General features: G+C 62.9%; 108 protein-coding genes and 2 pseudogenes (1 of these 110 only partly in view). 60 read left to right on the top strand and 50 right to left on the bottom strand.

Features of this window, described 5'->3' with window-relative positions; all coding sequences use genetic code 11:
- Nucleotides 1–66, bottom strand: the 5' end (the start) of a protein-coding gene (locus tag NKH93_RS00550) for a GNAT family N-acetyltransferase (protein WP_502896413.1). 480 nt of this gene lie to the left of the window's left edge; 66 of the gene's 546 nt are visible here — the first part of the coding sequence; it begins with the start codon at nucleotides 64–66; its stop codon lies off the left edge, out of view.
- Between the two features lie 212 nt (nucleotides 67–278).
- Between NKH93_RS00550 and NKH93_RS00545 the strand changes: the two genes are divergently transcribed.
- The 4 genes from NKH93_RS00545 (at nucleotide 279) to NKH93_RS00530 (ending at nucleotide 3965) form a co-directional block, all read left to right on the top strand.
- Entirely contained in the window at nucleotides 279–734 is a 456-nt protein-coding gene (locus NKH93_RS00545) for a DUF2214 family protein (protein ID WP_352469445.1), read from the top strand.
- A gap of 185 nt (nucleotides 735–919) precedes the next feature.
- Nucleotides 920–1897 carry a tripartite tricarboxylate transporter substrate-binding protein gene (locus NKH93_RS00540; protein ID WP_352469444.1) on the top strand — a complete coding sequence of 326 codons (978 nt, stop codon included), beginning with the start codon at nucleotides 920–922 and terminating at the stop codon, nucleotides 1895–1897.
- A 79-nt stretch (nucleotides 1898–1976) separates the two neighbouring features.
- Nucleotides 1977–2444 (top strand): tripartite tricarboxylate transporter TctB family protein, encoded by a 468-nt coding sequence (locus tag NKH93_RS00535; RefSeq protein WP_352469443.1) that lies wholly within the window; start codon nucleotides 1977–1979, stop codon nucleotides 2442–2444.
- 9 nt (nucleotides 2445–2453) lie between these two features.
- Nucleotides 2454–3965, top strand: coding sequence for a tripartite tricarboxylate transporter permease (locus NKH93_RS00530; RefSeq protein ID WP_352502656.1), 1512 nt, complete (start codon nucleotides 2454–2456; stop codon nucleotides 3963–3965).
- A 28-nt stretch (nucleotides 3966–3993) separates the two neighbouring features.
- On the opposite strand, the gene nth is transcribed toward NKH93_RS00530, so the two are convergent.
- A complete protein-coding gene (gene nth, locus NKH93_RS00525; RefSeq protein ID WP_352918304.1) occupies nucleotides 3994–4821 on the bottom strand; it encodes an endonuclease III in 828 nt (275 codons plus the stop codon).
- 22 nt (nucleotides 4822–4843) lie between these two features.
- On the opposite strand from nth, the gene NKH93_RS00520 reads away from it, so the two are divergent.
- Entirely contained in the window at nucleotides 4844–5338 is a 495-nt protein-coding gene (locus tag NKH93_RS00520; RefSeq protein WP_023675281.1) for a DUF2244 domain-containing protein, read from the top strand.
- Between the two features lie 9 nt (nucleotides 5339–5347).
- On the opposite strand, the gene NKH93_RS00515 is transcribed toward NKH93_RS00520, so the two are convergent.
- Nucleotides 5348–6163 (bottom strand): class I SAM-dependent methyltransferase, encoded by an 816-nt coding sequence (locus NKH93_RS00515; protein WP_352469440.1) that lies wholly within the window; start codon nucleotides 6161–6163, stop codon nucleotides 5348–5350.
- 115 nt (nucleotides 6164–6278) lie between these two features.
- Between NKH93_RS00515 and NKH93_RS00510 the strand changes: the two genes are divergently transcribed.
- The 5 genes from NKH93_RS00510 (at nucleotide 6279) to NKH93_RS00490 (ending at nucleotide 10803) form a co-directional block, all read left to right on the top strand.
- Nucleotides 6279–7172, top strand: a complete 894-nt coding sequence (locus tag NKH93_RS00510; RefSeq protein WP_352453988.1) for a methylated-DNA--[protein]-cysteine S-methyltransferase — start codon at nucleotides 6279–6281, stop codon at nucleotides 7170–7172.
- A 116-nt stretch (nucleotides 7173–7288) separates the two neighbouring features.
- Nucleotides 7289–8197 carry a ribokinase gene (locus NKH93_RS00505; protein WP_352818293.1) on the top strand — a complete coding sequence of 303 codons (909 nt, stop codon included), beginning with the start codon at nucleotides 7289–7291 and terminating at the stop codon, nucleotides 8195–8197.
- A gap of 6 nt (nucleotides 8198–8203) precedes the next feature.
- Nucleotides 8204–9664: an amidase gene (locus NKH93_RS00500; protein WP_352469437.1), complete on the top strand. Its 1461-nt coding sequence runs from the start codon at nucleotides 8204–8206 to the stop codon at nucleotides 9662–9664.
- A gap of 103 nt (nucleotides 9665–9767) precedes the next feature.
- Nucleotides 9768–10382 carry a LysE family translocator gene (locus tag NKH93_RS00495; protein WP_352469436.1) on the top strand — a complete coding sequence of 205 codons (615 nt, stop codon included), beginning with the start codon at nucleotides 9768–9770 and terminating at the stop codon, nucleotides 10380–10382.
- Between the two features lie 52 nt (nucleotides 10383–10434).
- Entirely contained in the window at nucleotides 10435–10803 is a 369-nt protein-coding gene (locus tag NKH93_RS00490; RefSeq protein ID WP_352469435.1) for a hypothetical protein, read from the top strand.
- 490 nt (nucleotides 10804–11293) lie between these two features.
- Here the strand turns inward: NKH93_RS00490 and NKH93_RS00485 are convergent, their stop codons facing one another.
- Nucleotides 11294–12235, bottom strand: a complete 942-nt coding sequence (locus NKH93_RS00485; protein ID WP_352469434.1) for a nucleoside hydrolase — start codon at nucleotides 12233–12235, stop codon at nucleotides 11294–11296.
- Nucleotides 12236–12379: 144 nt separating this feature from the next.
- Between NKH93_RS00485 and NKH93_RS00480 the strand changes: the two genes are divergently transcribed.
- A complete protein-coding gene (locus NKH93_RS00480; RefSeq protein ID WP_352469433.1) occupies nucleotides 12380–12805 on the top strand; it encodes an Hsp20 family protein in 426 nt (141 codons plus the stop codon).
- Nucleotides 12806–12868: 63 nt separating this feature from the next.
- Nucleotides 12869–13126 carry a BQ00720 family protein gene (locus NKH93_RS00475; protein WP_023675269.1) on the top strand — a complete coding sequence of 86 codons (258 nt, stop codon included), beginning with the start codon at nucleotides 12869–12871 and terminating at the stop codon, nucleotides 13124–13126.
- Between the two features lie 92 nt (nucleotides 13127–13218).
- Here the strand turns inward: NKH93_RS00475 and ptsN are convergent, their stop codons facing one another.
- The 6 genes from ptsN to lptC all read right to left on the bottom strand — a co-directional run bounded on the left by ptsN (nucleotide 13219) and on the right by lptC (nucleotide 18469).
- Nucleotides 13219–13683, bottom strand: coding sequence for a PTS IIA-like nitrogen regulatory protein PtsN (gene ptsN / locus NKH93_RS00470; RefSeq protein WP_352469432.1), 465 nt, complete (start codon nucleotides 13681–13683; stop codon nucleotides 13219–13221).
- 59 nt (nucleotides 13684–13742) lie between these two features.
- Nucleotides 13743–14327 (bottom strand): ribosome hibernation-promoting factor, HPF/YfiA family, encoded by a 585-nt coding sequence (hpf, locus tag NKH93_RS00465; RefSeq protein WP_023675267.1) that lies wholly within the window; start codon nucleotides 14325–14327, stop codon nucleotides 13743–13745.
- 291 nt (nucleotides 14328–14618) lie between these two features.
- The gene (rpoN, locus tag NKH93_RS00460) at nucleotides 14619–16145 is read right to left on the bottom strand and encodes an RNA polymerase factor sigma-54 (protein WP_352469431.1); all 1527 of its coding nucleotides are present in this window, start codon (nucleotides 16143–16145) and stop codon (nucleotides 14619–14621) included.
- Between the two features lie 197 nt (nucleotides 16146–16342).
- Nucleotides 16343–17161: an LPS export ABC transporter ATP-binding protein gene (gene lptB, locus NKH93_RS00455; RefSeq protein ID WP_292664962.1), complete on the bottom strand. Its 819-nt coding sequence runs from the start codon at nucleotides 17159–17161 to the stop codon at nucleotides 16343–16345.
- Nucleotides 17161–17769, bottom strand: a complete 609-nt coding sequence (locus NKH93_RS00450) for an LptA/OstA family protein (RefSeq protein WP_292664963.1) — start codon at nucleotides 17767–17769, stop codon at nucleotides 17161–17163. The genes lptB and NKH93_RS00450 overlap by 1 nt, the downstream gene beginning before the upstream one ends.
- Nucleotides 17756–18469 carry an LPS export ABC transporter periplasmic protein LptC gene (lptC, locus tag NKH93_RS00445; protein ID WP_352502649.1) on the bottom strand — a complete coding sequence of 238 codons (714 nt, stop codon included), beginning with the start codon at nucleotides 18467–18469 and terminating at the stop codon, nucleotides 17756–17758. Before lptC ends, NKH93_RS00450 begins: the two co-directional genes overlap by 14 nt.
- Before the next feature lie 306 nt (nucleotides 18470–18775).
- Here lptC and sppA point away from each other — a divergent pair, with 306 nt between their 5' ends.
- The 4 genes from sppA (at nucleotide 18776) to lhpI (ending at nucleotide 21480) form a co-directional block, all read left to right on the top strand.
- Entirely contained in the window at nucleotides 18776–19732 is a 957-nt protein-coding gene (gene sppA, locus NKH93_RS00440) for a signal peptide peptidase SppA (RefSeq protein ID WP_352502648.1), read from the top strand.
- Nucleotides 19733–19813: 81 nt separating this feature from the next.
- Nucleotides 19814–20098, top strand: coding sequence for an integration host factor subunit beta (locus tag NKH93_RS00435; protein ID WP_023675261.1), 285 nt, complete (start codon nucleotides 19814–19816; stop codon nucleotides 20096–20098).
- A 47-nt stretch (nucleotides 20099–20145) separates the two neighbouring features.
- Nucleotides 20146–20478: a DUF1049 domain-containing protein gene (locus NKH93_RS00430; RefSeq protein WP_352767039.1), complete on the top strand. Its 333-nt coding sequence runs from the start codon at nucleotides 20146–20148 to the stop codon at nucleotides 20476–20478.
- Between the two features lie 33 nt (nucleotides 20479–20511).
- Entirely contained in the window at nucleotides 20512–21480 is a 969-nt protein-coding gene (gene lhpI / locus NKH93_RS00425; RefSeq protein WP_352767037.1) for a bifunctional Delta(1)-pyrroline-2-carboxylate/Delta(1)-piperideine-2-carboxylate reductase, read from the top strand.
- Between the two features lie 104 nt (nucleotides 21481–21584).
- On the opposite strand, the gene NKH93_RS00420 is transcribed toward lhpI, so the two are convergent.
- Nucleotides 21585–21953 (bottom strand): VOC family protein, encoded by a 369-nt coding sequence (locus NKH93_RS00420; RefSeq protein ID WP_352469426.1) that lies wholly within the window; start codon nucleotides 21951–21953, stop codon nucleotides 21585–21587.
- 86 nt (nucleotides 21954–22039) lie between these two features.
- Nucleotides 22040–22723, bottom strand: a complete 684-nt coding sequence (locus tag NKH93_RS00415; RefSeq protein WP_352684488.1) for a helix-turn-helix transcriptional regulator — start codon at nucleotides 22721–22723, stop codon at nucleotides 22040–22042.
- A gap of 143 nt (nucleotides 22724–22866) precedes the next feature.
- On the opposite strand from NKH93_RS00415, the gene NKH93_RS00410 reads away from it, so the two are divergent.
- From NKH93_RS00410 to olsB, 7 genes are all read left to right on the top strand, one after another.
- Entirely contained in the window at nucleotides 22867–23502 is a 636-nt protein-coding gene (locus NKH93_RS00410) for an anthrone oxygenase family protein (protein ID WP_352918310.1), read from the top strand.
- Complete coding sequence (locus NKH93_RS00405; RefSeq protein ID WP_352613052.1) at nucleotides 23396–24457, top strand: RsmD family RNA methyltransferase; 1062 nt, start codon at nucleotides 23396–23398, stop codon at nucleotides 24455–24457. Before NKH93_RS00410 ends, NKH93_RS00405 begins: the two co-directional genes overlap by 107 nt.
- The gene (locus NKH93_RS00400; protein ID WP_023675255.1) at nucleotides 24458–25321 is read left to right on the top strand and encodes a TrmH family RNA methyltransferase; all 864 of its coding nucleotides are present in this window, start codon (nucleotides 24458–24460) and stop codon (nucleotides 25319–25321) included.
- A gap of 26 nt (nucleotides 25322–25347) precedes the next feature.
- The gene (gene lspA / locus NKH93_RS00395) at nucleotides 25348–25824 is read left to right on the top strand and encodes a signal peptidase II (protein ID WP_352454178.1); all 477 of its coding nucleotides are present in this window, start codon (nucleotides 25348–25350) and stop codon (nucleotides 25822–25824) included.
- 51 nt (nucleotides 25825–25875) lie between these two features.
- Nucleotides 25876–26865: an acrylyl-CoA reductase (NADPH) gene (gene acuI, locus NKH93_RS00390; RefSeq protein WP_352918312.1), complete on the top strand. Its 990-nt coding sequence runs from the start codon at nucleotides 25876–25878 to the stop codon at nucleotides 26863–26865.
- Between the two features lie 88 nt (nucleotides 26866–26953).
- Nucleotides 26954–29242, top strand: coding sequence for a PAS domain-containing hybrid sensor histidine kinase/response regulator (locus NKH93_RS00385; protein WP_352918314.1), 2289 nt, complete (start codon nucleotides 26954–26956; stop codon nucleotides 29240–29242).
- A gap of 149 nt (nucleotides 29243–29391) precedes the next feature.
- On the top strand, nucleotides 29392–30267 hold the full coding sequence (gene olsB / locus NKH93_RS00380; RefSeq protein ID WP_023675251.1) for a l-ornithine N(alpha)-acyltransferase: 876 nt from the start codon (nucleotides 29392–29394) through the stop codon (nucleotides 30265–30267).
- Between the two features lie 120 nt (nucleotides 30268–30387).
- Here olsB and grpE read toward each other — a convergent pair whose 3' ends face one another.
- On the bottom strand, nucleotides 30388–31023 hold the full coding sequence (gene grpE, locus NKH93_RS00375) for a nucleotide exchange factor GrpE (RefSeq protein WP_023675250.1): 636 nt from the start codon (nucleotides 31021–31023) through the stop codon (nucleotides 30388–30390).
- 236 nt (nucleotides 31024–31259) lie between these two features.
- Between grpE and NKH93_RS00370 the strand changes: the two genes are divergently transcribed.
- Both NKH93_RS00370 and NKH93_RS00365 read left to right on the top strand, forming a co-directional pair.
- On the top strand, nucleotides 31260–31463 hold the full coding sequence (locus tag NKH93_RS00370) for a hypothetical protein (RefSeq protein WP_023675249.1): 204 nt from the start codon (nucleotides 31260–31262) through the stop codon (nucleotides 31461–31463).
- A 126-nt stretch (nucleotides 31464–31589) separates the two neighbouring features.
- Nucleotides 31590–32612, top strand: coding sequence for a fatty acid desaturase (locus NKH93_RS00365; RefSeq protein ID WP_352469420.1), 1023 nt, complete (start codon nucleotides 31590–31592; stop codon nucleotides 32610–32612).
- Nucleotides 32613–32759: 147 nt separating this feature from the next.
- Here the strand turns inward: NKH93_RS00365 and NKH93_RS00360 are convergent, their stop codons facing one another.
- The 6 genes from NKH93_RS00360 to cysG form a co-directional block, all read right to left on the bottom strand.
- Entirely contained in the window at nucleotides 32760–33380 is a 621-nt protein-coding gene (locus NKH93_RS00360; RefSeq protein WP_352539419.1) for a DJ-1/PfpI family protein, read from the bottom strand.
- Between the two features lie 137 nt (nucleotides 33381–33517).
- Nucleotides 33518–34054, bottom strand: coding sequence for a DUF934 domain-containing protein (locus NKH93_RS00355; protein ID WP_352539420.1), 537 nt, complete (start codon nucleotides 34052–34054; stop codon nucleotides 33518–33520).
- A gap of 207 nt (nucleotides 34055–34261) precedes the next feature.
- Nucleotides 34262–35026 carry a phosphoadenylyl-sulfate reductase gene (locus NKH93_RS00350; protein WP_352448339.1) on the bottom strand — a complete coding sequence of 255 codons (765 nt, stop codon included), beginning with the start codon at nucleotides 35024–35026 and terminating at the stop codon, nucleotides 34262–34264.
- Nucleotides 35001–36671 (bottom strand): nitrite/sulfite reductase, encoded by a 1671-nt coding sequence (locus NKH93_RS00345; RefSeq protein WP_352968898.1) that lies wholly within the window; start codon nucleotides 36669–36671, stop codon nucleotides 35001–35003. Before NKH93_RS00345 ends, NKH93_RS00350 begins: the two co-directional genes overlap by 26 nt.
- A 73-nt stretch (nucleotides 36672–36744) precedes the next feature.
- Nucleotides 36745–37050, bottom strand: a complete 306-nt coding sequence (locus NKH93_RS00340; RefSeq protein WP_352469417.1) for a DUF2849 domain-containing protein — start codon at nucleotides 37048–37050, stop codon at nucleotides 36745–36747.
- Nucleotides 37047–38498, bottom strand: a complete 1452-nt coding sequence (gene cysG / locus NKH93_RS00335; protein ID WP_352539422.1) for a siroheme synthase CysG — start codon at nucleotides 38496–38498, stop codon at nucleotides 37047–37049. Before cysG ends, NKH93_RS00340 begins: the two co-directional genes overlap by 4 nt.
- Nucleotides 38499–38938: 440 nt before the next feature.
- On the opposite strand from cysG, the gene NKH93_RS00330 reads away from it, so the two are divergent.
- Nucleotides 38939–39388 (top strand): baeRF12 domain-containing protein, encoded by a 450-nt coding sequence (locus tag NKH93_RS00330; protein WP_352448343.1) that lies wholly within the window; start codon nucleotides 38939–38941, stop codon nucleotides 39386–39388.
- A 272-nt stretch (nucleotides 39389–39660) separates the two neighbouring features.
- On the opposite strand, the gene NKH93_RS00325 is transcribed toward NKH93_RS00330, so the two are convergent.
- On the bottom strand, nucleotides 39661–40158 hold the full coding sequence (locus tag NKH93_RS00325) for a GNAT family N-acetyltransferase (RefSeq protein WP_352818324.1): 498 nt from the start codon (nucleotides 40156–40158) through the stop codon (nucleotides 39661–39663).
- Nucleotides 40159–40610: 452 nt separating this feature from the next.
- Here NKH93_RS00325 and NKH93_RS00320 point away from each other — a divergent pair, with 452 nt between their 5' ends.
- Nucleotides 40611–42383: a cation:proton antiporter domain-containing protein gene (locus NKH93_RS00320; RefSeq protein ID WP_352818328.1), complete on the top strand. Its 1773-nt coding sequence runs from the start codon at nucleotides 40611–40613 to the stop codon at nucleotides 42381–42383.
- A gap of 113 nt (nucleotides 42384–42496) precedes the next feature.
- Here NKH93_RS00320 and NKH93_RS00315 read toward each other — a convergent pair whose 3' ends face one another.
- The 5 genes from NKH93_RS00315 to NKH93_RS00295 all read right to left on the bottom strand — a co-directional run bounded on the left by NKH93_RS00315 (nucleotide 42497) and on the right by NKH93_RS00295 (nucleotide 48262).
- Nucleotides 42497–43249: an SDR family NAD(P)-dependent oxidoreductase gene (locus tag NKH93_RS00315; protein ID WP_023675240.1), complete on the bottom strand. Its 753-nt coding sequence runs from the start codon at nucleotides 43247–43249 to the stop codon at nucleotides 42497–42499.
- A gap of 61 nt (nucleotides 43250–43310) precedes the next feature.
- Nucleotides 43311–45563: a PBP1A family penicillin-binding protein gene (locus tag NKH93_RS00310; protein WP_352918318.1), complete on the bottom strand. Its 2253-nt coding sequence runs from the start codon at nucleotides 45561–45563 to the stop codon at nucleotides 43311–43313.
- 291 nt (nucleotides 45564–45854) lie between these two features.
- Nucleotides 45855–46109 carry a hypothetical protein gene (locus NKH93_RS00305; RefSeq protein ID WP_352918320.1) on the bottom strand — a complete coding sequence of 85 codons (255 nt, stop codon included), beginning with the start codon at nucleotides 46107–46109 and terminating at the stop codon, nucleotides 45855–45857.
- Nucleotides 46110–46152: 43 nt separating this feature from the next.
- Nucleotides 46153–46773 carry a ribonuclease D gene (locus tag NKH93_RS00300; RefSeq protein WP_254816792.1) on the bottom strand — a complete coding sequence of 207 codons (621 nt, stop codon included), beginning with the start codon at nucleotides 46771–46773 and terminating at the stop codon, nucleotides 46153–46155.
- Nucleotides 46774–46876: 103 nt separating this feature from the next.
- Nucleotides 46877–48262, bottom strand: coding sequence for a M20/M25/M40 family metallo-hydrolase (locus tag NKH93_RS00295; protein ID WP_352469412.1), 1386 nt, complete (start codon nucleotides 48260–48262; stop codon nucleotides 46877–46879).
- Between the two features lie 442 nt (nucleotides 48263–48704).
- Here NKH93_RS00295 and polA point away from each other — a divergent pair, with 442 nt between their 5' ends.
- Both polA and NKH93_RS00285 read left to right on the top strand, forming a co-directional pair.
- Nucleotides 48705–51653: a DNA polymerase I gene (gene polA, locus NKH93_RS00290; protein ID WP_352469411.1), complete on the top strand. Its 2949-nt coding sequence runs from the start codon at nucleotides 48705–48707 to the stop codon at nucleotides 51651–51653.
- A gap of 320 nt (nucleotides 51654–51973) precedes the next feature.
- Nucleotides 51974–52228, top strand: a complete 255-nt coding sequence (locus NKH93_RS00285; protein WP_352918322.1) for a type II toxin-antitoxin system RelE/ParE family toxin — start codon at nucleotides 51974–51976, stop codon at nucleotides 52226–52228.
- Between the two features lie 67 nt (nucleotides 52229–52295).
- On the opposite strand, the gene NKH93_RS00280 is transcribed toward NKH93_RS00285, so the two are convergent.
- Nucleotides 52296–52700, bottom strand: coding sequence for a Fur family transcriptional regulator (locus tag NKH93_RS00280; protein ID WP_023675234.1), 405 nt, complete (start codon nucleotides 52698–52700; stop codon nucleotides 52296–52298).
- 211 nt (nucleotides 52701–52911) lie between these two features.
- Here NKH93_RS00280 and NKH93_RS00275 point away from each other — a divergent pair, with 211 nt between their 5' ends.
- The 3 genes from NKH93_RS00275 (at nucleotide 52912) to NKH93_RS00265 (ending at nucleotide 56273) form a co-directional block, all read left to right on the top strand.
- A complete protein-coding gene (locus NKH93_RS00275; RefSeq protein ID WP_352918324.1) occupies nucleotides 52912–55113 on the top strand; it encodes a caspase family protein in 2202 nt (733 codons plus the stop codon).
- Between the two features lie 102 nt (nucleotides 55114–55215).
- Nucleotides 55216–55596, top strand: a complete 381-nt coding sequence (locus tag NKH93_RS00270) for a hypothetical protein (RefSeq protein WP_352474870.1) — start codon at nucleotides 55216–55218, stop codon at nucleotides 55594–55596.
- The gene (locus NKH93_RS00265) at nucleotides 55593–56273 is read left to right on the top strand and encodes a DUF4760 domain-containing protein (protein ID WP_352918326.1); all 681 of its coding nucleotides are present in this window, start codon (nucleotides 55593–55595) and stop codon (nucleotides 56271–56273) included. The genes NKH93_RS00270 and NKH93_RS00265 overlap by 4 nt, the downstream gene beginning before the upstream one ends.
- Here NKH93_RS00265 and NKH93_RS00260 read toward each other — a convergent pair.
- Nucleotides 56254–57336 carry a trypsin-like serine peptidase gene (locus NKH93_RS00260; RefSeq protein ID WP_352918327.1) on the bottom strand — a complete coding sequence of 361 codons (1083 nt, stop codon included), beginning with the start codon at nucleotides 57334–57336 and terminating at the stop codon, nucleotides 56254–56256. The genes NKH93_RS00265 and NKH93_RS00260 overlap by 20 nt on opposite strands.
- A gap of 390 nt (nucleotides 57337–57726) precedes the next feature.
- Here NKH93_RS00260 and NKH93_RS00255 point away from each other — a divergent pair, with 390 nt between their 5' ends.
- Complete coding sequence (locus tag NKH93_RS00255; protein ID WP_352918328.1) at nucleotides 57727–58815, top strand: S1 family serine peptidase; 1089 nt, start codon at nucleotides 57727–57729, stop codon at nucleotides 58813–58815.
- A 91-nt stretch (nucleotides 58816–58906) separates the two neighbouring features.
- Here NKH93_RS00255 and NKH93_RS00250 read toward each other — a convergent pair whose 3' ends face one another.
- Nucleotides 58907–59257: a hypothetical protein gene (locus NKH93_RS00250; protein WP_352613085.1), complete on the bottom strand. Its 351-nt coding sequence runs from the start codon at nucleotides 59255–59257 to the stop codon at nucleotides 58907–58909.
- A gap of 190 nt (nucleotides 59258–59447) precedes the next feature.
- Between NKH93_RS00250 and NKH93_RS00245 the strand changes: the two genes are divergently transcribed.
- Nucleotides 59448–59744 (top strand): DUF2934 domain-containing protein, encoded by a 297-nt coding sequence (locus tag NKH93_RS00245; RefSeq protein ID WP_352918329.1) that lies wholly within the window; start codon nucleotides 59448–59450, stop codon nucleotides 59742–59744.
- Nucleotides 59745–59826: 82 nt separating this feature from the next.
- On the opposite strand, the gene mgrA is transcribed toward NKH93_RS00245, so the two are convergent.
- From mgrA to NKH93_RS00210, 7 genes are all read right to left on the bottom strand, one after another.
- On the bottom strand, nucleotides 59827–60873 hold the full coding sequence (gene mgrA / locus NKH93_RS00240) for an L-glyceraldehyde 3-phosphate reductase (protein ID WP_352918330.1): 1047 nt from the start codon (nucleotides 60871–60873) through the stop codon (nucleotides 59827–59829).
- Nucleotides 60874–61002: 129 nt separating this feature from the next.
- Nucleotides 61003–62151, bottom strand: a complete 1149-nt coding sequence (locus tag NKH93_RS00235; RefSeq protein WP_352968891.1) for a Gfo/Idh/MocA family protein — start codon at nucleotides 62149–62151, stop codon at nucleotides 61003–61005.
- A 12-nt stretch (nucleotides 62152–62163) separates the two neighbouring features.
- Nucleotides 62164–62910 carry a sugar phosphate isomerase/epimerase family protein gene (locus NKH93_RS00230; protein ID WP_352918332.1) on the bottom strand — a complete coding sequence of 249 codons (747 nt, stop codon included), beginning with the start codon at nucleotides 62908–62910 and terminating at the stop codon, nucleotides 62164–62166.
- 105 nt (nucleotides 62911–63015) lie between these two features.
- Nucleotides 63016–64128, bottom strand: coding sequence for an ABC transporter ATP-binding protein (locus NKH93_RS00225; protein WP_352448362.1), 1113 nt, complete (start codon nucleotides 64126–64128; stop codon nucleotides 63016–63018).
- A gap of 5 nt (nucleotides 64129–64133) precedes the next feature.
- Complete coding sequence (locus tag NKH93_RS00220; RefSeq protein WP_023675222.1) at nucleotides 64134–65063, bottom strand: carbohydrate ABC transporter permease; 930 nt, start codon at nucleotides 65061–65063, stop codon at nucleotides 64134–64136.
- Complete coding sequence (locus NKH93_RS00215; RefSeq protein WP_352474879.1) at nucleotides 65056–65949, bottom strand: carbohydrate ABC transporter permease; 894 nt, start codon at nucleotides 65947–65949, stop codon at nucleotides 65056–65058. The genes NKH93_RS00220 and NKH93_RS00215 overlap by 8 nt, the downstream gene beginning before the upstream one ends.
- 107 nt (nucleotides 65950–66056) lie before the next feature.
- Nucleotides 66057–67295 (bottom strand): ABC transporter substrate-binding protein, encoded by a 1239-nt coding sequence (locus tag NKH93_RS00210; RefSeq protein ID WP_352684520.1) that lies wholly within the window; start codon nucleotides 67293–67295, stop codon nucleotides 66057–66059.
- 394 nt (nucleotides 67296–67689) lie between these two features.
- Between NKH93_RS00210 and NKH93_RS00205 the strand changes: the two genes are divergently transcribed.
- On the top strand, nucleotides 67690–68739 hold the full coding sequence (locus NKH93_RS00205) for a LacI family transcriptional regulator (protein WP_352766999.1): 1050 nt from the start codon (nucleotides 67690–67692) through the stop codon (nucleotides 68737–68739).
- A gap of 477 nt (nucleotides 68740–69216) precedes the next feature.
- The gene (locus NKH93_RS00200) at nucleotides 69217–73968 is read left to right on the top strand and encodes an NACHT domain-containing protein (protein ID WP_352918336.1); all 4752 of its coding nucleotides are present in this window, start codon (nucleotides 69217–69219) and stop codon (nucleotides 73966–73968) included.
- 242 nt (nucleotides 73969–74210) lie between these two features.
- Here NKH93_RS00200 and NKH93_RS00195 read toward each other — a convergent pair whose 3' ends face one another.
- The 7 genes from NKH93_RS00195 to NKH93_RS00165 all read right to left on the bottom strand — a co-directional run bounded on the left by NKH93_RS00195 (nucleotide 74211) and on the right by NKH93_RS00165 (nucleotide 80434).
- Complete coding sequence (locus tag NKH93_RS00195; RefSeq protein ID WP_095488311.1) at nucleotides 74211–74441, bottom strand: hypothetical protein; 231 nt, start codon at nucleotides 74439–74441, stop codon at nucleotides 74211–74213.
- Between the two features lie 187 nt (nucleotides 74442–74628).
- Nucleotides 74629–76053 carry an NADP-dependent phosphogluconate dehydrogenase gene (gene gnd, locus NKH93_RS00190; RefSeq protein WP_023675215.1) on the bottom strand — a complete coding sequence of 475 codons (1425 nt, stop codon included), beginning with the start codon at nucleotides 76051–76053 and terminating at the stop codon, nucleotides 74629–74631.
- Nucleotides 76054–76193: 140 nt separating this feature from the next.
- Nucleotides 76194–77819 (bottom strand): copper resistance CopC/CopD family protein, encoded by a 1626-nt coding sequence (locus NKH93_RS00185; protein ID WP_352918338.1) that lies wholly within the window; start codon nucleotides 77817–77819, stop codon nucleotides 76194–76196.
- A gap of 56 nt (nucleotides 77820–77875) precedes the next feature.
- The gene (locus NKH93_RS00180; RefSeq protein ID WP_352918340.1) at nucleotides 77876–78394 is read right to left on the bottom strand and encodes a YcnI family copper-binding membrane protein; all 519 of its coding nucleotides are present in this window, start codon (nucleotides 78392–78394) and stop codon (nucleotides 77876–77878) included.
- A 25-nt stretch (nucleotides 78395–78419) separates the two neighbouring features.
- Nucleotides 78420–78956 carry a copper chaperone PCu(A)C gene (locus NKH93_RS00175; RefSeq protein WP_352539441.1) on the bottom strand — a complete coding sequence of 179 codons (537 nt, stop codon included), beginning with the start codon at nucleotides 78954–78956 and terminating at the stop codon, nucleotides 78420–78422.
- A gap of 99 nt (nucleotides 78957–79055) precedes the next feature.
- The gene (locus tag NKH93_RS00170) at nucleotides 79056–79412 is read right to left on the bottom strand and encodes a DUF2946 family protein (protein ID WP_352685872.1); all 357 of its coding nucleotides are present in this window, start codon (nucleotides 79410–79412) and stop codon (nucleotides 79056–79058) included.
- Nucleotides 79413–79531: 119 nt separating this feature from the next.
- The gene (locus tag NKH93_RS00165) at nucleotides 79532–80434 is read right to left on the bottom strand and encodes a GntR family transcriptional regulator (protein WP_352685870.1); all 903 of its coding nucleotides are present in this window, start codon (nucleotides 80432–80434) and stop codon (nucleotides 79532–79534) included.
- 256 nt (nucleotides 80435–80690) lie between these two features.
- Between NKH93_RS00165 and NKH93_RS00160 the strand changes: the two genes are divergently transcribed.
- From NKH93_RS00160 to NKH93_RS00140, 5 genes are all read left to right on the top strand, one after another.
- A complete protein-coding gene (locus NKH93_RS00160; protein ID WP_352685868.1) occupies nucleotides 80691–82196 on the top strand; it encodes a UxaA family hydrolase in 1506 nt (501 codons plus the stop codon).
- A 315-nt stretch (nucleotides 82197–82511) separates the two neighbouring features.
- Complete coding sequence (locus NKH93_RS00155; protein ID WP_023675208.1) at nucleotides 82512–83507, top strand: ABC transporter substrate-binding protein; 996 nt, start codon at nucleotides 82512–82514, stop codon at nucleotides 83505–83507.
- Nucleotides 83508–83611: 104 nt separating this feature from the next.
- Nucleotides 83612–85165 (top strand): sugar ABC transporter ATP-binding protein, encoded by a 1554-nt coding sequence (locus tag NKH93_RS00150; RefSeq protein ID WP_352456805.1) that lies wholly within the window; start codon nucleotides 83612–83614, stop codon nucleotides 85163–85165.
- The gene (locus tag NKH93_RS00145; RefSeq protein ID WP_352448376.1) at nucleotides 85162–86127 is read left to right on the top strand and encodes an ABC transporter permease; all 966 of its coding nucleotides are present in this window, start codon (nucleotides 85162–85164) and stop codon (nucleotides 86125–86127) included. The genes NKH93_RS00150 and NKH93_RS00145 overlap by 4 nt, the downstream gene beginning before the upstream one ends.
- Before the next feature lie 70 nt (nucleotides 86128–86197).
- A complete protein-coding gene (locus tag NKH93_RS00140) occupies nucleotides 86198–87214 on the top strand; it encodes a zinc-binding alcohol dehydrogenase family protein (RefSeq protein ID WP_352918343.1) in 1017 nt (338 codons plus the stop codon).
- 18 nt (nucleotides 87215–87232) lie between these two features.
- On the opposite strand, the gene phnF is transcribed toward NKH93_RS00140, so the two are convergent.
- Nucleotides 87233–87976, bottom strand: coding sequence for a phosphonate metabolism transcriptional regulator PhnF (gene phnF / locus NKH93_RS00135; RefSeq protein WP_352918345.1), 744 nt, complete (start codon nucleotides 87974–87976; stop codon nucleotides 87233–87235).
- A gap of 134 nt (nucleotides 87977–88110) precedes the next feature.
- Between phnF and phnG the strand changes: the two genes are divergently transcribed.
- The 12 genes and pseudogenes from phnG to phnE (NKH93_RS00075) all read left to right on the top strand — a co-directional run bounded on the left by phnG (nucleotide 88111) and on the right by phnE (NKH93_RS00075) (nucleotide 99355).
- A complete protein-coding gene (gene phnG, locus NKH93_RS00130; RefSeq protein WP_352918347.1) occupies nucleotides 88111–88572 on the top strand; it encodes a phosphonate C-P lyase system protein PhnG in 462 nt (153 codons plus the stop codon).
- Complete coding sequence (phnH, locus tag NKH93_RS00125) at nucleotides 88572–89183, top strand: phosphonate C-P lyase system protein PhnH (RefSeq protein WP_352918348.1); 612 nt, start codon at nucleotides 88572–88574, stop codon at nucleotides 89181–89183. Before phnG ends, phnH begins: the two co-directional genes overlap by 1 nt.
- A gap of 1 nt (nucleotide 89184) precedes the next feature.
- On the top strand, nucleotides 89185–90297 hold the full coding sequence (locus NKH93_RS00120; protein ID WP_352918350.1) for a carbon-phosphorus lyase complex subunit: 1113 nt from the start codon (nucleotides 89185–89187) through the stop codon (nucleotides 90295–90297).
- Nucleotides 90294–91205, top strand: coding sequence for an alpha-D-ribose 1-methylphosphonate 5-phosphate C-P-lyase PhnJ (locus NKH93_RS00115; protein WP_352918352.1), 912 nt, complete (start codon nucleotides 90294–90296; stop codon nucleotides 91203–91205). Before NKH93_RS00120 ends, NKH93_RS00115 begins: the two co-directional genes overlap by 4 nt.
- The gene (phnK, locus tag NKH93_RS00110; protein ID WP_352448383.1) at nucleotides 91202–91978 is read left to right on the top strand and encodes a phosphonate C-P lyase system protein PhnK; all 777 of its coding nucleotides are present in this window, start codon (nucleotides 91202–91204) and stop codon (nucleotides 91976–91978) included. Before NKH93_RS00115 ends, phnK begins: the two co-directional genes overlap by 4 nt.
- A 211-nt stretch (nucleotides 91979–92189) precedes the next feature.
- Nucleotides 92190–92897 carry a phosphonate C-P lyase system protein PhnL gene (phnL, locus tag NKH93_RS00105; protein WP_352918354.1) on the top strand — a complete coding sequence of 236 codons (708 nt, stop codon included), beginning with the start codon at nucleotides 92190–92192 and terminating at the stop codon, nucleotides 92895–92897.
- Nucleotides 92894–93510: pseudogene (locus tag NKH93_RS00100) on the top strand (DapH/DapD/GlmU-related protein). Before phnL ends, NKH93_RS00100 begins: the two are co-directional and overlap by 4 nt.
- Nucleotides 93511–94061: 551 nt before the next feature.
- Nucleotides 94062–94772 (top strand): DUF1868 domain-containing protein, encoded by a 711-nt coding sequence (locus NKH93_RS00095; protein WP_352539452.1) that lies wholly within the window; start codon nucleotides 94062–94064, stop codon nucleotides 94770–94772.
- Nucleotides 94773–94938: 166 nt separating this feature from the next.
- Nucleotides 94939–95805, top strand: a complete 867-nt coding sequence (gene phnC / locus NKH93_RS00090) for a phosphonate ABC transporter ATP-binding protein (RefSeq protein WP_352968882.1) — start codon at nucleotides 94939–94941, stop codon at nucleotides 95803–95805.
- Between the two features lie 90 nt (nucleotides 95806–95895).
- Entirely contained in the window at nucleotides 95896–96804 is a 909-nt protein-coding gene (gene phnD / locus NKH93_RS00085) for a phosphonate ABC transporter substrate-binding protein (RefSeq protein WP_352968880.1), read from the top strand.
- Nucleotides 96805–96963: 159 nt separating this feature from the next.
- Complete coding sequence (gene phnE / locus NKH93_RS00080) at nucleotides 96964–97920, top strand: phosphonate ABC transporter, permease protein PhnE (protein WP_352474083.1); 957 nt, start codon at nucleotides 96964–96966, stop codon at nucleotides 97918–97920.
- Between the two features lie 67 nt (nucleotides 97921–97987).
- Nucleotides 97988–99355, top strand: coding sequence for a phosphonate ABC transporter, permease protein PhnE (phnE, locus tag NKH93_RS00075; RefSeq protein ID WP_352823330.1), 1368 nt, complete (start codon nucleotides 97988–97990; stop codon nucleotides 99353–99355).
- A 24-nt stretch (nucleotides 99356–99379) separates the two neighbouring features.
- Here the strand turns inward: phnE (NKH93_RS00075) and NKH93_RS00070 are convergent, their stop codons facing one another.
- From NKH93_RS00070 to NKH93_RS00060, 3 genes are all read right to left on the bottom strand, one after another.
- Nucleotides 99380–100231, bottom strand: coding sequence for a sugar phosphate isomerase/epimerase family protein (locus NKH93_RS00070; protein ID WP_352823333.1), 852 nt, complete (start codon nucleotides 100229–100231; stop codon nucleotides 99380–99382).
- A 227-nt stretch (nucleotides 100232–100458) separates the two neighbouring features.
- Nucleotides 100459–101646 (bottom strand): Gfo/Idh/MocA family protein, encoded by a 1188-nt coding sequence (locus tag NKH93_RS00065; RefSeq protein WP_352814567.1) that lies wholly within the window; start codon nucleotides 101644–101646, stop codon nucleotides 100459–100461.
- Between the two features lie 155 nt (nucleotides 101647–101801).
- Nucleotides 101802–102857: a sugar phosphate isomerase/epimerase family protein gene (locus tag NKH93_RS00060; RefSeq protein WP_352823336.1), complete on the bottom strand. Its 1056-nt coding sequence runs from the start codon at nucleotides 102855–102857 to the stop codon at nucleotides 101802–101804.
- Nucleotides 102858–103249: 392 nt separating this feature from the next.
- Here NKH93_RS00060 and NKH93_RS00055 point away from each other — a divergent pair, with 392 nt between their 5' ends.
- Genes NKH93_RS00055 through NKH93_RS00035 form a run of 5 tightly spaced genes read left to right on the top strand, consistent with a single transcriptional unit; the run spans nucleotide 103250 to nucleotide 107488 of the window.
- Nucleotides 103250–104137: a sugar phosphate isomerase/epimerase family protein gene (locus NKH93_RS00055; RefSeq protein WP_352448392.1), complete on the top strand. Its 888-nt coding sequence runs from the start codon at nucleotides 103250–103252 to the stop codon at nucleotides 104135–104137.
- A 55-nt stretch (nucleotides 104138–104192) separates the two neighbouring features.
- The gene (locus NKH93_RS00050) at nucleotides 104193–105362 is read left to right on the top strand and encodes a mandelate racemase/muconate lactonizing enzyme family protein (protein WP_352474076.1); all 1170 of its coding nucleotides are present in this window, start codon (nucleotides 104193–104195) and stop codon (nucleotides 105360–105362) included.
- A gap of 1 nt (nucleotide 105363) precedes the next feature.
- Nucleotides 105364–106080 carry a FadR/GntR family transcriptional regulator gene (locus tag NKH93_RS00045; RefSeq protein WP_292661187.1) on the top strand — a complete coding sequence of 239 codons (717 nt, stop codon included), beginning with the start codon at nucleotides 105364–105366 and terminating at the stop codon, nucleotides 106078–106080.
- Between the two features lies 1 nt (nucleotide 106081).
- Entirely contained in the window at nucleotides 106082–107062 is a 981-nt protein-coding gene (locus tag NKH93_RS00040; RefSeq protein WP_352814573.1) for a hydroxyacid dehydrogenase, read from the top strand.
- 42 nt (nucleotides 107063–107104) lie between these two features.
- Nucleotides 107105–107488, top strand: a complete 384-nt coding sequence (locus tag NKH93_RS00035) for a hypothetical protein (RefSeq protein ID WP_352474072.1) — start codon at nucleotides 107105–107107, stop codon at nucleotides 107486–107488.
- A gap of 14 nt (nucleotides 107489–107502) precedes the next feature.
- Here NKH93_RS00035 and NKH93_RS00030 read toward each other — a convergent pair whose 3' ends face one another.
- Nucleotides 107503–108798, bottom strand: a complete 1296-nt coding sequence (locus NKH93_RS00030; protein ID WP_352474071.1) for an amidase — start codon at nucleotides 108796–108798, stop codon at nucleotides 107503–107505.
- A 120-nt stretch (nucleotides 108799–108918) separates the two neighbouring features.
- On the opposite strand from NKH93_RS00030, the gene NKH93_RS00025 reads away from it, so the two are divergent.
- Nucleotides 108919–109266 (top strand): GFA family protein, encoded by a 348-nt coding sequence (locus NKH93_RS00025; protein ID WP_023675184.1) that lies wholly within the window; start codon nucleotides 108919–108921, stop codon nucleotides 109264–109266.
- Here NKH93_RS00025 and NKH93_RS00020 read toward each other — a convergent pair.
- Nucleotides 109263–110486: an MFS transporter gene (locus NKH93_RS00020; protein ID WP_352448398.1), complete on the bottom strand. Its 1224-nt coding sequence runs from the start codon at nucleotides 110484–110486 to the stop codon at nucleotides 109263–109265. The genes NKH93_RS00025 and NKH93_RS00020 overlap by 4 nt on opposite strands.
- A gap of 91 nt (nucleotides 110487–110577) precedes the next feature.
- On the opposite strand from NKH93_RS00020, the gene NKH93_RS00015 reads away from it, so the two are divergent.
- Entirely contained in the window at nucleotides 110578–111558 is a 981-nt protein-coding gene (locus NKH93_RS00015) for an AraC family transcriptional regulator (RefSeq protein WP_352474069.1), read from the top strand.
- Nucleotides 111559–111570: 12 nt separating this feature from the next.
- On the opposite strand, the gene NKH93_RS00010 is transcribed toward NKH93_RS00015, so the two are convergent.
- Nucleotides 111571–111852: a hypothetical protein gene (locus tag NKH93_RS00010; protein WP_352474067.1), complete on the bottom strand. Its 282-nt coding sequence runs from the start codon at nucleotides 111850–111852 to the stop codon at nucleotides 111571–111573.
- A 246-nt stretch (nucleotides 111853–112098) separates the two neighbouring features.
- Nucleotides 112099–112374, bottom strand: a pseudogene (locus NKH93_RS00005) (TOBE domain-containing protein); the annotation flags it as partial.
- Nucleotides 112375–112470 lie beyond the last annotated feature (96 nt).

Raw genomic sequence — 112470 nt, 5'->3', positions numbered from 1 at the left:
CCGCAGGACCGTGCGCGAGGTCTCAATTACTGGGGCGACAATTGTATGCGGACTGGCCATGGTCATGTCTCGGTTGTTGCCCGTGCAGGTCTTCCAAAAGTGGGGACAGCGACACGCCCGAGACGGGAAATCCAAATCCGTTGCGAAAAACAAGAGCCAAGGCTGTGTAGATCATCTTCCAGGCTGATGTGAATCCTGCCAGGCGGTGTTAGTTTTTCTCCAGTACTGGTTCAGGCGCGTTGGGTTCCGGCGCTGCCGTCCGACAGAGGGAAAACAGCATGGACACGACCGACCTTGTGCTTGCCATCTTCCATCATCTGCTGGTGTTTTCGCTGGCAGGCATCATCGGCGCCGAGTTCGTCCTGATCCGCAGCGACTTGTCCGCCGCGACGCTGAAGCGGCTTGTCGGCATCGATCGCCACTACGGCATCATCGCCATGCTGATCATCGTCGCCGGCATCGGCCGCGTCATCTATGGTCTCAAGGGCTGGGAATTCTACGTCTACAACTGGATGTTCTGGGCAAAGATGGCCGCCTTCGCAATTGTCGGCCTGTTGTCGATTATCCCGACCGTCCGATTCCTGTCCTGGAACAGGCAGGCGAGCGCCAGTCCCGGCTTCCAGGTGCCTGCGGCGGAGCTAGCGTCCGTTCGCAGCTATGTCCGCACCGAGGCCTTCATCTTCCTCTTGATCCCGGTGTTCGCGGCGGCGATGGCGCGCGGCTACGGTTATTAAGATAGGTCGGAGGAAGGGCATCGCGCGGCCCAACCTTTCCACTCATTTGCGCGGACAAACGTGCAGTTTGCCGTTCGAGGCTGATTGTCATTTGTCGGGTTGCGCTAGTTATTGCTCCATCTACATTCGGTTTTGAGAGGAACTCCGCGCAGCGGTTGGTAATTCGTATCCTGGGAGGAATCACGATGAGAAAATTCGTCGCCGCGCTGGCTGCCGTTGCGGCCGCCATGCTTTACCCACCGGCCGCTGGCGCGCAGACCTACCCCGAACGCACGATCAGCATTGTCGTGCCGTTTTCGGCCGGCGGCCCGACTGACACCGTCACGCGTCTTGTCGCGGAAGCCATGTCGAAGGACCTCGGCCAGCAGGTCATCGTCGAGAATGTCGGCGGCGCCGGCGGCACACTGGGCGCGGGCCGCGTCGCAAATGCCGAGCCTGACGGCTACACGCTGCTCCTCCATCACATCGGCATGGCGACAAGTGCTACGCTCTACAGAAAGCTCGCCTACGACACGCTGAACGCATTCGAATATGTCGGCCTCGTCACCGAGGTGCCGATGACCATCGTCGGCCGCAAGGACCTCGAGCCGACCGATCTGAAGGGGCTGGTCGACTACGCCAAGGCTAACAAGGACAGCATCACCGTTGCCAATGCCGGGATCGGTGCCGCCTCGCATCTGTGCGGCATGCTGTTTATGAGCGCCATCGGCACGCCGCTGGTCACCGTACCATATAAGGGCACCGGCCCGGCCATGACCGATCTTCTCGGCGGCCAGGTCGACATCATGTGCGACCAGACGACCAATACCACCAAGCAGATCCAGGGCGGCACGATCAAGGCTTATGCCGTAACCTCGCCGCAACGGCTAGACGTGCTGCCGGACGTGCCGACGACGATAGAGGCCGGTCTTCCCCAGGTGCAGGTCGGCATCTGGCACGGCATCTATGCACCCAAGGGCACGCCGGCCGAGATCACCGAACGCCTGTCGAAATCTCTGCAGGTGGCGCTGAAGGACCAGAACGTCGTCGCCCGATTTGCCGAACTCGGCACCAAGCCGTCGCCCGAGGCCGATGCCACGCCGGCCGCGCTCAAGGCCAAGCTGGAAAGTGAGATTGCGCGCTGGAAGCCGATCATCGAAGCGGCCGGCCAGTACGCCGACTAAAGGTTTTTAACGGGGCGCCGCCGGCGCCCCGTTTTTACACCGGCATCGGCACGCCCGTGAGGCGGGCCGGGAGGACGTCATGAAACCTTTCGCAATCGACAGAGCCAACGGCATATGCGCCGCGCTGTTGATCTTTATTGGCGTCTTTTTCGCGCTGCAGTCGCTGGGCCTCGAAATCGGCACCGCCTTTCGCATGGGGCCGGGCTATTTCCCCCTGGTTCTGGCGATCGTGCTCATTCTGCTCGGCGCCGTCATCCTAGTCGAGGCAGTGCGCTTCGAGAGCGAGCCGATCGGTTACATTGCGTGGCGCGGCATGCTGTTCATCCTGCCTGCTCCGATCTTCTTCGGCCTGACGGTGCGCGGCCTCGGCTTCATCCCATCGATCTTCCTGGCGGCGCTGATCGCATCGTTTGCCAGCGGCCGCATGAAGCCGCTGACCGCGCTCGTGCTGTCGGCCGGCCTGACGCTGTTCGCGTTCGCCATCTTCAGCTACGCACTCGGCCTGCCGTTCCGGCGTTTCGGCCCGTGGTTGCCACTGTCGTTGTGAGGAGATGAAATGGAACTCCTCAACAATCTCGCACTCGGCTTTTCGACGGCCACATCTTTGGCAAACCTCGGTTTCTGCCTGATCGGTGTCCTTCTCGGCACGCTGATTGGTGTCCTGCCCGGTATCGGCGCCACCGCAACCATTGCCATGCTGTTGCCGATCACCTTCCAGATCGGCGATCCGGTTTCCTCCCTGATCATGCTCGCCGGCATCTATTACGGCGCGCAGTATGGCGGCTCGACTACCGCTATTCTCATCAACATGCCCGGCGAATCCTCGTCGGCCGTCACCGCCATCGACGGCTACCAGATGGCCAGGAAAGGCCGCGCCGGGGCGGCACTGGCGACCGCGGCGATAGGCTCGTTCTTTGCCGGCACGGTGTCGACCTTCCTCGTCGCCATCTTTGCCCCGCCGCTGACGGCGATAGCGTTGAAATTCGGTGCTGCCGAGTATTTTTCGCTGATGATTGTCGGTCTGGTCTCGTCCGTCGCGCTCGCCCACGGCTCGATCGTCAAGGCGCTGGCCATGGTCGTGCTCGGCCTGCTGCTCGGCCTTGTCGGCACCGATATCTACACCGGTACACCCCGTTTCACGCTCGGCATCCGCGAATATGCCGACGGGCTGAATTTCGTCGCAGTGGCGGTCGGTGTCTTCGGCGTCGCCGAGATACTGCGCAACCTCGAAAACGAGCATGAGCGTTCCGTGCTGATCCGAAAGATCTCCGGCCTTATGCCGACCCGCGAAGATTTTCGGCGCATGGCGGCTCCCATCGTGCGCGGAACGATCATCGGTTCGGCGCTCGGCATCCTGCCGGGAGGCGGCGCGATCCTTGCCGCCTTTGCCTCCTACACCGTCGAAAAACGTGTCTCGAAAAATCCCGGGGAATTCGGCAAGGGCGCCATCGAAGGCGTCGCCGGACCGGAATCGGCCAACAATGCCGGCGCCCAAACCTCCTTCATCCCGATGCTGACGCTCGGCATTCCGGCCAACCCGGTAATGGCGCTGATGATCGGCGCTATGATCATCCAGGGCATCGTGCCCGGCCCCAATGTCGCCATCGAACAGCCTGCGCTGTTTTGGGGTATCATCACCTCGATGTGGATCGGCAATCTGATGCTGATCATCTTGAACCTGCCGCTGATCGGGCTTTGGGTGAAACTTCTTACCATCCCCTACTACGTGCTCTTCCCGATCATCATGGCGTTCTGCTCGATCGGCGTTTACAGCGTCAACACCAACGTCTACGACCTCTATGCCGTCGCCTTCTTCGGCTTGCTTGGCTACCTCCTGACCAAGCTGCGCTGCGAACCTGCGCCGCTGCTGCTCGGCTTCGTGCTCGGCCCGCTGCTCGAGGAAAACCTGCGCCGCGCCATGATCCTCTCGCGCGGCGATCCGAGCACCTTCGTGACGCGGCCGATCAGCGCCAGCCTGCTCCTCATCGCGCTTGCCGTGCTCGTCATCGTGTTTCTCCCCGCGGTCAAGAAGAAGCGCGAGGAGGTGTTTGTCGAAGAGAGTTCCTGAACGTGGACGGCGCCACATGCGAGGAACTTCACAGTCGCTTGCCGGGCACTGACTCAGTAGCCGCTTCTCCTGGCCCGAGCGGCGCGATCTCCACCAGCGGTGCAGGCACGCTGGTCGTCTTTTCCTTGGCCTTGCAGATATCGGCGATGACGCAGGCCGGGCAATCCGGCTTGCGCGCCTTGCAGACATAGCGGCCGTGCAGGATCATCCAATGATGCGCGTGCCGCATATATTCATCCGGAATGATCTTCAGGAAACCTTGCTCGACCTGTTCCGGCGTCTTGCCCGGCGCCAGGCCGAGCCTGTTACCGATGCGGAAGATGTGCGTGTCGACCGCCATCGTATGCTGGCCGAATGCCACATTGAGCACGACGTTGGCGGTCTTGCGGCCGACACCCGGCAGCTCGACCAGTTGATCGCGATCCTCAGGCACCTCGCCGCCATGGTCGCGGATCAGCGCCTCCGACAGCGCGATGACGTTCTTGGCCTTGTTGCGCCATAGCCCGATGGTGCGGATATGGTCGCCGAGCTTGGCCTCGCCCAGCGCCAGCATCTTTTGCGGCGTGTCGGCAATTTTGAACAGCGCCCGCGTCGCCTTGTTGACGCCGGCGTCCGTCGCCTGAGCCGAAAGCACCACCGCCACCAACAGCGTGAAGGCGTTGATATGTTCGAGCTCGCCCCTCGGTTCCGGCCGCTGAACGGAAAAGCGCCGGAAAATCTCATGCACCTCGGCCGCGCTGTAAAGCGCCCGCGATCTTGCGGGCCGCGGACGCCGCTTGGCGTTCGAGCCGTCGCGGCGGCCGGGCAACAGGTCTTTTTTTAGCGCAGAAGAGTTTTTGGGCTTGGGGCTTGTCATTGCCTTCCTATAATATTCCCCAATGAGCGACACAAACGCCTCATTTCAGGCCGACGAGCCATTTTTCCAGGCGCTGCTGACACCGCACCGGTCGCTGGGCAAGACCGGCTTTGCCATACTGATGGGCGCCCTGCTGTTCGGCTGGCTGGTGACCGGAGCTTTTTTTCTGTCGCGCGGCGCCTGGCCGGTGTTCGGCTTCTTCGGCCTCGACGTGATCGCCGTCTACATCGCCTTCCGCGCCAATTATCGTGCCGCCCGGGCTCGCGAGGAGGTATCGGTGTCGCGCACCAGCCTCGACATCCGCAAGACTGCCCCGTCAGGCAAATCGGAAGCACACCGCTTCAATCCGTTCTGGGCGCGCTTTTCGATCGCCCGCCACGCCGAGATCGGCATCACCAGAATGGCGGTCGAGGCGCAAGGAAAAACCGTCTCGATCGGCGGCTTTCTCAACCCCGCCGACCGCGAGAGTTTTGCCACCGCATTTTCGCGCGCTCTGGCAGCCGCTAAGGCGCGCTGAGCCAGCGTTTCAGAACCGATAGCGCAACAGCCTGCCGATCTTGCGCAATGCTGGAATGTATTTCCAAAGGCGAACAAACAGTTTCGCGAACCAGCGCATGCGAGCGGCATGTTCCGGCTTATAGGCAGGGATGTCCTCGACGAACCGCAGCTTCGGAACGGCTCGCTCCAACTCATGCGGGTTCTCGATGCTCCAATGGACCTCGGCACCGGTGGCGCGGAAGGAGGAATTGAGGCGAATGATCTTCAGGCCCAGGCGACTATAGGCATCGAAAACCAGTTCGCCGCTCGAAAGATGTCCCACCAAACGAGAAAACAGTTGCTGCCCCTCTTCGGCGCCCAGGTAGGGAGTCAGGCCTTCCGCCACGACTATGGCCGGGCGATCCCGAGGTACTTCGTTCAGCCATCCCGGTTCGGTGACCGACGAAGCGATCAGGTGGTAGTGATCCCGCACGGGATAGAGCTTGCGCCTGAGGTCGATGACTTCGGGATAGTCGACGTCGAACCAGTCCACGCCGGCTGGCGGATCGATACGGAATACGCGCGTATCGAGCCCACACCCGAGATGCAGTACGATGGCGTCAGGATTTCGGGCGAGAAAGTCCTGAACGCAGACGTCCAGCGTCTTTGCCCTGATTGCTAGACCGACGCCGAGATTGTTGTCGACCTTGAGCCGTGAGAAATCATAGTCGATGTTGCGCACCGCCTCGTCGGCAAAGTAGTCCCTGAGCAGCGAATTGGGCAGCCGGCTCTCCAGCGCCTTGCCGTAAAGTGTCAAAAGCAAAGTCTCCTTTGCCCCGGTCAGGTTTACTTTTTCACCAGCCACGACCGTCCTCCCCATTCAAAGCCCAGCTCTATCTGGGTACATGCCGCGGGAAAGCAAGTTTCGGGTGGTGATCGGCGCCGCGAAGGACGATATTCGCACTCAAGGAGATACTGCCATGAACGCCCAAATGCCTCTCAAAACGACAGCAATCCTTCAGAAAGACATCACGCCTGAAGGTGGAGACTACGAAATCGTCCGTCGTGCCATCGAAAAGATCAGCCTCGACTATCGCGACCAGCCTTCGTTGGAAGTGCTGGCCGAGGAGGTCGGCGAGACGCCGACCGGGCTGCAGAAGCTGTTCACCCGCTGGGCCGGCCTGTCGCCCAAGGCTTTTCTGCAGGCCGTCACCCTCGATCATGCGCGCAAGCTGCTCGATGCCGGCATGCCGCTGCTTGAAACCTCGTTCGAACTCGGCATGTCCGGCCCAGGCCGGCTGCATGATCTGTTCGTCACCCACGAAGCGATGTCGCCGGGGGATTACAAGACCCGCGGCGCAGGGCTCACCATCCGCTACGGCTATCATATCTCGCCTTTCGGCATCGCGCTGATCATGGTGACTGACCGCGGCCTCGCCGGCCTCGCCTTCAACGACCCCGGCGGCGAGCGTGCGGCCTTTGCCGACATGTCCAGCCGCTGGCCGAATGCGACCTATGTCGAGGACATGGCGGCGACGGCACCCTATGCCGCGCGCATCTTCGATCCGTCGCTGTGGCGCGCCGACCAGCCGCTGCGCGTTGTCATGATCGGCACAGACTTCCAGGTCCGTGTCTGGGAGGCCTTGCTGCGCATTCCGATGGGCCAGGCCTGCACCTATTCCTCGATCGCGGCGCGCATCGGCGCACCGAGTGCCAGCCGGGCTGTCGGTGCCGCGGTCGGTGCCAATCCGATGTCCTTCGTCGTGCCGTGCCACCGGGCTCTCGGCAAGTCCGGCGCACTCACCGGCTACCATTGGGGTCTGACCCGCAAACGCGCCATCCTCGGCTGGGAGGCGGGACAGGTCTCTTCTTGAATAGCCAACGAATGGAACGATTGGAGCGATGCAAGGACCGCTAGGGTGACAAGCAGCGATCTTACGGAGTAGCTTCCCGCGCAATTAGAGTGGTATGCGCTAGCGGGAGGCACTTCTTGATCGTCGTCATCGGCTCCATCAATCTCGATCTCATCGCCAGTGTCGACCGCTTGCCCGGTCCCGGCGAGACCGTGCGCGGCTCCGGTTTCGCTACTGCCCCCGGCGGCAAGGGCGCCAACCAGGCGCTGGCCGCCGCCCGCGCCGGCGCCAAGGTGCGCATGGTCGGCGCGGTCGGCAAGGACAGCTTCGCCAGCGACGCTCTGGCGCTGCTGCGCGACGGCAAGATCGACCTGTCCGGCGTCGGCGAGACCTTTGCCTCGACCGGTACCGCGTTGATCATGGTCGGCGCCGACGGCGAGAACGTGATCGCCGTTGTGCCGGGCGCCAATGATTCGGTCGTGCCGGGTGACCTTTCCAAGGCTTTCGTAAAAAACGACGACGTCGTGCTGCTGCAACTGGAGATCCCGCTGCAGACCGTCGAGGCAGCACTCGACGCGGCAAGGACAGCCGCCGCGATCACCGTGCTCAACACCGCCCCTTTCCATGGCGACGCGGCCGGCTTCCTCGGCAAGGCCGACTATGTCGTCGCCAACGAAACCGAGTTCGACCTCTATGGCGAGGCGCTGTCGTTGAATGGCCGCGACCGCCCGGCACGGATGCGCGACTATGCCGCGAGAACCGGCCGCACCATCGTCGTCACGCTTGGCGCGGACGGCGTTCTGGCGGCAACGCCGGACGATCTCCTGATGGTTCCGGCGCTGAAGATCAGTCCGCTCGATACGGTCGGCGCCGGCGACACGTTCTGCGGCTATTTTGCAGCCGGGCTGGCAGCCGGCCTGCCGCTCGACCAGGCGCTTGCCCGCGCTGCCGCAGCCGGTTCGCTGGCCTGCCTGAAAGCCGGTGCACAGCCGGCCATCCCGCTGGCCAGGGACGTCGATGCCGCTCTGCAGAAATCTACAGGCTGAAGCCGGATGACAGCCATGCGCCCGACGACCAAGCATGCGGTGCCGCCCGCCGGCGACATCTGCCGCCTGTCTGCCGTGGCGCTTGCCGGGAAGATCCGGCGCCGGCAGCTTTCGGTGCGCGAAGTGGTCGCGGCATTCCTCGACAGGATCGAGGCGGTGAACCCGCTGGTCAACGCTATCGTTTCATTGCGTGAGCGTGCCGACATCCTGCGCGAGGCCGACAGCGCTGACGCTCATCTGGCGCGAGGTGGAGATACCGGATCGCTGTTCGGCCTGCCGATCGCGATCAAGGATCTTGCGCTGACAAAAGGCCTGAGAACCACCTTCGGCTCGCCGATCTTCGCCGATTTTGTGCCTGAGGAAGACGACTTCTTCGTCGAGCGCGTCCGCAAGGCCGGCGCGATCATCATCGGCAAGACCAACGTTCCCGAATTCGGGCTCGGCTCCAACACCTACAACACCGTGTTCGGACAGACGCTCAACGCATTTGACCCGGCGCTGACCGCCGGCGGCTCGAGCGGCGGTGCGGCGGTCGCGCTGGCGCTCGACATGGTTCCCGTTGCCGATGGCAGCGATTTTGGCGGTTCCCTGCGCAATCCCGCTGCCTACAACAATGTCTATGGCTTCCGTCCATCGCAGGGATTGGTGCCGGCCGGCCCTGACCTTGATGTGTTTCTTGCGCAAATGGGCGTCGAAGGGCCGATGGGGCGTAAGGTGCGGGACATGGCGCTGCTGCTCGACGTGCAGGCCGGCTACCATCCTCGCGCGCCGCTGTCGCATGATAAGCCAGGCTCGTTTCTCCAAGGGGTGGAAACGCCGGCGGCCGGCGGGCGTATCGCCTGGCTCGGCGATCTCGAAGGTCATCTGCCGGTTGAAGCAGGCATTCTACAGCTTTGCGAGGCAGCACTCGGCCGGTTCGCGGGTGTATCCTTCGAGGCCGAGCCGCTGATGCCGGAATGCGACTTCGAAGCGCTGTGGCAGGCATTTGTAACGCTTCGGCAGGCGAGCAGCGGTTGTGCGCTCAAGGCGCATTACGACGATCCCTCGAAACGCAGCCTGCTGAAGCCGGAGGCCGTGTGGGAGGTGGAACATGCACTGCGCCTCACCGCGCCGCAGATCCATGCCGCCACGGTGAGGCGCTCGTCCTGGCACCGAATACTGCTATCGCTCTTCGAGCGTTTCGACCTGATTGCGCTGCCAGCCGCACAGGTCTTTCCCTTCGATGTCGTCACCCACTGGCCAAGGGAAGTGGCCGGGCGTGCCATGGACAGCTATCACCGCTGGATGCAGGTCTCAGCGCTCGCCACGCTGGGCGGCTGCCCGGCGGTCAACGTACCGGCGGGCTTCGACGCCAGGGGCAGGCCAATGGGCATGCAATTGATCGGGCGGCCGCGCGGTGACCTCTCCGTGCTGAGGGCGGCTGCCGCCTATGAGACAACGCTGCCATGGCAGGCCGGCGCCTGCTGAAATCAACTCCGCATTGTCGGCGCCTCGCCGGCTTGCACGCAACTCATCGCCATGCATTGATCGCGACAGCGCGCCGCACGAGCGGCATCTGTGGAGGGAAAAAATGTCGTTGGAACTCTACGCCACCTATGTCGTCGCCTGCATCGTCATCATCCTGGTGCCGGGGCCGACGGTGACGCTGATCATTGCCAACAGCATCCGCCATGGCTCGCGCGCAGGGCTCGCCAATGTCGCCGGCACCCAGGCCGGGCTAGCCATCATGATCGCCATCGTCGGCATCGGATTGACTTCGCTGATCGCGGGCATGGGCCACTGGTTCGAGTGGGTCCGGCTGATCGGCGCCGCCTACCTGATCTGGATGGGCGTGCAGATGTTCCGCTCGAAAGGCAAGCTGAACGCCGACGGAACGGCAAAAAGGCCACGTGGCGGCTTCTTCCTGCAGGGCCTGCTGGTGGCGATCAGCAATCCAAAGACGCTAGTGTTCTTCGGCGCCTTCTTTCCGCAGTTCATCGCTCCCGAAGGCAATTACGCACTACAGATCGGCGTCATGGGTCTCACCGCGATGATCTTCGCCGCAGTCTCGGATTCGACCTACGCGCTGGCCGCCGGCCGCGCCGGACGCCTGCTGTCGGCCGGCCGCCTCAAGCTCTTGTCGAGGATCAGCGGCAGCTTCCTGGTCGGCGGCGGCCTGTGGCTGGCCTTTTCCAAGGCGAAGTAACGGCCGCGAGCCCGGCGACGCCAACAGCAACATCCTGGAATAGGAAAGCCGATTGAAAGTCGGCCTTCAGGCCACCACATGGATCAACAGTTGGGGATTCATGTCTATGCCGTGGAGTTACGCGGATTTGAAAAGGAACGCGTTTGGCGTGATCCTGTTCATCGCTTTGTTCGCGGCGATGGTTCCGTCGGCTCTGAACAAATGGGCGAATGACGCAAGTCCGATCCGATCGGTCGACCCGGTCGATGCGACGATCAAAAGTGGACAGGGTAAAGGGCGCAATATCCAATATCTGCTGGTCCTTGAGAACGGTTCGACGGTCCTCGTTTACGACGACCTCCCGCATCTGATCGGCTCGCGCGTAGGCATCGAGCGCGTCACGCGCGACAATGGCTTCGTCTTTTACCGGTTTGCAAATTGAACGACGATCGATCGATAAGCTGTTTTCAAAGGTGACGCGAGTGACATGGCTTTTTCGGGGAATCGCTCTTGAACAAAGCCCCTATGCTACTCAACTCTAAGGTATGGGGCCGGCAAATCTTTCTCTTAGAACCCGCATTCTTTTGCTTCGGGAAGAGTTTCGCGACAGAGTTGTTGGCATCACAATCTTGTGTGCGCTCGCTCTCGCGATCGCTGTGCCGATTGTAACCAGGCAGAACAGTCCGATCACTGGCACACAACTCGTAGGAGGCACCGTCGAAGATGTTGCGACGATGCCTCTAAATCCGAGGGGTTCCGTCGGACATGGACTTTATTATAGATATGAAGTCCGCCTCTATGAGGGCAACGCTCGGATATTTGTCGATGGTGAGGTGGAAACACCCCACATGATTGGATCGGAAGTCTCGATCGAAGAACAACAACGCCAGGACGGTACCACCACCTACCGCCTGCTCAACTACTGAGCAGCCCTAAAGCCGCCCCAGCCGTTCCAGCAACAGCGCGAAAAACGCATCATGGTCGATGTCGCGCATCACCATGGCGTTCTTCGGCCGCTTGGTCACCCCCCACCAGTCGATCACCGTCATGCCCATGGTGAGCTCCGAGGCGGTTTCCACGCTGACATTGCAGTTGCGCCCCTTGAACAGCTTCGGCTTCAGCAGATACGCGATCACGCAAGGATCGTGCAGCGGGCCGCCGTCGGTACCGTATTTCTCCTCGTCGAAACGTTCGAAGAATTCCAGCATGTCCGCGGTGGCCGTGCCGACCCTGGTGCCGAGCTTGCGGAAGGCCTTCGTACGCTTGGCGGTGGTCAGCGCCTTGTGGGTGACGTCGAGCGGCATCATCACGATCGGAATGCCGGATTTGAACACGACATCGGCAGCATGCGGATCGACATAGATGTTGAACTCGGCGGTCGGCGTGACGTTGCCGCCCTCGAAGAAGCCGCCGCCCATCAGCACGATTTCCTTGATGCGCGGCGCGATTTTCGGCTCGCGGATCAGCGCCAGCGCAACGTTGGTGAGCGGCCCGAGCGCGCACAGCGTGATCGTGCCGCTCTCCTCGTTCATCAGCGTCTCAACGATGAAATCAACCGCATACTCGTCCTGCAGTTTCATCTTTGGTTCGGGCAGTTGCGGCCCGTTGAGGCCGGTCTTGCCATGCACTTCCTCGGCGGTGACGAGTTCGCGCGCCAGCGGCCGGATGGCGCCTGCATAGACCTTGACGTCCGGCCGGCCGGCCAGCTCGCAGATCTTGCGGGCGTTTTTTTCGGTAAGTTTCAGCGGCACGTTGCCGGCCACCGCGGTGATGCCGACGATCTCCAGCTCGGCGCTGCCCAGCGCCAGCAATATGGCGACGGCATCGTCCTGGCCGGGGTCAGTGTCGATGATGATCCTGCGGGATTGGGGCATTTCAATTCCTTGTTTTGGCAAGTCTTTTTGGGCGGGACGTGTGACGGCTTGAAGTCTGCCGGGCGGCGGACCATATCAAGACCATCGGGAAAAATGCCATCCGGGTTTTTCCACTTTATGTCGCTCTTGAGAGGACACTGTAACATGAGCCGAATGACGCCTTTTTCCAGCCCGCTTCTCCTCGGTTTCGATTCCATGGAAAAGACGCTGGAGCGGTTGGCAAAGTCCGGTGACAGCTATCCTCCCTACAACATCGAGCGCCTCAGCGGTGCCGACGGCAAAACCGAAAGGCTGCGTATCACGCTCGCCGTTGCCGGTTTCGCGGAAAGCGATCTCGATGTCACAACGGAGGAGAACCAGTTGGTCGTGCGCGGCCGTCAGAACGACGACACCGAGCGCGAATTCCTCCACCGCGGCATCGCCGCGCGCCAGTTTCAGCGCTGTTTCGTGCTGGCCGACGGCATGCGGGTGATTACGGCGGAATTGAAGAACGGCCTTCTGTCGATCGATCTCGATCGGCCGGAATCCGAACGGCTGGTACGAAAAATAAATATATCGGTGAAAGACTGATTTTTGCCGATAGCTCTCATGCGGGATGGCCTTGAGCGGCGTCTCGCGGCAAGGAGGCTTGAAATGACCAGAACTAACGAAAATATCATCATGACCAGCGGCGAATTCGCCCATCTCGGCGAAGGTTCTGTCGCCTATCTCAGGAAAGTGTCGAGCGACGATCTGCGCGGCCGTTTCCCGGGCCTCGGCGAAATCGCGCCCGGGCTGGAACTGTGGGCCCTGTTTGCCGCCAATGGCCAGCCGATCCTGCTTTCGGACGCTCGCGACCGGGCACTGGCTGGCGCGCTGGAAAACGATCTGACCCCGGTCGCTATCCACTAACGTCGTTATCCACTGACAAATACGGCGCAGCGATCTGGTTGGAAACGGACAGGGCCGCTCACGGCGGCCCTTCAACGGATTTAATCAAAACCTCAGGCGGCGTGCGAGGCCTGTGTGTCCGACAGCAGCGCGTGGATGGCTACGGCGTCGCGCGTGCCCCTGATCTTGGCAACCGTGTCGGCGTCGCGCAGCACCCGCGCAATGCGCGACAGCGCCTTGAGGTGGTCGGCGCCGGCGCCTTCGGGAGCCAAAAGCAGAAACACCAGGTCGACCGGCTGATCATCGAGGGCCTCGAAGTCCACCGGTGTCTCCAGCCGGGCAAAAACGCCGGCGATCCGCTTCACCCCGGCCAGCTTGCCGTGCGGAATGGCGATGCCGTTGCCGACGCCGGTGGAGCCGAGCCGCTCGCGCTGCAGGATGGTGTCGAACACCTCTCGCTCCGGAATGCCGGAAATCGCCGCCGCCCTTTCGGACAGCAATTGCAGCAGCTGCTTTTTGGAGTTCGCCTTCAACGCCGGCATGATTGCCGGAATGCTGACGAGATCGCTCAGATCCATGCTTGAAATCCCTTGTTCGCCTGCCGTCGCCAGTCCCCACGCTCGCGTGCGGCTGGTTTTTACCCCTGCGCGACCTTGGCCGTGGACGGGTCGATCCAGCCAATATTCCCGTCCGGCCGGCGATAGACGATGTTGAGATGGTCGTTTCCGGCATTGCGGAAGACCAGGACCGGGCTGTCCTTGGTGTCGAGTTCGATCACCGCTGACGCCACCGACATGGTCCGCAGCGTCATGGTCGATTCGGCGACGATGGCCGGCGCGAAATTCTCCGGTATGTCCTCCTCGTCGTCGGCAAGCGGCGCCATCACCGTATAGGCGACGTCGGTGAGCTCGCCGTTGCTATTGCCTGAATTGTGCGACTTCAGCCGGCGCTTGTAGCGCCTGAGGCGTGTTTCCAGACGGTCCGCCGCGGTATCGAAGGCAAGCGTTGGATCCTGGGCATCGCCGGTCGCCTGCAGCGAAGCACCGGAGTCCAGCCGGATCATGCAATCGGCCGTGTAGCGCGACCCCGATTTGACGACTACGATTTGCCCTGAAAAGCCCCGATCGAAATATTTCCCGATCACTTCCCCGACACGGTCGTTGATGCGCGTACGGAACGCATCGCCGATATCCATGTGTTTTCCCGATATGCGCAGTGTCATCTGAAAACTGACCTTCCTTGCTCAGGCTTCAAACTGTCCCGAGTTTATACTCGTGGTCCGCGCGCACAAGCTTTTGCGGCGTCACTTGCGCCGATTTTAGATCCGAACTTTCCGGTTGATCACAAGCCGCCTTCTTGGCCGTCCCGTGGCCTACATCGTGACGGACCATCTCTCGTGCGGGCATCGGCGAACTCAAATCCACTCGCCAGCCCGTCCCATGCGGGCGGGCTTCTAGCCACTTCGTCGCCGCTTGTCAATGAAGGGCGAAAGCTGTGGAAATTCCGCCGGAGATCAACGGCCGGCGCTGGCCAAAGCGCGTTTTTCGCGCCGCCGCTGCACCGAAGAGGGTATGTTCATGCCTTCCCGGTATTTGGCCACCGTGCGCCTGGCGATGTCGACGCCGCTTTCCCGCAGCATGTCCACGATGGCATCGTCGGAAAGCACATCGATGGCTTTCTCCTCGTCGATCAGCTGCTTTATGCGGTCGCGCACCGCTTCCGACGAATGCGCATCGCCGCCACCTGACGAAGCGATCGAGGCGGTGAAGAAATAGCGCAGCTCGAACACGCCGCGCGGCGTCAGCATGTATTTGTTTGCCGTGACCCGGCTGACCGTTGATTCGTGCATGCCGATGGCGTCCGCCACCGTGCGCAGGTTGAGCGGCTTCAGGTGCCGCACGCCGTGGACGAGAAAAGCGTCCTGCTGGCGCACGATCTCAGAGGCCACCTTGAGAATGGTCTTCGCCCGCTGGTCGAGGCTGCGCGTGAGCCAGTTGGCGTTCTGCAGGCATTCGGCAAGGAAATCCTTTTCCGCCTGGTTTTTCGCATGTGGCGTGACCTGGGCGAAATAGATGTGATCGACCAGCACGCGCGGCAGCGTCTCGGCATTGAGCTCGACCGTCCAGCTGCCGTCATTGGCTGCACGCACCTCGATGTCGGCCACGATCGCATCGCTGGCACCGCGCGAAAACGCCATTCCCGGCCGTGGGTCGAGCGCCCGGATCTCGGCCAGCATGTCGAGCAGATCCTCTTCGTCGACGCCGCAAATCCGCTTCAGCGTCTGGAAATCGCGCCGTGCCAGGAGTTCGAGATTGGCGATCAGCGCCTTCATCGCCGGATCGAGCCGGTCGCGCACGGCCAGCTGCAGCAACAGGCATTCGGCGAGGTCGCGGGCGAATATGCCGGCGGGCTCGAATGTCTGGCAGACCGCCAGGACCGTTGCCATCGCCGTGGCGTCCGCGCCGAGGCGGGCGGCGATCTCGGCCATATCGGCACGCATGTAGCCGGCCTCGTCGAGGCCGTCGGCAAGCTCGCCGGCGATCAGGCGCGCCGCCGGATCGGCAAAGGCGAGCGCCACCTGCTCGCCGACATGGTCGCGCAGCGTGATGGCCGCCGCCGCCATATCCGCGACGTCGAAGCCGTCGGAGGAAGAGGTGGAACCATTGCCGGACGCCGATTTCCATTGTGCCGTCAGGTCGGGCCCGAGCCGCTCGCTCGTACCAGGATCGTCAGGAAACAGGTTTTCCAGCGACGTATCGAGCTTTTCCGAGATCGCCTCGGCGCTCCATGCCGTTTCCGCCTCGAACCAGTCGCCGTCGGCAGCCGGTTCCGATGCGGCGTCGCCCTTCTGCGCCTGGTCGCTGGCGGCGTCCTCCTGCGGTTCGGCGCGTTCCAGCAAGGGATTGCGTTCGATCTCGTCGTCGATGAAGCGTTCCAACTCGAGATGGGTGAACTGCAGCAGGCGGATCGACTGCATCAGCTGCGGCGTCATCACCAGCGACTGCGACTGTCGTAGCTGTAGTTTTGCCGCCAACGCCATGGTTCGGTTTCAAACGCCCCGTCTACGCACCCGCACTGCTGGAAGGAATTTTCCAGGCCAGCATAGAAACTGGCCCGGCTTTTGCTTGTCAAGGCGAGGAGCGGTAAAACTCGCCTGCCGACGCGTTTTCAGGCAGAAAATTGAAGAAAAAGCTGTTGGACTACGCCGGAAATCCCGTTCGAACCGGAATTTCGCATTTAGAGTGTAAATCCCTCGCCGAGATAAAGCCGCCGCACGTCGGCATTTGCGACCACTTCGTCGGCTCGACCATGGGTCAGCACCTGGCCGGCATGGATGATGTAGGCGCGGTCGATCAGGCCAAGTGTCTCGCGGACATTGTGGTCGGTGATCAGAACGCCGATGCCACGTGCCGTCAAGTGGCGCACGAGTTGCTGGATGTCGGCGACGGCGATCGGATCGATGCCGGCGAAAGGTTCGTCGAGCAGCATATAGGCGGGGCGGGTTGCCAAGGCGCGGGCAATTTCGAGGCGTCGCCGCTCACCGCCGGAGAGCGACAGCGACGGAGCCTTGCGCAGATGGCTGATGTGAAACTCCTCGAGCAATTCGTCGAGCAGGCGCTCACGCTCCTTGCGGCTCTTTTCGACGACCTCGAGCACGGCCCGGATGTTTTGCTCGACATTCAGGCCGCGAAAAATCGACGCTTCCTGCGGCAGATAGCCGATGCCGAGACGGGCGCGGCGATACATCGGCATCGACGTGACGTCGAAACCGTCGATTTCGATCGTGCCTTCATCGACCGGCACCAGGCCGGTTACCATGTAGAAACAGGTCGTCTTGCCGGCGCCGTTGGGGCCGAGCAGCCCAACCGCCTCGCCGGCGCGTACGCCCAGCGTCACGCCGCTGACGACTTTGCGGCCCTTGTAGCTTTTGGTCAGCCCCTTGGCGATCAAGGTTCCCTTGAACTTTGCCGCTTCGACGGTGACCCTGGCCGGTGCCGCAAGTTTGCTGGCGGCGCGCCCTGGAAGACGCGCCAGCAGCGACGATATGCCGGTCATCAGGGTTTCGCTGCTCCAGACTTCGCCGGCGGCGTGATCGACATCATGACGCGGCCGCCGCAAGCGTCGACCTGGGCAAGGCCGCTCTTCATCTGCACGGTAAGCTTGCAGCCGACAAGCACGTTATCGCCTTGCGAGAGCACGACCTTGCTGCCCGAAAGCACCAGCACTTCGGTCTTCATGTCGAAGGTGCCGCGGTCGCCGGTGGCAACCTGATTGTCCGATTTGATGTAGACCTTATCGTCGACCTCGAGATGGTCGATGTTGGCGGATCCGGTCATCGCCGCGGCACCCGCGGGCTGGGCGCCTTTAGCGGCGCCTGCATCCCTGACGTAATAGACCGTCATTTTGCCGGCCTTGAGCACGGTTGGACCCTGGACGACGTTGACGTTGCCGGTGAAGACGGCGACGCTTTCCGCCTGGCGCACCTCGAGCTTGTCGCTTTCGATCTGGATAGGCTTGTCGCCCGACAGCCTGAGGCCGGACATTTGGCTGGTGGCACTGGATTGCGCCAGCGACGGCGCCGTCCCGAAGGTCAGCCCCAAGGGCAACCCGAGCGTCAACGCCGAAATCGCGGCGAGGCGCCGTGCCGAACTACTGAACCGCATTGGTCTCTCCGCTCTTTGCCTCTGCCGCCTTCAAACTGGCGGGATCGATGTCGACGCGCACCTTGTTCTCGAAAACCAGGACCTTGCCATTGTCCTGGACCGACATCGAATCCGCCCTGATCCGCGACCCGCCGCGGCTGACATCGACGGGCTCGCTTGTCTTCATAGTGCCTTCGCCCATGTCGAGATAGACTGATTTGAATTTTGCCACCACACCATCCGTGGTCGACACGGTCACATCGCTGGTCAGGCTGAGCGTGTTGCCGTCGCGATCATAGGTGCCGTGCGTGGCATCGATGGCGGCCGTGTTGTCGGTCGCAATCGGCAGCTTGGCCTTGATGCCCTCCAGATCGATGATGCCTTGTTTGCTGACATCCTGTATGGCGCGCAGGGCTGTCATCGAATAGGGCAGGTTCTGTTTGGTGAAGCCGTTGAGCTTGGGGTTCGCCATCACCAGCTTGCCATCGGCAAAGGCGCCGCCGTCGGCCTGCACCTCGATTGCAGCGGGAGCCATGAGATAGGAATAGACGGGAAACGCGACCGCAATCACGGCAGCGACCAGCGGCACGGCCAGCTTGAGGACACGGACCCGGCGCGAATGACGCTGCGCAACGTCAAACGCGTCGACCCGCGCCCGGCCTGCGGCCTTGGGAGCCAACTCCGTCTCGGTGTTGGTCGGTTCGATTGGTCCCGCTAACATGACTGCTTCTTCTAAACCCCTGCCCGCCAAGCCGCCCTATAGGTGGGGTGCCGGCGCCCTCAAGCAAGCACAAGCCGAGGAAAACCGCAAAAATGTGACAGCCGCCCCTGTACAATGAAAATGGCCCCAGCGCAGCCTGTACCTCATACCAGATATGGGCGCACAGTGTTAGAGCCTGTGGAACGTGACAGGTTGAGGCTTGCCGCGAATGCCTAACGGCCTTTGGCGCAAGGCCGTCAGGAAACGGTAGCCGGGCGCGAATGGTTGCTTTAAAAGCATCTGCTCCCACCGACTACGAGGCTGACCATGGTATTGAGAGCCGACGACCTGATCGACCGCCGCCGCTTGCGCCGCAAGCTGACATTCTGGCGTGTTGCGGCGATTATCGTCGCAGCAGCCGGACTGATCGCCTTCTCGGCATGGATCTATGGTGACGACTTCACCGGCGCGGCTGTCGACCACATCGCCAAGGTCAAGATCGAAGGTACCATCACCGAAGACGAAGAACTGATCAAGCGGCTGGAGGCAATCCGTCAGTCGCCGCGCGTCAAGGCTGTGATCCTGTCGATCGATTCACCCGGCGGCACCACCGTCGGTGGCGAATCGATCTATGAGGCAGTGCGCAAGCTTGCCGCCGAAAAGCCGGTGGTGGCCGAGGTCGGCACGCTCGCGGCTTCGGCGGGCTATATGATCGCCACCGCGGCCGACCATATTGTCGCACGCAAATCCTCGATCGTCGGCTCGATCGGCGTGCTGATTCAGTACCCGGACGTCAGCGGCCTCATGGACAAGCTCGGCGTCAAGCTGGAGGAGGTGAAATCCTCGCCCTTGAAGGCCTCGCCTTCTCCCTTCAAGCCGACCAATGACGATGAGCGCGCCATGGTCCGCAAGCTCATCCTCGACAGCTACGACTGGTTCGTCGGCATCGTCGCCGAGCGCCGCAACATGACCAAGCCGGAGGTGCTGGCGCTCGCAGACGGGTCGATCTTCACCGGCCGGCAGGCGGTCACCAACAGATTGATCGACGCGGTCGGCGGCGAGGCCGAAGCAATCGACTGGCTTGCAGGCAAGGGTGTCGATGCCAAGCTCAAGGTGGTGGAATGGAAGGACACGGAAAAACGCGGCGGTTTCCTGTTCTCCAAAGCGATGGCGCAGACCGTCGGTGCTGCGCTTGGCCTGGCCGGCCATGACGGCGACGTCCTTCACGAAATTGGAGCGGACCGCTTGTTTCTTGACGGTCTCGTTTCCGTCTGGCACCCTTGAGGAACCGCTTGGGACGAGTGAAAAACCAAATAAAATCATTCTGATAATTTCGGCGGCACTGCTTTTACGGGGAGCCTTTTCATGATCAAATCCGAACTTGTGCAGATCATCGCCACGCGTAATCCGCATCTTTTCCTGCGCGACGTCGAAAACATTGTCAGCGCCATCTTCGATGAAATCACCGACGCGCTTGCCGAGGGCAACCGGGTCGAGTTGCGCGGCTTCGGCGCGTTTTCGGTGAAAAATCGCCCTGCCCGCACCGGCCGCAACCCGCGCACTGGCGAATCCGTAGAGGTCGAGGAGAAATGGGTACCGTTCTTCAAGACCGGCAAGGAATTGCGTGAAAGGCTGAACGGAGGCAAATAGGCGCGGCGCCCGCCGTCCCGCTCCGACAGCAGTGCCTACGGAAAAACATGTTCAATCGCTTAATCCTCATCGTGGTCTTCGTGCCGCTGGCCATCATCCTGATCGCGCTGGCCGTTGCCAACCGCGAACCGGTCGCCTTCACGCTCGACCCGTTCAATCCGGGCAACCCGGCGCTGACGCTGACCTTGCCGCTGTTCATATTCCTGTTCCTTGCCCTTGCCATCGGCATGATCGTCGGCAGCCTGGCGACCTGGATCAAGCAAGGGCGCTATCGCAAGCTGGCGCGCCAGCGCGGTGCCGAGGCCGAGAATCTGCGCCAGGCGGTAAGCCGCGCGCCTGCCGCGCCTCGGGGCCAGGCTTTGCCGAAGGCGACAAACTGAAGCGTCGCTGACATATCTTTCGCGGAGCCTTTCATGCTGACCATTTCGGCCGCCGAGGTCGACAGCGCGCTGACCTTTCCCGGACTGATCGAGACGCTGCGCGCCGCCTTTCGCGATGGCGCCATACAGCCGGTCAGGCACCATCATACGATAGAGCGGCCCGACGGCGCCGCTTCAACGCTGCTTTTGATGCCGGCCTGGACCGACTTCAACGCGGCTGGCACCTCCGCCGGCGGTCACATCGGCATCAAGATCGTCACCGTGTCGCCCGACAACAACGCTGTCGGAAAACCCGCGGTGATGGGCCTTTACCTCTTGCTCGACGGCGCCACCGGCGAGCCGCAGGCCATGATCGACGGCCAGCGGCTGACGCAGTGGCGCACGGCCTGCGCCTCGGCGCTGGCCGCCTCCTACCTGGCCCGCGAGGACGCCTCGCGGCTGCTCGTGGTAGGCGCCGGCGCGCTGTCGCCGTTCCTAGCGAAGGCGCATTCGGCTGTGCGGCCGATCACCAGCATCCGCATCTGGAACCGCACGCCGGCCAATGCCGAAAAGGTCGCTGCAAGATTGCGTGCGGAAGGTTTTGCGGCCGAAGCCGCAGGCGATCTCGACGCCGAACTCGGCCAGGCCGACATCATTTCCTCGGCGACAATCACCACCGAGCCGCTGGTCAAGGGCGCCTTGTTGCGACCCGGAACGCATGTCGACCTCGTCGGCGGCTTCACTCCGGCGATGCGCGAAAGCGACGACGACACGGTTGCGCGGGCCCGCGTCTATGTCGACACCCGCGCCGGCGCCACCAAGGAAGCCGGTGACATCGTCCAGCCGCTGGCCTCCGGCGTGTTGAAGCCGGAAGCCATCGTCGCCGACCTTTATGAACTCACGCGCGGCCAGAAAAAAGGCCGGCAGAACGACGACGAGATCACGCTGTTCAAGTCGGTCGGCGCAGCCCTCGAGGACCTCGCCGCCGGCATTGGCGTGTATCGCGCAAGCGTAGGGCAGTAGGGCAGTAGGGCAGTAGGGCAGTAGGGCAGTAGGAAACCGCACTGATCGTGCGGCGCCGCGCCAGCTATATTTCCTGTCACGTACTCCCCTACTGCCCTACTGCCTTACTCCCTTTGCCAATAAACCCGCAGCCGATGATTGTCGGGATCGAGCGCGACGAAGGTCCGGCCGAAATCCATGTCGGTCGGGCTCTGCAGGATTTTCAGACCCCGTCCGGCCCAATCGGTGTAGGTGGCATCGACCGCCTCCGGCGTGTCCAGCGCAAAGACGATCTCGGCGCCACCGCCTGCTGCCGCGGCGGCCGGTTCCACGGTGTGACGCGACCAGAGGCCGAGCTTGAAGCCGTTGTCGAGCACGAACAGCACGAAGGTCGGCGAGGTCTCGACCGGCTGCCGCCCAAGCAGCGCGCTATAGAAGGCGCCGCTTTGCTCAGGCTTGTCGACATAGAGGATGACGAAATTGGGCGGTGTCATGAATTGCTCTCCAGATCGTTTCGACTGGAGGAGCATACCGTACGCCACTGCCAGATTCTGGCAGCAGTCTCAACTGAGCAGCAGCCTTAGCTTGGCGTGTCGAGCGTCGCCCGCCATTCTTTGAGCAGCACCTGACGGCGGCGCGGATAGCGCATCTCGGTGGCATTGAGGCCGGATATCCGGTCGGCGCGAAAGTGCCTGAAATCCTGGCGCATCTCGCACCAGGCCGCGACGACGCGCACCTTGTCGAAGAAGCCGAGTGCGAACGGCCAGACGGTGCGCTCGGAGGCAGCGCCGCCGGCGTCGCGATAGACAAAGCTCAGCTTACGCTCCTCGCGGATGGCCTGCCGCACCACGCCGAGATCGATGCCTTCGGTGACCTCGGTGCGCGACCCGACCAGCAGCGTCGAGGCGTCGAGCTCTTCGCGCAAATCGTTCGGCAGCACCGCCGCGATCTTGGCCAGCGCGTCGGTGGCGGCGTTCGCAAGCCGCCAGTCCGGCTGCTTGGCCACCCAGCGCGAACCGAGCACGATCGCCTCGATCTCCTCATCGGTGAACATCAAGGGCGGCAGCATGAAACCGGGCCTGAGCACGTAACCCAACCCCGCCTCACCCTCGATCGGCGCGCCCTGCCCCTGCAGCGTGGCGATATCGCGATAGAGCGTGCGGATCGACACACCCATTTCGCCCGCAAGGCTGCGGCCGCTGACTGGCCGGCGATGCCGGCGCAGGATCTGGATCAGGTCGAGCAGGCGTTCAGCACGGGACATGAATCATGACCTGGTTTCAATCACGATAGAGCCCCAGCGCTTTCGGCGGCAAGCGACATGGGTGGCGGACGGGAACGTCTGCGTCCTGACGCCGTTGTCTGGCCACTATGGATATGCGCGGGTTCCTGTTGTTCTGGTCGGTTTTGACCGCCATCGTCGCTGCGCTCAGCCTCGGACCATCCTTCGCCCATGTGCTGGAATCGGTGCCGCGGCTGACCAGTTGGCCGCCTTCGCTCTGGCGTGAAACCACTGTCTTCAACGCTCAGTTCCAATTCTTCGCGATTGTCGGCGCACCGCTGGACGTGGCCGCGATCGCCTGTCCGGGGCTTCTCGCCTGGATGCTGCGCAGCGACCGCCCGGCATTCTGGTGGATTTTGGCCGCCACCGTGCTTTATCTGATGGCCCTCGTGGCGTGGTTTACCCTGGTCAAACCGGCAAACGATGTCCTGGCCACCTGGGTGCCTGGACCGATCCCGGACAATTTCGAAAGTATCCGGAGCAGTTGGGAAACCGGCCATATGGTCGTCACCGGCTTCAAGGCCGTTGGTTTCATAGCGCTCGCAGTCGGCCTGCTGGCGATCAGGCGCGGCTGCACACGTCGGCAGCCCTTTTGTTGCGCCGGTCAATGTGCTGTGGCAGAAGCGGCGAGCCGCCGTCCGGAGATGCGCCTTCTTGAAACCTTTTCGCGACAAACGCCGCGACAGCCGCCCGCCCCCGAAGGGCGGGGCGGAGCAGCCGCGGCGGCGCTACGCCGGCCTGACCGCCGGTTCGGAGCCTAAACTGCAGGACCGGTCCGAGCCGAAAGCCGCGCCGCGCCCTCTATCCCGTCGCGATGGCGTGCTGCCTGCCGAACATCTGCCGCTGATCCTCGAGGTCGGCCCCAATCAGGACTACGCGTTGCTCGACAGCGGCGCCGGAGAAAAACTCGAGCAATACGGCCCCTACCGCATCGTTCGGCCGGAGGGCCAGGCGATCTGGCAAAAGGCTTTGCCGGCCAGGGACTGGGAGCGCGCCGACGCCATTTTCACCGGCGATACCGACGAGGAAGGCATCGGCCGCTGGCGCTTCCCCAAGACGCCGCTCGGCGAAACCTGGCCGATGAAGCATGACGGCATAGATTATCTCGGCCGCTTCACTTCGTTTCGCCATGTCGGCGTCTTTCCCGAGCAGGCCTCGCACTGGGACCACATGGCCGGACTGATCGCGGCGGCAAAACGGCCGGTGAAGGTGTTGAACCTGTTCGGTTACACCGGCCTTGCCTCCTTGGTGGCGGCGCGTGCCGGCGCCGAGGTCACCCACGTCGATGCTTCCAAGAAGGCGATCGGCTGGGCGCGCGAAAACCAGGAAATGGCGGGCTTGTCGCAAAAGCCGATCCGCTGGATCGTCGACGATGCCGTGAAATTCGCCGAGCGCGAGGAGCGCCGCGGCAGCCGCTACGACATCATCCTGTTCGACCCGCCCGCCTATGGCCGCGGACCGAAGGGCGAGGTCTGGCAGCTGTTCGAGGACCTGCCGGCGCTGACCGATATCTGCCGCGCGATCCTGACGCCGAAGCCGCTCGCCGTGGTACTGACCGCCTATTCGATCCGCGCCTCTTTTTTCGCCATCCATGCCCTGATGCGCGACACCTTCGCCGGCATGGGCGGCACGGTCGAGTCGGGTGAATTGATCATCCGCGAGAAGTCTGCCGGTCGGGCGCTTTCGACCTCGCTGTTCTCACGCTGGGTGGCCTGAATGAGTGCGTACGAACGGCACGCGGGCGCGCCAGGGCAGGTGAAGGAAGTCACCAGCCTCGCCAACCCGCTGGTCAAGGACATCAAGGCGCTCGCGCTGAAGAAATTCCGTGACCAGCAGAATGCCTTCATGGCCGAAGGCCTGAAGCTGGTCATCGACGCGCTCGATCTCGGCTGGTCGATCAGGACATTGGTCTTCGCCAAGGCCGGACGTGGCAATACGGCGGTTGAAAAGATCGCGGCGCGCACGGTCGCCGCCGGCGGCACCGTCCTTGAAGTTTCGGAAAAAGTGCTCGTCGCCATCACCCGCCGCGACAATCCGCAGATGGTCGTCGGCGTGTTCTCGCAGAAATTCCTGCCGTTGAAGGACATCCGCGCCCGTGACGGCGACGTCTGGGTGGCGCTCGACCGCGTCCGCGACCCCGGCAATCTCGGCACCGTCATCCGCACGGTCGACGCTGTCGGGGCCAGGGGCGTCATCTTGGTCGGCGAGACCACCGATCCCTTTTCGGTCGAAACGGTGCGCGCCACCATGGGCTCGATTTTCGCCGTGCCGGTCGCCAAGGCGTCGCCCGAAGCTTTTCTCGCCTGGCGAACGAGCTTTCCCGGCCTCGTCGCCGGCACCCATCTGAAAGGTGCGGTCGACTACCGCTCGGTCGATTTTTCAAAAGGCCCGGTGCTTTTGATGATGGGTAACGAGCAGCAAGGTCTGCCTGACGAGCTTGCCGCAAGCTGCGACAAACTGCTGCGGATACCGCAGGCCGGCCGCGCCGATTCGCTCAACCTTGCGGTGGCCACCGGCGTCATGCTGTTCGAGATCCGGCGCGGCGCGCTGAAGCTCGGCCCGGAGGACGCCAGATCGTGACATCTCAAACCGTGAAACTGCAAACCATGAAGTCCTGGAGGCCGTATGCTCTTCTGGTCGTCGCCGCGATAGCGCTCGACCAGTGGGTGAAATACCTAGTCGAAACCGGTCTTGCCTTTCAGGAACGGCTCGACCTTCTTCCGTTCCTGGCGCTGTACCGCACCTACAACACCGGCATCGCGTTCTCGCTGTTTTCGTCCTTCGGCGACACCGGCCTGGTGGTCGTCGCGGTTCTGGTGGTCGCTTTCGTGCTCTATCTTGCGGCCCGCACGCCGCCCGGCCACCTGCTTGCCCGCATCGGCTTCGCACTGATCGTCGGCGGCGCGCTCGGCAACCTGATTGATCGCGCAATCTACGGTCATGTCATCGACTATGTCCTGTTCCATACGCCGGTCTGGTCCTTCGCGATCTTCAACCTCGCCGACGCCTTCATTTCGGTTGGTGCGGTGCTGGTCGTCTTCGACGAACTCATTGGCTGGCGGCGCGGAGCGTCGAGCGATTGACCTCACTCGCCTGGCACCGCACATTCTGATCTGCAAGCCCGAGGAGAAAAAATGCCCGAAACCTTCAAAGCCATCCTCGTTTCGCGCGACGCCGAGAAAAACCAGTCGGTCGCGGTGACCGAGCTTACCGAGGCAGACCTGATGGAGGGCGACGTCACCGTCGCGGTCGAGGCGACGACGGTGAACTACAAGGACGGTCTTGCAATTACCGGCAAGGCGCCGGTGATCCGCCGCTGGCCGCTGGTGCCGGGCATCGATTTCGCCGGCACCGTCATCTCGTCTTCCAATCCTGGCTGGCGCAAGGGTGACAAGGTCATATTGAACGGCTGGGGCGTCGGCGAGACGCATTTCGGCGCCTTTGCAGGGCGCGCCCGCGTCAAGGGCGACTGGCTGGTGCCGTTGCCGGACGGCATGAGCCCGCATGATGCGATGGCAGTCGGCACCGCCGGCTACACCGCCATGCTTTGCGTCATCGCGCTGGAGCGCCACGGCATCGTGCCCGATCGCGGCCCGGTGGTGGTGACCGGCGCTGCCGGTGGCGTCGGCTCGGTCGCGGTCTCGATCCTGTCCAGCCTCGGCTATCATGTCATCGCCTCGACCGGCCGCGCTGCCGAAAGCCCCTATCTGATCGACCTCGGCGCCGCGGAAGTGATTTCACGCGACGAGCTCACCCAGCCGGCAAAACCGCTCGCCAAGGAACGCTGGGCCGGCGGCGTCGATGCGGTCGGCAGTCACACGCTGGCCAACGTTCTGTCGATGACCTCCTATGGCGGCGCCGTCGCCGCTTGCGGCCTCGCCGGCGGCATGGACCTGCCGGCAAGCGTCGCCCCCTTCATCCTGCGCGGCGTCTCGCTGCTCGGCATCGATTCGGTGATGGCGCCGAAGGCGGTCCGACTCGAGGCCTGGCGCCGCATCAGTGCCGATCTCGACCACGCAAAGCTTGCCAGCCTGTCGACGAGCATCGGCTTCGACGGCATCATCGGCGCCGCACATGACATCGTCGAGGGCAAGATCCGCGGCCGCGTGGTGGTGGATATGTGAACCCCCAAGGGATAAAAAAGAGAGCGACCGCTAAAATTCGAGCGATCAACCACAAGCTTCGATAAGCTCTGTCTGGCAGGAGTTCCGTATGATTGCGGAACCCGGCATCAGAGAGGCGGAACCAGCCGAACGGGCCGACGGGACGGCCCCCGCGGCGCCAGGACGGCAGCTTGTCGCCGCGCCACCGCTGGCGCCGGAACTGCCGGCCTCCAACCGCGAAGGCCTGCCCTTCCTGACGCTCGTCGCCATCGTCGTGCTGGCAGCCTTTTCGCATCTGACCGGGACGCCGATCTTCATCACCATCGGCCTTTTGGCGACAGCCATCGCCGGGCTCGCCATGCATCTGCGCAACAGGCGCACCGAGCGCCGCGCGGTGGCCCTGCTCGATGCCACGACCGCCCGCAGCCGCGCCGAAATAGAGACGCTGGCCGACCGCATGTGGGAGATGCAGGAGAGCGAGGAGCGCTTTCGCGGGCTGATCGATGCACTCGGCGATCTCGTCGTCCATCGTGACCGCGACGGCCACATTGTCTACGCCAACAAGGTTTTCGCCGACCTTGTCGAAACCGACCAGCGCGACCTTGCCGGCAAGACCCTGGCCGAACTAGGCATCGATGTCGGCATCGTCCCCGACGCCGCGTTTTCCGACCATGAATGCCTGAGTTCCACCGACGTCGCCATTCGCACGCCGGACGGCCCACGCTGGTTCTCTTGGATCGAGCTGTCGGTGCGCGACAAGGACAGCGGCGCCGTTTCGCATCGCGCCATCGCCCGCGACATCACCGCTCGCAAGCGCGCCGAATCCTCGCTGATCACCGCCCGCGAGCGGGCCGAATATGCGAGCCAGGCCAAATCGCGCTTCCTCGCCACCGTCAGCCACGAGATCCGCACGCCGATGAACGGCATCATGGGCATGGCCCGGCTTCTCGCCGACACCAGCCTTTCGCCCGAGCAGCGGACCTATGTCGGCGCCATCTCGACCTCGGCCAGCGCGCTGCTGGCGCTGATCGAGGACCTGCTCGACTACTCCAAGATCGAGGCCGGCCGCTTCGATCCCGAACCGCAGCCGATGTCGGTGCGCGAGATCGCCGACAATGTCATCGAGCTTTTGGCGGCGCGGGCTTTTGCCAAGGATATCGGCCTCGGCTGTCATGTCGAACCCGACGTGCCGCAGCTGATCACCGCCGACCCCGGCAGGGTCAGGCAGGTGCTGCTCAATCTCATCGGCAACGCCGTCAAGTTCACCGACAGCGGCGGCGTCCTGGCAAGCATCGCCCGCGTCCGCACCGAAACCACCGACCGCATCCGCTTCACCATCACCGACACCGGCCCCGGTCTACGCGAGGAGGACATGGAGCGCATATTCGAGGACTTCGAACAGGCTGACGGCACCTCGACCCGTGCGCATGGCGGTGCCGGCCTCGGTCTCGCCATTTCCAAGCGCCTGGTGACCGCCATGGGCGGCACTATCTCTGTGTCAAGCCGGCTTGGCCAGGGGTCCGAATTCGTCTTCGAGATTCCCGCTATTTCCGCCGTCGAGGCGCCGCAGATCCGCCAGGACGCGCTGTCGGGCCGGCATGCCGTGATCGTGTCGAAGAACCTGGTCGAGGCCGAAGCCCTCGCCCGCACCATTCGCGCCAATGGCGGCACGGTCGATCTGGCCACCGCCGCCGCCCAGGCCACCCCTTTCGCCGAGAGCTGCGACGTGCTGCTGATCGATGCTGCCATGGAGCAAAGCGACGGCAGGCTGCTCAGGCGCCTGCGCCAGAGCGGATTTGCCGATTGCGAGGCAGTGACGCTGATTGCACCGACCGACCGTGGCATGCTTGGCGAGTTCCGTGCCAATGGTTACGCCACCTTCCTTGCGAGGCCGGTGCGCGGCGAGACATTGCTGCGCGTGCTTTTGACCAGCCACGCGCCGGTCATCGCCGAGCCGCAACTGCAAAGGCGCGGCGCGCAGGCGGGGCACGCCATTGGCGCCCGCCAGCAGGGCCTGTCGGTGCTGATCGCCGAGGACAACGACATCAACGCCATGCTGGCCCGCGCCACGCTGCTGAAGGCCGGGCATCGCGTGAAAGTGGTCGGCAACGGCAAGGCCGCCGTCGAGGCGGTCATCAGCACCGGCCACAAGCACCGTTACGACGTGGTGCTGATGGACTTGCATATGCCTGTCATGGACGGCCTGGACGCCATCGCCGCCATCCGCCGCCATGAGGAGGAGACCGCGGTGCCGCCAGTGCCGATCATGGTGCTGTCGGCCGACAGCCAGGAAAAGACCCGCCACGCCGTGCTCGCTCACGGTGCCAGCGGCTTCGTCACCAAGCCGCTCGACCCCGATGCCCTGGTTCATGCGGTCGAAGGGCAAGCGGCCGCCTGAGGCACAACATAGACGGTTGATAGATTGCCCAGCCGACGAAGTATTGCCCGCAGAGCCGTATCACGGTACTGTCACAATCCTGTTGCACCTACACCGTATCCCCGTGCCAAGAGGGATGGCTCGAAGGAGAATCACTCGTGCATACAGTCATGCCGGAATGTGATGCTCGGCCGAACGCCAGCGGGCCTTTGCTCGTCGGCCGGAACGCCGATGCCGTCATAAAAGGCGCATCGCTCGGCCGCATCGGCAATCTCGAAGTGCGGCTCGCCCGCAACGAGGCCGAGATCGCTGCCGCGCAGGAAGTGCGCTACCGGGTGTTCTACGACGAGCTTGGTGCCAGGAAGGACCTGTTCCAGATGCAGGACCGCCGCGATGCCGATCGCTTCGATCCCCTCTGCGATCATCTGCTGGTCTTCGATACTTCGCTTTCCGGCCCCGAGCATCGCCGCATCGTCGGCACCTACCGCCTGCTGCGGCAGGAGATTGCCGCGGCCGCCGGCGGCTTCTATTCCGAAGGTGAATTCGAGCTGACCAAGCTCATCGCGCGGCATCCCGGCCAGCGCTTCCTCGAGCTCGGCCGCTCCTGCGTTCTGCCGGAATACCGCTCGAAGCGCACCATCGAGGCGCTGTGGCAAGGCATATGGGCCTACATCAACCATTACGGCATCGGCGTGATGACCGGCTGCGCGTCGTTCCACGGCACCGTGCCTGCGGCACATGCCGAGGCGCTGACCTATCTTGCCCACCACTGCCGGACGAATTCATCCTGGGACGTGCGCGCCGTCGCCGGGCGCTATTGTTCCATGGATCTGATGCCGATCGAGGCCGTCAACACCAAGGCGGCGATCGCGGCGATGCCGCCGCTGGTCAAGGGCTATCTGCGCGTCGGCGCGCGCATTGGCGACGGTTGTGTCATCGACCGTGAATTCTCGACGGTCGACGTGTTCGTGGTGATGCCGGTCAAGGAGATCGGTGCCCGCTACGTCAATTATTATGGTGGAGAAGCGCAGCGGTTTGCGGCCTGAATAGGGCAGTAGGGGAGTAGGCGGAGAGAAGGCAAGGGCCCGAGTAGGCAATTGCTCTACTTTACCCGACGTAGCGCTATTCCCTACTCCCGTACTGCCCTATTCCCCTACTCCCCTAACTTACGCATCTTTCTCAGCCTGCTCGTTGACCGGCCCCGGCTCCACCGGCGCTTCGCTTGCGACATGCTTGGGGCCGCCCTTGGCGACGCCGACCATGGCCGGCCGCAGCACACGCTCGCCGATCGAATAGCCGGGCTGCACGACCTGCACGACCGTGTTGGCCGGTACGTCGGGATTGGGCACCTCGAACATCGCCTGGTGGAAATTCGGATCGAATTTCTCGCCCTCGGGCTCAAGCTTCTTCACGCCGTGGCGTTCCAGCGCCGACAGCATGGCGCGCTCGGTGATCTCGACGCCGTCGATCAGCGCCTTGAAGCCGGCATCGCCCGACGCCTTGGCCTCCTCCGGGATGGCATCCAGCGCACGGCGCAGATTGTCTGACACCGAAAGCATGTCGCGGGCAAAATTGGCAACCGCATAGGCGCGCGCATCGTGGACGTCCCGCGCGGTACGGCGGCGCAAATTCTCCATGTCGGCCGCGACGCGCAGCGCGCGATCCTTCAGCTCTTCGTTTTCCTTCAGAAGCCGCACAAGCGCCTCATAGTCGCCGTCGACGCCACCTTCCCTTGGCTCCGCGGCAGCCTCGGTCTTCTCGGCTTCATCGGGCGCGCGTTCGTCTTTTGCCTGGTCGCTCATCGCCGTTTCCCGTCATTTTCGAATGGTGTGGATTTGCGCCCGATATCGAGGTTTAGCGGCCAAAAATCAAGGGGCAAGCGATACTGCAGCCGCTGTCGCTGCTTGATGGCGGACGGCGCAGAGCTTTCGATTTTAATTCAAACTTTACCGTACCCGACGGCTTTGCTTGCCGGGACACTACAATGCGGGAACCATTCCTCCCTTGGAAGAGTTTCGAAGCCGACACAGGATTTTGGATGATGCCCCGCAGGAATGGCGAAAAACGCGACGGGCTCGCCGCCGATATCCGGCGCCAGCTCGGCACCGAGGCGACCAAGCGCTTTCTGCGCACCTTACCGGCCTTCCGCACGGAGTCCGATATTCCCGACCGTCTGAAGGAATTGCTCGACCGCCTGGACGGCGTCGAAGCCAAGGTGGTCGCAGGCGGGCGCCGTCGGTAGACACCGTCGCCAGCAACGCGACCTGCGATTGCGGCCGCAATTCCTCGCCATCGCGCGACATTTACCCGCAGTAACTTTGCGTGATCTCCGCCTTGCGGCAGCGCGCCGCTCCGCCTATGTTTCATGATGAACATGATTTCCCCCGAAGCTGTGGCAAACAGCAAGCGCGCCTGGTTGAAGATCCTGTCGCGCTATAAAAAGCCCGACAGGCGTCGCAGCGCCGTCGAACTCGCCATCACCCTCATCCCCTTCGCCACGCTGTGGGCACTGTCCTCGGCCGCTTATGCCTATGGCCATTGGTGGGGTCTGGTCCTCATCCTTCCGGCAGCCGGCTTTCTGGTGCGTATCTTCATGATCCAGCACGATTGCGGCCACGGCTCCTTCTTTGCCAACCGCTATGCCGACGACTGGATCGGCCGCGTGCTTGGCGTGTTGACGCTGACGCCCTACGATTGCTGGCGCCGCGCCCACGCAACCCATCACGCCAGCGCCGGCAATCTCGACGAGCGCGGCACCGGCGACATCAAGACACTGACGGTCGCTGAATATCGGCAACTGTCATGGCGGGGCCGGCTCGCCTATCGCCTCTATCGTCATCCGCTGGTGATGTTTGGCCTTGGCCCGATATGGATCTTCATTTTCGAGCAGAGACTGCCCTTGGGCATGATGCGGGGCGGTTTCACCCCCTGGGTGTCGTCGATGTCGACCAATCTCGCCATCGCGGTCATCGCCGCGCTGCTCATCTGGTTCGTTGGCCCCGGCGCGTTCCTGGTCGTGCATTTGCCGATCGTCATCCTCGCCGGATCGGCCGGCATCTGGCTGTTTTATGTCCAGCATCAGTTCGAGGAGACGGAGTGGACAAAGGACTCCGAGTGGGAATTCCAGCACGCTGCCCTGCACGGTTCGTCCTATTACGACCTGCCGCCGGTGCTGAACTGGATCACCGGCAATATCGGCGTCCACCACGTGCATCACCTCTCGGCCAAGGTGCCATGCTACCGGCTTCCGGAAGTGTTGAGGGACTATCCGGAGCTGCGTGAGATCGGCCGCGTCACACTCCTCGACAGCCTGCGCTGCGTCAAGCTGGCGCTGTGGGACGAGAGTCGCAGCAAGCTGGTATCGTTCCGCGAAGCGCGGATGGCCGTGTAAAGCATACCGCCGCACCTAAAGCGCGTCGCGCTCGACCGGCCTCACGCGACGCGCTTTAGGTTGTTGTTTATGCATGCCGTTATCGCAAAACCGCTGACACTTTTGCGCGACATGCGTTAGGGGTGCGGCGGGCTCCACATTCCGAGCTTAAGCCGCCCGGCGCTGGTCGCGCATCAGGATCTCGCCCTGGCGGATCTCGGTGCCCAGCACTTTCAGGCATTCGCGCATGAAGGCGGCAAGGCCCGGCCAGCCCTTGGCCGACACCAAATTGCCGTCGACATGGGCGCCGGTCGGCGCAACATCGATATAGATGCCGCCGGCCAGCGTGACTTCCGGCTCGCAATATTGCAGCGCCGCGACTTCCCTGCCGCGCACCACGCCGTCGACCGCGATCAGGATCTGCACGCCGTGGCAGATGGTGAAGATCGGTTTTCCCGTCTCATGGAAATGCCGCACCAGCGCCTGCACGCGCTTGTCGATGCGGATATATTCCGGCCCGCGCCCGCCCGCCGCGTAGACGGCATCGTAGTCGGCCGGATTGACCTCGGAAAACGTCTTGTTGAGGATGTAGTCGTGGCCGAGCTTTTCCGTATAGGTCTGGTGGCCCTCGAAGTCGTGCAGGGAGGTCTTCAGGATATCGCCGGCCTTCTTGTCGGGGCAAACGACATGGACGGTGTGGCCCACCGCATGCATGGCCTGTTCAAAGACGAAAATCTCGTACTCCTCGCTGAACTCGCCAACGAGCATCAATATCTTCTTGCCAGCCATACCCGGTTCCTCCCTTGTGGCCACATTTATTCGGATCGCGAAATAATGGGCCTATCCTAAGGCGGAGAGGCGCAAAATAAAAGGCTGAATCGGGAATGTGGTCCGACCAGACAGGGCTTCTGGCCCTCTGGAGCGGATCAGCCGGCGCGCACCCGCCGCCAGGAATATTTCGGGCCTTTGGCCTCCGGCTTCACCGCCGGCTGATAGAACAGCGGCAGTCCGCCGGTGCGGCCTTGCTCGAGCCGCTTCAGCAGCACCGGGTGCGATACCTCGAATTCATCGAAGCCGACGCGCAGCATATGCGGCAGCTGATCGATCAGCACCTGCCCGGTGGCGCGCATAGCGCCTGCAAAATGATAACGGCTGCGCAGCAATTCGCCCTTGGAGAACGAGCGGCCGTCATTGAACGCCGGAAACGCCAGCGCAACCAGCGACAGCTGATCGAGCAGGCCTGCGATCTTCTCAAGCTGATCGCCGGGCTGCAGCAGCACACCGATGCGCTCCTTCGCCGACCGCCGCACCTCCGGATCGAGGCCCAGAAACGCCTGCAACGGCAGGATGAAACGGCCATTGCCGACCAGCGCCTCGGCGCTTTCGGCATGAACCCACTCGTCCTCGCGGAACCCATCCGGTGTCCACAGCCGCATGGCGTTTTCGGCTATCAAGTCGCTCATCAAGAAAATTCCCAAGTCCAAAGATTCTAAGTGCAAAACACCTCAGGGTGCGTTGAGATTCAGGTCAGGCCGAGCCGGAGCCGAAGGCGGGCGCGAAGCGACCAAACTGCGTGGCTTCCGAGAACCGGAGCGGAGCGTACTTTGGGTACGTGAGCGCCGGAAGCGCAGGAAGCCGCCGTTTGAAGGCCGGCTGAATATCAATATACCCTAAAGTGATGCGTCGGTCAGCGACCTTTCCAGCCCCGACAAGTGGATGCCGCATTCGGTCTTGGCGTGCCCGGCCCAGCGGCCGCTGCGCGCATCGTCGCCCGGTTGCACCGGCTGCGTGCATGGGAAACAGCCGATCGACAGATAGCCATAGGCGACCAGCGGGTTTTCACGCAGCGCATGCGCGCGCATGTAGCCGGCCTGGTCCGATGTCGTCCAGTGCGCCAGCGGATTGATGCGGATGCGCGAGCCGACCGCCTCGAACACTGGGAGCGCTGCCCGGGTCGCCGCCTGGAAGCGCTTGCGGCCGGTGAACCAGGCGCGGAACGGCTCAACGCCGCGCGCCAGCGGCTCGACCTTGCGCACGTCGCAGCAGGCGTCGGTGTCCGTCTCGTTCAGATTGCCGGTCGGGTCGATCCTTGCCAGCGCCGCATCGTCGGGCCTGATCACCCGGATATCGCTCAGCCCGAAATCGGCGGCCAGCGCGTCACGATAGCCGAGCGTTTCCTCGAAATGCTTGCCGGTGTCGAGAAAGATCACCGGCAGCGTGCGGTCGATCTCGGCGATCATGTGCAGCAGCACCGCCGAATCCGCGCCGAAGGACGAGACGGCGGCGATTTCGCCGTGAAAGAACTCCCGGGTCGACCGCTCGATGATCTCCAGCGGCTTCAGATGGCCGTAGAGCGCGTCGAGACCCGCCGCTTGGGCGGCGATGCCGGCCTCCACGTCGACGATACGGTCAAGCGGCCTTGGCTTCGCCAGCATAGAGCGCCTCCTTGAACGGCGCGGGACCGACTCGGCGGTAGGCGTCGATGAATCTTTCGTTTCTGTCCAGCCGAAGCCCGAGATAGGTCTCGACGATCTGCTCGATGGCATCGGTGATCTCTTCCGAACTGAAGCCGCGGCCGATGATCTCGCCGACCGAGGTGTTCTCGTCGGCCGAGCCGCCGAGCGTCACCTGGTAAAGCTCGGCGCCTTTCTTCTCGACGCCCAGGATGCCTATATGGCCGACATGGTGATGGCCGCAGGCATTGATGCAGCCGGAAATCTTCAGCTTCAATTCGCCGATGTCGCGCTGGCGCTCCAGCGAAGCAAAGCGCCGCGAGATTTCCTGCGCCACGGGAATGGAACGCGCCGTTGCCAGCGCGCAATAGTCAAGGCCGGGGCAGGAGATGATGTCGCTGATCAGGTTGGAATTGGCCGTCGCCAGCCCGATATCGACAAGCGCGTCATAGACCGCCTTGAGGTCGGCCCGCGCGACATGCGGCAGGATCAGGTTCTGCTCGTGACTGACGCGCAGCTCGTCGAATGAATATTTTTCGGCAATGTCGGCGACCGCTTCCATCTGGCTGTCGGAGGCATCGCCCGGCGTCTCGCCGATGCCCTTGAGCGAGATGGTCACCGCCGCGTAGTCCGGATGGCGATGGGTGACCACATTCTGATCCAGCCATTCGGAAAAGCTCTTGGAGTCGAGGCGGGCAAGCTTGACCGCCTCGTCGCCTTCCGGCCGGTCGACAAGCGGAGGCGGCGCGAAATAGGCATCGATGGCGCGGATGTCTTCTTCCGGCAGCCTCAGCTCGGCGTCCTTCAACTCCTGCCATTCGGCCTCGACCTGGCGGGTGATCTCCTCGACGCCGGTCTCATGGACCAGGATCTTGATGCGCGCCTTGAACTTGTTGTCGCGCCGGCCATAGAGGTTGTAAACGCGCAGGATCGCCGTGCAGTAGGACAACAGATCCGCTTCGGGCAGGAAATCGCGGATCTTCTTGGCGACCATTGGCGTGCGGCCCTGGCCGCCGCCGACATAGACGGCGAAACCGAGCTCGCCGGCGGCGTTCTTCTTCAGATGCAAGCCGATGTCGTGCGTCTGGATGGCGGCGCGGTCGCGCTCGGCGCCGGTCACCGCGATCTTGAATTTTCGCGGCAGGAACGAGAACTCCGGATGCACCGAGGACCATTGCCGCAGGATTTCGGCATAGGGGCGCGGATCGGCAACCTCGTCAGCGGCGGCGCCGGCGAAGTGGTCGGCGGTGACGTTGCGGATGCAATTGCCGCTGGTCTGGATGGCGTGCATCTCGACGCTTGCCAGATCAGCCAGGATCGCCGGGATGTCCGACAGCGCCGGCCAGTTGAACTGGATGTTCTGGCGCGTCGTGAAATGGCCGTAACCTTTGTCGTATTTGCGGGCGATGTGGCCGAGCATGCGCAGCTGCTTGCTGTTCAGCGTGCCGTAGGGCACCGCGATGCGCAGCATATAGGCATGCAGCTGCAGATAGACGCCGTTCATCAGCCGCAGCGGCCGGAACTGGTCCTCGGTGATCTCGCCGGCAAGGCGCCGCGCGACCTGGTCGCTGAACTCGGCGACGCGGGCCTTGACGAAATCGTGGTCGAACTTATCGTAACGGTACATATTCAGGTCTTTCCGGGCGCGTCCGCCCGTTATTTTCTTCGTTCGAGCATGATCGGGATCATGCTTGTGTCATCTATGCCGCGCGTGCGGCTTGCGGACGGGCCTGCTTGCCCAGGTCGTTGCGGGTGGTCGGGCCGGCGGCACGGATCTTTTCACGCAGCCGGACCGCTTCGACCGTGCCGTTGGCCACGGTCACGTCTATCAGGTTGACGTCGACCACTTCGTTGTTGGCGGAGGCCTTGGCGCCGATTGCCTCCAGCCGGTCCTCGGCCGCCTTGTCATGGGCGATGTCGGCATGGTCGATGATCTCGGCCCAGCCGCCATTGGCGTACCAGACGGCTATGCCGTCGGCGAGGCGGTTCGCGGTCAGGACTTTCATTGGCTCACTCCTTGCGCGGCAGCACTCGCCACGCTTTCCTGCCTGTGTGCCGCCAGCGGCTCGGACCGTTCGAAATTGGCCCCGGCGACCGCGTCGCCGATGATGGTCATCACCGGGCCGCTGAGGTCGGCGCGCGCCTCCAGCGACGGCAGGTCGGCGAGCGTGCCGTGGAAACGGCGGCGGTTGGCAAGGCTGGCATTCTCGACCACGGCGACGGCCGTATCCGGCGACAGGCCGGCTTCGATCAGCCGGCCGGCGACCTCGGCGGCGACCGAGCGGCCCATATAGACGGCGACCGTCGCGCCGGAAATGGCGAGCTTTGCCCAGTCGGGCAGCGAATTTCCCTTGAGGTCATGGCCGGTGGTGAACACCATCGACGACGACACGCCGCGCAGCGTCAGCGGCAGTTCGAAATCGGCGGCGGCGGCGAAGGCCGCGGTGACGCCCGGAACCACTTCGTAGGCGACGCCGGCATCGCGAAGTGCCGCCATCTCCTCGCCGGCCCGGCCGAACACCAGCGGGTCGCCGGACTTCAGCCGCACGACACGCTTGCCGGCGTGGCCAAGCTCGACCAGCAGCGCATTGATCTCGGCCTGGCTCTTGGAATGGCAGCCCTTGCGCTTGCCGACCGGCAGGCGCTCGGCATCGCGACGGCCCATTGCGACGATCGCCTCCGGCACCAGCGCGTCATGGACGATCACGTCGGCTTCCATCAGCAGGCGATGGGCGCGCAGCGTCAAAAGGTCCTCGGCGCCTGGACCGGCGCCTACAAGCGCGATATGGCCCGATGCCGGTTCTGTCGAAAGCAGCAAGCCGACGGCCGCATCATGCGCCTGCGAAAGCTCGCCTGCCTCGACAGCGCGGGCCGGCGCGCCGCCAAAGAAATCGCTCCAGAAGCGGCGGCGGGCATTGCCCTTCGGCAGCAGTCTTTCGGCGGTGTCGCGAAAAGATGCGGCGAGCGCCGCGAGCGGCCCGAGCGAGGGCGCCAGCATGCGGTCGATGCGGCTGCGCAGCATCTGCGCCAGCACCGGGCCGGCACCTTCCGTGCCGATGGCAATGGCGACCGGCGCGCGGTTGACCAGTGCCGGCGTGAAGAAATCGCATAGCTCCGGCCGGTCGACGGCATTGACCGGAATGCCCAGCCGGCGCGCATCCCCGGCAACGCGGCGATCGAGCGCCTCGTCGCCGCTGGCGGCAAACACCATCACCGCACCATTGAGATGTGCTGCATCATAGACGTCGGCGATGTGGGCGGCCCCCGTCTCGGCGATAAAGGCCAGCAGCTCCGGGCTTGTTTCATCGCTGACGATGCGCAGCACAGCGCTCGACTGCGCGAGCAGCCGCGCCTTGGCCAGCGCTTCCTCTGCGCCGCCGACGATGGCTATGGCTTCGCCCTCGACCCGCATGAAGACGGGAAAGGCATTGAGCTTGGGTGTGGCTTGCGGCATGACGAGCGGAATCCTGGAACCGTTTGTCAGTTCTACGCGGAGGCGCGAAAAACCAGAAGGCACCCACTCGCGCATCGCTTCGTAGCAGGCAATCTCTTTTCTGCAAGCATGAAGGCCAAGAGAAAAATATTCCACATTCAAATGCGGGGCAGATTGAAGCTGCTGTTGCAGCCCTTGATCCGCTGCCTTTTTAGCGGCCGGAGGAGCTAACCACAAAACAGATTTTTCTAAATTCTATCAATTTAGTAGATTAAGCCGCCGGATGCTGACCGAGCGATCGACGGCAGCCCCGCACTCTCGCCGACCCCTGTCGGAGCACCGGGTCCGAGTGCCGGAACATTCCCGCCTCGGCACGCGTTTGCCCTATGGACCCAGGCCCGGTCACACCCCTGCGGCAAAGGCCCGGCGATGGGCTCGAAAAATCAAAAAAGGAGCGCCCCATGAGCAACGTCAGACTGAAACGCGGACTATGGATCGTGGTGGCAGATGGCGAAAAGGCGCTGTTCCTCGAGAACCGTGGAGACGTCCAATATCCCGACCTTCAGGTCGTGCACGAGATGGAGCAGGAAAATCCGGCAACCCGAGAACAAGGCACGGACCGCCCCGGCCGCTACAGCGACGGCCCTTCCGTCCACCGCAGTGCGGTCGAGGACACCGACTGGCACCGTCTCGGCAAGGAGCGTTTTGCCGAAGAGATTGCCGACAGGCTCTACAAGCTCGCGCATCGCGGCAGCTTCAAGGAGATCGTGCTGATCGCGCCGCCGCCGGTGCTGGGCGACATGCGCAGGAAGCTGCACAAGGAGGTCACCGACAAGATAACGGCCGAAATTCCAAAGACGCTGACCAACCACAGCATACCCGATATCGAGAGCCTGCTGCAGGCGACCTGATCGGGCATCGGCGGCGTGTAATTTCCTTACTAATCCTAGGCTGGGGCAGGTCCCAGGCTGGGGCAGGCGAGGACAACCGCATCAGGTTTGCGCTCCCCTCACCCTTACCCATTCCTGGGCGAGCCGCTTGTCTCGCCCGCCCTCCGGACCCCGTGAAGGACGGGGAGAGGGGGTCGCCAGCGTTCAAAGCTGATCTGGCGCCGACGGAAAACATCCGAAGTTAATTAGCAGGATCACGGCGACAAAACGTCGGTCGGGATGCGCCAGCATCGTCATTGACCGTCGAGCATCACGGCCATGCAGATGGTGTCAAAATAGCGACCATCAATGCAAACGCCACGCCTGAGGACACCCTCCGTAACAAAACCAGTTTTTTCATACAGCGTTATGGCCCGGCTATTATCGGCGTGCACCGAGAGTTCAACGCGAACGAAGTTTTCTTGCCGAGCCTTTTCCAAGGCGGCGGTGATAAGGCGACGGCCCAATCCTTGTCCACGATAATCGGGTATGATTCCCATCGCTAAACTTCCGCGATGAGCGTGGGATGGAAAGAAATGGCGGGTGATGTCGCACCATCCCACAACACGGTCTCCTTCCGTCGCTACGATATGCGGGTTTCGCTGCTTAATCATGTTCAAAACGAAATCGCGTGTCTCAGGAAGCGGGAACGCTTCCAGCATGGTCAGGTATTTTCTCTCCCGCGCGACCACGTCGAGAGCCGCATGGAAACTCTCAATGTGCTCTGCGGCTGTATTGGCGATTTTAACCATACTTCCTCCAAGGCTCTCCGGGTTCCCGAGGTCTTTGTCGAAGATTGTCTCATCCGCAAGCGCCCGGCTTCAAAAACGTCTGTGGCGCAGTAGGAGGCTGCCACGATCTGACAGGACACGGATTGGCGAATCGCGCCTGATGCGTCGCACCCATCTTCCATCCGAGGTCCGCTTCGGTCTGCTAAACGGATGAATCCCAGTTCTATAAATGCACAATTAGCAGCATCTGCCTGTGCGAACGGGATAAGCCCTTTTCCGTATCAATCGCCTGCCTGGAGCACGCGCGCCGTAGCGGCAAATCTTGCCGGCTCAACGCCTTTTTGCCGCCTTGCCATCGATTTCATGGGGATTGCGGGTTGTCTCGCGACTGTCCCAGCCTCCATACTGCCAAGGCGGCGGCCATTGGACGGCGCATATCCGACATCGCGATTCCTGAAGGCGCTCCATAGACAATGCCGCATGACACGCCCCTTATCGCCACCATCGTCGCCGGTCTGGGGCTGGCTTTCGTCTTCGGCGCACTTGCCAACCGTTTTCGCGTGCCGCCGCTGGTAGGCTACCTCGTCGCCGGCGTTCTGGTTGGACCGAACACGCCGGGTTTCGTCGCCGATGCCGGCCTCGCCAATGAACTTGCCGAGATCGGCGTCATCCTGCTGATGTTCGGCGTCGGCCTGCATTTCTCGCTGAAGGACCTGTTGTCGGTCCGCGCCATCGCCGTGCCCGGCGCCATTGTGCAGATCGGCTTCGCGACAGCCCTCGGCGCCGGCCTTGCCTGGATGCTCGGCTGGTCGATGGGCGCGGGACTGGTCTTTGGCCTGGCGCTTTCCGTGGCCTCGACCGTGGTGCTGTTGCGCGCCCTGCAGGAGCGGCGGCTGATCGAGACCGAGCGCGGCCGCATCGCCGTCGGCTGGCTGATCGTCGAGGATCTGGCGATGGTGCTGGCGCTGGTGCTTTTGCCGGCATTGGCCGGCGTGCTCGGCGGCCAAGAGCAGGTGGAGGTGCACTCCAGCGGTCTGCTGTCGCTGCCGGCGAGCTACGGCGTCTGGGGCGTCGTCGCCGTCACACTGGCCAAGGTCGCGGCCTTTGTCTTGGTCATGCTGGTGGTCGGCCGCCGGCTTATCCCCTGGGTCCTGCACTACGTCGCCCATACCGGATCGCGCGAACTGTTCCGGTTGGCGGTGCTTGCGATTGCGCTTGGCGTCGCCTTCGGCGCGGCCAAGCTGTTCGGCGTGTCACTGGCTCTTGGCGCTTTCTTCGCCGGCATGATCATGAGCGAATCCGAGCTCAGCCACCGGGCGGCTGAGGAATCGCTGCCGCTGCGCGACGCCTTTTCCGTGCTGTTCTTCGTTTCGGTCGGCATGCTGTTCGACCCGTTCAGCGTGATCAGCAATGGCTGGCCGATCCTGGCGACGCTGGCCATCATCGTTGTCGGCAAGTCGCTGGCAGCCTTTGTTATCGTCGTCGTCTTCCGCTATCCGGTCGCAACCGCATTGATGATTTCGGCAAGCCTAGCCCAGATCGGCGAATTCTCGTTCATCCTGGCTGAACTCGGCGTCGGGCTGAAACTGCTGCCCGAACAAGGCCGCGACCTCATCCTCGCCGGCGCCATCCTGTCGATCGTCCTCAATCCGCTGATGTTTCTTGCCGTCGACCGGATGAAACCCTGGCTGGAAGCACGCGCCGGCAGGACGGCGCCGTCCGGCGAAGCAAGGCCGATCGGCCCGGCGACCGAGCCCGGCCAGGTGGCTTCGGTCGCGGCGCCTGCTAACGAGGATGGCCCACCGCCCAGGACGAGGCTGACCGGCCACACCATCCTGATCGGCTACGGCCGCGTCGGCAGCCTTGTCGGTACATCGCTGAAGCAGGCCGCCCTGCCCTTCCTCGTCATCGAGGATGCCGACAAGACGTTGGCGAAACTCAAGGCCGAAGGCGTCGAAACCGTACCCGGCAACGCGGCGAGTGGCGACGTGTTCGCCGCATCCAATCCCGCGGGCGCGAAGCGGCTGATCCTGGCCATTCCCAACGCCTTCGAGGCCGGGCAGGTCGTGCTGCGCGCCCGCGCCGCCAATCCGGCAATCGAAATCATCGCCCGCGCCCATTCCGATGCCGAGGTCGAGCACCTCAAAAACCTTGGTGCCGACACCGTCATCATGGGCGAACGCGAGATCGCCCGCGGAATCGTCGAGGTGGTGACGGCAGCACCGAAAGCGCCCACGGCAGCCTAAGCCTGCGCTGCCCCGCCAGCGTTGCGGTCAAGCCCCTTCTCCCCGTTCTTCACGGGAGAAGGTCCCGGCAGGGGGATGAGGGGCAGCGTCAACGATTGATCAAAACCAACAGCTCAAACGTGCTGGCCGCCATTGATGTGGATTTCCGAGCCGGTCACGTAGGACGCCTGCTGCGAGCACAGGAAGAAGATGATGTCGGCAACTTCCGCCGTGGTGCCCAGCCTTCTCAGCGGAATGGTCTCGACGATTTTTTCCGTGCCCGGCGACAGGATCGCGGTGTCGATCTCGCCCGGCGCAATGGCGTTGACGCGAATGCCGTGCGGGCCGAAATCATGCGCCATCTCGCGGGTCAGCGAGCCGAGTGCCGCCTTCGACGTCGCATAGGCGGTGCCGGCGAAAGGATGCACGCGGGTGCCGGCAATCGAGGTGACGTTGACGATGGAGCCCTTGGCCGATGCCAGCTCCTTGAACAATCCCCGTGCCAGCATGATCGGGGCAAAGAAATTCACCTGGAAGACGTCGCGCCAGACATGCATCGGCGTGTCGATCGAGTTCATGCGGCTGTTGCCGTCCTTGAGCTTCGGCGAGATGCCGGCATTGTTGACCAGCGCATGCAGCTGCCCGCCATGCGCCTCGAGCCGGTGGCGGATCTCGGAGATGGCGATGCCGACATCCTCCTGGTCGGCGAGGTCGACCTTGATATGGTCTTCCGGGCCGGCCGGCCACGGGCAGTCCTCGGCAAAGGCCTGGCGCGAGCAGGTGATGACGCGCCAGCCTTCGCGTGAAAAGCGCTTGACCGTGGCGTGGCCGATGCCACGGCTGGCGCCGGTCAGCACAATGGTCTTTCTGGTGTCGGTCTCTGCCATTCGCGGTCTCCAAACGGGAGATGTAGCGGAACGCGGCAGCGGTGGCGAGGGGGCCTGTTGTTCAGCCGCCTGTCAGGATGTCCAGGATCGACGTCTGCCGCTTCTTGACCGGGCCGCCGACATTGCCGGGCGGCACCGGGTGCTTGATCGATCCGGTGGCGCTGTCGACCCCCGGCATGGCCAGGCCGCCGGCATCGACCGTCTCGGCGGGACGCACGGGACGCGAAGCCGGCTGGGTAGCTGCCACAGGCGGCGCCGATTGGCCAACGGAAGCGACCGGCGCCGGCGGCGGCGTGTCGGACGGTATGTCGTCCGGGACGATGGTGTCGGGCGGCGTCGACTTCCAGGTTCCGGGCAGCGGTCGCACCGGCACGCCCTCATGCGCGGCGACCATGAACTCGTGCCAGGCCTGCGCCGGCAGCGCGCCGCCGGTGACCTTCTTCATCGCGCTGCCGTCATCATTGCCGAACCAGACGCCGGTGGTCAGATTGGCGGTATAGCCGATGAACCAGGCGTCGCGCGAATTCTGGCTGGTGCCGGTCTTGCCGGCCGCCGGCCAGGCGAACGCCGCCTTCCTGGCCGTGCCGATTTCGACCGTGCCGGTCATCATCGAGTTCATCATGCCGACGACATCGGGCTTGACGACGCGCGGCGCACCGCCGCCATTGTTTTCGTAGAGCACCTTGCCGTCGCTCGTCGTGACGCGGCGGATGAAATGGATGTCGGGCTTATAACCGCCATTGGCGAAGGGAACATAGGCCGAGGTCAGTTCCAGCGGCGTCACTTCCGAGGTGCCGAGCGCGATTGAGGTGTTGGCTGTCAGCTCGGACTGGACGCCCATGCGGTGCGCCGCCTCGACCACCGCATTCGGCCCGACTTCCATGGTCAGCTGCGCGGCCACCGAGTTCAGCGATTTTGCCAGCGCCGTCGCCAGCGTCACCTTGCCGAAATATTTGCCGCCGTAATTGTCGGGCGTCCAGTTGCCGATCTTGATCGGCGCGTCGTTGCGCACGCTGTCGGGCGTGCGGCCGGATTCCAGCGCCGCCATGTAGACGAACGGCTTGAACGCCGAGCCCGGCTGGCGGCGCGCCTCCGAGGCGCGGTCGAACTGGCTGGTCGAATAGTCGTAACCGCCGACCATCGCACGCACCGCGCCGGAATTGTCGATCGACACCAGCGCGCCCTGGCTGACATTGAGCTTCTTGCCGCTCTGGTTGATCAGCCGGCGGATCGATTGCTCGGCGAGTTTCTGCAGCGTCAGGTCGACGGTCGTGTCGACGACGATATCGCGGCGCACGTCGCCGATCAGGTCGGGCAGTTCTTCCATGATCGTATCGGCGACGTAGTTTTCCGAGCCGGTCCAGTAGGACGGCGCGCGTGTCGCCGGCGCGCTCATTGCCGTGGTCTGCTCCTTGGCGCTGATCTTGCCCTCGTCGCGCATCGCGGCGAGCACCAGCTGCGAGCGCTGCTCGGCCGCCTTCGGGTCGCGCGCCGGCGACAGCCGCGACGGCGCCTTGAGCAGACCGGCGAGAAGGGCGGCCTCCGACAGCGTGACGTCACGCGCGCTCTTGCCGAAATAGCGGCGCGAGGCCGCTTCGACACCATAGGCGCCAGAGCCGAAATAAACCCGGTTGAGGTACATTTCGAGGATCTGGTCCTTCGTATGCTTGTGCTCCAGCCACAGCGCCAAGAGCACTTCCTGCACCTTGCGTTCCAGCGTGCGGTCCGGCGTCAGGAACAGGTTCTTGGCCAGCTGCTGGGTCAGCGTCGAGCCGCCCTGCGAAAAATGCCCGCCCAGTACATTGGTCACCATGGCCCGGGAAAGGCCGATCGGGTCGATGCCGAAATGCGAATAGAAGCGGCGGTCTTCGATGGCGATGACGGCCTCGGGAATATAGGGCGACATTTCGTGCAGGCCGACGGCCTCGCCGCCGCTCATGCCGCGATTGCCAAGCAGCTGGCCGTCGACCGAGACGATCTTGATGTTGGGGGCGCGGTCGGGAATGGCCCAGGTGGTGGCCGCCGGCATTTTCGCGCCGTAATAGACGACGATGCCGGCAGTGGCGATGCCGCCCCAGATGGCCAGCACGAAGCACCAGTAGAACAGCCGGGCAAGAACGCCGAACACGCCGCGCCGGCTTTTGCCGCGCCCGCCGCGCGGCGGCTTGGCCTTGGACGATTTGCGCTTTGCAGCGGCTTTTCGGTTGCTCGGCACGACGCGGTCCTCCTCGCTTACCGAAAAACCGGCCGAGGATCTCGCCCCCGGCGATGCCTCGAAGCTGGGCTCGATGCGGCTGTCTTTCCGGTTCGCCATGCGCTGTGCTGTCTTCCCCATGCCTATGGCGTTGGGGTTGAAGACTAGATGCGGCGGTTTAAAGGCGGGTTAAGTCGGGAAAAATCGAAGTAAACTGTATTCAGTCGCTTGCCGAACGGCTGCGGCCCGCGACAGCGCCAAAGCCGGAAATGAAAAACCCGCCTCGGCGGGCGGGTCGTTGGAGCCAATGAGCACCATAGCGAAATTAGTAGCATAGCTGCCGGCACAAAGCAAGAACAAAATGCGCGTTGCCTCAGAATAATCACTTCAGTTCGGCGGTTGCGACAACCCTCAGTCGTCGGCATCCGCATCGTCGGAGGCCGCCGGCCGCCAGCTGATCGGCTCGATCTTCCTTTGCGTATGGCCGTCCGTATAGGCCCACCAGCCAGCGTCGCTTTCGTCCCAGTCGCCGCCTGCCGCCTTCAGCCGGTCGAGCGAACGGTATTGCGCGATGCTCTCGTTCATCACGCCGTCGCTGTCCTGCCAGTAGACGGTGACCTTGGAGCCGTCCCTGGGTGCCGTTTCGATTGGTTTTCGCGCAGCCATTTCAATTCCTCCCGGCCGACGGCGTTAAAGTGCATGAAGGCCATTAGCTGTGGGCGAAGATATCCTCCTCATCCCAGCCCATCAGGTCGAGTTTCGCACGCGTCGGCAGGAAGCGGAAGCAGGCATCGGCCTCCCTGGTCCGGTTGTCGCGCGCCAGACGCGCGCTCAGCACGTCGCGCAGCCGGTGCAAATAGAGCACGTCGGAGGCGGCATATTCGAGTTGCTCGGGCGACAGCGTCTCGGCGGCCCAGTCCGATGATTGCTGCGCCTTCGACAGGCCGATCCCGAGAAGCTCGAAGCAGATGTCCTTCAGCCCGTGCCGGTCGGTGTAGGTGCGCGTCAGCCGCGACGCGATCTTGGTGCAGAACACCGGCTCCGGCATGACGCCGAAGGCGTTGTAGAGCACGGCGAGATCGAAACGGCCGTAATGGAACAGCTTGGTGATGCTGCGGTTCTTCAGCAGGCTGACGAGGTTCGGCGCCTTCTTCTGGCCGGGCGCGATCTGAATGACGTCGGCCGAGCCGTCGCCCGGCGAGATCTGCACGACGCAGAGCCGGTCGCGATGCGGGTTCAGCCCCAGCGTCTCGGTGTCGATGGCGACCGCCCCGACATCGTAATGCAGCAGGCCGGGCAGATCGTTTTTGTGGAAACGTATGTCGCTCATCGTCTTCTCCGGTCGCGGCCCCGTGCAGCGATGCGCGACGGACCGTGCCCGTCCTTGCCGCGATCCGGCGAAAAATCAACAAAAACTTGAATCTGGCGTAATTTCAGCGTGTCAGCGCCTCGAGAATGCGCGCCCAGGAGCGCTGGCCCTTGTGGAAGGAGCTCATCTCGTACTTCTCGTTCGGCGAGTGGATGCGGTCGTCGTCGAGGCCGAAACCGACGAGCAGCGACTCCATGCCGAGATAAGTCTGGAAATCGCCGACCACCGGGATCGAGCCGCCGCTGCCGGTCACCACCGCCGGCTTCGGCCATTCGTCGGACAGCGCCTGCTTGGCCTTGGCGAGGAAGGGCGAGTCGTAGGACAGCTGGATCGCCGGCGAGCCGCCATGCGGATGAAATTCGACCGAGCAGTCGGCCGGAACGCGCTGCCTGGCAAATGCCTGGAAGGCGGCGCGGATTTTTTCCGGATCCTGTTTGTGGACCAGGCGGAAGGAGACTTTTGCCGAGGCTTGCGCGGCGATCACCGTCTTGAAGCCCTTGCCGGTATAGCCGCCGATAATGCCGTTGAACTCGGCCGTCGGTCGCGCCCAGGTCAGCTCGAGCACCGAGCGGCCCTTTTCGCCGGACGGAATCGACAGGCCGATCGGGCCGAGGAAGGTCTCGGCCGTCTCGCCGAGCGACAGCCACGACTGCAATATCTGCGACGGCGTTTCCTCGACGCCGTCATAAAAACCCGGAATGGTGACGTGACCATCCGCATCGTGGATGTCGGCCAGGATCTTTGCCAGGATGCGGATCGGATTGGCGGCCGCACCGCCATAGAGCCCGGAATGCAGGTCGCGGTCGGCGGCAGTCACCGTGATCTCCTCGCCGACCAGCCCGCGCAGCGAGACGCAGATCGACGGCGTATCGCGGTCCCACATGCCGGTGTCGCAGACCAGCGCGAAATCGGCCTTGAGCTCATCCGCATTCGCCTCGAGAAACGGCTTCAGGGACGGCGATCCGGACTCCTCCTCGCCCTCGAACAGGATTGTGAAGCGGCACGGCAATCCGCCATGCACCTGCTTCCACGCGCGGCAAGCCTCGACGAAGGTCATCAGCTGGCCCTTGTCGTCGGCCGCGCCGCGGCCTGTGATCACCTTGTGGCCGGGCTCGATCTCCTTGACCGCCGGTGCGAACGGGTCGCTTTCCCACAGCTCGATCGGATCGACCGGCTGCACGTCGTAATGGCCGTAAAACAGCAAATGCGGCGCGCCCGCCGGCCCATCGTGATGCGCGACCACCATCGGATGCCCCGGCGTGTCGCGCACGCTGGCGTCGAAGCCGATCAGCTTGAGCTCGGCGACCAGCCATTCGGCGGCCTTGCGGCAGTCGGCGGCGTAGTCCGGATCGGTGGAGATCGACTTGATGCCGAGCAGGCCGAACAGGCGTTCCAGGCTCTGGTCGAAGTTCTTGTCGAGGCGGTCGAGAACAGGGGAAACTGCGGACATCTGGCGGGCCTTTCGATTCTGGCGGCGAATCTAGAGCCCATGTTGCGAAACGGAAAGCCCGCGACCGTTGGGCCACAGCTTCCTGTCCAAAGGCAAAAAAATGCCGCCGTGGTGGAGGGAACCACGGCGGCCTCTACTCGAAACGATGCGGCAGCCCGGAGAGGGGGGATAGGCTGCCGCAAGTGTCCGGAATAGGCGGGGGACGGGCCTTGCTCCGGACTTCGGCGAAAACTGCCGATGGCGTTTATCTGTGTCTGCGAACGTGGCGATTCAAGGGCACAAAAATTACACTTTTGTAACATAGGCGTGAGCGAACAAAGCTCCGGCCAGGCCGCATGGCAGGCCAGGCTCGCACGCCATTTGTCAGGGTGTTGCCGGAACCCTTGGCAGAAGCCGCCTTTGGCATGGACCGCGGCGCTGCGCCGCGCTATTCCCTCGTGCCATGAAAAAAGGCGATCATCTCTTCCTTGTCGACGGCTCCGGCTACATCTTCCGTGCCTATCACGCGCTGCCGCCGCTGTCCCGCAAGTCCGACGGGCTGCCGACCAGTGCCGTGCTCGGCTTCTGCAACATGGTCTGGAAGCTGACGCAGGACGCCCGCAACACCGATGTCGGCATCGTGCCGACGCATTTCGCCGTGATTTTCGACTATTCGTCGAAGACCTTCCGCAACGACCTCTACCCCGAATACAAGGCCAACCGCTCGGCGCCGCCGGAAGATTTGATCCCGCAATTCGGCCTGATCCGCCAGGCGACCAGGGCCTTCAACCTGCCATGCCTTGAGACGGAAGGCTACGAGGCCGACGATTTGATCGCCACCTATTGCCGGCTTGCCTGCGAAGCCGGCGCCGACACCACCATCATCTCTTCCGACAAGGATCTGATGCAACTGGTCGGCCCAACGGTTGCCATGTACGACCCGATGAAGGACCGCCAGATCGGTGTTCCCGAGGTGATCGAGAAATGGGGCGTGCCGCCACAGAAAATGATCGACCTGCAGGCGCTGACTGGCGATTCGGTCGACAATGTGCCGGGCGTGCCCGGCATCGGGCCGAAGACGGCAGCGCAATTGCTCGAACAGTTCGGCGACCTCGACACGCTGCTCGCCCGCGCCGGCGAGATCAAGCAGGACAAGCGGCGCGAATCGATCATCGCCAATGCCGACAAGGCACGCATTTCGCGTGACCTGGTGAGGCTGAAGAACGACGTGCCGGTGACCGAAGGGCTTGACGAATTCGTATTGCATGCGCCGGACGGCCCCAGGCTGATCGGCTTCCTCAAGACCATGGAATTCTCGACGCTGACCCGCCGCGTGGCCGAAGCGACCGGAACCGACGCCGGCGACGTTCCAGCCACCCCCGTCACCATAGAGCGTGCCGATACCGCGCATGGCCCCGATATGGGTTTTGGCGTGCCCGCGGCCGCCGAGAGCGCACCGCCGTCGGACGAAGCGGCACTCGAAGCTCCGGCCGCAGCCAAGCAAGGCGACACCCCATCCCTGCTTTCGGCGCTTCGCCTGGAGGCTGCCACCGCCCGCAAGATCGACACCGGCGCCTACACCTGCATCCGCGACGCCGCGACGCTGAAGGCCTGGATCGCCGAGGCGATGGAGAGAGGCATCGTCGCCTTCGACGTTAAGACGTCCTCGCCCGATCCGATGCGGGCCGAACTGATCGGCCTTGCCATGGCCGTCGCGCCCGGCCACGCCGCCTATGTGCCGCTTGCCCACAAAAACGGCAATGGCGACCTGCTCGGCGGCGGCGCGGTCGAAAACCAGGTCCCGATCCGCGACGCGCTGGCGTTGCTCAAGCCGCTGCTCGAGGACAAATCCGTCCTCAAGATCGTGCACGACATGAAATACCGCCTTGTCGTCATGAGCCGTCACGGCATCGAGATCGGCCCCTATGACGACACCATGCTGATCTCCTACGTGCTCGAGGCCGGAACCCACGGTGGCCACGGCCTGGAAGCGCTGGCCGATAAATGGCTCGGCCACGCGACCATTCCGCTGAAGGAACTGGCCGGTTCGGGAAGAAGCTTCGTCGGCCTCGATCAGGCCGACCTCGGCAAGGCGACGGCTTACGGGGCCGAGCACGCCGACGTCGCGCTCAGGCTCTGGCAGGTGCTGAAGCCACGGCTTGCCGCCAAGGGCCTGGTCTCGGTCTATGAACGGCTTGAACGGCCGTTGGTGCCGGTCCTGGCACGGATGGAGCAGCGCGGCATCTCCGTCGACCGGCAGATCCTGTCGCGGCTCTCCGGCGAACTGGCACAGGGTGCCGCACGGCTCGAGGACGAGATCTACCAGCTGGTCGGCGAACGCATCAACATCGGCTCGCCAAAACAGCTCGGCGACATCCTGTTCGGCAGGATGGGTCTGCCCGGCGGTTCAAAAACCAAGACCGGCCAGTGGTCGACCTCGGCGCAGCTTCTCGAAGACCTCGCCGCCGAAGGCCACGAATTGCCGCGCAAGATCGTCGACTGGCGCCAGCTGACCAAGCTGAAATCGACCTATACCGATGCGCTGCCCGGCTTCATCCATCCCGACACCAAGCGCGTCCACACCTCCTACGCGCTTGCCGCGACGACGACCGGGCGGCTGTCGTCCTCGGATCCCAATCTGCAGAACATTCCGGTGCGCACCGTCGAGGGTCGAAAGATCAGGACGGCCTTCATCGCCGACAAGGGCAACAAGCTGGTTTCCGCCGACTACAGCCAGATCGAATTGCGCGTGCTCGCCCACGTCGCCGAAATCCCGCAGCTCAAGCAGGCCTTCGCCGATGGCGCCGACATCCACGCCATCACCGCGTCTGAAATGTTCAACGTGCCGGTCGAGGGCATGCCTTCGGAAGTGCGCCGCCGTGCCAAGGCGATCAATTTCGGCATCATCTACGGCATTTCGGCCTTTGGCCTCGCCAACCAGCTGTCGATCGCGCGCGAGGAAGCCGGCGACTACATCAAGAAATATTTCGAGCGCTTCCCCGGCATCCGCGACTATATCGATGCGACCAAGGCCTATGCCCGCGAGCACGGCTTCGTCGAGACCATCTTCGGCCGCCGCATCCACTATCCGGAGATACGGTCGTCGAACCCTTCGGTCCGTGCCTTCAACGAGCGCGCCTCGATCAACGCCCGCCTGCAGGGCACCGCCGCCGACATCATCCGTCGCGCCATGATCCGTATGGACGAGGCGCTGGAAAAAGCCAGGCTTTCTGCCCGCATGCTGCTGCAGGTGCATGACGAGCTGGTTTTCGAGACGGTCGAAGCCGAGGTCGAGGCGACGATCCCGGTCGTCTGCCACGTCATGGAGAACGCCGCCATGCCGGCGGTATCGATGTCGGTGCCGCTGCACGTCGACGCCCGCGCAGCCAACAACTGGGAAGAGGCGCATTAAGGCGGGCCACAGAGCCATGTTCGGTTCAAGGTTCACGAGCAGCAGCGGTATGCTATAGTGCCCGTATGATCACCAAGGCACTTGAGAATCTGGTAAGGCATGCGGAAGCTTGGCCTCGCGAAGACCAGGAGGAGCTTGCTGATTACGCCCGCGTCATCGAGGCGCGGCGGACTGGCGTGTATGCGATGTCGGAATCAGAGCGCAGCGCGGTCACAGCGGGCCTAGCAGAGGCCGATCACGGCACTTTCGTAGATGAGGATACCGTTCGCGCGGCCGACACCCGCCGCAGGCTATGAAGGTCCGATTTACGCGGCAAGCCTTTGCCGAACGCGAGGCAATTTTCAAACTACCTCGAAGAGCGGGCGCCTCAGGGCGCCCTTTCAGTCATTTCTCGGATCCACGCTGGGATTTCGCGACTTGCCGAATTTCCCGAAAGCGGTCACGCGACCGACATCCCTGGCGTTCGCGTCCTCTTCATAGGCCGCTACCCTTATAAGGTCTTCTATCGTGCCCGTGCCGACGCAATTGAGATCCTGCACATCCGGCATACCTCAAGGAGACCCTTTCCCTACTGAGCCGATCCGGGAACACCCGGCGAGGGCTCGGAAAACCTTGCTCCGCCTTCGCCGCGTTGCTCCGGCCTCAAGCCGCCTCGGCCAAACACTTCGCACATGTCCCACGAAACTCGATCACCGCCTTCTTGGCGGCGAAGCCGGTCGAGCGCACCCATTCGTCGAGCCGGTGGCCGACATCATGGTCGGAGAACTCGGTCACCTGGCCGCAGGTGTCGCAGATGGCAAACGCCGTCATCGAATGGCTGTGGTCGTGCGGCTCGGCACAGGCGACGAAGGAATTGAGGCTTTCGAGCCTGTGCACGAAGCCGGATTTCACCAGCGTGTCGAGCGCCCGGTAGACCTGCAGCGGCGCGCGAAAACCGCGCTCGCGCAATTGGTCGAGCAACGTATAGGCGCTGAGCGGGCCGCTGGCGGCCTCGAGTTTCTCGAGCACGCAAAGCTGGTTCTTCGTCAGTACATCCCTTGCCGCCATGATCCCGTTCCAAGCCGCTCCGTGCCGATCGCTGCCATTAGGCATGCAATCCGGCCTCTTCCACTGAGATAGCGACGAACTGCCTTTTTTGCTACTGTTTCTATTCGCAGCCGGTGGTCGGCTGGCCGGCGACGCCATATTCAAAATACTGACAAAATCCTCGGCCAGGCTGGCCGTGCTTGGAAATTCGATCGGGCTTGGGGAAGCAATCATGATCAAAGTGACGCGGCGGACGCTGCTTGCCGGCACGTCCGCGCTGGCCGCTGCCGGCCTGGTGCCGTTTCGGGCATTCGCAGCGGCGCGCACCTACCATGCGCTGCTTGTTGCCTGCACCGATTACCCGAACCTGCCGAAGAAAAACTGGCTGATCGGACCGAAAAACGATGCCGGCCTGGTGCGCGATTACCTCCTGGGGAACACGCCCGCGCCGGTAAAATTCCTGGCCGAAAACGTCACGCTGCTCGCCAAGGATGTCGAAGGCGCCAACGGACCGCCGACACATGCGGCGATCAAGGCGGCGTTGGCCGATCTTGCCGCCAAGGTCCAGCGCGACGATTTCGTCTACCTGCATTTGTCCGGTCACGGCGCGCAGCAGCCGGCAGCGAACAAAGGCGACGAGACGGACGGCCTCGACGAGATTTTCTTGCCGTCCGACATCGACAAATGGGTGCACCGCGAAAAGGGCGTGCCCAATGCGTTGGTCGACAACGAGATCGGCACCGCGCTCGACGCTATCCGCGACAAGGGCGCCTTTGTCTGGGCCGTATTCGACTGCTGCCATTCCGGCACTGCGACGCGCGCCGCCGAGGTCGACGACGAGTTGGAACGCAAGGTCGAGTTCGCCGATCTGGTCGGCGGCGACGACGCTGCCAGGGCGGCTGCGGTGAGAGCCTATGACGAGATTGCGTCGGCCGCGCCACGCGGCTTTGACGAGGACGGGCAGCGCAAGCCGGCCTTCAAGCTGACGCCGACCGGCGCCGAGCCGACCAGCAAGGGCAAATTGGTCGCCTTCTACGCGGCGCAGACGGTGGAGACGACGCCCGAGATGCCGCTGCCCAAGGGCACGGCCGATGCACCGCGTTTCGGCCTGTTCACCTTCACCATCCTGTCGAAACTGGCCGAGAACCCCAACATCACCTATCGCCAGCTCGGCCAGGCCGTGCTGCAGCAATATTCGGCGGACGGCCGCACCCGGCCAACGCCGCTGTTCGAGGGAGAACTCGACGCACGCGTCTTCGGCACCGACAAGACAGACGCGGTCATGCAATGGCCGATCGTCATCGAGAACGACAAAGCCACGATTGGCGGCGGGTTGCTGCATCGCCTCACCCTGGGCAGCAGGCTCGCAATATTGCCGTCGGCGCTGTCGCCGCTGTCCGAGGCGCTTGGCTATCTCCAGGTTCAGTCGGCGAAAAACCTGGAAAGCCGGGTCAAGCCGGTCGAGTTCGGCGGCAAGCCGGCGCTCAAGCTGGCCGATATCCCCGCCAATGCCTATGCACGGCTGGCCGAGCTCGCCGTCGACTACAAGCTCGTGGTCGCGCGGCCGGCAGCGGCCAAAGGCCTCGAGAAAGAGGCCGCGCTGGCGAACTCGGTTCTCGACGAACTGGCGGCCAGGAAGAGCTCAGGGTTTCACATCGCGCTGGTCGAGCCGGGCAAGAGCGCAGATCTGCGTCTCGCAGTGCTGCGCGAGAACGCCATTGCCGGCACCGCAGCAGATGCCACCGACACGCCGGCGCTGTGGTTCCTGCCGGCTTCGGGCGACATGACGCTCAAGGACGGCAGCAAGCCGCCGTCGATCGTCATTCATCCGGACGGCCGCGAAAAGTTGATCGAGGCCGCCGCAGGGAATCTGACGAAAATCTTCCGCGCCATCGGCCTGTCGAGGCTGGCCGCCGCCTCCGATTATCGGCCGGAAAAGGTCAGCGTCGAGTTCCGGATCAAGCGTTTTGACAGCGACACGCTGCAGCCGATCGAAGCGTCGACGGTGCCGCGTGTTTCGCCCGACGATCAGGTCCACGTACTGGCCAGGAACGGTTCGACCAACCTGGTCGACATCAACGTGCTCTACGTCGGCTCCGACTATTCCATCCAGCATTTTCTTGCCGAGCGCCTGACCGAAGGCGCCGTGCTCGAGGAAGGCCTGTTCAAATTCACCGACACCAGCTTCGGCATGGAGCGGATGATCGCCGTCTTGACCGAGGCGCCGCCGCAGAGCGAGAAGCAGGATCTGAGCTTCCTGGCGCAAGAGGGCGTTGTCTCGGTAACGCGGGGACTGGGACAGCCAAGCTTCGCCGACATGCTGGCCGATATCGGCATGGCCCCGGCGACGCGGTCGGCCATGCGGCTGACCGACGACAAGGGGTCGAAGGGCGCCGTGATGATTTTTCCGATGGAGACGGTGCCGCGCGCCTGAGGCGCGGTCAGGTGCCCGGCCGGGCCTCTTGCCTAATCGGCTGATAATGAACATTCTTCGACCACCGCTGTCGGCGGCCGAACGGAACGGGTGAGGGCGTTCGTGAACAGGATCGTATTTTCGTGGCGCGCAACAACCGCCGGCCTTGTCGCCGGGCTGTTGCTGGCCGCCAATGCTTCGGCGGACGAGGCTTGCGGCCTCTGCGCCAAGGAGGTCGTCATCAACTCCGAACTGGCGAGCTGCTTTCTCGACCAGTACGACCGGATCGCCAAAACCGGCAACACCGCCGTTGTCGTCGATCTCAGCAGCTGCGCGTCGCGCGGCGTGGTCGAGCCGTTGCCGTCGCCGGGCAAGGCGCAGGTGGAGCCTGACGTGCAGTTCATCGTTTCGCGCACGCAGCTGGATTGCCTGAAGAAGAAGCTGGAGACGCCGGGCATCGTGCTCGACCCGTCCGCCACCATAGAACTGGACAGCTGCGGATGACGAAAGCGGGGGGCAACGCAACGCAGCAGGCAGTGACGGCGCCGGTACCGCAAAAGAAGCCGGTGTCGCTGCCGGAAACCGTCGAAGGCCTGCCGTGGGTGAGCAATCACGAGGTCAAGAAGGAGGCGAACCCATTCACCGATCGCGACTGGCGCATGCTCGTCTATGCCTGGTCCGGATTGCTGGTGCGCCTGGCGATCATCTTCACCTTGATCTTTTCGGTCTACCAGTTCCTGGCGAACCAGGAGCAGAAGCGCGTCGAGCAGACGATGTCGCTGGTCGAGCTCTGGGAAAGCAAGGATTACCAGCAGGCGCAACGGGCCCTCAAGCAACGCCTGGCGGCGCTCAACGCCAAATACGGCAATCTGCTCAGTGCCAATCCGACGCCGACCGAGGAACAGGTGTTCAGACAGCGCATCGGCATCGAAGCGATGAGCGCTACCGGCGGCGACATGCCGCTTGCCGACTTCAGCGACAATTTCGACCGCGTCGTCTATTTCCTCAACCGCCTTTCCTTCTGCGTCGAAGGCAGGCTGTGCTCGCGCGACGTCGCCGACTCCTATTTCCGCGACTATGCCGCTTCCTTCTGGAGCTATTTTGCCGGCTATATCGACAAGGAGCGCAAGGCCGGTTCACCGAGGCGGAAACTCTGCAGGCCTATTTGTACAGGCTGTTGATCCACTGGACGTTGATGGCGTTCAGACGCACGGCGGTATTGGCATCCGGGCTCTCGGCCACGTTCACGCCGGTGATGACGCGCTGCTTGGAGCCATTGTCATAGGCATAGACCGAGCTGCCGCTCGACCCGGGATAGGTGTCGCAGTCGTACTGGAAATACTCGGTGGCGATGTTTTCGGCGTGCACTTCGCAGGTCGCCTTCCACATCGTGCCCATCGGCTTGTCGCCGGGATAGCCGATGATGTTGGCGGTGAAATCGCCGAGGTCGTCATAATTGGCATAGCCGAGCCAGCCGAGGTTGGTGCCGACATCCTGCTTCAGGGTGACGATGCCGAGATCCCACGGCACGACCGAGCCGTAAAAGCCCTGGTAATTGTCGATGAAGCCCTGGATGACATAAGCGCTTTCATAGGTGAAGGCGCCGAACGGCGCGTCGTCGGCAGTCTTGCCGTTGAGAGCCGGCACGAACAGGATATCGTCGAGCCAGGCCTTGTCCTCGTGGCTGTAGAGGCAGTGCGCCGCGGTGAGCACCGTGCGCGGGCCGATCAGCGTCGCCGAGCAGCTGCCATAGCTGCCGCTCTTCGATTTGCCTTCGAGATAGCCGATCGCGGTGAATGGGTAGGTTTTGGTATTCTTGATCTGCTCGCGGTCGTCCGTGCCGAACACCTGACGGCCAGCCTCTTCGCCTCCGCTCAGTCCGGAATTGTCGGACTTCTGCCCGTCGGCGGGCGCGTTCATGTCCTTGATGACAAGGTCCTTCAGCGTCTCGTTCGGGTCAATCTTGATGTCCTTGCCATCGGCGGAGCGGCCGACGATGCCATAGGATTTGACGGCCGTTGCTTCGTCGGTGAGCGGCGCGGCGCGGTTGGCCTCGTCGTCGGTCAGTTTCGGCGGGGCGATTGGTTTCGCCCGGCCGGGCTTGTAATCGCCCGATGTTAAATCCCGCATGCTTTCGCCGTTGCCGGCATTGGCGGAACCTGGATCGGCAGCCAAGGCAGGAACCGCCCACATTGCGGTGGAAAGCAACGCGGACGCAATAATGCTATGTGTCAGTTTTGTCATGGTGAGACTCTCCCAAAAGTCAGCAAGGACTGGATCAAGATACAGAAATATTGTCGAGATCGTGGTGGCGCAAAAAAATGAAATTGGTTACCGGTGCCTTTACCGGGCCATTATTCAGTGCAGCCAGTTTAGGTCCCCGCCAAAAATGCCTGCAACGGTATACTGCCTAAAATAATCCAACATTGGCAACGACAAATTGCTTCCACATAGCCCGTGGGGGGCTATAGGATTTTGGGCGGGTTGGCTCGACAGCACGACTAGCAGAAATGGTGCTCGGCTTTGTGACGGATCGTGCTTCGCCGTGGAGCATGATCTCACCGGCCGGCTCCATTTCAGTGGACCATGCGTCGGCGACTGACCTGTCGGGAACATCGTCTCAGGGGGTTCGAGGTGAAGATCATCCATAGGTTCAGACCGATTGCCGCCGCCGCGCTGCTCGGCATCGCGGCGGCCTTGCCGGCCGTCAAATCCGTTCATGCCACGGACGCGGCCGCTCGGCCGGAGGCGGCGATCTCGCCGATGAAACGCGTGGCCGAGGCCAGGGCCAAGGCCAGGGCGGAGAACCCCGACGGCGCCGATCGCGTCTACGGCGGCAAAGAGGCCGAGAAGGGCGCTTACCCGTTCCAGGTGGCATTGCTGACCACCGGCAAACTGGACAAAAGCCCGGCGTCGCAGGCGAATGCGCAGTTCTGCGGCGGCAGCCTGATCGCGCCGCAATGGGTGCTGACGGCGGCGCACTGCCTCAATGACGACGGCGAGCCGATTTCGCCTGATGTGGTCACCGTGCTCACCGGCGCCACCGATCTGAGCGAGGGCAAGCGCTACAAGGCGGTGGAGATCATCGTCAACGAGGGCTACAGCGAGCAGACGCTGGACAACGATCTCGGCTTGATCCGGCTGGCCGCGCCGGCCGATGCCCCGACCATCAAAATTGCCCGTGAGCCGACACCAGACGCCGGCAAGACGACGGTCACCGGCTGGGGCAAGATGCAGGACGGAACGTTTCCCACCGCACTGATGGTCGCCGACCTGGACCTCCAGCCGAACGCAACCTGCAACAGCGGCATCAAGGCGATTTATGCGCATGATTTGAAGGCAGCGCTCGGCGAACTCGCCCGCCGCATGCGTTATTCGGAAAGGGGCATCGAGGCGGCCGCCAACGCGATTGCGGCCGATATGGCCGATCCGCTGACCGGCAACATGATCTGCGCCGGCACGGCCAGCGGCGAGCGCGACGCCTGCAATGGCGACAGCGGCGGACCGCTGTTCATGACCGGCGCCGATGGTCCGGTGCAGGTCGGCGTCGTCAGCTGGGGCGAAGGTCCGGCCGACGGCGGTACCGCGTGCGGCCACAAGAACGCCTACGGCATCTACACGCGGCTGGCCAATTACACCGGCTGGATCGAGGAGAAGATGAAGACGGCGGCGCCCGCAGCGCCCAAAGCCCTCGGCACGGCGCAGAAGCCCGCCACGCGCTGACCGGTGTCATTGCTGAACCAATGAACAGCGGGAGCAATCCCTCTGTTTCTGTCCCAAAACCCGGTTCTGTCCCAAAAACCTGGGGTCGGGACTAGAACCAGCGATCGCGGCGCTGATCTGTGGCGGCCAGGGTGAGGCCGAGTAGCGCTCCTACGGCCGCTCCGAGGATGAATGCCGACGATATTGTGCCGGGATTCTCCTGGACCACCCCCGACACCGTCTGCGCCCTGTTGCGCAGGGCTTGTGCTGTCCGAGAGGCGCGCTCGGCAGCGTTGCCATACCAATCGCCGGCGTCCTCGATCGCCTCTTCCGCGCGTTCCGCCAAGGTTCGGTTGATCTTGCTGATCTCGCGCCTCAGCTGCGCGACCTGCTTCTCCAGGGCTTCCTGAGCTTCACGTTGAGTCATCTTCGGTGCTGCGGATTCGTTTGGTTCGTCGGCCATTGTAATCTCCTTTGCTCAGGCTCGGCTCAACGGCCGGCCCACTGTGCAGGTTCCTCCGCAAAACGCGTATGTCCGGTGTTTGTTCGGTGAGAAACCGGCTTTTGTCCGGCATGTCTGCGAATTCGGCATCAACATCGGATCGTTCCGGCGCTCCCCGCGTTGGTGAAAACGCCACAAGGGAGGAACCGCCATGGACGACGATCGGCATGAAAAGATTCGGCAGCGAGCCTATGAAATCTGGGTACGCGAGGGCCGCCCGGATGGCGCGCATGAGCGTCATTGGCAGCAGGCGAAGCAAGAGCTTGGCCTCGACGACGCGGACGGTCCGGCGGGAACGATCGCCAGCTCCGACGTTCTGACGGTCGAGGCACTGGCGATGCGCACCGGGATAACCGGTGATCAGGCGCAAGAGCTGATCGATAGGCTGGGCAACGACAGGGCGACGCTCGAGCAAGCCGCGCGGAACCTCAAGGCAGCCGAAAGTTAGCCGCTGGCCACCGTGTCGAAGACAGCTACCAGTTCGCGCTGCCGCGTCTTTTCGATGAAACCGGACCGCAGACCGTCGTCGCCTACTTCCTCGGCGGCCCCTTGCGCTCGGCCGATGCCGCCCAGAGATTGATGTCCGACTCGCGGGCAAAGCTGTCGATCTCGGCGAGCTCGGCATCGCTGAAGTCGAGCGCCTTCAGCGCGCCGACGCAATCCTCGACCTGTTCCGGCCGGCTGGCGCCGATCAGCGCCGACGTCACCCTGCCTCTGCGCAGCACCCAGGCCAGCGCCATCTGCGCCAGCGTCTGGCCGCGGCGACGGGCGATGACGTTCAGCGCCTCGATATTGGCGATCGACTTGTCGTTGATGAATGCCGGGCGCAGCGACTTGCCCTGGCTGGCGCGGCTGCCATCGGGGATGCCGCCGAGATATTTGTCGGTCAGCATGCCTTGCGCCAGCGGCGAGAACACGATCGAGCCGACACCAAGCCCCTCCAGCGTATCGAGCAGGCCATCATCCTCGACCCAACGGTTGAGCATCGAATAGCTCGGCTGATGGATCACGCAAGGCGTGCCGAGCTGCTTCAATATGTCGGCGGCCTCGCGGGTGCGCTGCGAATTATAGGAGGAAATGCCGGCATAGAGCGCCTTGCCCGAGCGCACCGCGTGATCGAGCGCGCCCATCGTTTCCTCCAGCGGGGTGTCGGGGTCGAAGCGGTGCGAATAGAAGATGTCGACATAGTCGAGCCCCATCCGCTTCAGGCTCTGGTCGAGGCTGGCCAGCACATATTTGCGGCCGCCCCACTCGCCATAAGGCCCTGCCCACATTTCGTAGCCGGCCTTGGTCGAAATGATCAGCTCGTCGCGATAACCGGCAAAGTCCGTCCGCAGGATCTCACCAAACGCCCGCTCCGCCGAGCCGGGCGGCGGGCCGTAATTGTTGGCGAGATCGAAATGCGTGATGCCGAGATCGAACGCCCTGCGCGCGATCGCCTGCTTGGTTCTATGCGGCGTGTCGTCGCCGAAATTGTGCCACAGCCCAAGCGAGATCGCCGGCAGCTTCAGGCCGGACCGCCCGCAGCGATTGTAGACCATCTTTTCGTAGCGGTTTTCGGCGGGGACATACGGCATGGGAAATCCTCAAATCGAAACGAGCCCGACGGCTGCCGCCGCGACGGTGGGGCAGTCGAGCTTGCCACCCTTAGCCTCTCCCCGCGCAAACGGGGAGAGGCTTTTTGCGGTGCTTGGGAGGCGCGCCGCCTACTTGGTTTTCTTCTTCGCCAGCAGCTCCTTCGCCGCCTTGACGCCGAGTGCCGCGGGCCGCTCGCAGCTGGTCTGCATGGCGACGAACTTTCCGGTCTCGCCCGAACGCAACAGTCCGGTCATGACGTCGACGGCATGCAGCGCCAGTTCCATCGAGCAGCGGTGCGGCCGACCTTCCCTGATCGCGATCGCCATGTCGGCCAAACCGGCGGTGCGGTAGTTGGCCATCATGCCTTGCGAATGCATCTCGTTGGGCACGCCGAACGGATGCGGCCATTTCGGCAGCTTCTTCACCGGCTTGGCGGCCTCGGTGAAACGCACGTCGCCGCCGAAGAAATTCGGATCCGGCACGAACACCGTGCCCGCCTCGCCATAGAGCTCCATGGGCGCGTGGCCGTGGCTCCAGACATCCCAGCTGGTGTTGAGCGTCACCACGGCGCCGTTCTCGAATTCCAGCACGCCGTGGATCGTCGTTGGCGTGGAGACCGGGATCTTTTCGCCGGCGCGCGGCTTCGAGCTGATGATGCGTTCCGTCATCGGGATCGAAGCAAAAGCCGCAACCCGCTTCACCGGCCCGATCAGCTGGATCAGGTTGGTGATGTAATAGGGTCCGATGTCGAGCACCGGCCCGGCGCCCGGCTGGAAGAAGAAGTCCGGATTGGGGTGCCAGTGCTCCATGCCATGGCTCATCACATGACAGGTGCCGCTGGTGATCCTGCCGAGCCTGCCGGTGTCGATCAGGTCGCGGACAAGCTGGTGCGCGCCGCCGAGGAAGGTGTCGGGCGCCGAACCGATGCGCAGCCCCTTGCTTTCCGCCCGTTTTTTCAGGTCGAGCCCTTCCTTGACCGACAGCACGAAGGGCTTCTCCGAATAGACGTGCTTGCCGGCGTCGAGGATCTGCTTCGAAACCTCGTAATGCACCGCCGGAATGGTCAGGTTGACGATGATGTCGATATCGTCGGCCTTGAGCAGCCCCTCGACGGTCTCGGCGCGCAGCTTGAACTCTTTTGCCCGCGCTTTCGCCGCTTCCATGTTGATGTCGGCGCAGGCGCGCATCTCGATGCCGCGAAACAGCGGTGCCAGCGAGAAATACGCCTTCGAGATGTTGCCGCAGCCGATGACGCCGATGCCAAGTTTTGTTGCCATGCTGGTGTGCTCCTAATAGGTCTTGGCGGCTGCGATCGAGCGGCGGGCGAAGCGCTCGATATCATTGGGATTGTCCTGTTCCATGACGTAGTATTTCGCGGCGCTTTTGGCGCGTAGCGCCTTGATCTGGCCGGGCCAGTCGATGGTGCCGTGGCCGACGTCGGACCAGCCGTCCTCGTCGAGGCCCTCGCCCGGCTTGGCCAGGTCCTTGACATGGACGGCGACGATGCGCTTGCCGTGCTTCTCGATCCAGGGCAGCGGATCGACGCCGCCGCGCACTACCCAGGCGACGTCCATCTCCCAGCCGATGTCGGGCGCGGAGGACAGGATATGGTCCTGCGGCACCGAGCCGTCGGCGAGCGCCTTGAACTCGAAATCATGGTTGTGCCAGGCAAAACCATAGCCGGCCTTCCTGGCCGTCTCGCCGACCTTGGCCAGGCGTTCGCCGAAGCCGCGCCAGCCGGCTGTGTCGGCCGGCCTGAACTCGGCATTCAGGAACGGGCAGATGAGCAGCGTGATGCCGAGCGCGTCGGCCGTCCTGCGCACGCCGTCGAAATCCTTCTCGAGCGCGTCGATCGAGAAATGCCCGGTCGGCATGGCGAGCCCGTTCTTGTCGAGCTCGGCACGGAACGCCTTGGGATCGTCATAGACGCCGCCGAACCCTTCGACTTGGCTGTAACCAAGCTCCCCCAGCATCTTGAGCACGCCCTCCCAGGGCTGGAAATTGCGGGCGCTGTAAAGTTGGAATGACCAGTTCATCGTCTCTGTCCGTTTTCTTGTGGATGGTTAGTTTTGGGGGGATGAGTCTTGCGGGAGTGGAAGAGTCTTGGGGAGTGGGAGAGTCTTGGGAGGCTAAATCATGCTCTAGAGACGGTTACCTGTGGCGGCGTCGAAAAGCGAGGCGCGCATCGGGTCAAAACCGATGCCGACCGCCTCGGCGTTGTTTGGCGTGCGCTCGGCCGTCACCCGCACCGTGAAATTCTGGCCGGCGAGCTTCAGCCAGACCAGCGTGTCGGAACCCATGGGCTCGACGACCTCGACATTTGCCGTGGCTGCGAACGGCCATCCCGTGCCGCTGTTGAACGCCACGTGCTCGGGGCGGATGCCGAACACGGCCGGCCCTGGCACCGGGTCCTTCTCGAAAGCATAGGTGGCAAGCGGTATCCGCACATCCTCGGCGACGAAGTGCCAGTCGCCTGCCGCCTGCTCCAGTCTGCCGTCGAGGAAGTTCATTGCCGGCGAGCCGAGGAAGCCGGCGACAAACCGGTTGACCGGCCGGTTATAGATGGTCTGCGGCGCATCGAGCTGCTGGATGACGCCGCCCTTCATCACCGCGATACGGTCGGCCAGCGTCATCGCCTCGATCTGGTCGTGGGTGACGTAGATCATGGTGTTCTCGAGCTTGCGGTGCAGCAGCTTGATTTCGACGCGCAATTCCGCGCGCAGCTTGGCGTCGAGATTGGAGAGCGGCTCGTCGAACAGAAAGACATCGACGTCCCGCACAAGTGCGCGCCCGATCGCCACGCGCTGGCGCTGGCCGCCGGACAGCGCCGCCGGCTTGCGATGCAAAAGCGGTTCGATCTGCAGGATCTCGGCGGCCCGGGCGATGCGCTTGGCGATCTCGTCCTTGGCGAGGCCGGCAACGCGCAGCCCGAACGACAGGTTCTTCTCCACCGTCATCTGCGGATAGAGCGCGTAGGACTGGAACACCATGCCGATGCCGCGATCCTTGGGCTCTTCCCAGGTGACGTTCTTGCCCTTGATGAAGATGCGGCCTTCGGAAACGTCGAGCAGCCCGGCAATACAGTTGAGCAAGGTCGACTTGCCGCAGCCGGACGGGCCGAGCAGCACGATGAATTCGCCTTCGGCAACATCGAGGTTGAGCGTCTGCAGCACCGATATCGCACCGAAATTCAGCGACAGGTTCTGGATCGAGACGCTGGTGCCGTTTGCCGCAATGCTGCCGTTTGCGTTCATCGCCATCATCCTTTCACCGCGCCGGCGGCGATGCCGCGCACAAACAATTTTCCGGACAGGAAATAGACGATCAGCGGCACCAGGCCGGTCAGGATGGTGGCTGCCATGTTGACGTTATATTCCTTCACGCCTTGCACCGAGTTGACGATGTTGTTGAGCTGCACCGTCATCGGATAGGTGTCGGGGCGGGTGTAGACGACGCCGAACAGGAAGTCGTTCCAGATGCCGGTCACCTGCAGGATGATGGCGACGACGAAGATCGGCAGCGACATCGGCAGCATGATGCGGAAATAAATGCCCCAGAAGCCGGCGCCGTCGACACGCGCTGCCCGGAACAGCTCCTCCGGCATGGAGGTAAAGTAGTTGCGGAACAACAGTGTGAGGATCGGCATGCCGAAGATGGAATGGACGATCACCAGGCCGCTGAGGCTGCCGTAGAGGCCGACTTCGCGCAGGATGATGACGATCGGATAGATCATCACCTGATAGGGGATGAAGGCGCCGACGATCAGGATGATGAAGAAGGTGTCGGCACCTTTGAAGCGCCAGTTGGCAAGCGCATAGCCGTTCACCGAGGCGAGCGCGATCGACAGGATCACCGACGGGATCGTGATGCGCACCGAATTCCAGAAGCCACGCGACAGCCCGTCGCAGTTGAGCCCGGTGCAGGCGCTCGACCAGGCCTTGACCCATGGCTCGAAGGTGATCTCCATCGGCGGCGAGAAGATGTTGCCGAGGCGTATCTCGGGCATGCCTTTGAGCGACGTCACCACCATCACATAGAGCGGCAAAAGATAGTAGAGCGCCACCACGATGAGCGTGCCGTAGAGGAAGATGTTGCGGCGCGAGAACATATGCCGCGGCTTCGGCCCGCTCGGCCCGTACGCTTCGAGCGTGCCGGGGCCGGCCGGCAAGGAAACGGTATGGTCAGACACGCTTCTTGCCTCCAAACTCGAGATAGGCCCACGGCACGATGACGATGATCACCGACAGCAGCATCATGGTCGAGGCGGCGAACCCCTGACCGAGGTTCTGGGCGAAGAACATGTAGTCATAGACATATTTGGCCGGGACTTCGGAGGCGATGCCGGGCCCGCCGCTGGTCTGGGCGACAACCAGGTCATAGATCTTGACGATACCGGCAGCGATGATGACCAGCGTGGTGATGAAGACCGGCCGCATCATCGGTATGATGATGAACAGATAGGTCTTCCAGGTCGGTATCCCGTCGACCCGCGCTGCCTTCCAGATATCCTCGTCGATCCCGCGCAGGCCGGCCAGCATCAGGCACATGATGAGCCCGGTGCCCTGCCAGAGAGCGGCGATCAATATGCCGTAGATGACGATGCTGGAATCATAGAGCGGATTGAAGCTGAAGCTCGTCCAGCCGAGGCTGCGCACCACTCCCTGGACACCGAACTCGGGGTTGAGCAACCACTGCCAGACGAGACCGGTGACGATGAAGGAGAGGGCGAAGGGATAGAGGAAAATGGTCCGGAACGTGTCCTCGAACCGGATCTTCTGGTCGAGCAGGGCGGCAAGCAGGAAGCCGATCACCAGCGAGAACAGCAGCGACAGCACGCCGTAGATCAGCAGGTTCTCGATCGAGACCAGCCAGCGCGGCACCGACCACAGCCGGTAGTACTGGTCGAGCCCGACGAAATTCAGCCGTGGCAGGAGCTTCGAACTGGTGAAGGAATAAAGCACCGTCCACGCGCTGCCGCCGACAAAGATCACCAGCGCTGTGAGGATCATTGGGATCGAGGCGATCTTCGCATTGAGGTTGCGAAAGAGTTGGCTAGGGCGTTCGCTCTTGCTCATCTGCACAGCCGCTTTGGATCGGGTAAGGGCCGGAGGGTCAAGAGGCCTTGACCCGAGCTCCCGACCCTGCGTTTGCAGGGGCGGGAGTGAGGCGGTCGGTCGATCGCTCAATCGGCCGAACCGACAATGGCGGCGAAGCGCTTCTGCGCATCTTCCACGGTCATGTCCTGCTTGGCGAAGAACTCGGAGAAAAGATCCTCCTTCTGCTTCTGGGTATCCTGCGAAAGCAGCTGGTCGGTCCAGGGCATGATATTGCCCTTGGCGAGAATTTCGAGCCCCTTCTTCATGCAGTCGTTCGCCGCCTTGAGGTCGACGTCGCCGCGTACCGGCAGCGAACCTTTCTTGAGATTGAAGGCGACCTGCGTCTTGGGATCGAGCAGCGTGTGGGCCAGCACTTCCTGTGCCTTCGATTTTTCGGGATCCTTCAGCAGCGGGAAGTAGAAAGCGTCGCCGCCGGTGGCGATCATCTCGTTGAGACCGAGGCCCGGAAGGCAAGTATAGTCCTTGCCGGCGACCTGACCGGCAACCTGGAACTCGCCCTGCGCCCAGTCACCCATGATCTGGCCGCCCGCCTTGCCGGTGATGACCAGATTGGTGGCTTGGTTCCAGTCCTGCACATTGGTGTTCTTGGCCATCTTGCGGGCATCGTCCGCGGCCTTGAAGACCTTGGCGACCTCGGGCCCGGCGGCGAATTCCGCGTCCTTGTCCTTGTAGACCTTGAGGAAGGCGTCGGTGCCGCCGACCGCCGCGAGCAGCACGTCGAAAGCGCCGGAGGCCTGCCAGGGCTGGCCGCCGACCGCTAGCGGCTGGATGCCTGCCTTTTCAAGCGCGGGCGCCGCAGCGACATATTCATTCCAGTTCTTCGGCACCGGCACGCCGGCCTTTTTGAAGGCCGCATTCGACAGCCACAGCCACTGCCAGGAGTGGATATTGACGGGCACGCAATAGATCTTGCCGTCGAGGGTACAGCCGTCGAGCAGGCTCTTCGGCTGCACGATTTCCGTCCACTTTTCCTTGGTGGCGAGATCGGTGAGGTCGCGCATCAGCCCGGCCTGCACCAATTCTTCCGCCTGCCGGCCGTGATTGAACTGGGTCGCGCCCATCGGGTCGCCGCCGGTGATGCGGCTGATCATGATCGGCCGCGCCGTGCCGCCGGAGCCGGCGATGGCGCCGTCAACCCAGTGATTGCCGGTTGCGTCGAAAGCCTTGGCGAGTTCGGCGACCGCTGCCGCCTCGCCGCCGGAGGTCCACCAATGGGTGACTTCCAGATCCGTCGCGGCCGCCGGGCCGGCAAATTGCAGCGCGACCGTCGCAGCCAGCGCAGCAGTCATGAGTTGGTATCGCATTTCGTTCCTCCCAGAATCTGAAACGTTACAGATTTTCGATACGGCAATTGCTTGAGGCGCGCAACCCCTCAGGCGAAGGTGGCATCAAGTTTTTTCGAAGCGCGAATAAAATCGCGCGACTCGCCGGCCTACCGCATCGCAACAAGAGGGGTTGCACTGCAAAATGCAATGCTGCGACGCCAGAAAACCGGAAAAGCTCCTTCTGTCGCTCTTTTTTGCGCCGACCGGAGTGCCACTCGTTTTGCGCCTGTCACCAGTGATATCGCCACGGCAGTGACAATCTGTAACGTTTCAGTATATAGCGGTCTCATTCGGTGAAGGCCCGCGGCGTACCCGCGGCCCGCCGATTGCCGGCCTGCCCGGCAACTGCTATGCGCCTGACGGGGCGGGATGAATGAACAGGCATCAAAAAGAGAAGGCCGACGAAGCGTCGGGCCGGGGCCGGCCGACACTGAAGACGCTCGCCTTCATGACCGGGCTGGGCGTCACCACCGTGTCGCGCGCGCTGAAGGATGCGCCCGAGATCGGCGCCGAGACCAGGCGGCGCGTCCAGCTTGTCGCCAAGCAGATCGGTTATCGGCCCAACCGTGCCGGCGTCCGCCTGCGCACCGGCAAGACCAATGTCATCAGCCTGGTGCTCAACACCGAGCACGAAATCATGAGCTTTGTCTCGGATATCATCTACGGCGTTTCCGAAGTCATTGCCGACACACCCTACCATTTGATCGTGACACCCTACTCGCGCTCGCAGGATCCGCTCGACCCGATCCGCTACCTCGTGGAAACCGGTTCAGCCGACGGCGTCATCATTTCGCGCACGCAGCCGAACGATCCGAGGGCCCGTTATATGCTGGAGCGCGGCATCCCCTTTGCCACGCATGGCCGCACCGATATGGGGCTGATCCATCCCTACCATGATTTCGACAATTACGCTTTCGCAGCCGAGGCAGTGCGCCATCTGGCCGGCCTCGGCCGCCGCCGCCTGGCTCTGTTGGCGCCGCCGGTCGAGCTGACCTATCACGGCCACACGCTCGCCGGCTTTGCCGATGCTCTGAGCGAGGTCGGCGCCAGCGAGATTCCGTTCAACACTGTTTCGATCGATCATTCGATCGAGCAGATCAGAATGCGGACCGCGCAGCTGATGCGCCGCGAAAGCCGCCCGGACGGTTTCATCAGCAGCGCCGCCGCCGCGACGCTCGCCATCGTCGCCGGCATCGAAGACGCCGGCCTCAAGCTTGGCCGCGATGTCGATGTGGTGTCCAAACAATCGTCGGAGCTTCTGCACCTGTTTCGCAGCGAATTGCTGGTCGTCAACGAGAACTTCCGGCTGGCCGGCGCCGAACTCGCCCGCTCGGTGCTGGGCTGGATCGGCGGCGCCGCACCCGGCACCCTGCAGAGCCTGAGCGAGCCGGGCGAAGTGCAGGCCTATCGCCGCCCCGACTAGAGCGGGATATATTCAAATTGAACTGGGCATCCCGCTCTATCTGTTTGTCTTAGCCGCATTCTTCCACTTGGCTGGAAAATGCGCTGCTGACTGGCAGCCTTTGGCCGGAAGCGGATGGTCCGGTCCGGGCTGACTGCACCGGAGAGCCGACATTCGCCCGCCGACCTCATCTCCGGCGTGGAATCACAGCCAAGCTTAGCACATCTGGATGGTGCAGATAAGTCGGATGAGCACGGCAGCCTTGGATCAATGACCGCGTCTCGTCGCAGACGTCCCAGATACCCTACTGTTAGGCGCGACCCCACCCGCTTGAACTAACGCCGGATTTACCCGGCTACCGCCCAAAGTTGCCTGACGGGATATCCAGAGAACCATTTTACTAACATTGGGGACAAGTTTCGGATGTCGATTGCTCGTCAGTGCCCCATATTCTACTTTTGTTCTCATGGAAAAATTCTTGGCACAGGGGCTTGTACGATGAGCGGGCGGGGCACGTCCGGAGGGGTGGTTTTTCAGGCCGAGGTGGGTGCGTACGTGGCTGGGCTGCTGCTGGCCGAACGCCCGGTCTCACGTATGGCAGGTGGGCTTCCTGGAGTGCCACGTACTATTCGATTTGAGACGCCCACGGCCGTGGATGATCTTTTAATCGAGACTGATCGTGGCGAGATTTATGTACAGGCCAAACGCACGATTAGCCTGTCATCAAATCCTGGGAGTGAGCTGGCGTCAGCCGCCGACCAATTCGTGCGACAGTTTCGCGATGGCATAATCGACGGCGGAGTGCGTAGGGATTTTGATCCGTCGCGTGATCGCTTGGTTCTCGCCGTTGGGTCGACGACCGCAGCTACGGTTGCGAACAATCTACGCGAAGCACTCGATCGGAACCGTACCGGCGCCGCAACCGCCATGCCAAATAGCCTGGGCTCAGCGCTAAGGACCTTCTCTGGGCTGATCGATGCCGCATGGAACACTCACGCCGGTATCGGGATCAAACCCGCCGAACGACAGTCTATTTTGGCGTGTTGTTCTGTAGTCGTCGTGGGTGACGGGCAACGTCAGACTGTCGAAGATGGATTGCGCGATGTTGTAGCAGTTGTAGGGGATGAAGCCGCCCTGCTTGAGGCACTAATTTCGTGGGCCGCGACTGCGTCCGGTAACGGAACGGGCGGAGATGCAGCAGCGATCCGTCTGGCGCTAGCTGGCAAAGCTCGCCTGGTCGAGCCGCCAAGCTATCGCGACGATGTACAGCGCTTGAACACCTATAGCGCAGGCGTCATGGGGCGTCTCGAGCGTTTCACACAAATAACGAGCCCGGAGGGTCACTTCACCATTGCTAGACCCGTGACGGCACTGACCGTCCAGGCGGCGCGGGGAGGCTTACTCGCCATCACCGGTGAACCGGGTTCAGGCAAGTCAGCCATCGTTCGCGAAGTAGCGCAAGAGCTTGCGAAGGAAGCTACCGTTGTTGTCCTTACAGTAGAGGCAGTATCTATTTCGGCCGACGCCCTGCGGATTGATATTGGCCTTCAACACTCGCTGATCGATGTACTCGCTCAGATGCCCGGCGACAGACCGGCATATCTCGTGCTTGACGCACTTGATGCCGCACGCGGAGGATTGGCCGAAGCCACCTACAAACGTCTCGTGGAAGAAGTGTCCACCCTTCCGGGTTGGCATGTCATTGCATCGGTCAGAACATTCGATCTCCGTCTTGGCAGGGAGTGGCGACGGCTTTTCGCTGGAACTGCTCCACAAGCGGCTTATGCCGATCCGAATTTTTCCGCCGTCCGACACATCCATATTGGACTCCTTTCGGATGTTGAAAAGGCGGATGTCGCTGTCAAATCGCCAATCCTTGCGTCTGCGATCGAGGCAGGCGGACCAAAGATGGAAGGCCTGGCCCGCAACCCTTTCAATCTTGCCCTCCTTGGCGACCTGCTGCACAGCGGTGTGGCCGCAAGTACATTGTCTTCGGTAGCGACGCGAGGAGAACTGCTGGAGCGATATTGGGATGAACGGATCAGCGAGTTTGGCCTTCCGGCCGTCACAAGTCTAAAGACCGTAGTGACGCGCATGCTCACCGCTCGGTCGATCGATCTCCCAGAAACAGACGTTCCTGATACAGCGGCGAAAGCTGTTGACGATCTTCAACGTGTTGGCGTTTTAGTTACAGAGCAGACACGCCGCATCGGCTTCCGGCATCACGTCCTATTCGACTATGCCGTCGCGCGATTGATCTTGTTGCCAGACCGCGTAGCGGCATTAGAATTTTTGAGCCGGGCGAGCGGCGCAGGCCTCCTAGTCACTCCATCGCTAGGGTACTGGCTTGAAGCTCTGAAGGCTACATTTAGCGCGGAGGAATATTGGTCTTTTGTCGTATCGCTAATTGGCGATGATGCTATCGATCCAATCGTTCGTATCGAAGTCGCCCGCCTGCCCGTCGAGTCGGTTCACAATGGCGACGACCTCACGCCATTGGCGGATGCCCTCACGAAAGTCGATCCGTCAAAGAATCGGGCATTTCAGCACATCGTCGGCTCGCTGATGACGAAGTCGCAGCTCAAGCAGCCGATAGCGGTGGATGCTTGGGCTACACTTTTAGAGGCGCTTGGTGATCCCAATCCCGAACAGCTCGGTAGTTTTCGAGCATTGATTGGAATGCTGATCGAAGACAACCCGAGCCCCGAAGCGCTGAGGTCCTTGGGTAAGGCGTCTCGTGTGCTGTTCGACGCCATGTCGACAGATGAGAGCCGTATCCGATGGCTTGCATCACACGTTGTGCCGTTCGTCGCGAAGACCATAGGAACAGACCCAGGTGCCTCGCGGAAGAGGTTGGATCAGATATTCTCGCAGCCGCGGTTTTCAAAACTTGGCTTTATCGAGGTGCCGTGGCTGGCGCGCGAAAGTCTGAGTCTCGCGGAGCATGACGAAGAGTTTGTTGTTCAGCTTTTTTATCGAGTTTTTCGTGGAGGAGAGTTTAGTAGAGACCAAGTCACCTCAATGTCTGGCAGTTGGATACTCTCGCTCACGTCTAATGCCGCCCAAGATTTTGCGATGTCGACACATTCGCTCGCTAGCGATTTTCCTCAGTTACTGTTGCGATATCCACGGATCGCTTTACGTGCCTTCGCTGCCGCAATCCGAGGTGAGCGCGAAAGGTCACATCCTGCCAGGGAAAGCCAGGAGGTTCAAAGGGTCTCGATTGCCGGTGTAGAGAGGGAGTTCGAGCAGGACTACAGCCATATATGGGCGTGGAACGCAGACGATAGGGAACATGACGACTACGCGAAGCTCTACCGCGCGGTAAGTGCATGGGGAGCGACGGCTGACGACCAGGCGCTTTTGACGCAAGTGCCTGAACTGATTCTGAGTGAAACAGGCATTGGTCTAGCGTGGCGATCAGTTTTCGAGATCGCAGCATCCAAGCCCGATATCCTTGGGAGGGAGATTTGGAAAACGGCAGCCAGTGTGCCGATGCTTAAATCGCTTGATACCCGCCGGAGCGCTATCTCCGCGATAGCTGCGACGTTCCCACATCTGTCATCAGACGAACGTGCCCAAGCTGAGACTGATTGGCTTCAGCTTAATTTCGCTGAGTTCTCGCGGCCTGACGAAGTGCGCGTTGAGATTATTGGAACGCTATTTGAAACGATAGGCGAGTCCCAACTCGTCACCGAAACAGCACGGGCATTCCTACGTGATGCCAAGACGGGTCGCAGCATATTTGAAAACGGCAAGCCTCTCGAATTCAACTCTGGTTGGACGGCATCTGACCGGCATTGGCTTGAACGGGAAGGGATAGACGTTAAGGCGCATGATGTCGCACCATTATTAGCCCTGGTTAGCGATCTGCGATCCGCCCGCGATGCCTTTAAGGCAGAGGAGACGCTGGATCGAGGAGCATTCTTGTGGAACTCAACTTTGGCCCTTGGCGACGCAGTCGCTCAAGCTGGTCCAATGGGGGCTGCGCTTGATCAGGAGATGTCAGATGCGCTGGCAGAAGGACTTGGGATTGCCTTATCTAAGGGACTCGTACCTACGGAGAAGCGTGATGCCGCGCTCGGGTGGTTGCTGGAACTGACACATCACAGCGATCCCGAGTTGAAGGACGAAACCGAGGAAAGATTCGCAGATTTTCCGTCATGGGGATCACCATCGCCAAGAATCGAAGCCGCTCAAGCATTAGCGATCCTCGCCACTCAATCCGAGTTTTGGCCATTAGTTAGAGAGCGCTATCAAGATATACTCCTAAATGACCCTCATCCGGCTGTCCGCTTTCAGCTTGTTCGCGTCCTTCCTTGGATCGAACAAATAGCCGAAGAGGAGATGTGGACTCTTGCGGAAAAATTTCTGAAGAAAGAAAAGAACGCTACAAATTTGAAACAGGCAATCGCCTCTCTTTCGAGACTAGCTGGCCGAAACCCCGAACGGTTGGAAGCGTTGGCTATTCCCGTTGCGGACGTGAGGTTTCCAAAGAAAGGGGACGATCCGCTGACAGGGCTCATCGTTTTTTTTGCAGTTAACAAAGAACTCCCCACATCTAAGGCACTGCTGTTCGATTGGACGCAAAATTATAAAGAGCAAGAAGAGCGTCTTCAGTCGGCTCTATTTGATATCCGCAATGGGCTGATCATTGGTTTTGATGATGAGGACCCGGAAAAAGTGACACTACGCCGGAGAACTCAAGATTTTCTCTGGATTCTAATCGCTGCTCTCGAACCAGCGGTGAAATCGTGGCCTTCGTCGGGTAATGAGCCAACTCCAGAAGAAGTTTCTGCCCTTAAATTGTTTAATGAAATTGCTGACCAAATCTACTATGCGGTAGGTCATGATGAAATCTCTCCTGAGCTTGCCGGTGTCGACGCCAAACGCAGGTTCCTCAAGGAGTATGCGCCGTTTATCTCGAAACTGACGACGCTAGGCACTCCAGGGTCAGTTCACCATCTCTTGTCAGTCCTAAGCTTTCTCATGGAGGTCGATCCCGAACAATGCTTTGATTTAATTAGCGAGGCGATGTTAAGGACCACTGGAGTTGCTCGCTACGAACACGAAAGCATGGGTGCCACTCTTTTTGTGAAGCTTATCGGATGGTATCTGGCGGATTATCGTAGCGTTTTTGAAGACGAAGTAAGGCGACGGAAGCTAGTTGATTGCCTTGCTCTCTTTGTTGAAGCGGGTTGGCCGGAGGCACGGCGTCTTTTTCAAAGCTTACCTGAGCTTCTTCAGTAGGATTGCTGGTTTTCCGTACTATTTGCACAGACCGGCTCTCATCTGGCGTAGAGGTGAGCCAACAGCCAGCGCACGACCCGCCCGCGACCCGCAGCATGGTGACCGGTGATGTCGGCTTTCAGGAAACAGCAAAGTTGATCTGGATGTCCGTTATGAGGCGCAGTCCCGACGTCCAGATGGCGAACCGCCGGACCGGCCCGAGAACTCCCAACGGCGCGCTTGAGATCACCCGCGCGGCTCTACTAGTCCGAAAACCTCACGCTCACGCCGCGCTGGCGAAAATAGGCCTGCATCAACTTGCGCCCCGAGCGGTTGTTCTGCGCCAACTTGGTAGGATCGAACACCGCCTGTTTTATCCCTTCTCGTGTCAGCGCCGCTTTAAGCGTCGCGATATGTGCGTCGATGTCGGCATTATCCGCCCGCAGCGAGGCATAGATACTTTCGGTCGCCTGGGCCACGGTCGGTTCGCTCACAGGTGTCGTCCTTTGGTTGGTTGAGCGGCGGCTTACCACAGATTCGCGGCACCGCCGATACCGATGAGACCGTCAATCGTCTCTACCGGCATAGCAGGTTCCTGGCGCGAACCGACACCCAGTTGGTGGCTGGAGATATCTGCCTTCTGACGACCGCAAAATTGAACTCTAGGTCCAAGTCGCGGCGCTAACCCGCCGCCCCACTCCCCCAGGGACCATGGAACGCACCCTGCCCGTCGATGCGCTCGAAGCCGTGCGCGCCGAAGAAATCGCGCTGCGCCTGGATCAGGTTCGAAGTGCCGCGGCCCTGCCGGTAACTGTCGAAATAGGCAAGTGCAGATGACAGGGCCGGCACCGGCGAGCCGGCTTCGGCCGCCCTTGCGACGACACGGCGAAGCGACGGATGCGCCTCCTGCATCAATGAGACGAAAGCCGGCGCCATCAACAGGTTGGTGGCTGCGCCGCCGCCGCCGAAGGCCTCCGCCATCGTATCCAGCAATTGCGAGCGGATGATGCAGCCGGCCCGCCAGATCTTGGCGATGACCGGCATCGGCAGGTTCCAGTTGAATTCCTTCGACGCGCCGCTCATTACCGCGAAGCCTTGCGCGTAGGCGGCGATCTTGCCGGCAAACAGCGCCAGCTCGAGATCGGCGAGCAGGGCGTCCCTGTCTCCGGAAATCTTGCTCACGCCGCCGCCATAGACCTTTTCGGCGGCAAGCCGCTCGTCCTTGATCGACGACAGCACGCGCGCCGCCACAGCCGCTTCGATTGCGGTGGCCGGGATGCCTAGCTGCTGCGCCTCGATCACCGACCATTTGCCGGTGCCTTTCTGGCCGGCGCGGTCGAGGATGATGTCGACCACCGGTTTGCCGGTCTTGGGATCGTCGGCGGCCAGCACCTTGGCGGTGATCTCGATCAGGTACGAATTGAGCCTGCCCGTGTTCCACTGAGAAAACACCTCAGCGATCTCTTTCGGCCCCATGCCGAGCCCGTCGCGCAATATGCCGTAGATCTCGGCGATCATCTGCATGTCGGCATATTCGATGCCGTTGTGGATGGTCTTGACGAAATGGCCGGCGCCGTCGGTGCCAAGCCACGCCGCGCAAGGCTCGCCCTTGAACTTGGCCGAGATCGCGGTCAGCACCTTTTCGACGCGCTTCCAGGACTCTTCGGTGCCGCCGACCATTATAGAGGGACCGTGGCGTGCTCCCTCCTCGCCGCCGGACACGCCCATGCCGATGAAGGTCAGGCCCGAATCGGTAAGCTCGGAGAAGCGCCGCATCGTATCGCGGAAATTGGCATTGCCGGCGTCGATGACGATGTCGTTGGCCGACAGCACGCCGCGCAATGCCGCGATCTGCTCGTCGACCGGCTTGCCGGCCAGCACCATGATGATGATCGGCCGCGGCGGCCGGATCGCGGCGGCCAGTTCTTCGAGGCTGTAGCAGGGCACCACCCTATCCCGAAGCGCGCCGGCATTTTCGACAAAGGCATCGGTGCGCGCCGCGGTGCGATTGAAGACGGCGATGCGGTGCCCCTTCTCGGCGATATTGAGCGCCAGGTTGGAGCCCATCGTGCCAAGGCCGATCAGGCCTATTTCGGCTTTTTCCATCGTTTCTTCCCTGCTTTCGGATCTTGTTGGTTTGAGCCCGCGATTGGGTTGGACGCCCATTCTTGATGGCGATGATTGACGGGGGTTCGCGGCCGCGTCAACCGCCTCGCCGAATTGTCTTGCGTGGACCAGCGCTCTCGTCACGGCCTGATGTCGATCGGCGCCCCTATCTTCACCATCTCGAAATCCGAGACCAGGATATCGAGCCGCGCCGTCCACCGGCCGGCGACCGGAATGACGAGATCGTCGACGCGCCAGGTGCCGTCGCCGGGATTCGTCGCCGGGCGTTTGATGGGCTCGATGCCGGAATCGGGCTTTGACAGGACCAGCGTTACCTGCTTGGCGTCGAGCGGGCCGAAATCGCCGGTCATGATGAAGATCGAAGCGGCAATAGGTCCGGTGTGCCCGGGCGCAATACTGAGATCGGCCATCGCTTGGAGCGTGTGGATATGCACCGATGCCGGCTGTGCCGCGGCGATCGCCAGCGCGCGCGGCGGCGGCGTGAAGCGCCAACCGGCGGCGATGCCGAAGATCGCGACCACGATCAGCACCTCGATGCCGATCGAGCGGGCCAGTCGCCGCTGGACTTCCGTCTTTCCCGCCTCGGCGGGGACCGTAAGCTTGAAGCGGTTGACGGCAGCGAGCGTGAACAGAAAGACGAGCAGCACCAGCTTGATCAGCAGCAGCCGGCCATAGGCAGTGTGGACCAGCGCCGACGGCGTTTGCACCTGGATGACGGCGAGCACGATGCCGGCTGCCGCAAGCACCGCCACGACGAACAGGATCGCTCGTGAAAACCGGCGCAGCAACGGCCCGGCTTTGTCCGGCTGCCGTTTCAAGGCAAGACCGAGCGGCGCCAGCGCCCCGGACCAAATCGCGATACCAGTGGCGTGCAGAAACACCATCGGCCGGGTCAGCCATTGCGGCTCGGCGGCACTGGCATGCCCGCTGGCGGCAAGTGCTGCGCCAACGCCAACCAGTCCGGCCAAGGCCAGCGGCTTTGCGTCGGCGGGCGGCACGACCAGCGATAATAGGCTCAGGCCGAGCGCCATCAGCGCGATCAGCACCGTCCAGCCGAAGCTGGTGCCAAGCCCGGTCTGCCAGATGACCGGCTGCGCCAGCCGGGCAAGCGGCGCGCCGAGTGCATCCAGCCCCTGGAAACCGAGCGACAAAAGTGCGGCGGCCAGCCCGCACAGGATCGCGGCGACGATCATGTTCTGGCCGGATCGGCCGCCTTGCGCCAGCCAGCCTAGCGCAAAGGCACCGCCGACACCGAAAAACAGGCCGATGTATAGAAAAACCTTGCCGATCCAGATCGCCGTTCGAAGCGCCCGGTCGACAGCTTCGGAAGGGGCCGGCGCAGCACTCGGTGCACCGACCGAGAACAGCACCGAGCCGCCGACCGGATGCCCGTCGGCGGAAATCACCCGCCAGCTCAGCACATGCGTGCCCGACGTCAGCGCCTGCGGATTGTCGATCTCGACGGTCTGGCCGCTGAGCCGAAAGGACGTCAGCGGAACCGACGTGCCGTCGGGCCGCACCAGCGTCAGCACCAGCGGCGAAACCGGCTCGCTGAAGGTCAGCGACATCTGCGACGGGCTCTGCGCCAGCACCGCACCGTCAGCCGGCTCGGCCTTGATCAGCGCCGCATGGGCGAAGGCTGCGTTTGGCGCGGCAATGGTGGCAAGCAGCACAATCGCGGCCAGCAGGCCGATGGCAAGCCGGCCGGTTGTGCAGGCCGTTCGCACGATGGATGCCGCACTCATGTCACCGCCACAAAGACAGCGGCGCGCTCTTTCGGATAGAGCGCGCCGCGTAAAGATCACTTCTTCGGCAGCAGCTTGAGGCCGGGCGCCGGAAATTCCAGCGCGTCCTCAGCCTGCCCGGCCGCCGGAATTTCGATCCAGCGATCGGCAACCCCGTCACATTCCTGCACCACCGGGAAATGCAGCGTCTGGCCTGCCAGCAGGTCGGACGCCAGCGTCGCGCGAAAGACGAATTCGTCGTAGAACTCGTCCGGCAGGCTGCCGGCGCTCCAGTCGATCTCCTTGACGCCGCTGGTCACTGCCTGGCCGTAGAGCTGGTAGGACTTTTCGTATTTGCCGTTCTTGACCTGCAGTGTCCAACCCGGCTTCGGCATCGGTTTGACCGAGAGCACCCCTTCCGGGATCTGCACGCGCAGCGCGGTCGTCGCCTTGCCCTCGCAGCCATGCGGCACCCGAAGAACCGCCTTGTAGGTCGAGCCCACCGCCGCCTCCGGCGTTTCGAGCGTGATGTGGGCAAAGGCCGCGCTGGTCCCGAGGACAAGAAGCACGCAGCCGGGCAAAAGAGATTTCTTCATGAGGCTACCTCTCGAAGCGGCCAAGTCAGTCGTCGTCCTGGGGCGCCGCGCTGCCGATGCCTTGCACGGCGAATTCAATCTGCACGGGCCCGGCTTCCTCGAAGGTCAGCGTGGCGGAGAACGTTTCGCCCTCCTTGGGCTGCCGCTTCAAATCCATGAACATCAAATGATAGCCGTTAGGCGCCAGCGCGACCTTGCCGCCAGCCGGGATTTCGAGGCCGCCGATGACCGGCCGCATGGTCATGACGCCATTGCTGACGCCCATCTCGTGCAGTTCGGCCTTGGCCGAAATGTCGGAGGTGATCGACAGCAGGCGATCCGCCGCACTGCCTGTGTTGGTGATGGTGAAGTAGCCGCCGGCCACCTTGGCGCCGGCTGGCGTGGCGCGCGACCAGGGGTGCCCGATCTCGAGATCGCCAAGCTTGAACTCGTGTGCCAACACCGTCTGGGCGCTGGCGAACAGGAGGGCAAGAACGCAAAGGGCGACGCCGAGACGCTGCTCGAAACGACCCAGTGAGAAGCGCCTGCGGCTGGATGCGGCAGCGCGAAAAGAGTGAGACATGATTGCTCCGTGGACTTTAGGGGATCGCGCCGATGGCCGGTCGCGAACGATGTCGATAAACGCGCCGGCAAAGCGTTGCGCGGCGCGAACCAGAACGGATCAGGCCGTCGCCGGTGGTGCGCGCGGATTGGACGGAGTGCGGGCGCGGGCGAAATCGCGATGCCGGAAGGCCGGCAGGAAAAAGGCGATGGTTTCGACGGAAAGGCTGCGAGCCAGGCTCCCCGCGGCATCGGGTGGCGCGTAGACCGCCGAAACGAGGTTGCAGCCAAGCATGCAGCAACCCGGCATGTGCTGCTGATGCGGATCGCCGGCGGGGAGTTGCGTCGCACCGTCATGGGTGCAGATCGTGTTGCCGAAAGCATCGAATTGCGAGGCGTTCGGCGCGCCGCCGGAAGCAAACGCGCCGAACATCGACTGGAACATGAAAAGCCACGCCGCGGCGAACGCGACCGGCATGCTCCATCGTCTCCGGCGTATGGTCAAGAACCAGCCTCTTCACGCAGCAACGTCAGCTCTCTAGCACGGAGCCGGCGGCCGGAAAATCGCCAAAACGCTGCTGCGGCAACGCAACACAATCACGCGCGTTGCGGCTGCCTGCCCTCGGGAATGGACGTCAGCAGCGTGTGGCGGGCCGATTTCAGGTGCTTGCGGCAGGCGGCGTCGACCTTGGCGAGATCGCGCGATTTGAGCGCGGCGATATAGGCGAGATGCTCCTGGACCGCGACTTCGTTGCGCTCGCGCTCCTGCGCCTTGTTCCACTGGTAGTGGTAGTGGAAGATCATGGCGATGACGTCGTAGAAATCGACGATGAAGCGGTTGTGCGACGCCCGATGGATCAGCCGGTGAAAGCGCTCGTCAAGCTCGGAGAATTCGTTGAAGCGCACGGCGATCTCGCGCTCCAGCCGGTGATGCTCGTCTTCCAGGTGGTCGAGGTCGGCCCACACCGGGCTGTCCTCGGGCAGAGCGGCAAAGGCTGCGGCCGAGCGCAGTTCGAACATCTCGCGGATTTCGGTCAACTCCAGCGCGAAGGCGCGGGTAAAGCCTTTCAGCACCCAGTGACTGTTGCGGCGCTTCTCGATCAGCCCAAAGCGCGAGAAGCGGATCAGGAATTCGCGCACGCTGGTGGTGCCGACGCCGATCTCACGCGCCAGTTCGAGCTCGTTGATCTGCATGCCGGCTTCGGCACCGCTGGCAAGCAGCCGCCGCATGAAGGAGCGCTCGATGATCTCGGCCAGCGTGTCGGTTTCTTCCTCGGGGAAGAAATCGTCCGGTCGCGGTTCGCGCAGGACCGTCTTGCTGCGCTTGTTCCAATCGATCAGCCCGGTTTCTTCCATGCGCGCAAGGATAGTGCGGACCGTCGTGCGGCTGACGCCGAGCAGCGTACCCAGCTCCGGCTCCGAAGGCAGGCTCCTGGTTTCGTCGAGCAGCCTCAGACCGCGATTATAGGCGTCCTTGTAAACGTTGTTGCTCTTCGACATCCCCTGCCCCGTGGCGCATCGGCGTTTGCGGCCAGTGTGAAGCGTTTCTCGCGCATGAAACCGGTACCTTTTCGGAAAACATCATGCGCAACGCTAGTTTTGGTTGTAGAGCCTACTTCTCGCATCCAAAAGACGCGTCGCGCTCTGGCGAAAAAACAATTGACGCAAAAATGTTTTTTCACGATAAAAGACATTATATGTTAAGAGCCGCGTGTCAATCCGCTCGCGCACCCAGGAACACACCCAGGAAGCTCCCGTGAACGCCGCAAACAGCATTCTTCTGTCTCCCGCCGACAATGTCGCGGTCGCCAATGGCCGCATCGAGATCGGCACCGTGCTGCCGGGCGGCGCCGTCGCCGCCGCAGTGATCGAGCCGGGCCACAAAGTGGCGATCAAGCCGATTGCGGCCGGCGAGGCCGTGGTCAAATACGCCCAGGCGATCGGCCGCGCCACGCAAAACATCGCGCCCGGCGAGCATGTCCATTCGCACAATCTGGTCTTCGAAAGCGGGCGTTTGCCGGTAGTGCCGCCGAACGAGGCAGTGCATGCGACCGAGGCCGACCGCGCCCGCACCTTCATGGGCTACCGCCGCGCCGACGGCCGCGCCGGCACGCGCAACTTCATCGGCATTCTTGCCAGCGTCAATTGCTCGGCCACCGTCTGCCACGCCATCGCTGACGCGGCGAACCGCACGCTTCTGCCGCAATATCCTGGCATCGACGGCTTCGTCCCGATCGTCCACGGCCAGGGCTGCGGCATGAGCGCCACCGGCGACGGCATGATGGTGCTACACCGCACGCTGGCCGGCTATGCCCGTCATCCGAATTTTGGTGGTGTGCTGATGGTCGGGCTCGGCTGCGAGGTCAACCAGCTCACCCTCTACGGCCAGAAGGGCGTTGCCGCGGGAAAACGCCATTTCAACATCCAGGAAGCCGGCGGCTCGCGCAAATCGGTCGAGAAGGCGCTGGTCGTGCTGGCCGAGATCGCCGAAGAGGTCGGCAAGCTTCAGCGTGAGCCGATCCCGGTCAGCGAGATCGTCGTCGGCCTGCAATGCGGCGGCTCCGACGGCATGTCCGGCATCACCGCCAATCCGGCGCTGGGTGCCGCGGTCGACATTTTGGCCGGCGTCGGCGGTGTCGGCATCCTCTCCGAGACGACGGAGATCTACGGCGCCGAGCACCTGCTCGCTTATCGCGCCGCAACCCCCGAGATCGCCGCCAAGCTCGACGGTTATGTGAAATGGTGGGAAGACCACGTCGCCAAGCATGGCGCATCGATCGACAACAATCCCTCACCGGGTAACAAGCGCGGCGGCCTGACCACCATCCTGGAAAAGTCGCTCGGCGCGGTCGCCAAGGGCGGCCAGACGCCGCTCAACGGCGTCTTCGGCTATGCCGAAAAGGTCACCGGGCACGGGCTGGTGTTCATGGACACGCCCGGCTACGACCCGGTCTCGGCCACCGGCCAGGTGGCGGGCGGCGCCAACGTCATCGTCTTCACCACAGGCCGCGGCTCCTGCTTCGGCTGCCGGCCGACGCCGTCGATCAAGGTCGCCAGCAACTCGACCATGTATCACACGATGGAGGAGGACATGGACGTGAATTGCGGCGTCATCGCCTCGGGCGAAAAGACCATCGCCGGCATGGGCCGCGAGATCTTCGAACTGATCGTCGAGACGGCTTCGGGCCGCAAGACCAAGAGCGAAGAGTTCGGCTACGGCGACAACGAGTTCGTGCCGTGGCACCTCGGAGCGACGCTCTAAGCCGGTCGCAAACACCTGACGTGATTGCCAGGTGTCACAGTTCGTACACCCCGAAAAAGAATGAACATTCCATATTGACTGTATGATGGAATTAATATTCCATGCGACATATTGGAGGAGATTGGCAGCGGAGTTCCGAGGGAGCAAGCTTTCCCGCCCAGCCATTCGAGCGGCCATCAAACATCGCTTGCGCCGACCGAGGTGATGCACTATCAAAATGCGGTAAATGTTTTTTATTGATAAAGTTCCGTTTGGGCCGCGCCATCCGAATGGAGCTTCCGTAACATTCACCGGGCGACTTAGGGAGGACTCCTAATGAAATTCGTGACCAGCATTCTCAATCGCCGCGCCTTCGTGGCACTCGCAGCCGCCTCGATGCTTGCCGGCGTGATGCACTCGGCCCCGGCATCCGCGGCCGACGCGACCATTCCGATCATCGTCAAGGACACCACGTCCTTCTACTGGCAGATCGTTCTGGCGGGAGCCCGCAAGGCCGGCAAGGACCTCGGCGTCAACGTGCCGGAGCTCGGCGCCCAGGCCGAGACCGACGTCAACGGCCAGATCTCGATCCTTGAAAATGCCGTCGCCGGCAACCCGGCGGCCGTCGTCATTGCGCCGACCGAAGCCAAGGCGCTCGGCAAGCCGATCGACGAGGCCGCCACCAAGGTCAAGATCATCGGCATCGACTCTGGCGCCGACTCCAAGGCCTTCACCTCGTTCCTGACCACCGACAACATCCAGGGCGGCCGCGTTGCCGCTGACGGCCTTGCCGCAGCCATCGGCGAAGCCAATGGCGGCAAGGTCGAGGGCGACGTCGCCCTGATCACCGCTCTTCCGGGCGCCGGCTCGCTCGAACAGCGCGCCCAGGGTTTTAAGGAACAGCTCGCTGCCAAATATCCGGGCCTCAAGCTGGTCGCCGACAAATACGCCGACGGCCAGGCCACCACCGGCCTCAACATCGCCACCGACCTGATCACCGCCAACCCCAACCTCAAGGGCATCTTCGCCTCCAACCTGATCATGGCGCAGGGCGTCGGCCAGGCGATCGCCGAGAACAGTCTTGCCGGCAAGGTCGGGCTGGTCGGTTTCGACAGCGACGAGAAGCTGATCAAGTTCCTCAACGACGGCGTCATTTCGGCTCTCGTCGTCCAGGATCCGTACCGGATGGGCTATGACGGCATCAAGACGGCGCTCGCCGCCTCGAAGGGCGAGAAGGTCGAGGCCAATGTCGACACGGGCGCCAATTTGGTCACCAAGGCCAACATGAAGGATCCGAAGATCGACGCGCTGCTCAACCCGAAGCTCGACTGAGCATAGCCTCAGGTGAACTGTTTCCGGGGCCTTTTCGCCCCGGAAACATCCCACTCGTGCCAATCGCGAGGCCAATCTTTGGGGGCCAATCTGGGAGGATTGTCATGATGTCGACGGCGCAGGAACTCCATCCGGCCCCAACGCTGGAACCGGGCAGGACCATCCTCGAACTCCGCGGGCTGGAAAAGCGCTATCCCGGCACCCATGCGCTGAAGCCGGTCGATCTCGCCTTCAAGGCCGGCGAGATCCACGCCATCGTCGGCGAGAACGGCGCCGGCAAATCCACCCTGATCAAGCTTCTGACCGGCGTCATGCCGCGCACCTCCGGCGACGTCATCTGGGAGGGCAAGCCTGCCGCATTGGCAACGCCGCATGAGGCGATGGCGCTCGGCATCAATGCCGTGCATCAGGAAGTCGTCCTGTGCCGCCATCTCACCGTCGCCGCCAACATGTTCCTCGGCGAGGAGGATTCCCGCTTCGGCATCCTGCAGCAGCGGGCGATGGTCAGGCAGGCGCAGAAGATCATCGACGATCTCGGCTTCGACCTGCCGGCGCATGTCATGCTGGGTGACCTGACCATCGGCCAGCAGCAGTTGATCGCCGCCGCCCGCGCCACAGTGCGCGGCACTAAATTCCTGATCTTCGACGAGCCGACCGCCTATCTTACCCGCAAGGAGGCCGACCAGCTGTTCACGCTGATCCGCCGGCTGAAGGGCGAAGGCGTCACCATCATCTACATCAGCCATCGCATGGAAGAAGTGTTCGAGCTCGCCGACCGCGTCTCGGTGCTGCGCGACGGCACGCTGGTCGGCACCAGGAACATTGCCGAGACCAATGACGCCGAGCTGGTCAAGATGATGATCAACCGCTCGATCGAGCAGGTCTACCACAAGGAGCATTTCACCCCCGGCGCGACCATCGTCGAAACCAGGAACCTGTCCGGCAAGGGTTTCGAAAATGTCTCGATGTCCGTCCGCGCCGGCGAGATCGTCGGCCTCTACGGCCTGATCGGCGCCGGGCGCAGCGAGTTCGTCACCACGCTCTATGGCCGGCACCGCAAATCGGCCGGCCAGATCCTCTGGGAGGGCAAAGAGGTCAAGGTCAATTCCGAACATGACGCGATCAGGCTCGGCATGGCGCTGGCCCCGGAAAGCCGCCGCGACCAGGGCCTCTGCCTCAACCTGCCGGTCGGACTCAACCTCAATCTGCCGATCTACAAGCGCATCTCCAGCAATCTGCTGATCTCCCGCGCGCAGGAAAAGGCGCAAGCCGATCGCCAGATCGCCGACCTGCGCATCAAGACGCCGACGCGCGGCGCGCTGGCCTCCAGCCTGTCCGGCGGTAACCAGCAGAAGATCGTCATCGGCAAATGGCTCGCCCATGGCGCCAAGCTATTCATCTTCGACGAGCCGACTGTCGGCGTCGACGTCGGCACCAAGGCCGAGATCTACCGCCTGTTCGGCGCGCTGTTGTCCAAGGGAGCCGGCATCATCCTGATCTCGTCCTACCTGCCCGAGGTTTATGAACTCGCCGACACGCTGCACGTGTTCCGGCGCGGCAAGCTGGTGGCCACGCACGGCTTTCGTACCGCTGACCACGAGGAGATCCTCACCCAGGCGCTGGCCGAGAAACAAGAAAAACCGGGAGGACGGATATGAGCACCGAGGCGATCGCTGCCGAAAGGCCGAAACGCAACTACAACGCCCTGTTCGGGCTGACACTGCTGGCGCTGCTGGTTCTTTTATGGATCATCCTGTCGGTGGCGACGCCGAGCTTCGCCTCGGCCAACAACATCTCGAACCTGTTGCGGCAAGGGTCGATGATCGCCATCCTGGCGGTCGGCCAGACCTTCGTCATCATCACCGGCGGCATCGATCTTTCCGTCGGCGCCGTGGTCGGCTTCGCCACTGTCATCGTCGCGATGCTGATCAACGCCGGGACACCGGTTTTCCTCGCCATCCTGATCACCTTGCTGGTCGGCGTCGCCATCGGCATGTTCCATGGCTTCGGCATCGTCAAGATGGGCCTGCCGCCCTTCATCATCACCCTGGCAACGCTGACCTCGCTGCGCGGGATCGGTCTGTTGATGACCAATGGCAACTCGATCTCGATCAACAACGACGCCTTCCAGACGTTCTCGCGCAGTTCCTTCGCCGGCGTCCCCAATCTGTTCTGGATGGTGATCCTGGTCGGCATCCCAGCCTACATCTTCCTGCACCACAGCCGCTGGGGCCGCTATCTGTTCTCGGTCGGCTCCAACGCCGAGGCGTCGCGCCTGTCAGGCGTCAACGTCCAGCGCACCATCTACATGGCCTACACGCTGTCGGGCCTGTGCGCGGCCTTCGTCGGCGTGCTGCTTGCCTCGCGCATCGGCATCGGCAATCCGACGCAGGCCGAGGGCTGGGAATTGCAGGCGATCGCCTCCTCGGTGATCGGCGGCACCTCGCTGTTCGGCGCTGTCGGCTCCGTGCACGGACCGCTGCTCGGCGCCTTCATCCTTGCCACCATCAACAACGGCGCCAATCTGCTCAACGTCAACGCCTTCTGGCAGCGCATCATCACCGGCGTGCTGATCATCGTCATCGTCTATTTCGACGGGCTGCGCCGCCGCGGCAAATAGACCGCCTCCCAACAATCGCCGGCCTCGCCACAGCAGGGCCGGCAGTCCCATGAACCGACTGGATTGAAGCATGAAAGCCGTCGTCTGCCGCTCGCCCGGCGAACTTGTCCTCGAAGATCGTCCGGCGCCTGGCGCGCCCCCCGCCGGCTGGGCGCTGGTCGCCGTCAGCCATGTCGGCATCTGCGGCACCGACTATCACATCTTCGAAGGCAAGCACCCGTTCCTCGCCTATCCCCGCATCATGGGCCACGAGGTTTCCGGCACCGTGATCGAGGTTGGCGTGGACGTCGATCTCGCCGTCGGCGAAGCGGTGATCGTCAATCCCTATCTCGCCTGCGGCAAATGCAACGCCTGCCGGCAAGGCAAGCCGAATTGCTGCGTCAGGATCGAGGTGCTCGGCGTCCACCGCGACGGCGCCATGTGCGAGCAGATCCTGGTGGCGGCGCAAAATCTTTATCCGGCAAACGGCCTGTCGCTGGCCGATGCCGCCGCCGTCGAATTCCTGGCGATCGGCGCCCATGCCGTGCGGCGCTCGCTGGCTGATCCACGTGCGCGCACGCTGGTCATCGGCGCAGGCCCGATCGGGCTCGGCACGGCGCTGTTCGCCCGCATCGCCGGGCTCGATGTGACGCTGCTCGACATGAGCGCTGAACGGCTTGGCTTTGCCGAAAGCGAACTCGGCTTCGCGACGCTCGACGGCTCGCGAGGCACCGCTGCCGACCTGGTGCGGGAAGCAACCGGCGGCAACGGCTTCGACGTGGTTTTCGATGCCACCGGCAACACCCGGTCGGTGCAGTCGGCCTTCGCTCATGTCGCGCATGGCGGAGCGCTGGTCCTGGTCAGCGTCGTCAAGGACGACATCGCCTTTTCCGATCCCGAATTCCACAAGCGCGAGATGATGCTGATCGGCAGCCGCAACGCCCTGCGTGCCGATTTCGACCATGTCGCCGCCTCGATCCGCAACGGCGCGCTGCCGCTGGCAAAGCTTGTGACGCACCGCACCACGCTTGGCGAGACGCCGCACGACCTCGCCCGCTGGGCGCATGAGAAGTCTGGCCTGATCAAGGCTGTCATTCAGGTCGGATGATGCCAGGGCTGCCGTATCTCAGAGCGCCGACAATTTGAGCTCGATCCGCTCGGCCGGGAAGCGCGACTCCGAAAACTGTATCGGCTGACCGTCGGGCGTGACGTTGACGGCGACCGTCACCAGCACGATGGCGCCGGGCTGCAGCTCGAGGTCCGCAAGGTCGGCGGCATCGGCATGGCGCGCCGACAGCACGGTCGATTGCCTGAGATAGTCGTCGATGCCGAAACGTGCCAGTGATGCGGTGATCGAACCGGTTTCCGCCATGGCGGCATCGATGCCGGCAAAGCGCCTGGCATCGAACCAGCCGGCCGCGCGGGACACCGGCATTCCATCGGCTTCGCCGCGCGTTTCCAGGCGTATCACATCGGCCCCCGTCGCAAGGCCTAAGCCCTCTGCGACACGACGGTCGGCCGGCTCGATCGATGACGCGAGCAAGGTGATATGCCGCTCGGACGCCTGTCCTTGCAATCCCTCGGAAAAGCGGGTGCGGGCGCCGATCGGATAAGACAGCCGGTTGCGCGACAGCACGAAGGTGCCGCGCCCCTGCTCCGCCCTGAGCACACCCTCCTGCACCAGCGCTGCGATAGCGCTACGCACCGTGTGGCGGTTGACGCCATAGCGTCCGGCCAACGCGATCTCCGGCGGCAGCGCGGCATTCTCGGGAAAATCGCCGGCGGCGATCGAATGCAGGATCTGGTCGGCGATCTGTCGCCACAGCGCGACACCGCTGCGCCGCTCGATGCGGTTGGCTTGTCCGATCATCTCCCGCCCCAATTCTTTGCGCCGATCTTTTGGCCCGTGTCACGTGCCCGTCATGGACACGCGCTAGATAACGAGTATAATTTGTATAGTTGTCTATATCAATAGACAAATTCACGCAAACGAGGAGTACGGCCATGCGAGGACGGGAAGCGCGAGAGCGGGCCGAGCGCAAGGCCGTGATGACGACGCTGGCGCAATCGGCCGGCGACGACATCGTCCGCCTCTGGGACGAAGCCGGCCTGCCTTGCGAAGCGGAACTTCTGCGTGGCCCCGAAACCGGCCTGGTTACGGTACGCGGCCGCATCGGCGGCGGCGGCGCGCCCTTCAATGTCGGCGAGGCGACGGTCACCCGTGCCACGGTGCGGCTTGCGTCCGGCCATGTCGGCCACTGCTACGCGCTCGGCCGCGACAAGCAGAAGGCAAGGCTGGCGGCAATCGCCGATGCGCTGTGGCAGGACCCGGCCCACCGCAATGAGGTCGAGATCAGGATCGTTGCGCCATTGCAGGCGGCACTGGCCAAGGCGCGTGAACAGCGCCGCGCCGAGACGGCGGCGACCAAGGTCGATTTCTTCACCATGGTGCGCGGAGAAGACTGATGAATATCGCCACTCAATCCATTGAAGGCGGCTTCGCCGATCCGGTATTCAACGCGCAGACCGTATTCCGTGCCGTGATGGACGCGATGGCGCGGCCAGGCAGTGTGCAGCCGCTGCCGGCCCTCGCCCACCCCCCGGTGCCGCTGTCGGCCACCGCCGGCGCCGTTGCGCTGGCGCTGTGCGATAACGACACGCCGCTCTGGCTCGACCACGCCTTGCAGGCTTCAGCGACGGTGAAATCCTGGCTTGGCTTTCATACCGGCGCGCCGCTGGCCAACACCCCGGCCGACGCGCATTTCGCGCTGATCGCCACGCCGGCCGAGATGATGGCGCTCGACGGGTTTTCGCAAGGCACCCGGGATTATCCCGATCGCTCCACGACGCTGATCCTCGAGGTCAGCGATCTTGTCTCCGGCGCTGCGCTGCTGCTCGAAGGCCCGGGCATCGAGACGACGGCGACGATCGCGCCGGCGCAAATGCCGCGCCATTTCGTCGAGCAATGGAAGCAGAACAAGCAGCGTTTTCCGCGTGGCGTCGACATCATCCTCGCCACGTCCGAAGCAATTGCCTGCCTGCCGCGCACGACGCGCATCAAGACGATGGAGGCATAGCATGTATGTCGCGGTAAAGGGTGGCGAAGCGGCCATTCGCAACGCCCACAAACTGCTCGCCGACCGCCGGCGCGGCGACCGCTCGGTGCCCGCACTTCGCCTCGACCAGATCGTCGAGCAGCTGGCGCTCGGCGTCGACCGGGTGATGAGCGAAGGTTCGCTCTACGACCGGGAATTGGCGGCACTCGCCATCGTCCAGGCGCGCGGCGACATGATCGAGGCGATCTTCCTGGTTCGCGCCTATCGCACCACGCTGCCGCGTTTCGGCTACACAAGGGCGATCGACACCGGCACGATGCTGGTCGAGCGACGGCTGTCGGCCACCTACAAGGACCTGCCCGGCGGGCAGCTGCTCGGCCCGACTTTCGACTACACCCACCGCCTGCTCGATCCCGAGCTCGCCGCCGGCGGCGATGTCGCCGAACCGGAGCAGCGCGCAGGCAAGGCGGAAGCCATGCCGCGCGTCTCGGCCATCCTCGCCCGCGAAGGCCTGATCGAGCCCGACGGCGACCTGCCTGGGGATCATACCCCCGGCGACATCACCCGCGAGCCGCTCGAATTCCCGATGGCGCGCGACATCCGCCTGCAGGCGCTGTCGCGCGGCGACGAGGGGTTTCTGCTGGCGCTCGGCTATTCCACCCAGCGCGGCTACGCGCGCAACCATCCCTTCGTCGGCGAGGTTCGCATCGGCGAGGTCGAACTGGAACTGGACGTGCCGGAACTGCCCTTTGCCGTGCCGCTCGGCAGCATCCGCGTCACCGAATGCCAGATGGTCAACCAGTTCAAGGGCTCGGCCAAGGCGCCGCCGCAATTCACCCGCGGCTATGGCCTCGTCTTCGGCCAGAGCGAGCGCAAGGCCATGGCCATGGCGCTATGCGACCGCGCGCTGCGCGCCTCGGAGTTGGGTGAGGATGTCATCGCCGCAGCGCAGGACGAGGAGTTCGTCATCTCGCATTCCGACAATGTCCAGGCGACCGGCTTCGTCGAGCATCTGAAGCTGCCGCATTATGTCGACTTCCAGGCCGAGCTCGACCTCGTGCGCCGCATGCGCGCCGAGCATGATGCCCGCGAAAATGCCGGCAAGGCCGAAGAAAAGAGGCAGGCAGCGGAATGAGTGCACAACCAGCGGACATCGCCACCTACAACTTCGCCTATCTTGACGAACAGACCAAGCGGATGATCCGTCGGGCGATCCTCAAGGGCATCGCCATTCCTGGCTATCAGGTGCCGTTCGCCTCGCGCGAAATGCCGATGCCCTATGGTTGGGGCACCGGCGGCGTGCAGGTCACCGCTTCGATCATTGGCCCGGACGATGTGCTCAAGGTCATCGACCAGGGCGCCGACGACACCACCAATGCGGTTTCGATCCGCGCCTTCTTCAAGAAGGTCGCCAATGTCGCCGTCACCACCGAGACGGCCAAGGCGACCATCATCCAGACGCGCCACCGCATTCCCGAATATCCGCTGAGTGCCGGCCAGGTGCTGGTCTATCAGGTGCCCATCCCCGAACCGCTGCGCTTCCTCGAACCACGCGAGACGGAGACGCGCAAGATGCATGCGCTGGAGGAATACGGTCTGATGCATGTAAAACTCTACGAAGACATCGCCAGGCATGGCCGCATCGCCACCACCTACGCCTACCCGGTCAAGGTTGAGGGCCGCTATGTGATGGATCCCTCGCCGACGCCGAAATTCGACAATCCGAAGATGCACCGTTCGCCGGCTTTGCAATTGTTCGGCGCCGGCCGCGAAAAGCGCATCTACGCGCTGCCGCCCTTCACCGATGTGGTCAGCCTCGATTTCGAGGACCATCCGTTCGAGGTGCAGACCTTCGACCAGCCCTGCGCGCTGTGCGCGGCCGAGAACGTCTATCTCGACGAGGTCATCCTCGACGACCATGGCGGCCACATGTTCGTCTGCTCCGATACCGATCATTGCGAGAGGCGGCGCGCGGAAGGCGGCCGCGGCCATCTCGCGCCCGAGACCCATCTTGCCCCAGGAAAAACGGAGCCGGCGCAATGATCGACGAACCGCTGCTGCGCGTTTCGGCACTGTCCAAATTCTACGGCTCGCGCGTCGGCTGCGAGAACGTCACTTTTGACCTCTGGCCGGGCGAAGTGCTGGCGGTGGTCGGCGAATCCGGTTCCGGCAAGACGACTTTGCTCAACTGCCTGTCAACTCGACTGCTGCCCAGCTCCGGCACCGCCAGCTACCGGATGCGCGACGGCCAGTTTCGCGAACTCTACCGCATGAGCGAGGCCGAGCGCCGCTTCCTGATGCGCACCGATTGGGGTTTTGTCCATCAGAACCCGGCCGACGGGCTGCGCATGACGGTGTCGGCCGGCGCCAATGTCGGCGAGCGGCTGATGGCGGTCGGCGACCGTCACTATGGCAGGATCCGCGCAACGGCGGTCGACTGGTTGTCTCGTGTCGAGATCGACGAAGACCGCATCGACGACGAGCCGCGCGCCTTTTCCGGAGGCATGCGCCAGCGCCTGCAGATCGCCCGCAACCTCGTCACCGGGCCGCGGCTGGTGTTCATGGACGAGCCAACCGGCGGCCTCGACGTCTCGGTGCAGGCGCGCCTGCTCGATCTGTTGCGCGGCCTGGTCACCGATCTCGGCCTGGCCGCCATCGTCGTCACCCACGATCTCGCCGTGGCGCGGCTGTTGTCGCAGCGCATGATGGTGATGAAGGACGGCCGCGTCGTCGAAAGCGGCCTCACCGACCGCGTCCTCGACGATCCGCGCGCGCCTTATACCCAGTTGCTTGTCTCCTCGATCCTGCAGGTGTGACGATGATTGCTCCGGCGTACCCCCCTCTGGCCTGCCGGCCATCTCCCCCTCAAGGGGGGAGATCAGCAGCTTTTATGTCCCGCCCGTTCTGCGACACAGGAGAATGGCGAAACCGAATGCGACAGCCAATCTCCCCCCCTGAGGGGGAGATGGCCGGCAGGCCAGAGGGGGGTGTTGGCCCGCAGACGAATGACGATTGGAGAACCCTCTGATGACAACCCCGCTCGTTGTCTCCGATGTCGCGAAGAGCTTCACCATGCATCTGCGCGACGGCATCAAACTGCCTGTCGTCGCCGGCGTGTCGTTCTCGATCAGGAGCGGCGAATGCGCCGTGCTCGGCGGCCCTTCCGGCGCCGGCAAGAGCTCGATCCTGAAAATGCTCTACGGAAATTATGCCGCCGATGAAGGCCAGATCATCGTCCAGCACGAGGGCGGGCTCATCGATCTCGCCTCGGCCAGCCCGCGCACCGTGCTTGCCGTGCGCCGGCTTACCATCGGCTATGTCAGCCAGTTCCTGCGCACCGTGCCGCGTGTCTCTGCGCTCGATGTCGTGGCCGAACCGCTGGTCGAGCGCGGCGAGGAGCGCGAGGTCGCGCACGGCAAGGCACGCGCCTTGCTGGCGCAGCTCAACCTGCCGGAGAAGCTCTGGGCGCTGCCGCCGGCGACGTTCTCCGGCGGTGAACAGCAGCGCGTCAACATCGCGCGCGGCTTCATCACCGAGCATCCGATCCTGCTGCTCGACGAGCCGACCGCTTCGCTCGATGCCAGGAACCGCGACGTGGTGATTGCGCTGGTCGCGGCCAAGAAGGCGGCCGGCGTTGCCCTGCTTGGTATCTTCCACGACCACGACGTGCGCGAGGCGGTGGCCGACCGCGTCATCGACGTGACAGCTTTTGCCGCCGGGAAAATTGCCGCATGACAAGAAAGCTGTCGGAAACGCCGCTGGTCCACGAGACGGCGCAAGTCGAGAACTCGACGCTCGGCCGCTGGACCGAGATCGCCGAGCGCTGCCGGGTGTCGGAAAGCACGCTCGGCGACTATTCCTACATGATGCAGGACTGTGGCGTCTGGTGCGTGACGATCGGCAAATTCGCCAACATCGCCGCCAGCGTGCGCATCAACGCCACCAACCATCCGACCTAGCGGCCGACGCTGCACCATTTCACCTATCGCGCCTCGGATTATTGGGACGACGCGAGCACGAGAGCGAATTCTTCGCCAAGCGCCGCGCCAAACGCGTCACCATCGGCCACGACACCTGGCTCGGCCACGGCTCGACCATCCTGCCCGGCGTCACCGTCGGCCATGGCGCGGCGGTCGGTGCCGGCGCGGTGGTGTCGAAGGACGTCGCGCCCTACACCGTCGTCGCCGGCGTACCGGCCAAGCCGATCCGCGAACGCTTCGACCGCCGCACCGCGGAGCGCTACCAGGCGCTCGCCTGGTGGGACTGGGACCATGCAAGGCTGCGCGCCGCGCTCGACGATTTCCGCGAGCTGGAGGCCAATCAGTTTTTGGAGAAGCATGGGGGTTGACGCCCTGAATAAGTCAGCCGCTCAGGCAAATGTCCAAAATAATAGAAAGAAATCCTAACGTAATAAGAATAGCAACACCAGTCTGATTTAACCTGATAAGTTCTATAAATTTTTTGTCATAACCAATATCTATAAGCGATTTGGTTTTTTCCTCAACTTTATTTGCAAAATTTATCGTAACTAGAACGATTAAAAAAATGAGAATCATTAGAATAATGGCCGCGTCACGCCCATTTCCATAATTGTACAAGTATCCAGATATTGGATGGTTCAAGCTACCAACCCGATATATGGACGTCAAAACCAGGGCCACTGTGAAACTCATCGCAGCGACTACCCCTGCAGCATACAGTCGCAACCACTGGCGCCAACGTAGCAATTAGGAAGCCTCTCTTTGATACGAGTTTGAATCTTTATTTCAATCTTGATGATGTGGAAACCCCGGCAGCATCACTTGGCGAATCATGCCTTTGATATTCTACTTCTTGGCACGGTTTTCATGTCCCTGACACATCGTCGGGGCAGGACGCGGCCTTCCTTTGGAGATCGCAATGCCTGTTTCAGTCAGACCTTCGCTCGCCGGATTCTTTGCCGGCTCGAACCCGACCCCTCCGGTGCATCTCGGCAGGCGCTACGACACCTCTGGTAATTTTCTCAACGAGCCCGGCAACACGGTCGTCTGCCATCTCGTCAACGGCTCGGCTTCGGAAGCGGTGATCATCGACGTGCGTGAGCGCATGCGCGCCATGCCTGATGCCGACGGGCTGGCCTTCACGCCCGTCTCCAGCCTGCACATGACGCTGTTCCAGGGCATCATCGAATACCGCCGCCGGCTTCCCTATTGGCCGGAGGATGTGCCGCTCGACACCAGCATCGACGACATGACCCGCCTCTATCAGGAACGCCTGAACGGCTTCGAAGGCTACGGCGCCTTCAAGATCAAGGTCGTCGATGTCGTGCCGACGGGCTTGACCGTTGCCGGCGCAACCGATGAGGACGTGCATATCCTGCGCGCATGGCGCGATGCCTTGTCGGCGCCTTTCGGATACCGGCATCCCGACCACGACACTTACGTCTTCCACATCACGTTCGCCTACCAGATCCGGCGTCTGGCGGACGAAGGGGCGTCCGAGTGGCAAGATCTGTTCGACGATTGCCTCTCGCTGTTTGCCCGCCAGGCTCCGGTGATCGAGCTGCGGCCACCTGCCTTTTGCCGCTTCAGGGACATGGAGCATTTCGAGGAGTTGCTGATCCTCGGCTGATCCCATCCAAGCCGCCCGGACGGCAGCGGTTTGGGTCAACTCGCCTTCGCGCCAAACGCGCCTGTGGGCAGTAACAAAACTGACATCAATCCGACACCGCAGGTTCATGCCGTTGCGCTAGCGAGGGTTAACAGACCTTCAACCGCGACTGGACTGGAACTTACCCATGTCAGCAACGCCAGAAATGTCAGCAACGCTCGAAATTCGCGGCGTCACCCGCCGGTTCGGCAAGAACACCGCTGTCAGCAATGTCGACATCTCGATTCCGCACGGTCAGATGGTCGGCATCATCGGTCGCTCCGGCGCCGGCAAATCGACGCTTCTGCGCATGATCAACCGCCTCATCGATCCGAGCCAAGGATCGATTTTTTTTGACGGCGCCGAAATTTCCCGGCTGCGCGGCTCGCCGCTCCGACGCTGGCAGCGCGACTGCGCCATGATCTTCCAGCAGTTCAACCTGGTGCCGCGCCTCGATGTGCTGACCAATGTGCTGCTCGGCCGGCTCAATCACCGTTCGACCGTGTCCAACCTATTTAGCATGTTCTCCCGCGGTGAATGCGCCGAGGCGGTTGCAGCCCTCGAGCGCCTCGACATCGCCCGCACCGCCCTGCAGCCGGCCGGCACGCTTTCCGGCGGCCAGCAGCAGCGCGTTGCGATTGCGCGCGCCATGATGCAGCAGCCGAAGGTGTTGCTGGCGGATGAGCCGATTGCCTCGCTCGATCCGCTCAACGCCAAGGTGGTGATGGATTCGCTGCAGGACATCAATTTGCGCGAGGGCATCACCGTCATCACAAATCTGCATACGCTGGATACGGCCCGCACCTACTGCAACCGCATCATCGGCATAGCCGCCGGCAAGGTCGTCTTCGACGGCCCGCCTGAAGCCCTCAACCGCGAGGCCGTGCGCATGGTCTACGGCGCCGACAGCAATGGCGGCGAAATCTCCGAGGCCATCACCTCCACCAGTGTCGCCATCAAACAGAAAATCGCTGCATCCGCCGGACCGCTCGAGCCCGCATTCCCGGGATATTGAGAACGACCTGATCGCCCGCCCGCGTCAAAGGCACCTGTCAAAAAATTCGAACGCTACCGGCGCGAGGCCGAGACCAACAGGAGAGAGATAATGTTCAGGAAGATGGTTTTTGGCGCCGTTTCATTGCTCGCCATCGCGGCAAGCGCCGCTCACGCCCAGGATATCAAGGAATTCCGCATCGGCATCCTTGGCGGTGAAAACGAAGCGGACCGGCTGCGCAACTTTCAGTGCCTCGCCGATCACCTGAAGTCCGAATTCGGCTTCGAGAAGGTCTCGCTGTTCCCGGCCGCCGACTATGACGGCGTTATCCAGGGCCTGCTCGGCGGCACGCTCGATTTCGCAGAGCTTGGCGCGTCGGGCTATGCCAGCGTCTACCTCAAGGATCCGAACGCCGTGACCCCGATCCTCACCACCCAGCAGACCGACGGCGCGACCGGCTATTATTCGATCGGCCTGGCGCTGAAGTCGTCCGGCATCACCGACATCAAGTCGGCCAAGGGCAAGAAGCTCGGCTATGCCGACCCGGATTCGACCTCCGGCTACCTGATCCCGCTGACCCAGATCCCGAAGGACACCGGCGCTTCGAACGAAACCTTCTTCGCCTCGACCCAGTTCAATGGCGGCCACGAGAACAACCTTCTCGCGGTTCGCGACGGCAAGGTCGATGTTGCGATTGACGACTCCTCGGGCATCGGCGACTTCAAGAACGGCTACACCTCCGGCACCTTCCACAAGGAAGTCGCCAAGGGCGCCGTGGACCCCAACGATTTCGTTGAAGTCTGGCGCTCCGGCTTGATCCCGAACGGCCCGCTGGTCGTGCGCACCGCACTCGGCGGCGACATGAGCGCCAAGCTCGCCAACTTCTTCACCGGCCTGCCGGCCAAGGACAAGCCTTGCTTCGAGGCCATCGAAGGCGGCGATTTCACCGGCTATGTTCCGGTGAAGCCGGACTTCTACAGCGTCATCGTCGAAGCCCGCAAAGCCGCGATCGGCGGCTGACGACAATTTCGAAAAGGACGGCGTCCATTAGAGCGACGTGCGTCCACTTGGACGCACAAAGTACGCTCTAACACTTAGATGCCGCATCGTGCTTTCCGAAAGTCGACTTTCGGGCCGATGCGGTCGCCGCCCTTTTTGTGTGTCCGCTCGTGACCCCGTATGACCTTCGCCGCTACAATTCGTTCAGACGCGGTCCGGCAGGCAGCAGACGCCTGGCGACGCCAGACGTCCTTGCGACGGTTCTACACGGCGCTCGGCATCGGCTCACTGCTTGTCGCCATGTGCACAGCCATGTGGTTCGCCGACGAGGCCAATGCCGGACATTTCTTCGATCGGCTGCCGCACATACTGGATTTCCTTAGTTGGCTTGTTCCCAAGGACTGGAACGACGTCTGGCGGGCGCTGTTCGACATCGCATCGCCGCATGACAAGGGCAGCCAAGAGTTCAACTTCCCGCTTGGCCGCGTCTATCTCTGGGGCGGCTTTTATCTACCCGAATATTTCGAGCTGATGCTCACCACGCTTAACGTGGCGCTGGTTTCCACTTTCATCGGCTTTGTCTTTGCGGTGCCCTTTTCCTTCATCGCCGCGCGCAACTTGACGCCCAGTCCGATGCTCAGGCTCGTCGTAAAGCGCTTCATGGAACTGCTTCGCGCCTTCCCCGAGATCGTCATTGCCGGCCTGTTCGCAGCCATCCTCTCGACCGGCCCGGTCGCAGCCATCATCGCCATCGGCCTGCATTCCATCGGCGCCCTCGGCAAGCTCTTCTACGAGATCAACGAAAACATCGACATGCGCGCCGAAGAAGGCCTGCGCGCGGTCGGCGCCAACTGGTTCGAGCGCGTGCGCTTTGCCGGCCTGCCGCAAGTGCTGCCCAATTTCATGTCCTACACGCTGCTCAGGATCGAGATCAATGTGCGTATCTCGACCATTATCGGCGCGGTCGGCGGTGGCGGCATCGGCGAGGAACTGAAGCTCTCCATCTCGCGCGGCTTCGGCGCCAAGACGCTGGCATTGGTGCTGCTGCTGTTCACGACGATCTTCCTCGTCGACCAGTTTTCCGCCTGGCTACGCCGCAAGCTCGTCGGCGAGCAGGCATTCATGATGGGTGCCTGACCATGATCCCAAAAAGTGGATTCCGGTTTTTGGAAAAGATCATGGCAAATCAACAAGAAGACGGCCCATGGCCGCAATGACCGCCGATGAGATGCGGTCGATCGAGGAGCGCTTTCCCCAAGTGTTCCGGCGGCCCTTGTACAAACGCTTCGGCCCGCTGGTCCTGTTCACAGGCATCCTGCTCTATCTCCTCTACGCCTTGTGGTTCTTCAGCCTGCCGCAAGTGCTGAGGGAATCGCACTGGGAGCGCCTGCCGCTCTTCCTGACGCAATGGATCAGCTACGATCTGCAGCCGGAATTCCGTCTCGACCAGCCTCAGATCACACCCAGATACCCGCGTTTTTCGGCGCTCGGCGAAGACCCGCATCCCGATTGGGTCATCACCAACGCCAACGGTTCCTACACCATCCTGATCGACGGCCGGGCCAAATCGGTCATCTTCGACAAGACCGAGGCGACGCTGGTCGCCAATGGCCAGGCGGTGCCGATGTCGTTGACCAGCGGCAAACCGGTAATATCCGGCCCGGTGCCGGAGTGGATCACCGCGCATGACGATGAGATCGTCGCCAGGATGGGCTTTGCCGGCGAGGTCCGCATAACCGTCGATCGCGTCAAGGTCCGCAAACGCTTCCTCGGCTGGGCGAATTTCGTCTTCGACACACGCTCGCCCTTCTTCGGCAAGTCGCCCGGCGAGGTGGTCTCGTTGCTGATGTCCGGACCCCAGCTCAAGCCGGGCACATCAAACATTGCGCTGGCCGCCGACAATATCTGGAACAACGCCCAATGGCAGCATGGCGACGTCTGGACGAAGCTGTTCCAGACCATCGTCATGGCGTTTCTCGGCACCTTGCTCGGCGGCATCGTTGCCTTCCCGCTCGCCTTCTTCGCCGCCCGCAACATCACCCCGAGCGGCCTGCTTAGCCAGGTGCTAAAGCGGTTCTTCGATTTCATGCGTTCGGTCGACATGCTGATCTGGGCGCTGTTCTTCACCCGCGCCTTCGGCCCGGGCCCGCTTGCCGGCAGCGCCGCGATTTTCTTCACCGAGATCGGCACGCTCGGCAAAGTCTATTCGGAGGGCCTCGAGAACATCGACGACAAGCCACGCGAGGGCATCCAGTCGACCGGCGCCAACGGCTTGCTGGTGCAGCGCTATGGCGTGCTGCCGGAAGTGATCCCGGTCTTCATCAGCCAGACACTCTATCAGTGGGAATCCAACACCAGGGGCGCGACGATCATCGGCGCCGTCGGTGCCGGTGGCATCGGCCTGAAGCTCTGGGAGGCGATGCGCACCAATTCCAACTGGGCCAATGTCTTCTACATGGTGCTCTTGGTCCTGCTCGTCGTTTTCATCTTCGACAACATTTCCAATTTCCTGCGCCGCCGCTTGAGCAGGACGATCCACGACTACAACCGGATCCAGGCCGGCCAGGGCTGACAGAGGCGTTGCGCAGGCGTGCGGTTAGGGCGCCTTCCTCCATCCATTCCTGATATGCCTGTAGCCGTCGCGGTAGACGGCTTCCGGGCCTTCGGAAAAGTCGCGCCACACCTTGGTGGCCGCGGCCAGATCCTTCAGCGAGCGGCCGAACGCCTCGATCGTCAGCCAATCGTCATAACCGCTCTTGCGGATGGCAGAGAACGTCTCTTTCCAAGGGACGTGGCCGCGGCCCGGCACGCCGCGATCGTTCTCCGAAATGTGGATATGGACGATGTTCTTGCGGTTGCGCGTATAGGCCCCGATCGGGTCAGCCTCTTCGATGTTGGCATGGAACGTGTCGTACATCGCCTTGATGTGCGGCCGGTCGATCGCGTCGATATGCGCCGACAAATCGTCCATCGTGTTGAGCAGATAGCATTCGAAGCGGTTGAGCGCCTCCAGCCCGATGGTGACACCCTTGTTGCCGGCATGGTCACCGATGACGCGCTGCGAAGCGACCGAACGTTTTTTCTCGGCCGCCGTCGGCCCGCTGCCGGAGAAGACCCCGAGTGTCGAATGGAGCGGGCCGCTCAACGTGTTCGCGCCAAGCGCCTGAGCGCAGTCGATCGTCGATTTCATGTAGTCGATACCGGCCTTGCGCGTCGAGGCATCCGGCGAGATCAAATTCATCGCCGGATCGCCCATCGCCGAGACGGCGGTGCGTTGCAGCCCGATACGGTCGAGCAGCTCGCCGAGTTTCCTGTAGTTGTCCGGCGTGCCGGAGAAGACCGGTATCTCGACGCCGTCGAAGCCGGTCGCCTTGATGTCCCTCAACAACGGCTCGTGTTTTTTTGAGACACTGGTCGTCCACAACAACATGCACATGCCGATTTTCATCGACGCCCCTCCCCTTTTTACGGCCGGGCTTGCTCCTCCGGCGACTTCGCCACAAGCCCCCTCATCCGGCCGCTTCGTGGCCACCTTCTCCCCGCCGGGGAAAAGAGGTGAACGCCAGCGCCAACGATCTCCTCTCCCCACGAGGAAAGGTCGGATTGCCCCGAATTGCCTTGCAATTCGGCTGGCAATCCGGGTGACGGGGACTTCCCATTAACCGGGCGCAGCGATTAAAGCTTCGTCCACGCTCCGTTCTTCTTCGACGACTTCACGCAGGCCTCGATGAAGGCCATGCCCTCGACGCCGTCCTGCACGGTCGGGAAGACGACATCCTTGGCCGGCTTCCCGCCCTTCCGGCGCGCTGCACGAATAGCCCGCGCGGCTTCCTGATAGATGTTGGCGAAACCTTCGAGATAGCCTTCCGGATGCCCTGGCGGAACGCGGCTGACGCGCCCGGCGACGGGGAGCGCGCCGGCGCCATTACGGGTAATCAACTGCTTCGGCTGGCCGAACGGCGTGTACCAGAGATAGTTCGGGTCGGCCTGCACCCATTCGAGGCCGCCCTTCGAGCCGTAGATGCGCAATTTCAACCCGTTCTCGTGGCCGGGCGCCACCTGGCTTGCCCAGATCATTCCCTTCGCCGGGTGCGACCCGCCGACCGGCTTGAAGCGCAGCAGCACATTGATGTTGTCGTCGAGCAGCCTCCCCGGCACGAAGGCATCGAGATCGGCCGACAACGAATCGAGCTCCAGCCCGGAGACGAAACGGGCAAGGTTGTAGGCATGCGTGCCGATATCGCCCAGCGCACCGCCGGCACCCGCCTGCTTCGGGTCAGAGCGCCACGCAGCCTGCTTCTGGCCGGTGGCGGCCAGGTCTTCGGTCAGCCAGTCCTGCGGATATTCCGACTGCACGATACGGATATCGCCGAGCTGTCCCTTGGCCACCATCTCGCGTGCCTGCCGCACCATCGGATAGGCGGTGTAGTTATGCGTCAGCACGAACACCTTGCCGGTCTTCTCGACCAGCGCGGCCAACCTCTTCGCCTCGGCCAGCGACGTCGCCAGCGGCTTGTCGCAGATGACATGGATGCCGGCCTCGAGAAAAGCCTTGGCTGCCGGCACGTGCACATTGTTCGGCGTGACGATGGCCACCGCCTCGATGCCATCCGGCCGCTTGGCCTCCGCCTTGGCCATCTCGGCATAGGAGCCGTAGCTGCGTGCCGGATCGAGCCCAAGCTCGGCCGCCGAGGCCTTGGCGCGCTCCGGATTCGACGAGAGGGCCCCGGCAACCAGCACGAACTCGTTATCAATGCGCGCCGCGATGCGGTGCACCGCGCCGATAAAGGCGCCTTGTCCGCCGCCAACCATGCCGTAGCGGATCGGACCGCCTCCCGTTTCCGTCTTCGATGCGCCAACCATGATTTTCTCCCTCGTCACTGAAATACCCCTCCGCTGAGGGGAAGGTGGCCCGCACGGCCGGGTGGGGTTGGTTCATGCCGAGCTCTACGCCCGGCGACCCCACCCCGATCCGCTGCGTGGATCGACCCTCCCTTCGAGGGGGAGGGATATCTGTGCTAGATCCCCATCATGCCGCGCAGCATCTTTTTATCGGTCGTGCCGCCGGCGAAGTCGTCGAATGCTTTTTCCGTCACCCTGATGATGTGGTGCTGGATGAAGGGAGCGCCTTCGGCCGCACCATCCTCCGGGTGCTTGAGGCAGCATTCCCATTCCAGCACCGCCCATGAATCGTAATTGTATTGAGTGAGCTTGGAGAAGATGCCGCCGAAATCCACCTGCCCGTCGCCGAGCGAGCGGAAACGCCCGGCACGGTTGGTCCAGCTCTGGTAACCGGAATAGACACCTTGCCGCCCGGTCGGATTGAACTCGGCATCCTTGACGTGGAACGCCTTGATCCGCTCGTGGTAGATGTCGATGAATTCGAGATAATCGAGCTGCTGCAGCAGGAAGTGCGACGGGTCGTAGTTGATGTTGCAGCGCTTATGGCCGCCGACCGCATCGAGGAACATCTCGAATGTCGCGCCGTCGAACACGTCCTCGCCCGGATGAATTTCGTAGCCGACATCGACGCCGTTCTCGTCATAAACGTCGAGAATCGGCTTCCAGCGCTTGCCGAGTTCGGCAAACGCTTCCTCGATCAATCCCGCCGGCCGCTGCGGCCAGGGGTAGAGGTATGGGAAGGCCAACGCGCCGCAAAACGACACCGACGCCTTGAGCCCGAGATTCTTCGACGCCTTGGCGGCGAACTTCATCTGTTCGACCGCCCATTGCTGCCTTGCTTTTGGATTGTTGTGCACCGCAGCCGGCGCGAAGCCGTCGAACTGCGCGTCATAGGCGGGATGCACCGCCACCAGTTGCCCCTGCAGATGCGTCGACAGTTCGGTGATCTCGACGCCGGCATCGGCGCAGATGCCCTTCACCTCGTCGCAATAGGCCTTGGAGGAGGCTGCCTTCTCGAGATCGAACAATCGGGCGTCCCATGTCGGGATCTGCACGCCCTTGTAGCCCAGACCAGCCGCCCATTTGGTGATCGAGGCCAGCGAATTGAACGGCGCGGCGTCGCCCGCAAACTGCGCCAGGAACAGACCAGGCCCCTTCATCGTCGTCGGCATCGGCATCTCCCTATGTTTCACGACCAAGCATAGCGCCGATTGAAAACAGGGCCAGCGTCTTTGGTCTCTTTGCACAGCGCGCTCAGCGCCGCTATTCTGGTATTACCAAATGCCGAAATCCGGTCAAGCCATTTGACGCGCTGCCGCGGTCCTGCAACCATGCCGAGTTAGGCCACATGTTTAAGTATAATCAATAGCATAGACAGGAGCCAACGCTTGATGGCAGCACTTCTTGCCGTCCAGATGAAATTACTGTAGACCTCCCATCAGGCCCAATTGGTCGAACCAGTTTGCAAAAAATGCTGGGACGCCTTGGGGAAGAATCATGCGGCACGCTTCGGCAGAGTGCGCCGCAGGCGAACTGGTACAGGCGATTCTGGGAAGGATAGACCATGCATCTTTCGACGCACAATTGGATGCGGGCGGAGCCGCTGGAAACGACGCTCAAGCGCATCAAGAAATTCGGCTACGAGTCGATCGAGATCTCCGGCGAACCCGATCAGTACAAGCCCAAGGAGACGCGCGCACTGTTGAACGAGTACGGCATTCGCTGCTGGGGAGCGGTGACGCTGATGCTGGGCGAGCGAAATCTCGCCGCCAAGGACCAGGGCCAACGCGAGCGCTCGGTGCAGTATGTCAAGGACGTGCTGACCATGGTCAGCGAACTTGATGGCGAGATCATCACGCTGGTTCCGGCCACCGTCGGCAAGGTGGTGCCGGACGGCACCGAGGAAGAGGAGTGGAAATGGGTGGTCGACGCCACCCGGGAATGCTTCACCCACGCCAAGAAGGTCGGCGTCAAGATCGCGGTCGAGCCACTCAACCGCTTCGAGACCTATCTGTTCAACCGCGGCGCCCAGGCACTGGCGCTGGCCGATGCGGTCAGCCCCGAATGCGGCGTCTGCCTCGACGCCTACCACATCCACATGGAAGAATTTAACGTCTACGACGCCATCCGGCAGGTAGGCAAGCGCCTGTACGACTTCCATGTCGCCGACAACAACCGCTTCGCCGCCGGCCTCGGGCAGATCGACTGGCCGAAGATCGTCGGCACGCTGAAGGAGATCGGCTATGACGGCGCGCTGACCAATGAATTCGTCGCCCCCGTCGACCGCACGCCGGCTGCCCCCTATCCCGACATGGTCGAACGCAACCCCGTCGACATCTCGCCGGAGCAGCTGAAATTCATTCAGGACCACGGCTCCAGCGTGCTCACGGAGAAATTCTACACCGACCAGATGCGCATCAACGCGGAAACGCTGCTGCCGCTGATCAAGTAGCCGAGCCGTTTGGAAAGAGCCCTTCCGCCTCACCGCGGCCGGGCCGAGGATGAACATGCGCATCAAGACGGTCCAAGCCTGGTGGGTCCGCATACCGATCGAAGCCGCGAAGCAGCACCGCAGCGACTTCGGTCAGGTGGCGACGTTCGACGCCGCCATCCTGCGCATCGAGACCGACGACGGGCTGGTCGGCTGGGGCGAGGGCAAGAATGCCGCCGGCAGCGCCGGCAGCTACGGCGCCCTTGTCCATTTGCTGAACTACGAGGTCGGCCCGCAGCTGGTCGGCCGCGACCCGGCTGACATCGGCGTCATATGGGAGATGCTCTATAATGGCACGCGCCACGATAGCGCCGCTCGCGCCGGCCACGCCATGCCGCAATTGGCGCGACGCGGCATGAGCATCGCGGCTATCAGCGCCGTCGACATCGCATTGTGGGACATTCTTGGCAAATCGCTCGGCGTTCCGGTCTGGCGGCTGCTCGGCGGCCGCAAGCTGGACCGCATGCCGGCCTATGCTTCCGGCGGCTGGGCCACTGCGGAAGCCATCGGCGACCAGCTGCAGTCCTACATCGCCAAGGGCGGTTTCAAGGCGCTGAAGATGCGCGTCGGCGCCATGGACGGCGCCCCACATATCTCGGCCGCTCGCGTCCGTGCCGCCAGACGGGCGCTCGGTCCCGATATCGACCTGATGGTCGACGCGCACGGCACCTACACGGTGGCCGAAGCCAAGCGCTTTATCCATCTCGCCGGCGACCTCGATCTCGCCTGGTTCGAGGAGCCGGTGATCGCCGACGACAAGCCCGGCATGGCCGAGGTGCGCGCCTGCGGTTCGATCCCGATCGCCACCGGCGAAAGCGAGGCGACGCGCTATGCCTTCCGCGACCTCGCCGTGCTCAAATCTGCCGATATATTCCAGCCGGATCCGGCCTTTTGCGGTGGCATCAGCGAGGCGATGAAGATCGGCACCATCGCCAGCGCCTTCAATCTGCGCTTTGCGCCGCATCTTTGGGCCGGCGCGCCCTGCTTCTTTGCCGGGCTGCATGTCTGCGCTGCTTCACCGGCGAGCTTCACCGTCGAATATTCGCTCGGCGCCAACCCGATGATCCACGATCTGATCGAAGAGACTGTCGAAGCAAAGGACGGTATGGTAGCGATCCCTGATAGACCCGGGCTGGGATTCACCATTTCGGAGCGGTTCCTGGAGGCGCACGCGCAACACGGCTGACATGAAAGAAAAGAACCTTCTCGCGGAACTCGCCGCCTATCTGTTCTCCCATTCGGACAAGGAGACGGGCCGCACGCCGTCGGAGCGCGAACTGGCAGAGCATTTCAGCGTCAGCCGCGGCCAGATCCGCGAGGCGCTGGCCATTCTCGAGGCCATGCGCATCGTCGAGCGACGGGCGAAATCCGGCATCTACATCGATACGAAGCAGGCGAGCGTCGAGGCGATGGCGCTGTTCGCCCGCGCCGGCCTGCCGCTCGATCCCGTCCAGATCTACGAGACGGTCGAGTTGCGCAAGATCCACGAGATCAAGGCCGCCGAACTTGCCTGTTCACGCGCCACCGAGGAGAATTTCGAGCGGCTGCGCGAGATCCTGAAGGCCTCCGAGGATCGCATCGCCGCCGGTGAAGGGCTTGCCCGGGAAGACCGCGAGTTCCACCTCGAGATCGTGCGGGCGACCAAGAACAGCGTCTTCCACAATATCTGCAGCGTCTACTACATGATGGGTGAACTGCGCCTGCCGATCTATTTCAACGATCCCGAACGCAGCGTGCGCTCCCATGCCGAGCATATCCAGATCTACGAGGCGCTGCTGCGCCGCGACGGCAATCTCGCCCAGGCGCTGATGAGCGCCCACCTGCAAGGCGCGGAAAGCTACTGGAAGGGGCTGATCGAGGGGCGTGGGGCGGAACCGGAAAGCCCTGCGCTCGAAAAGGCCTGAAATGCCCAAGATCCTGTCAACACACAGACTCCACCCTCGTGCCGCTTCCATGCTGACCGGGGCCGGCGAACTCGTTGTTGCTTCCGCCCTCGATGCGGCCACGCTGGCCGCCGAGGCGAGGAACGCCGATGTCATCATCGTTCGCGCTCCCTTGCCTGCGGCGCTTTTCGAAGGCGCGAAGAAGCTCAGGGCCGCGATCCGCCACGGCGCCGGGCTGGACATGGTACCGATGGAAGCGGCCAATGCGGCCGGCGTGCTGGTGGCGAATGTGCCGGGGGTGAACGCGCGATCTGTCGCCGAATATGTGATGTTCGCGGCGCTGGCGCTGCTTAGGCGCTTCCGTGTGTTGGACCGCGACTTGCGTGCGAAGGGCTGGCTGGCGGGCCGCGAACACACGGTGGTAGCCAGCGAGCTAGCGGGCAAGACGATCGGCATTGTCGGCCTCGGCGCGATCGGTCAGGCGGTTGGCCACATCGCCGCCCATGGGTTCGATCTGAATGTGGTGGCGACGACGCGCAGCATGCGGCCGGCGCCGGACAGGGTCGGCTTCCTGTCGATCGATGCACTCATCGAACAGAGCGACATCATCGTTCTGTGCTGCCCGCTGACGCCCGAAACACGGGGGCTGATCAGCCGCGAGCGCATTGAGCGGATGAAGCCGGATGGGCTGCTGATCAATGTTTCGCGCGGGCCGGTGATCGATGACGACGCGCTGATCGAGGCCTTGCAGAAGGGCCGCATCGGCGGCGCTGCGCTCGATGTTTTTGCTACACAACCGCTACCGCCCAACCATCCTTATTTCGGCTTCGACAACGTGATCGTCACCCCGCACATGGCTGGGATTACCGAGCAGTCGATGATGCGCATGGGCGTCGGCGCGGCTGGCGAAGCCTTGCTGGTGCTGGCCAACAGATTGCCGGTCAATCTGCGCAACCCCGAAGTGGTCGAGCACTACCGGCGGCGGTTCCCTGCCGATTTCTGAAAGCGCCCCAATTTTCCCGAATTCGCCGACGATGGTGCCAGCATGGCAAGCGTCACAAAATTCCTGCTGACCGCCGGCTTCTGCGTGGCGACGGCGCAAGCCTTCGCCAACGAACAGGGTAGCTACGTGTTCTGCGACAACGGCATACGCTGCCTGGCGGCGCCCTGTCCATCGAACAGCGCACTCGACCTTGCTGCTGGGAAGCTCATCAAAGGCGTTTCAATCGACATCGATCGCCTGCCGCAACAAGACAAGGCGCTCGATCTTTCAGACAAGCTCTATGCCGGCAAGGTCGTTGTTGTCGGCTCGATCGAGAACCGTACCCGGACCTTCAACGGCAAGCGGTACACCCTGCCTTGGCTGGTCGCCACCAGCATCGAACGCGCCGCCAAGGACAGCGAACGCGGCCACTGCTCGTCGCGCTGACACGCGCTGTGCGATCAATTTGCAAGCAGCCCCTCCACGCCGGCTGCGATGCGCAGCAGGTGGTGGTCATGGCCATTGCGCGCCACCAGCATCAGCCCGGCCGGACGCGTCATTCCCGGCATCGGCAGCGAGATGGCTGATAGATCGAACTGGTTGGCGACCTGCGTGTTGCGCAGCAGAAGGCCTTCCATCCTGTTGCACAGCGCCTCGTCGCTGGTCATCGACACGATCGTCGGCGCCGTCACCGGTGTGGTCGGCAGGGCCAGCACGTCGACCGACGCCAGCCGGTCATCCATCGCGGCGGCCAGCGCCGTGCGGCGGCGCATTGCCCTGATATAGACCGTGGCCGGAATGGCGGCGGCGCGCGACAATGGCCCGCTTACCCGCGGATCGACCGGCCTCGTCGCTCCCGCCGCCAGCCAGTCGGCATGGATCTCCGCCCCTTCCATCGCCGCGATAGACGCGCGTTGGGTTGCCACGCGCAGATCGGCAAGCAGGTCGTCGATCGACAGCTCCACAAGCCGTGCGCCGCTAAGCTCCATCTTGCGCAGACACCGGTCGAACGTCGTCGCGACCTCTTCGTGCGTATCATCGAACAGCACGCCGCGCGCAATACCGATGCGCAGGCCGTCCAGCGGCAGCGGCAACAGTGCCGCCAGGTTTTCGCCCGACATCACTGCATCGGCCGCCGCACATTCGGCGACGGTGCGGGCCAGCGGACCGATCGAGTCCAGCGTGGCTGACAGCGGAAACGCACCCGCAAGCGGCACGCGCCGCGCAGTCGGCTTGAAACCGACGACGCCATTCAGCGATGCCGGAATGCGCACCGAACCACCGGTATCGGAACCGATGGAGATTTCGCTGGTGCCTTCGCCCACCGAAACGCCGGCGCCTGAGGAGGAGCCGCCCGGAATACGGCTGGCATCGCTAGCATTGCCGGGCGTGCCATAATGTGGATTGACGCCGATCGCAGTAAAGGCGAACTCGGTCATGTTGGTCTTGCCGAGGATGATTGCACCGGCCTGGCGCAACTTTTGCACGACAATGGCATCCCGCAGCGCCGGCGCTGCGTTGGCGAGCAGCAGAGAGCCCGCCGTGGTCGGCTCGCCGGCGACATCGAACAGATCCTTGATCGAGACGATCGCCCCATCGAGCGGCCCGAGCGTGACGCCGGCTTTTCGCCGCGCATCGGTGGCGTCCGCCGCCGCCCGGGCGGCTTCCGGGTAGAGCTTTACGAAAACCCTCTCATCGTCGACGCGAGCGGCAAGAGACGAAAGAATTGCTTCGAGGTGATCGCGGGCTGATTGCATTTTTCGGTGTCGGACTCCGCGCGCTTGCAACGTCTTAAGGTAGCAGCCAGAAACTGGCCGCAGGAGACATAGCCCGGCGCGGTCGGATTTGCACCTGTCGAACCGAAGGAGGAAGGCGCGATGCTCTACCAAGGCAGCTGCCACTGCGGCAAGGTCGCGTTCGAGGTCGAGGGCGAGCTGACCGGAGCCGTTCGGTGCAATTGCTCGATCTGCTCGCGCAAGGGTGCACTGCTATGGGCAGTTCCGCATGAGAGCATGCGGGTGCTTGCCTGGGGCGATGATCTCGGCCGCTACAGTTTCGGCAACCATGTCATCGCCCACCGCTTCTGCCGCAGCTGCGGCATTCACCCCTTCGCCGAGGATGTCGGCGAAGGGAGCGGGCGAAGTGCCTATATCAATATTAATTGCATCGAGGCGTTGGACGTCGCCGCCGTGCCGGTCTTCGACTTCGACGGCCGTTCCGTTTAGGCCTTGGGGTCGTCGATCGGCTTGGGGCCAAGGAAGAACGCCGCCAGTGCCGCAAGCAACGTCGCCGCCGCGCAATAGGCGAAGGCGGTGGCAACGCCGGTATTGTCGACAAGCAGGCCGCCGAAGACGGCGCCCAACGCAATGGCGACCTGGAACGTCATAACCATGAGCCCACCGGCGCTTTCCGCCTGATCGGGGGCGGCCCGCACCAGCCAGGTCTGCAGCCCGACTGGGACGGCGCCGAAGGCAAAGCCCCAGCTGGCCACTGCTATTGCAGCCACGACGGGTGAACCTCCGACCACCAGCAGCAGGAGCGCCGAAAACGCGATCAGCAGGGGCGCCAGGCTGACGGCTGCCTTGAGGCTGCGTTCGGCAATGAAGCCGCCGGCAAAATTGCCGAAGAAGCCACCAATGCCGTAGGCGAGCAGCACAAGCGAGATCGTCTCGATGTCCAGCGCGGGCACCTTCTCGAGAAACGGGCGGACATAGGTGAAGCCGGCAAAATGTCCCGAGGCGACCAGTAGTACCACCAGCAGTGCCACCCTGATCATCGGCCGCTTCATCACCTCCAGCAGCGTGCGAAAACCTGCCGTACCTGCAGGCGGCAGCTTCGGAATGGTAGCCACCTGCACCAGCAGCGCCAGCGCTCCGACCACGGCGGCGATCATGAACGCCGTCCGCCAGCCCCAGATGTCGCCGACATAGGCGCCGACCGGAGCCGCGCAGACCGTTGCCACCGAAACGCCGGTGAGAATGATCGACATGGCGCGCGGCATCAGCCGCATCGGAACGAGCCGCATCGCCATGGCTGCCGACATCGACCAGAAGCCGCCAAGACTGATCCCGAGCATGATGCGGGCAATCAGAAGAACGGGAAGCGAGGACGCAAACGCGGCCACCAGGTTTGACAGCACAAGCAGCACCGTCAGCGCCCACATGACCAACCTGCGGTCCAGCCGCTTGGTGACAATGGCCATGGTCGGCGCCGCAATCGCGCCGATGACGGCGGTTGCCGTTACCGCCTGCCCGGCGGCGCCTTCGGTGATGCCGAGATCCTGCGCAAGCGGCGTCAGCAGGCTGGCAGGCAGAAATTCCGCGGTCACCAGGCCGAAGACTCCGAGCGCCAGGGAGACCACTGCCCCCCATGCGGGCTCGGATCGTTCGCCGGTTTCCGATGGGTCGAGAACGGCGTCCATGACGCCTGTCGCGGGTTCGGTCATGAGGGATCTCCGATCTGGTTGCAGCGCAGCATCTGGCTGCAGTGCAACATAGGGAGTGACTGTCTGGAGTTTCCATGCTAGAAACACCATTATGCTTGACCGTTCGTCCAAAATCCCCGTCACCGGTGATCCGCTGACAGACATATTGCGCGGATTGCGCCTCGAAGGCGTCGATTACGGCCGTTGCGAGATGAAGGAACCCTGGGGCATCCATTTTCCGGCTCAGGCGGCGGCACGGTTTCATTTCATCGGCCGCAAAGGCTGCTGGTTGCTGCAGCCGTCCGGCGAATGGGTGGAACTGAAGGCTGGCGACGCGGTATTGTTGCCGCGCGGCTCAGCCCACACGCTGGCGAGCGAGCCGGGTACCGAGGCGGCGCCGATCCACGGCTATGAGGTCGAGGAAATCTGCAAGGGTGTCTATTGCATGTCGAATGACGGCATGCCCGGCTGCCGTCCGGGGACCTTGCTGTTTTTCGGCAGCATGTATTTCAATCTCGATGGCTTGCACCCCTTGCTCGGCATGATGCCGGACGTGATGCGCGCACATGAGTTGGAGGCCTATGAGCCAGGTATCCCGCATTTGCTGGAAGCGATGGCCCGCGAGGTGACGATGGAGCGCGTCGGCTCCGGCGGCATCCTGGCGCGGCTGGCCGATGTGCTCGCCGCGACCGTCATCCGCTCATGGGTCGAGCGCGGCTGCGGCGACTCTTCCGGTTGGATTGCGGCGGTCAGGGACCGCGAGATCGGCCGGGTGCTGGCCGCGATCCATCTGGAACCGAACCGCGACTGGACGGTGGAAGCCCTGGCGAAGATGATGGGTGCCTCGCGATCAGGTTTCGCCGAGCGCTTCGCAACCATTGTCGGCGAAACACCGGCAAAGTACGTCACGCAGGTGCGGATGCACCAGGCGAGGCAATGGCTGGTCCGCGACCGGCTCAAGATTTCCGTCGTCGCGGCTCGTCTCGGCTACGAATCCGACGCCTCCTTCAGCCGCGCCTTCAAACGGGTCATCGGATCGCCGCCTAGCCATTTCCGGGCTGAGGAACAGGCTGATATCCGCCAGGCCGGCTAAACGTTGGCCGGATTATTGCTCGGTGATGCAGGCCGAGCCGGCGCTGCTCTTGCAATATTTGCCGGAAGCCCCGCACCTGCCATCCGAGACTTCCACGACGGTGCCGCTCAACAACAGCTTGCAGTCGCTGGTGGACAGATTGACCGTGCCGTTGAGATCCTTGATCTTCTTGGCGTCGACCTTCGCGCCTGCGACAACTTTCTTGGCTGCCTGCGCCTCGCCCAGATGCGCCGCCGACAATCCCATACCGGCGACGAGTAGGATCGTCGCAAAACCGCGAAATAGAGTTCCCATAGCCAACCCTCCGTTTTGGGCCTCCAAATTGGGCTTGCAAAGCCCGTTTGGGACCAAAGGATCAGCCTATTCGACAAATCGGAGCATCCGCATCCCCCGTATGGGGGATGACGGGAAGACTCGAGCATTTAGCAGCCAAGGGAATCACTCGACGTCGCACAAATGCGGCTAAAACACATGGTTTAGAGCGGTATGCACGGCTCGATTTGAACGCATCCGTTCTAGCTGCAGCAAAGAGGCTTGTACTTAGCCGGCGTGACGCAGGCTTATTCCGCTGCCCTTGTCGAACAGCACCACCTTGTCCGGGTTCCAGGCAAAGCGCACCGGCTGCTCTATCTGCACGTCGGTCCTGGCCGGCACGGTGGCGCGCAGCATGGTGTCGCCGACCCGCAGCGTCAGGATCTTTTCGACGCCATGGTTCTCGACATCGTGGACCCGCGCCTCGACCGGCGCGCCGGTCTCGAGATAGACGTCTTCAGGGCGAATTCCGAAGACGAGCGGGCGACCGTCGGTCGCCGCGCCCGTCTTTGGGGGGGGGGGGGGGGGGGGGGGGGGGGGGGGGGGGGGGGGGGGGGGGGGGGGGGGGGGGGGGGGGGGGGGGGGGGGGGGGGGGGGGGG

The organism is Mesorhizobium sp. M0954, from assembly GCF_040319155.1.
Lineage (GTDB): Bacteria > Pseudomonadota > Alphaproteobacteria > Rhizobiales > Rhizobiaceae > Mesorhizobium.
The sequence above is the reverse complement of the archived record's forward strand: the minus strand, read 5'-3'. Positions and strand labels throughout refer to the sequence as shown.

Excerpts from the sequence above, each read along its gene's own strand:
- NKH93_RS00545 (WP_352469445.1), top strand. The coding sequence starts at position 279 with ATGGACACGACCGACCTTGTGCTTGCCATCTTCCATCATCTGCTGGTG.
- NKH93_RS00540 (WP_352469444.1), top strand. The coding sequence starts at position 920 with ATGAGAAAATTCGTCGCCGCGCTGGCTGCCGTTGCGGCCGCCATGCTT.
- NKH93_RS00535 (WP_352469443.1), top strand. The coding sequence starts at position 1,977 with ATGAAACCTTTCGCAATCGACAGAGCCAACGGCATATGCGCCGCGCTG.
- NKH93_RS00530 (WP_352502656.1), top strand. The coding sequence starts at position 2,454 with ATGGAACTCCTCAACAATCTCGCACTCGGCTTTTCGACGGCCACATCT.
- nth (WP_352918304.1), bottom strand. The coding sequence starts at position 4,821 with ATGACAAGCCCCAAGCCCAAAAACTCTTCTGCGCTAAAAAAAGACCTG.
- NKH93_RS00520 (WP_023675281.1), top strand. The coding sequence starts at position 4,844 with ATGAGCGACACAAACGCCTCATTTCAGGCCGACGAGCCATTTTTCCAG.
- NKH93_RS00510 (WP_352453988.1), top strand. The coding sequence starts at position 6,279 with ATGAACGCCCAAATGCCTCTCAAAACGACAGCAATCCTTCAGAAAGAC.
- NKH93_RS00500 (WP_352469437.1), top strand. The coding sequence starts at position 8,204 with ATGACAGCCATGCGCCCGACGACCAAGCATGCGGTGCCGCCCGCCGGC.
- NKH93_RS00495 (WP_352469436.1), top strand. The coding sequence starts at position 9,768 with ATGTCGTTGGAACTCTACGCCACCTATGTCGTCGCCTGCATCGTCATC.
- NKH93_RS00485 (WP_352469434.1), bottom strand. The coding sequence starts at position 12,235 with ATGCCCCAATCCCGCAGGATCATCATCGACACTGACCCCGGCCAGGAC.
- NKH93_RS00480 (WP_352469433.1), top strand. The coding sequence starts at position 12,380 with ATGAGCCGAATGACGCCTTTTTCCAGCCCGCTTCTCCTCGGTTTCGAT.
- NKH93_RS00475 (WP_023675269.1), top strand. The coding sequence starts at position 12,869 with ATGACCAGAACTAACGAAAATATCATCATGACCAGCGGCGAATTCGCC.
- ptsN (WP_352469432.1), bottom strand. The coding sequence starts at position 13,683 with ATGGATCTGAGCGATCTCGTCAGCATTCCGGCAATCATGCCGGCGTTG.
- hpf (WP_023675267.1), bottom strand. The coding sequence starts at position 14,327 with ATGACACTGCGCATATCGGGAAAACACATGGATATCGGCGATGCGTTC.
- rpoN (WP_352469431.1), bottom strand. The coding sequence starts at position 16,145 with ATGGCGTTGGCGGCAAAACTACAGCTACGACAGTCGCAGTCGCTGGTG.
- lptB (WP_292664962.1), bottom strand. The coding sequence starts at position 17,161 with ATGACCGGCATATCGTCGCTGCTGGCGCGTCTTCCAGGGCGCGCCGCC.
- NKH93_RS00450 (WP_292664963.1), bottom strand. The coding sequence starts at position 17,769 with ATGCGGTTCAGTAGTTCGGCACGGCGCCTCGCCGCGATTTCGGCGTTG.
- lptC (WP_352502649.1), bottom strand. The coding sequence starts at position 18,469 with ATGTTAGCGGGACCAATCGAACCGACCAACACCGAGACGGAGTTGGCT.
- sppA (WP_352502648.1), top strand. The coding sequence starts at position 18,776 with ATGGTATTGAGAGCCGACGACCTGATCGACCGCCGCCGCTTGCGCCGC.
- NKH93_RS00435 (WP_023675261.1), top strand. The coding sequence starts at position 19,814 with ATGATCAAATCCGAACTTGTGCAGATCATCGCCACGCGTAATCCGCAT.
- NKH93_RS00430 (WP_352767039.1), top strand. The coding sequence starts at position 20,146 with ATGTTCAATCGCTTAATCCTCATCGTGGTCTTCGTGCCGCTGGCCATC.
- lhpI (WP_352767037.1), top strand. The coding sequence starts at position 20,512 with ATGCTGACCATTTCGGCCGCCGAGGTCGACAGCGCGCTGACCTTTCCC.
- NKH93_RS00420 (WP_352469426.1), bottom strand. The coding sequence starts at position 21,953 with ATGACACCGCCCAATTTCGTCATCCTCTATGTCGACAAGCCTGAGCAA.
- NKH93_RS00415 (WP_352684488.1), bottom strand. The coding sequence starts at position 22,723 with ATGTCCCGTGCTGAACGCCTGCTCGACCTGATCCAGATCCTGCGCCGG.
- NKH93_RS00400 (WP_023675255.1), top strand. The coding sequence starts at position 24,458 with ATGAGTGCGTACGAACGGCACGCGGGCGCGCCAGGGCAGGTGAAGGAA.
- lspA (WP_352454178.1), top strand. The coding sequence starts at position 25,348 with ATGAAGTCCTGGAGGCCGTATGCTCTTCTGGTCGTCGCCGCGATAGCG.
- acuI (WP_352918312.1), top strand. The coding sequence starts at position 25,876 with ATGCCCGAAACCTTCAAAGCCATCCTCGTTTCGCGCGACGCCGAGAAA.
- NKH93_RS00385 (WP_352918314.1), top strand. The coding sequence starts at position 26,954 with ATGATTGCGGAACCCGGCATCAGAGAGGCGGAACCAGCCGAACGGGCC.
- olsB (WP_023675251.1), top strand. The coding sequence starts at position 29,392 with ATGCCGGAATGTGATGCTCGGCCGAACGCCAGCGGGCCTTTGCTCGTC.
- grpE (WP_023675250.1), bottom strand. The coding sequence starts at position 31,023 with ATGAGCGACCAGGCAAAAGACGAACGCGCGCCCGATGAAGCCGAGAAG.
- NKH93_RS00370 (WP_023675249.1), top strand. The coding sequence starts at position 31,260 with ATGATGCCCCGCAGGAATGGCGAAAAACGCGACGGGCTCGCCGCCGAT.
- NKH93_RS00365 (WP_352469420.1), top strand. The coding sequence starts at position 31,590 with ATGAACATGATTTCCCCCGAAGCTGTGGCAAACAGCAAGCGCGCCTGG.
- NKH93_RS00360 (WP_352539419.1), bottom strand. The coding sequence starts at position 33,380 with ATGGCTGGCAAGAAGATATTGATGCTCGTTGGCGAGTTCAGCGAGGAG.
- NKH93_RS00355 (WP_352539420.1), bottom strand. The coding sequence starts at position 34,054 with ATGAGCGACTTGATAGCCGAAAACGCCATGCGGCTGTGGACACCGGAT.
- NKH93_RS00350 (WP_352448339.1), bottom strand. The coding sequence starts at position 35,026 with ATGCTGGCGAAGCCAAGGCCGCTTGACCGTATCGTCGACGTGGAGGCC.
- NKH93_RS00345 (WP_352968898.1), bottom strand. The coding sequence starts at position 36,671 with ATGTACCGTTACGATAAGTTCGACCACGATTTCGTCAAGGCCCGCGTC.
- NKH93_RS00340 (WP_352469417.1), bottom strand. The coding sequence starts at position 37,050 with ATGAAAGTCCTGACCGCGAACCGCCTCGCCGACGGCATAGCCGTCTGG.
- cysG (WP_352539422.1), bottom strand. The coding sequence starts at position 38,498 with ATGCCGCAAGCCACACCCAAGCTCAATGCCTTTCCCGTCTTCATGCGG.
- NKH93_RS00330 (WP_352448343.1), top strand. The coding sequence starts at position 38,939 with ATGAGCAACGTCAGACTGAAACGCGGACTATGGATCGTGGTGGCAGAT.
- NKH93_RS00325 (WP_352818324.1), bottom strand. The coding sequence starts at position 40,158 with ATGGTTAAAATCGCCAATACAGCCGCAGAGCACATTGAGAGTTTCCAT.
- NKH93_RS00320 (WP_352818328.1), top strand. The coding sequence starts at position 40,611 with ATGCCGCATGACACGCCCCTTATCGCCACCATCGTCGCCGGTCTGGGG.
- NKH93_RS00315 (WP_023675240.1), bottom strand. The coding sequence starts at position 43,249 with ATGGCAGAGACCGACACCAGAAAGACCATTGTGCTGACCGGCGCCAGC.
- NKH93_RS00310 (WP_352918318.1), bottom strand. The coding sequence starts at position 45,563 with ATGGCGAACCGGAAAGACAGCCGCATCGAGCCCAGCTTCGAGGCATCG.
- NKH93_RS00305 (WP_352918320.1), bottom strand. The coding sequence starts at position 46,109 with ATGGCTGCGCGAAAACCAATCGAAACGGCACCCAGGGACGGCTCCAAG.
- NKH93_RS00300 (WP_254816792.1), bottom strand. The coding sequence starts at position 46,773 with ATGAGCGACATACGTTTCCACAAAAACGATCTGCCCGGCCTGCTGCAT.
- NKH93_RS00295 (WP_352469412.1), bottom strand. The coding sequence starts at position 48,262 with ATGTCCGCAGTTTCCCCTGTTCTCGACCGCCTCGACAAGAACTTCGAC.
- polA (WP_352469411.1), top strand. The coding sequence starts at position 48,705 with ATGAAAAAAGGCGATCATCTCTTCCTTGTCGACGGCTCCGGCTACATC.
- NKH93_RS00280 (WP_023675234.1), bottom strand. The coding sequence starts at position 52,700 with ATGGCGGCAAGGGATGTACTGACGAAGAACCAGCTTTGCGTGCTCGAG.
- NKH93_RS00275 (WP_352918324.1), top strand. The coding sequence starts at position 52,912 with ATGATCAAAGTGACGCGGCGGACGCTGCTTGCCGGCACGTCCGCGCTG.
- NKH93_RS00265 (WP_352918326.1), top strand. The coding sequence starts at position 55,593 with ATGACGAAAGCGGGGGGCAACGCAACGCAGCAGGCAGTGACGGCGCCG.
- NKH93_RS00260 (WP_352918327.1), bottom strand. The coding sequence starts at position 57,336 with ATGACAAAACTGACACATAGCATTATTGCGTCCGCGTTGCTTTCCACC.
- NKH93_RS00250 (WP_352613085.1), bottom strand. The coding sequence starts at position 59,257 with ATGGCCGACGAACCAAACGAATCCGCAGCACCGAAGATGACTCAACGT.
- NKH93_RS00245 (WP_352918329.1), top strand. The coding sequence starts at position 59,448 with ATGGACGACGATCGGCATGAAAAGATTCGGCAGCGAGCCTATGAAATC.
- mgrA (WP_352918330.1), bottom strand. The coding sequence starts at position 60,873 with ATGCCGTATGTCCCCGCCGAAAACCGCTACGAAAAGATGGTCTACAAT.
- NKH93_RS00235 (WP_352968891.1), bottom strand. The coding sequence starts at position 62,151 with ATGGCAACAAAACTTGGCATCGGCGTCATCGGCTGCGGCAACATCTCG.
- NKH93_RS00230 (WP_352918332.1), bottom strand. The coding sequence starts at position 62,910 with ATGAACTGGTCATTCCAACTTTACAGCGCCCGCAATTTCCAGCCCTGG.
- NKH93_RS00225 (WP_352448362.1), bottom strand. The coding sequence starts at position 64,128 with ATGAACGCAAACGGCAGCATTGCGGCAAACGGCACCAGCGTCTCGATC.
- NKH93_RS00215 (WP_352474879.1), bottom strand. The coding sequence starts at position 65,949 with ATGAGCAAGAGCGAACGCCCTAGCCAACTCTTTCGCAACCTCAATGCG.
- NKH93_RS00210 (WP_352684520.1), bottom strand. The coding sequence starts at position 67,295 with ATGCGATACCAACTCATGACTGCTGCGCTGGCTGCGACGGTCGCGCTG.
- NKH93_RS00205 (WP_352766999.1), top strand. The coding sequence starts at position 67,690 with ATGAACAGGCATCAAAAAGAGAAGGCCGACGAAGCGTCGGGCCGGGGC.
- NKH93_RS00200 (WP_352918336.1), top strand. The coding sequence starts at position 69,217 with ATGAGCGGGCGGGGCACGTCCGGAGGGGTGGTTTTTCAGGCCGAGGTG.
- gnd (WP_023675215.1), bottom strand. The coding sequence starts at position 76,053 with ATGGAAAAAGCCGAAATAGGCCTGATCGGCCTTGGCACGATGGGCTCC.
- NKH93_RS00185 (WP_352918338.1), bottom strand. The coding sequence starts at position 77,819 with ATGAGTGCGGCATCCATCGTGCGAACGGCCTGCACAACCGGCCGGCTT.
- NKH93_RS00180 (WP_352918340.1), bottom strand. The coding sequence starts at position 78,394 with ATGAAGAAATCTCTTTTGCCCGGCTGCGTGCTTCTTGTCCTCGGGACC.
- NKH93_RS00175 (WP_352539441.1), bottom strand. The coding sequence starts at position 78,956 with ATGTCTCACTCTTTTCGCGCTGCCGCATCCAGCCGCAGGCGCTTCTCA.
- NKH93_RS00170 (WP_352685872.1), bottom strand. The coding sequence starts at position 79,412 with ATGCCGGTCGCGTTCGCCGCGGCGTGGCTTTTCATGTTCCAGTCGATG.
- NKH93_RS00165 (WP_352685870.1), bottom strand. The coding sequence starts at position 80,434 with ATGTCGAAGAGCAACAACGTTTACAAGGACGCCTATAATCGCGGTCTG.
- NKH93_RS00155 (WP_023675208.1), top strand. The coding sequence starts at position 82,512 with ATGAAATTCGTGACCAGCATTCTCAATCGCCGCGCCTTCGTGGCACTC.
- NKH93_RS00150 (WP_352456805.1), top strand. The coding sequence starts at position 83,612 with ATGATGTCGACGGCGCAGGAACTCCATCCGGCCCCAACGCTGGAACCG.
- NKH93_RS00145 (WP_352448376.1), top strand. The coding sequence starts at position 85,162 with ATGAGCACCGAGGCGATCGCTGCCGAAAGGCCGAAACGCAACTACAAC.
- NKH93_RS00140 (WP_352918343.1), top strand. The coding sequence starts at position 86,198 with ATGAAAGCCGTCGTCTGCCGCTCGCCCGGCGAACTTGTCCTCGAAGAT.
- phnF (WP_352918345.1), bottom strand. The coding sequence starts at position 87,976 with ATGATCGGACAAGCCAACCGCATCGAGCGGCGCAGCGGTGTCGCGCTG.
- phnG (WP_352918347.1), top strand. The coding sequence starts at position 88,111 with ATGCGAGGACGGGAAGCGCGAGAGCGGGCCGAGCGCAAGGCCGTGATG.
- phnH (WP_352918348.1), top strand. The coding sequence starts at position 88,572 with ATGAATATCGCCACTCAATCCATTGAAGGCGGCTTCGCCGATCCGGTA.
- NKH93_RS00120 (WP_352918350.1), top strand. The coding sequence starts at position 89,185 with ATGTATGTCGCGGTAAAGGGTGGCGAAGCGGCCATTCGCAACGCCCAC.
- NKH93_RS00115 (WP_352918352.1), top strand. The coding sequence starts at position 90,294 with ATGAGTGCACAACCAGCGGACATCGCCACCTACAACTTCGCCTATCTT.
- phnK (WP_352448383.1), top strand. The coding sequence starts at position 91,202 with ATGATCGACGAACCGCTGCTGCGCGTTTCGGCACTGTCCAAATTCTAC.
- phnL (WP_352918354.1), top strand. The coding sequence starts at position 92,190 with ATGACAACCCCGCTCGTTGTCTCCGATGTCGCGAAGAGCTTCACCATG.
- NKH93_RS00095 (WP_352539452.1), top strand. The coding sequence starts at position 94,062 with ATGCCTGTTTCAGTCAGACCTTCGCTCGCCGGATTCTTTGCCGGCTCG.
- phnC (WP_352968882.1), top strand. The coding sequence starts at position 94,939 with ATGTCAGCAACGCCAGAAATGTCAGCAACGCTCGAAATTCGCGGCGTC.
- phnD (WP_352968880.1), top strand. The coding sequence starts at position 95,896 with ATGTTCAGGAAGATGGTTTTTGGCGCCGTTTCATTGCTCGCCATCGCG.
- phnE (WP_352474083.1), top strand. The coding sequence starts at position 96,964 with ATGACCTTCGCCGCTACAATTCGTTCAGACGCGGTCCGGCAGGCAGCA.
- phnE (WP_352823330.1), top strand. The coding sequence starts at position 97,988 with ATGGCCGCAATGACCGCCGATGAGATGCGGTCGATCGAGGAGCGCTTT.
- NKH93_RS00070 (WP_352823333.1), bottom strand. The coding sequence starts at position 100,231 with ATGAAAATCGGCATGTGCATGTTGTTGTGGACGACCAGTGTCTCAAAA.
- NKH93_RS00065 (WP_352814567.1), bottom strand. The coding sequence starts at position 101,646 with ATGGTTGGCGCATCGAAGACGGAAACGGGAGGCGGTCCGATCCGCTAC.
- NKH93_RS00060 (WP_352823336.1), bottom strand. The coding sequence starts at position 102,857 with ATGCCGACGACGATGAAGGGGCCTGGTCTGTTCCTGGCGCAGTTTGCG.
- NKH93_RS00055 (WP_352448392.1), top strand. The coding sequence starts at position 103,250 with ATGCATCTTTCGACGCACAATTGGATGCGGGCGGAGCCGCTGGAAACG.
- NKH93_RS00050 (WP_352474076.1), top strand. The coding sequence starts at position 104,193 with ATGCGCATCAAGACGGTCCAAGCCTGGTGGGTCCGCATACCGATCGAA.
- NKH93_RS00045 (WP_292661187.1), top strand. The coding sequence starts at position 105,364 with ATGAAAGAAAAGAACCTTCTCGCGGAACTCGCCGCCTATCTGTTCTCC.
- NKH93_RS00040 (WP_352814573.1), top strand. The coding sequence starts at position 106,082 with ATGCCCAAGATCCTGTCAACACACAGACTCCACCCTCGTGCCGCTTCC.
- NKH93_RS00035 (WP_352474072.1), top strand. The coding sequence starts at position 107,105 with ATGGCAAGCGTCACAAAATTCCTGCTGACCGCCGGCTTCTGCGTGGCG.
- NKH93_RS00030 (WP_352474071.1), bottom strand. The coding sequence starts at position 108,798 with ATGCAATCAGCCCGCGATCACCTCGAAGCAATTCTTTCGTCTCTTGCC.
- NKH93_RS00025 (WP_023675184.1), top strand. The coding sequence starts at position 108,919 with ATGCTCTACCAAGGCAGCTGCCACTGCGGCAAGGTCGCGTTCGAGGTC.
- NKH93_RS00020 (WP_352448398.1), bottom strand. The coding sequence starts at position 110,486 with ATGACCGAACCCGCGACAGGCGTCATGGACGCCGTTCTCGACCCATCG.
- NKH93_RS00015 (WP_352474069.1), top strand. The coding sequence starts at position 110,578 with ATGCTTGACCGTTCGTCCAAAATCCCCGTCACCGGTGATCCGCTGACA.
- NKH93_RS00010 (WP_352474067.1), bottom strand. The coding sequence starts at position 111,852 with ATGGGAACTCTATTTCGCGGTTTTGCGACGATCCTACTCGTCGCCGGT.